Source organism: Hymenobacter psoromatis (assembly GCF_020012125.1).
In the GTDB taxonomy this organism is placed as follows: domain Bacteria; phylum Bacteroidota; class Bacteroidia; order Cytophagales; family Hymenobacteraceae; genus Hymenobacter; species Hymenobacter psoromatis.
The window spans coordinates 3,151,868-3,267,210 of record NZ_JAIFAG010000001.1 but is presented as its reverse complement, the minus strand read 5'-3'; the positions used below and the strand labels follow the sequence as shown (position 1 = coordinate 3,267,210).

Genomic DNA, 115,343 nt, shown 5'->3' with positions numbered 1-115,343 from the left:
CGGTTGTTGTAGAGCGGGTCGCGCACGATGCCCTGCACGGTCTCGATTTCCGCTTCCCCGCGCAAGTGGAACACCTGCCGGAAGCCCTCCTCGCGCAGGCGGCGCAGGCTCTGGCGCAGCTGCTGGCGGTGGCGGGCCACCACGTGCGGCCCCAGCTGCCGGCGCTCGGGGCGCGCGGCGTTGCGGGCGTGGGCCACGGCATCGGGCACGTCGAGCACGATGGCCACCGGCAGCACGTGGTACTGCCGGGCCAGGGTCACCAACGGCTTGCGGCCCTCGGCCTGCACGTTAGTGGCATCCACCACGGTCAGCAGCCCGCGTTGCAGGCGCTTGGCCACCAGGTAGTGCAGCAGCGCGAAGGCATCGGCGCTGGCCGACTGGTCGTTCTCGTCGTCGGCCACCAGGCCCCGGCACGCATCCGACGACACGATTTCGGTGGGCTTGAACCAGCGCCGGGCAAACGTGGACTTGCCCGCCCCCGTGCTGCCAATGAGCAGAATCAGGGAGAGTTCAGGGACTTTGAGGGTATCTTGGGGCATAAATACTAGAAATTAAATCCTTGCTAGATAAAAAATCTATTTTATCACTGGTGTATTCTGATACTTTACAAGTATCTTGCGAGCAGTATTCACCGCTTTACTAATTCAGGCTGAGCGAAGAAATAAATATTTTGTTTTAATACTATGGTAATTAAAAGCCTTTCAACGAAAAATTTCAGAAGTTTAGAGGATTTGACAGTTGATTTTAATCCTCATTATAATGCTTTATCTGGAAAAAATAATTCTGGTAAGTCGAACATCATAAGAGCTATGCTCTTTTTTCTGACTTTTGATTACAGAATCCTTAGAGATTATTCAATAGATGGTCTTAATTTTCAAAATGATTACCCACATTGGAAGAAAAAAGAGCGCGAAAAAGAAGATATAAAACTCGAAATTAAACTTGAAATTGATGAAAATCAAGATGCTGGAATTTATAAATTTATAAAAGAACTTATATTCAAAGATGAGGAAAAATTAAGCAATTCTAAAGAGACACTGACTATTTCTTTAGAATTAAAGTCAGGTAAATCAACTCCAGAAACAAAAATTGTCTTTGGAGAATATGAAGTGCAGGATTCTTATAAAAGGGAAGAATTATTGAATAGAATAAGGAGCTTTCAGAGTGTATTATTTCACAATTCAACAGAGAATGCTCCATATTATTTTAGTAGAAGGACAGACTATTTGCTATCCTACCTTGAGAAGGAGGGTAGCGTTGAAATAGCCAAGAAGAAAGAAGGTTTAGAGAATAGTGTCAGGAAATCGTTGAAAGGCCACCAAGCAGAGTTAGCAGCTTTAATGGGTCGCTTAGATGAAAAATATGATGTTTCACTTGGAATATCTAGCCTGAATATAGAAAGAGAAAATATAGAAATTTCTCTTAAAGAAAAAGGAATAGACGTATCCCTACAAGATTGGGGTAGCGGTACTAAAAATAGGACATTAATCCTGTTGAATTTGATGAATGCGAAAAGAATGCAGAATTCATTAACTGTTAATAGTAAAATAACCCCCATAGTTATTATTGAAGAACCAGAAAGCTTCCTGCATCCATCTGCTCAAGCTGAGTTCGGCAGAATATTACAAGATTTGTCATCTGAACTAAGTATCCAAATTATAGTCGCTACCCACAGTCCTTACTTACTTAGCCATAAAGTACCAAAGGCTAATATCCTTCTTGAGAGAAATTTAAGTTCAACTAATAAAGGCTCTGAAGTTATTGATACTTCAGGAGAGAAATGGTATGAGCCATTCTCACTATCATTAGGAATCGCTGGAAATGATTTTAGTCCTTTAAAAGATACTATATTCAGTAGTTCAAACGATATTATTCTGGTTGAAGGTCAACACGATAAAAACTACTTAGAATTATTAAAAAGTGAGATTCATGGTGATAAGCGTCTAAAGTTTAATGGAGAAATTTTCGCTTATGGTGGGGCTGGAAATATTAAAAATAATATTCTCTTGAGATTTATAAAGGAAAGATTTAAGAGATTTGTAGTAACAGTAGATTTAGATAAGTATAGCGATGTTAAATCAACTTTTGAAACTTTAGGATTAAAAGAAAATCAGGAATTCATTGTTATCGGCAAAAATGAAACGGGTAAGAAATGCATAGAGGGATTGGTTCCACCTTCTCTGCTTAACATGACTTATTCGAGGAATGTAGAACTTGTCCAAAAAGCAATGGAAAATTCTAATGATGGTAAAGATGCCAGGAATCAGCTAAAAAGTAAAATATTTGACGTTTTTAAAGAAGAAAGCGTTAAAAACTTAGACACCTACGAAGATTTCTATAAGCTATCAAAATCATTGAATAAATTATTCAAGTAACTTGTAAACTAATCTACGAGTAACCCAAACACCGCCAACTGCGACGGCGCGCCTACCCCCTCCGCCGCTTCGCCCATGCCGACCAGGCGCACCTGGTAGCCGTGGCGCGCGGCCACGCCGGTGGCCCAGGCCGCAAACTCGGCGCGGGTCCACTCGAAGCGGTGGTCGGCGTGGCGAAACTCGCCGGCCGGCAGCGCAAACAGCTGGTTGTACTCGGCGTTGGGGGTCGTGACGAAGACGTGCGCCGGCCGGGCGTGGCCAAACACCACGGCTTCGAGCGAGGCCAGGCGGTTTTCGTCCAGGTGCTCGATGACTTCCACCAGCGCCGCCGCGTCGAAGCCGGCCAGGCGCGCGTCGCGGTACAGCAGCGAGCCCTGCACCAGCTCGATGCGGGCGCGCTGGCGCGGGGCCATCTCGTCTAGGCGCAGGCGCTGCGCCGCCCGGCTCAGCGCCTGGTGCGACACATCCAGGCCCCGGATAAACTCAATTTTGGGCTGCCGCAGCAGCAGGCGCAGCAGCCGGCCCTCACCGCAGCCCAGGTCCAGCACCCGCTTGGGGGCGAGCTGGTAGATTTCGTGGGCTACTTGCTGGAGGCGCTGGTCGTGCAGGGTGAGTTTGGGCAGTAGCGTGGACTCTGCGAGTCCGCGCGTCGCACCGTCCGGTTCCGGCGCTTGCGAATTTGCAGTTTCTGCGCGGTCGTTTGCCGTTGCCCCCACTTGCGGACTCGCAGAGTCCACGCTACTTGACGATTCCTCCACCCCTTCCAGCAGCCGCTCCAGCGTCTGGTTCACGATGCTGCCCAGGTAGCGCAGGTAGCGGCGGGTGATGAAGTCGCGCTCGGGGTGGCGGGGCAGCCAGTCGCCGCCGCGGTGCAGCAGCTTGTCGGCCTCCTGCTGGTCCACGTAGTAGTGCTTGTCGTTGTCGAGCACCGGCAGCAGCACGTAGAGGTGGGCCAGCAGGTCTTGCAGACGCAGGCCGTCGTGGCGCAGGTGCAGGGTGTAGTAGGGGCTCGCGCCCCAGGCCGGCACGGTGGCGTCGAGGGGGTAGGCGGTGGTTTCGACCTGGTAGCCCAGCGGCTCAAACAGCCGGCGCGGCCAGTCGGGGCCGGGGGCTGACACCACGGCCACCGTCACGGCCAGGGGTAGGGCCTGCGCGGGCAGCGCAGGCCGGTCCTTGCAGGTGCCGTTCATGGCCGTGCCGAAGGCTTTGCTCAGGGCCACGCTCAAAAACGACGAGGCCACGTAGGGCCGGTCGTTCACGTACTCGGCTAGGGCGAAATCGCCGTGGCGGTCGCGTACCAGGCCCACCGGGTCGAGGTCGAGCAGCAGGGCGGCGGTGCAGCGCTGGGCCGTGGCTTCGGGGTAGAAAACGTGGGCCAGGCCGCCGGTAATCTCCACGCTTTGCAGGCGGGCGGGGTTTTTATGCAGCAGGTAGCCCAGGTCGGTGGCCGGCTGGTAGGTGGTGGTAATGGTTAGCAGCATGGGGTAGGCGGGGGCTGGCAGTCGCTTTCAAGGTATTCTGCTACAAGAACGGTCATGCTGAGCTTGTCGAAGCATCTCTACCGCTTCATTGAACGGCACGGTTGAAGCGGTAGAGATGCTTCGACAAGCTTAGCATGACCGTTCTAAACTATCCCGATACCCCATTATCTAGTACTCATCATTTCCCCACTGAATATGTTTTGCGACCCGGCCCTACCCCCGTAATATGCAGCGACTGCCAGCCGGTGGGCAGCACGCTTTTTACTTGCCCAATGCCAGCCGGCGTGATATTTAGCCCGCCGAAACCCATGAGCACGGCTTGCAGCACGCCGCCCGCGCCGGTGGCGAAGTAGGGGTTGGTGCCGCCCTTGGTTTCGGCAATGACGCGGAAGGGGGGTAGGAGATTGGGCTGGTAGGCATCCCGGAAAAAATGCCGGGCCTGACCCGCGTCGCCGAGCCGGGCGTAGAGCAGCGCGAAAATGGCCTGCGTCATGGCCGGCGTGCCTTCGTCGGGTACCCGGCTCTGGTAGTACACCAGGTCTTTTTTAATCTGGGCGGGGGCCGTAATCACGCCCAGGGGGTAGGCCAGCAGGTTCACGTCGCCCTGCTTGATGCCCTCGCCGTGGTAGCTGGCGTGCTCCTGCGTGGTGCCGTCCGCCATTTTTAGGATGGGAATATTCTGCGCCACCAGCGTCCAGTCGGGGTCGGGGGGTAGGCCCAGCAGCTTGGCGGCGGCCACGGCGGCGCGCAGGTTTTGCTGGGCGGCGGCGTTAGTGAAGGCATCATTGTCCACGTTTTCGGCCCACTCATCCGAGGCCACCACGTTCTTGATGTCGTAGTGGCCGGGGCCGTTGCGCTCCACCCGGCTAGCCCAGAAGTCGGCGGTGGCCGAGATAATCGGCCAGCCGGTTGAGCGCAGCCAAGCTTTATCCTGCGTTACGGAATAATACTGCCAGGCGGCCAGCGCCACATCGGCCGAAATGTGGTGTTCAAACGGCCCGCTCAGCGCCCAGACCGGCGTTTCCTCTACCCCCGAATCGGCGCTTTCCCAGGGGTACATCGCGCCTTTGTAGCCGTGGGCGAAGGCATTGCGCCGGGCCGGCTCCAAGCGCCGGAAGCGGTACTCTACCATAGATTTCGCAATGTCCGGGTGCAGCACCAGCAGCGCCGGGAACATCCACAAATCCGTGTCCCAGAACACGTGCCCGTTGTAGCCCAGGCCCGAGAGGCCCATCGGCGAGGGTGAATAATCGGTGCCCGCCCGCGAGAAGCTATACAGGTGGTAGAGCATCGAATGCACGTCCTGCTGCGCCTGCGCGTCGCCGGTTATTTCAATATCGCTTTTCCACAGGTCCTGCCAGGCTTTCTGGTGAAAATCGAGCAGCCGCTGCCGGCCTTCGAGGCGGGCAAAAATGGTGAGCCGCTCGGCCTCGTTCAGCGGGTCGGCGTGGTGGGCCGAGCTGATGGCCGTGCCCGCCACCGCGTAGCCGTAGGTCTGCCCGGCCTTCAGCGTCTTGCTGAACTTCATCAGGTGCATGTTGCTGTCCCACATTTCGTGGATAATGCGCGGCTCCTGCCCGTGCGGCTCCTCAAACAAAAAGCTGTTGCTGGCGCACAGCGTCAGCTTGCCGGTCGGGCTCTTGGCCGTCGAGGTCAGCAGGCTCAATGTCACGTGCGGCCGGTCGATTTCGTTGTAGTAATTCTGCACGTCGCGCAGCGCGTCGGGCGCTTCCATCACGCTGGCGGCGGTCAGGCTCAGGTCCTTTTTGGCGGTAATGCGCACGTCGAGCAGCGCCGTAAACGGCAGCTGGCGCAGGGCGTAGTAGGTGTACTGAATAGTGGCCCGGTCGCCGTAGTCGAAGGTGGTTGTCAGCGAGGCGCCGCGCATGTCCAGCTCCTGCCGGAAGTTGGTGGCATCGGCCGCGCCCAGGCGGCGGCCGTCCACTTCCAGGTACATATTGAGCAGGTTAAACGTGTGGAGAAAATTGCTGACCCTACCCCGCCCGTACTGGTCATAGGTGCCGGCCAGCACTACGTCCTTCACCTGAAACGGCACCGCCGACGACACGATGCCCAGCACCCCGTTGGCCACCGTCTCGCCGTAGTAGTGCGCCGGGTCAATTTTATCGGCCGTTATGCGCCAGGGGTCGGGCGTTTGCGTCTGGGCCTGCGCTTGTTGCGCCGCGGGCGGGCCGGCTAGCGCCAGCGCCAGCGCGGGCAGCAGGAACTTTAATTTTAGGGTTGGAAAGGGCGGCATGGGGCGGGAATGGATAGGGGCGTGGTTGGTCGTAAGAATAGAACGTCATGCAGACCGCAGGGAAGCATCTCGCAGGCAGCAGTAATTAAATTCGTTGCAACGATTGAGTTACTACCCCACGCGAGATGCTTCCCTGCGGTCTGCATGACATTCTGAATTAATGTATTATCTACCTGATGATTACTTCAGCGGCACCACTACGGCCTGCCAGGGCAGCAGGGCCAGCGTGGCGGCGGGAGTAAAGGTGGGGTAGTTGTTGAGCCAAGGCTTGCCGCCCAGCGTGAGGCCGGTGGGCAGCGCCCAGTCACGTTTTTCGGACGAAAAGTTGAGCACTACCAGGACTTTTTCCGCGCCCTGGGTGCGGGTGTAAGCGTAAATATGGGGGTTGGCCGCGTCGAGCAGCTGGTACTGCCCGTACACCAGCACCTTGTGCTGCCGGCGCATGGCCGTGGCCTGGCGGAAATACTGGAGGATGGAATTCGGGTCTTTCTCCTCGGCCGCGGCATTCACCTGCGCGTAGTTGGGGTTGAGTTGAAGCCAGGGCGTGCCGGTGGTGAAGCCCGCATTGGCCGAGGCATCCCACTGAAAGGGAGTGCGGCCGTTGTCGCGGCCCGAGATTTTCTGGGCCTCCACGAACTGCGCCAGGTCGCCGCCCTCCGCCTTCAGCTGCGCGTACATGTTGCGCACTTCGATGTCTTTATAATCGGTAATCTTGTTGAATTTGATGTTGGTCATGCCCAGCTCGTCGCCGCCGTAGTAGTAGGGCGTGCCGCGCATGGTGAGCAAAAACGTGGTGAGCAGCTTCGAGGAGGCTGGCCGAAATTCGGGCCGGTCGTCGCCCCAGCGCGTCACCATCCGGGGCTGGTCGTGGTTGCCGAGGTAGATGGTGCCCCAGCCTTTCTCGGCGAATATCTTGTCCCACTTCGAGTACACCTGCTTGAATTCCAGCAGACTATAGCCTTCGGGCTTGCGCATCCGGTACTTGAGGCCGGGCACGTTGCCCACGCCCATGCCCTCGAAGTGGTAGAGCATATTCAGCTCCTTCCGGGCGGGGTCCACAAATTCCAGGGCCTGGTCGCTGGTCACGCCCGCGCCTTCGGCCACGCTCAGCACATCGTACTTGCCCAGCACCTCGCGGTGCATTTCCTGCAGGTAGTCGTGCAGGTGGGGGCCGTTGGCGTAGTAGCGGCCAAAATCGCCGTGGTACTTGGCCGGGATAACCGGAAACGTAGTGTCCTTGGCGATGAACGGAATCACGTCCATCCGAAAGCCGTCGATGCCCTTATCAAACCAAAAGCGCATCATGCTGTAAATTTCCTGGCGCACCTTAGGGTTTTCCCAGTTCAGGTCGGGTTGCTTGCGCGAGAAGTAGTGCAGGTAGTACGCCTTGGTGGCCGCGTCGTAGGCCCAGGCGTCGCCCTTCACGTCGAAAAAGCTCTGGCGCTTGTTGGGCACGCCCCGCTCGGCGGGCCACCAGTGGTAGTAGTCGCGGTAGGGATTATCGCGCCCGCTTTTCGACTGCTTGAACCACTCATGCTCGTCGCTGCTGTGGTTCACCACCAGGTCTAGCACCACCTTCAGCCCGCGCTGGTGCATTCCCTTCAGCAGCTCGTCAAAGTCGGCCATCGTACCAAAGTCCTTCATAATGGCGCGGTAGTCGGAGATATCGTAGCCATTATCGTCGTTGGGCGAGCCATAAATCGGGTTCAGCCAAATCACGTTCACCCCCAGGCTCTTGATGTAGTCGAGCTTGGAGATGATGCCGCGCAGGTCACCTACCCCGTCGCCGTTGCTGTCCTTGTAGCTGCGCGGGTATATCTGGTACACCACGGCTTCCTTCCACCAAATAGGCTTTTGGGCCAGCGCGGCGGTAACGGGGGCCGCGGCCGCGTTGGGGGCGGCCATAGTGGCGGTTTCCGTAGTAGCGGGTTGGCTACAGGCGGCCAGCAGGCCGGCTAAGGAAGCAGCGGCTAATACGGTAGATAAGTAATTCATCAAAAGATACTTAAAGCCAAGAAAATAAACTCTTTGGGCGAAAGGGCCGGACACAAATCGGCCGCCGAAACTGCGAAGACGCAGCCGCCGGCGGCCGAAGAGAAGGATTTAGTAGCCGGGGTTCTGCGTTAGATTCGCATTCACCGCCAACTGCTGGTTCGGAATGGGGAAGATGAGGTATTTCGGGTCGCTGCTCGTCGGGCCCTGCTCAATGGGACCTAGGAACGTGCCGAAGCGCACCATATCCTGCCGCCGCCATAGCTCCAGGAACAGGTCGCGGCCGCGCTCGTCGTAGATGTCGGTTAGGCTGACACTGGCGAGGGCGGTAGCCGCCCGCGAAGGGTCCGTGCGAATGGCGTTGACCAGGGTCAGTGGGGTGCTGCCGTAGGTGCCGGCCGAGGTGCCGGTACCGCCGCGCATAATGGCTTCGGCCTTCATCAGCAGCACGTCGGGCAGCCGGAAATGCACCATGTCGTTGTCAATCGTACCGGCCGAATTGTTGGTAAAGTCGGGCGGGTATTTCATGGGCCGGATACCGGTTACCTCCAGGTTGGAGCCGGTTTCGATGAGGTCCACGGCGGCCGTGAAGGCCAGCGGATTGCCCAGGCGGTCAGTCAGCGCAACATCTGTGGTAGAAACCAAGCTATACTGCTGGCCTATCAAATACCCTACATTCTGATGTTTGAATGGGTTGGGAGGGCCGTTTTTATACGAGTACACCTGGCTCCGGCGTAGGTCCGTAGCCTCATACTTGTTATAAAAGCTCGGTAACGCGCACGGGCCGTTATAGCCGGTAGGGGTCATGTTATAGTGCGAAATAAAGCGCCACAAATCGTACTGCGCCCCACTGCTTACGCCCCCAATGTTTAGCTCCGTAAAGATGTTCTCGGTGCCGATGGCCGTGTTGTCGGGCGCAAAGTTGTCAAAGTAGTTATTGGCGAACTTGTAGTGCCCACTGTTGATAACCTGGTCGGCCAGGGTAATAACCATGTTCATGTCGGCCGGGTCGAACGTGGGGGCCGCCCGGTTGGCATACACCCCTTTGTTGAGGTAACACTTCATCAGCAGGCAGCGGGCGGCATCTTTAGTGGCCCGGCTCACGGGCGCGCCAGCGCTAGCGTCGGGCAGGTCGGGCATCACCGTGGTCAGCTCCGAAATAATGTCGGTGAGTTCGGCCGTACCCTTGCGCACCTGCGCGCTGGTCGATACCAGGTCGCCCGGTGTGCGGTAGGGCACTTGGTCGTAGAGGTCGAGGGTCCAGTACCTGGCAAAGGCCCGGACGAAGCGGGCCTCGGCCTGTTGCTCCTTGCTGGCACCGTACTGAGTTTGCAGCATGTCGGTGGCCGCGAACACCACACCGCCCAGGTTGGAGTAGGCATCGCGCACCTGCGCATGGTTGGCATCCCAGGTATGCAGGTGCAATTGACGCCACTGGCCGTTGTCGTCCCAGTCGCCGGCGCGGGTAGGCATCAGGCGCTCATCGGTAGTTACCTCCGAGAGGGCAAACACCAGCGTAGCTCCCTGAAATGGCGTGCGCATGGCGTTGTACACGCCATCGAGCAGCGAGGACGCGTTACCACTTCCCACTTGCGCGGGGGTCAGCACTCCCTGAAATTCCTCGTTAATCTTACAGCTGTTTGCCAGCTGAAGCAGGGCTAGCATGGCTGCCGCGCTGAGTATCTTTTTCATAAAAATGAAGAGCTATGGATGGGTTAAAGAGAGAAGTTGACCCCGAACGTAAAGGTCCGGGCCGAGGGGTAGCCGGTGTAGTCAATGCCCGCCGAAGGCACCACGCCGTTAGCCTTGTTCGTATTCACTTCGGCGTCGAAGCCCTTGTACTTCGTGATGAGAGCCAGGTTCTGACCGATGGCGTACACGCTTGCGCCTTTAAACACGCCGGCAATGTCGCCCAGCGCGTAGGAAAGCGTCACGTTGCGCAGCTTGGCGTAGTTGCCGCTCTCCAGGTAGCGCGTCGAGGGCGTCACGGCGTTGGAAAGCGACTCTTTCACGCCTGATTGAAAGTCGGCTAGGGAGATGTTCTTACCCGCCCGTATCTGGCTCACGTTGAGGACGCTATTGAAGGTATTGTTGTAAATCTTGTTGCCGAATACGCCGTTTATATTGGCCGACAGCGAGAGCTTCTTATATCGGATGCTCGTGGTCAGGCCCACGAGCGTGGTGGGGTTGGGGTTGCCCGCGTACTGGGCCGGCCCAAACTCGTTGTAGAGGCCGGTAGCGGGATTAATGCCGTTATAAACCGGCAGCCTAAACCCATTGATGGGCTGGCCGTTCTGAATAGTTTCGGACAGCACTCCCGACAGACCCTGGCCGTTGAGCGTACCAGTCTGAATAATTAGATTTTGATTCAGGCCCGATACATTATTATGAACGAACGTAGCGTTAGCATTAAAATTCAAGCCGAAATCGCTGTTGTCCACCGCTGTTACGCCGACCAGTAGTTCCAGTCCCTTATTGGTGATAACCCCACCAGGCAGATTCTGCCAGATAACGCTGCTGCCGCCCGGCGCGGCCGGATAGCCCGGAATGTTAGGATAGAGCAGGTCGGTGGTGCGCTTATAGAAATAGTCGGCGGTCAGAGTCAGACGGTTGTTGAAAAATGCTACGTCCATACCAGCATCGTACTGCGTATCCGACTGCCACTTTAGGTTCGGGTTGTAGTTGGTAATCTGGGTAATGCCGCCGTTATTGGCTTGCAAAGCAAACTGGCTGCGGGACGAGCCGGCCGGAAATTCCTGGTTGCCGGTGCGCCCGTAACTAATGCGGGCTTTCAGCAGGTTCACGGTCTCAGACTTAAAAAAGCTCTCCTGGCTGATGTCCCAGGCCGCCGCGGCCGAGGGGAAGTAGCCGTACTTGTTATTGTCGCCGAACTTAGTGCTGCCGTCGGCCCGTAGGGTAGCCGTGAACAGGTAGCGCTGCTTGTAATTCAGGATGGCTCGGCCAAAAAACGATTGCAGCTCGGTTACCGGGTCCACGAACGAGGAGATGATGCGGCCCGAAGGGTTAGAATACTGAAGGTAGTTGGTGTAGTCCAGCCCATAAGTGCCGAAGCCAATAGGCGCGCCCGTAGTGGTGTTCACCGGCCCCAGGCCGCTCAGGTTCGACCCTGAGTTTGTAAATCGCTGGTACTCGTAGCCCAGTACTGCGTTCAGGTTTAGGTCGTTGGTGAGCTTCTTGTCCGCGCTCAACGTGTGGGTCAACTGCTCGGTCAGCAGTTCATTCGTACCGATGGCGGCGTAGCCCAGTTGCTGGTAGCCCGGCAGATTGAGACGCTGGTCAATGGAGGTGCGCCGGAGGCCCGTGTTATAAGTCGCGGCCACCAGCGACCGGAAAGTCAACCAGTCGGTAATCTTGTAGTAGGGCGAAAACGAGGCCAGAATGGTGGTTACCCGCGCGTTATCGTTGAAATACTGCTGTTCCGCCACCGGGTTAATGTTCGTGCTACCAAAGCGTGAAACAGGCTGGCCGTTAGCTGCATAGAGCGAATCGGTGGGATTCCACTGCAAGGCTTGCCCAATGAGGCTACCCTGAAAGCCAGCGTTGTTGCTGATGGGGGCGAGCTGCGAGTTGGTCTGCGTGGCGATAACGTTGACATCGACGCCTAGGCGCTTGCTGTCCAGAAACTTCATGTTAGCCGAGAAATTAGCATTGTATTTTTCAAAGCCGGTTTTTTTCACAATGCCCTGTTGGTTGAGGTAGCCCGCCGAGAATCGATAGCGGGCGTTTTCGGTGCCCCCGCTCAGCGCGGCGTTGTAGTTCTGAATCGGCGCGGTGCGCAGAATAGCCCCCAGGGGGTCATTGTTCATTCCCTTATCGTTGGTAGCGGGCGCGCCGTAATACGTCAGCGCATCCCGGTACTGGCTGGCATTGAGCACATCAATGCGGCGTAGAATGTGCGAGAAGCCACCCGACGCGCCGATGCTTAGTTGGGCCTCCCCGGCCTTGCCCTTCTTAGTGGTGATGATAACGACCCCATAGGCCGCCCGCGAGCCGTAAATGGCTGTTGCCGAAGCATCCTTGAGTACGTCAATACTCTCAATATCAGCCGGATTCAGAAAGTTGAGCGGATTGCTGGCCGGCGCGTCGCCGAGGGCCGACGTGGTCAGGCCCGGCTGGGCCGAGCGCCCATCGAGCGGCACGCCATCCACCACGTATAGGGGCTGGCCGGTGCCACTCACGGCCGAGTTGCCCCGAATGTTAATAGTGGCTGCCCCGCCGGGCTGCCCGCTGTTCTGGGTTATCTGCACCCCCGAAGCTCGGCCTTGAAGCAGCTGGTCGGGCGAGGTGAAGGTGCCCTTGTTGAAGTCTTTGGGTCCGAGCGCGCTCACGGCCCCGGTAAGGTCCTGTTTGCGTACCGTGCCGTAGCCTACTACTACTACGTCGCCCAGAGCCTGGGCATCGTCCTTGAGCGCGACGTTCACCGTCGATTTGCCCGTGATGTTCACCGTCTGCTTGGTGTAGCCAATGAACGAAACCGTGAGCGAGGTAGCCGTAGCAGGCACTTGCAGCGAGAAGCCGCCGTCGGCCCCAGTGCTGGCCCCAATGGAGGTGCCCGTCACGAGCACCGTTACGCCCGGTAGGCCAGTTCCGATGCCATCCGTCACTTTGCCCGATACTTCGCGCGCGGTTTGGGCGTAGCCCGCGAGTGGTAAAAAGAGGGTCAGTAACAGCAGCTTGCCACTGAGAGCCGACCGGGCTGCCGGCTGCTCGTAGACGTGAGGCGTTGAGTAACAGGTGTTACGCATGAGTGAAAAGGGTTAAAGTGGGAATTCTATTTGAGTTTTAAAGGCCGGCACCCGGCAAACCGTTTCCGGCAACGATTGCGGAAAAGCTTACGTGAAGACCTTCAATGAATTACTCAGGCTGGAAGTAATTCGGTAAAGGTAGTAAAAGGCGGGTTTTCAACCTATTTTTTTACCGGTTTATGATGAAAAGTCATTATTTTTTTTGCTTGAATTATGCTAAGACTATTTCAAGCTGGCCGCGGGCTGGTTTTCGCCGGGCTCTGGCGCAGGCCAATGACCACGGCCTGCCAAGGCTGGAGCGCCAAAACCGGCCCAATGGCCAGCGCCGGATAGTTGTTGAGCAAGGGCGGGCCGGTAAGCTCCAGGCCGGGGGGTAGGGGCCAGGCGCGCTTTTCGGACGAGAAGTTGAGTACCACTAGCACCCGCTCGCCGCCCAGCGTGCGGGTGTAGGCCCACACGTGCGGGTTGGCCGCGTCCAGCAGCTGGTACTGCCCGAATATCAGCACCTTATGTCGCTGGCGCACCCGCATGGCTCGCCGGAAGTAGTTCAGTACCGAGGCCGAATCCTGATTTTCGGCCGCTTCATTCACCGTCACGTAGTTCGGGTTCACGCCAATCCAGGGCGTGCCCGTCGTGAAGCCCGCGTGCTGCGTCGTATTCCACTGAAAAGGCGTGCGGCTATTGTCGCGCGAGAAGCGGGCCAGGCTGTGAAAAAAGGCGGTCTGGTTGCCGCCCCGCTGCTTCAGCAGCTGGTAGGCGTTGCGGGCGGCCACGTCGCGGTAGTCGGCAATGCCGTTGAATTGGCTGTTGGTCATGCCCAGCTCGTCCCCGTTGTAGCAGTAGGGCGTGCCGCGCATCGTTAACAGAAAGGTATTGAGCAGCTTGGCCGAGGCGGCGCGGAAGGCCGGCCGGTCGTCGCCAAACTTGCTCACCATGCGCGGCTGGTCGTGGTTGCCCAGGTCGAGGCCCTGCCAGCCCTTCTGCGCAAACGCGCTGTCCCACTTCGTAAACACGCGCTTGAGGTCGGTGAGCTTATAGGTATCGGAACCACTGCCCACGCCCGTGCCCTCAAAGTGGTAGGTCATGTCCAGCTCGTGGCGGGCGGGGTCCACGAAGAGCATGGCTTCGCCGAGATTGCGGCCCGCGCCCTCGGCCACGGTCATCACGTTATAATGACTTAGTACGTCGCGGTTTAGCTCCTTGATGTAGTCGTGCAGGTGCGGGCCGTGATTATAGGCATTGCCGAAATTATGCTCGTTCAAACCCGGCATGGGCGGGAAAGTAGGGTCCTTGGCCACAAACTGGAAGGCATCCATCCGAAAGCCGTCGATGCCCTTATCCAGCCAGAAGCGCATGATATTCTCCACTTCCCGGCGCAGCTTGGGGTTGTTCCAGTTCAGGTCGGGCTGCTTTTTGGAGAAAATGTGCAGGTAGTAGCTCTTAGTGGGCGCGTCGTACTGCCAGGCATCGTGCTTCACGTCGAAGGTGCTGAAGCGCGCGGGCGGCGTGCCCTTTTCGGCGGGCCACCAGTAGTAATAGTCGCGGTAGGGGCTGGTGCGCGAGGCGCGGGCCGACTTAAACCAGGCGTGCTCGTCCGAGCTGTGGTTCACCACCAAATCCATCACTAGCTTGATGCCGCGCTGGTGCATTCCCTTCAATAGCGCGTCGAAGTCGGCCATCGTGCCAAACTCGGGCATTATCTGGCGGTAGTCGCTGATATCGTAGCCGTTATCATCGTTGGGCGAGGCGTAGATGGGGTTCAGCCACACCGTTCCTACCCCCAGGCTTTGGAGGTAGTCGAGCCGCGAGCTGATGCCGCGCAGGTCGCCCACCCCGTCGCCGTTGCTATCTTGGAAGCTGCGCGGATACAGCTGGTACACCACCGTTTCCTTCCACCAGTCGGCCTTGCGAGGGGGGGTAGGGGCCGTAGTCGCGGCTGGCGCAGCAGCGGTCGTCGTTGCCGTATCGGTTTTGGTGGTCTGGCCGCAGGCGCTGGCCAGGCCCAGCAGCAGCCCACCGCCCAGCCGCCGCCCCAGCTTGCGCAGGCGAGGGGCCAGGTGCAGAAGGGGGGGTAGGGTACGCATGGCGAGTAAAATTTCTAGTAACAGAAATATATTAAACTGAAAATCAGAAGTCTACGGTACCAGCGGCTGGCTGAGGTCCGTAATTCGTAGGCTTGTTACCTGCGTTTTACCATCGGCGCTCAGGCTAATTCGGCCTTCGTGGCGGCGCGGAAAAACCAGGTCCGTCAGCGTCTTTTCGCCATCCTGGGCAAATACTTCCACCACCGACTTATCCACCAGTAGGTGCAGCTTCAGCGCCCCGTTGAGCAGCGGCACCTTGGCCGTTTCGACGGTGCTGGCGAAGAGCGGGTGAAAATCCACTTGGCCCGACTGCCGCCGGTCGAGCGTCAACTCCTGCCGGGCCACGTCGTAGCGCAGCGTGGTTTGCTCGTCGCCGCTCTGCAATACGTTCAGGGTAAGCGTTTTGGCTTGCTCCGGCTTTAAGGTCAATTCTAAATCGTAGCTCTCGCCGCGGAAGGGCAGCTCGTAGCCAGCCCCGCTGGCCGGCAGCGCTTTGCTTTTTACATTCAGCGCCTCCTTACCCAGCCGGCGCAGCTCGGCGATGGGCGCTTGGGCCAGGGCCAGGCCGGCGGCCGTGCGGCGCAGGCTCAGCTCGCGGGGCACGGCGAAGCTGCCGCGCCACTCGGTGCCGGTGGGCACCTGCGGGGCGTAGGCCCAGTCGTTGGCCCAGCCTACGAGCAGGCGGCGGCCGTTGGGCTCATTACTAAAGGTGACGCCGGCAAAGAAATCCTTGCCAAAGTCGAGGTAGGCCGGCTCGTCGTAAGCTTGGTCGGGGGTGAAGCTTTTGCCATCAAACTGCCCCAAAAAGTACTGCTGCCCCCGAAACTCCTCGGCCGGGTTGCCGGCCGAAATCAGCAGCACCCACTTGCTACCCCCGCCCGGCACGGGCAGCTCAAACAGGTCGGGGCATTCCCACTCCTTCACCGTGTCGCCGGCCCGGCCCCAGCGGCTCATAAAGTGCCAGTCCTTCAGATTTTTAGATTCGTATAAATACACCTGCTGGCGGTCGGCCTTCACGGTGGCCATCACCCACTTTTGCTGCGGCGCGTACCAGAACACCTTGGGGTCGCGGAATTCCTTGCTGCCAATGTCCAGCACCGGGTTGCCGGGGTAGCGCTGCCAGGTGCGGCCGCCGTCCGGGCTGCTGGCCAGGTTCTGGTGCTGGGCCTGCACCGCGCCGCCCAGGGTCTGGTGGCCAGTGTAAAAAGCCACCAGCCCGTCGGTTTTGCCGGCCGCAAACAGGCCCGACGTGTTGTCTTTATCGACCACCGCGCTGCCCGAAAAAATCATGATGTTGCTGCCGTTCGGCCCGGCGTACTCGGTCAGGGCCACCGGTAGGTGGGTCCAGTGCAGCAGGTCGGGGCTGGTGGCGTGGCCCCAGCTCAGGTGGCCCGGCTGCGCGCTCTGGGGGTTGTACTGGTAAAATAGATTGTACTGCCCACCGCTGTACACCAGGCCATTGGCGTCGTTAATCCAGTTTTTCGGGGCCGTGAAGTGGTACACCGGCCGGTACGGGTCGGGGGCCTGGGCGCGGCCGCTCAGGCTGGCCAGCAGGGGTAGGGCGCACAAGAGCCAGGTTTTCATGTTGAGTTGAACTGGTAGAGACGCGACCCTTCGCGCCTCCCGGCGTCAGGGGTCGTTCAGGCAGAGAGAGATGCGAAAGGTCGCGTCTCTACTAAAAATCAATTACTTATAAACTCTGACACCATGCTTTCCGAAATGGCCGGCGTAGCGCCCTGGTAAGTAGCCACCAGCGAACCCGCCGCGCCGGCAAAGGCCAGGTACTCGGCCGGAGGCTGGCCGGCCAGCCAGCCGCGCAGCAGCGCCGCCAGAAAAGCATCGCCGCTGCCGATGGTGTCCTGCACATCTACCGCCCGGCCGGGGGTTTGGTAGAGTTGCCCGCCAGTCCAGAGGGCGGCCCCGTCGGCCCCTTTGGTTACGCACACGGCTTGCAGTCCAAAGCGGGCGGCCAGCCACGCCAGGGCCGTTTCTTCGGCCGGGCTGACCCCGAACCAGCCCATTATTTCGGCCAGCTCGTGGTGGTTGAGCTTCACCACGTCGGCCTGGCGCAGCAGGTACTGCACCACGTCGCGGGAGTAGTGGGGCGGCCGTAGGTTCACGTCGAACACCCGGCAGCGGGCGTGGGGTAGCAGGCGATAGAGCGTTTCGCGGCTGACCGCGCTACGCGCCACTAGGCTGCCGAATACCAGCGCATCGGCGGCTGCCACTAGCGCGCCCAGGGCTGGCTCGTACTGAATATAATCCCAGGCCACGGGCTGCACTATCTGGTAGGTTACCTCGTTGCGGTCGCTCACGTTGGCCTGCACTACCCCCGTTGGGTGGGTTTCGCCGCGCTGCACATGGCTGGTGCTCAAGTTTTTGCTTTCTACGAAGGCCAGCAGCTCGACCCCTAGCTCGTCGTGGCCCACCCGGCTGATAAGCTGCGCATCAAGGCCAAAATTGTCCAGGTGCACCGCTACGTTCAGGGGCGCGCCGCCGGGCTGCTTACCGCTCGGCAGCACATCCCACAGCATTTCTCCAAAGCAAACGACGGACATGTTGGGGTGGGGGGGTAGGAGGTGGAGAGGGTAGGGGGCAGGAATTAAATCGTCTGTCATTGCGAGCGTAGCGAAGCAATGACAGACGGGCCTAGTGCATGACTAAGGTCTTCTCTACCCCCTCCAAACTGGTGCCTTTAGTCTCAGGCATGAAGCGGAGCACGAAAACCAGCTGCAGGACCATCATGGCGCAGAAGAAGGCGAACGTGCTGCCGCCGCCCAGGTGCTCGGCAAACCAAGGAAAGGTGAAGGCGATGACCGTGGCCATAACCCAGTGCGTGGAGCTGCCCAGCGCCTGGCCTTTGGCCCGCACGGCGTTGGGAAAAATCTCGGAGATGAAAACCCAGATAACCGCCCCCTGCGAGAAAGCGAAAAAGGCGATGTAGGCGAATAGTAGCCCCGGCACCGTGCCGAACTGCTGGGTGTAAAAAGCCCGCGCCACCAGCCCCAGCGTGGCAATAAGTCCCACCGAGCCTACCCACATGAGCGTGCGCCGCCCAAAGCGGTCAATCAGATTGACTCCCAATAAGGTGAAGACAAAATTGACCAGCCCGATGCCCGCCGACGATAGCAGAGCGGCGCTCTCACCCCGCCCGGTCATCTCAAAAATGCGCGGTGCGTAGTAAATAATGGCGTTGATGCCCGACACCTGGTTGAAGAAGGCGAAGGCCATTGCCAGCAGCACCGGCGCGCGGTACTGGGGGCTCCAGAGCGACTCGCTTTGCCCGGCGGCTTGGGCTTGGCTGGCCTGAATGGCGGCCACCGTAGCGTCCACGTTAGTGGGGTTGATGATTTGTAGCACCTCCCTACCCTCAGCCAGGCGGCCGTGCAGCAGCAGCCAGCGTGGGCTTTCGGGTACCCGAAACAGGAACAGCAAAAAGGCCAGCGCCGGCACTGCCTGCACACCCAGCATCAGCCGCCACGAATGGTCGCCGACGTTGGCCAGTAGGTAGTTGGATAGGTAGGCGGCCAGGATGCCGAACACGATGTTGAACTGGAACAAGCCCACCAGCCGGCCCCGTGATTCGGCCGGCGAAATCTCGGAAATGTAGAGCGGGGCCGTGACCGACGAGGCCCCTACCCCCAGCCCGCCCAGGAAGCGAAACACCAGAAACGGTACCCAGGCTGGCGACAGCGCCGCCCCTACCGCCGACACCAAATAGAGCACCGCAATCCAGCGCAGCGTTTGGCGGCGGCCCAGCGCATCGCTCGGCACGGCCCCGAACATGGCCCCTATCACCGTGCCGATGAGGGCAATAGAAATGGTGAAGCCGTGCGCCACCGCGCTCAGCTGCCACAGCTGCTGAATGGCTTTCTCGGCCCCCGAAATCACGGCTGTGTCGAAGCCGAACAGGAAGCCGCCCAGCGCCGTGACGATGGACCAGAAGAGTACTTTACGCTGCATCAGAAAGAAAGCGGGTGGGAAGGGGTACCCCAAATGTCCGGCTCAGCCAGGGCGCGGCCTTGCTGCTTTCTTTCAAATAATTGCAGGATTCTTACAAAATCGTCTGTAAGCTGCAACTCGCTTATTATCAATAAATAAAGTTAAAATAACCAGGTTTTTCAGCCAGCCAGCTTTCACTTTCTCTACCCTGCTTTTAAAAATCCGTCAGCCGCGGGCTGGGGTGTGCAGGGCCTTGTAGTCGGAGGGCGACACCTGGTACTTGGCCTTGAAGGCCGTGGAGAAATACGAGGGCGAGGAGAAGCCCGCCTGGTAGGCCACCTCCGCGATGGTGGTGCCCTCTTGCAGCAGCAACAGCCGGGCCTTGGTGAGGCGCAGGCTCTGGATATAGTCCGTAACGCCGGTGCCGAGCAGCGCCTTCACCTTGCGGTAGAGCTGCATCTGCGACACGCCCAGGCTACGGGCCACGTCGTCCACGCTCAGGCTGGGCTGGTCAAGGTTGGCCTCGATGATGGCCGTGAGGTCGGCCAGGAATTTCTGGTCCACTCGCTGCGGCGGCACGGTGGCGGTGGTGGTGCTCAGCTCGCGCCGGAAGTGCTCGCGCTGCTGGTCGCGGTTGCGCAGCAGCGTGCGCAGGCTTTCGAGCAAAAAGGCGGGGTTGAAGGGTTTGGTGAGGTAGAGGTCGGCCCCGGCCTGCACGCCGGCCACCTGCTGCTCGGGCGCGCTCTGGGCCGTGAGCAGCACCAGCGGAATGTGCGAGGTGCGCCAGTCGCCCTTAAGCGCGGCGGCCACGGCCAGCCCGTCCATTTCGGGCAGGGTCACGTCGCACACAATCACGTCGGGGATGGCCTCGCCGGCTAGGCGCAGGCCAGTAGCCCCGTCGGCGGCCGTGCTCACCTGGAAGTGCGGCTGGAGCTTCTGCACCAGAAAGTCGCGCACCTCGGCATTGTCCTCGATGATGAGGGCCGTGGCATCGGTGCGGGCCGGGGGGGTAGGGGCCGGCTCGGTGGGCTCGTCGTCGGGCCGCGGCGGGGGGGTAGGGAGCGCGAACGACTCCGGCTCCACCGCCTGAAAAGTGGCGGGCCGGGTCAGCGGCAGCGCTACCTCAAACGTACTGCCCTGGCCCGGCTGGCTCCTGAACGTGAGTTGGCCCTCGTGTAGCCGGGTGAGGCCCTCGGCTAGCGCCAGGCCCAGCCCCGAGCTATTGGCCGAGGGCTGGCTGCCCTGGTAAAACCACTCCAGAATGTGCGCCTGGTCGGCCTCGGCGATGCCGCGGCCGGTGTCGGCCACGCTCACCCGCACCACGTCGCCCGGCCCGCGCTGCATACTCACCGTAATCTGGCCGCTGTCGGGGGTATATTTAAAGGCATTAGATAAGAGGTTGAAAAACACCTTATCCAGAATGTCGCCATCAAACCAGAGGCTGATAACCGGCTCGGCGGGCAAAAACCGCAGGGCAATGCCGTGCTGGCGGGCGGTTTTCTCAAACACGTCCATGATTTCGCGCACGAACTCTACCAGGTTGCCCTCGGTGGCGCGCACGGCCATCTTACCCACGTCAATTTTGCGGAAATCGAGCAACTGGTTCACTAAGCGCAGCAGGCGCTGGGCGTTGCGACGCACCAGCTTCAGGTCGTGCTGCTGGCCGGGCGTGAGGTAGGCCGCGTTGGTTAGCATATCCTCCACCGGCCCCAGAATGAGGGTGAGCGGCGTGCGCAGCTCGTGCGAGAAATTGGTGAAAAACCGCAGCTTGGCCTCCGAGGCGCGGGCGGCCTCGGCGGCCGTGCGGCGGGCTTCCTCGGCCAGCTGGGCAATCTGGTTGCGCTGGGCGCTGATTTCGGCGTTCCGCTTCTCCAGCTCCCGCCGGATGCGACGGTTGAGCCGCGACGAGCGCGCCGCCCAGGCCCCCAGCCCCAGGGCCAGCGCCAGGCTGGCCAGCAGCAAATACACAGTGGTGCGCTGGCTGGCATAGCGCCGCAGCTCGGCCTGCAGCCGCTGCTGCTGCTGCCACAGGTCCTGGCGCTGCTCGGCCAGCTGCTCGGTTTGGGTGCGCATGGTGCCCACGTTGGTCGAGTCCACGACCATCGTGCCCAGAATATTCTCCTTCGCATACGGCTCGTGGCGCAGAATGCGTAGCGCCGTGCGAATGGCCTCCTCGCCCCCTGGCGAGTAGAGCAGCGTCGCATTTAGCGCTCCATCTTCTACCAGTTGCAAGCCGTTGCCCGGCCCCGGCAGCCCATCTACCCCAATAATGCGCACCTGCCCGCCGCGCCCCAGCTGCCGCACCACCTGGTAGGCGGCCCGCGCCATCGGGTCGTTGTGGGCAAAAATGAGGTCTACCGCGGGGTGGGCGCGCAGCACGGCCGGCAACTGGCGCAGCACCGAGGCGGGCTGCCAGTCGCCGGCCAGCCGCGCCGCCAGCCGCAGCCGGGGGTAGGCGGCCAGCGCTTGCTCAAAGCCCAGGGCGCGGTCGGTGGCCGGTGAGGAGCCCGGCTGGCCCGTGATTTCGAGCACTTGCCCGCGCTGCCGCAGTAGCCGGGCGGCGTAGTGCGCGGCCGCGCGGCCCACGGCGAGGTTGTCGCCGCCCACGTAGGCCGTGTAGAGCTTAGACGTAGTGCGCCGGTCCAGGATAATAACCGGAATACCTTGGCTATAAGCCGCTTCCGTAAGCGCCGTGAGCGGCCCCGACTGGTTGGGCGAGATAATGAGCAGGTCCACGTGCTGCGCCAGCAGCTCGCGCACCTGCCGCTGCTGCAAGTCGGTGTTGTTGTGCGCGTCGAGCATCTCAAACCGCACCTCGGGGTGGAAGCTCAGCTCCTTCTGCATCCCGGCCAGCATGGCCCGCCGCCAGGCATCGGCCGTGGTGCACTGCGAAAAGCCGATGCGGTAGGTGGGCGCGGGGGGGGTAGGGGCGCAGCCGCCCAGCACCGCCAGCAGCAGCAAGCCATACCAGCGCAAAATGGGTGGGAAAGGAAGCACGTATGCACCCAAAGATACACGCGGGCTAGTCAGGTCAGAAAAAAGGCGTAGCGGCCGGTGCTGGCCGGCCACTACGTTGGTGCGGTTAGGCAAAAACTGAGGGCTTCTGCGTCAGCCCTCCCCAACCTAAAGCGCCAGCTGCGCCACATGGTGGGCGGCAAAGCCGCAGGCGCTCGTCATGCCCTTGCCCCCTATGCCGGTGACGATGTGAATGCGCGGGTCGGGCGAGTGCTGAAATACCTCGCCCGATTTGCTCTGCGCGTAATAGCCATTCCAGGCGCGCTGCATGCGCCAATCGGGCAGGTCCAGCATGCGGCGGGCTTCGCTCAGCATCAGTTGGTTGAGGTGGTCGTAGTTATTGAAATCCAGGTTGTCAGCCTCGGCCAGGTCGGCGTACTCGTGCGTGTCGCCCACGATGATGGAGCCATCCAGCGCCTGCTTAAACAGGAGGTGAATGCCCCACTGCCGCAGGTCGGCGTCCATCGGCTCGGCCAGGAGCTGCGCAAACGAGGGGCAGTCGTGGAAGGCATGGTAGCGCCGGATGCTCAGGCCGGTGAGCACCGAGCCCGGCAACCGCACCTGGGGTAGGGGGTAGGTAGCCAGCATCTGAAGCTTAACCAGCTGCAAGTCGCTCTGGGCGAACACGTCCGGGAACAGCAGCTGGCAGTCGCGGCCGTTGCAGACCAGTACCTGCGCGGCGCAGTAGCGCTGGCCGTGCACGTCGGCCACCTCACAGCCGCTGGCGTTGGCCGTCACGGCCAGTACCGGCGTGGCGGGGCGGTAGTCGAGCTGCCACCGCGCCACTAGGTAGGCCAGTAGCTTGTGAATCAGTAGGTCGGGCTCGGCCGTCACTTCCTGTTCAAACAGCAGGCCACCCACGCAGTAGCTGGCGCGCACGGGGGGCAGGCGCTGCCGGCACTCGGCCGCCGTGAGCAGCCGCGAGGCGTAGCCGAGGGCCGCGTACTGGGCGTGTTTTTCGGCCAGTACCTGCAGCTCCAGCGCGGTCGAGGCCAGGTAGAGCGAGCCATTTTGCCGGATGGAAATATCGCATTCGGCCTGGATTTTCTGGTAGGTTTCGAGGCTCACGCGGGCGTAGTCGAACCACTCGCCCGCGGCCATGCCGGAGGTAATAACCTGACCGAAGTTGCGCACGGTGGCTTCCATCGGGCGGGCGTCCTTTTCCAGCAGCAGCACCTTCAGGCCGCGCTGCAAGGCGAAGTAGGCGTGGAAAGCGCCCAGCGCCCCGGCCCCCACCACAATCAAATCAAACGAGTTTTCCATGAGCAGGCCGCCTGCTTGTGGCGGCGGCGCAAACCTACGGTTTGTTGCCTCATAGGAAACTATGCCCGCCGTTACGAATGCGTTATTTCTGCGGCCCGGCGGCCCTAGCCTGGCTTGCCCTACCCCCCCGCCGGCCGCTAGTCGGTGTGGCGCAGCAAATACACCTTGAAGAGCCGGGCGCGCTGCGGCGTATCGTTGCGCACCGAGTGCGCCAGAATGCCGTCGAAGTACAGCGTATCACCAGGTTCCAGGCTCACTTCTTCATCTTTGAAGCCGTAGCGCACCGTGCCTTCCAGCACGTGCACCAGCTCCAAGGCATTGGTGGAAAGGGGTTTGCGATAGGTATCGGGGCTGATGATGACCTCGTTCACGCGCAGGCTGTAGCCGGCCAGGTCCTGCGAGAGCAGGTAGTGGTAGAGCAGGCCCTTGGAGTCGTCGCGCTTTTCGGGGCGGCCCGCATGGGCGCGCACCAGCAGGTAGGGCGCGGCTACGTCGCCGTTGATATTCTTCACCAGCGTCGAAACATCCACCTCTAGCGAGTTAGCAATTTCAATCAGTACGGAAAGGGAAGGCACGGTGCGAAAATTCTCGATTTTGGAGAGCAGGCCCGCCGAAAGGCCACTGCGCTTGGCCAGCTCGCGCAGGCTCATCTTCTTGGCTTTGCGCATTTCCAGGATGCGCAGGCCGATTAAACTCAGCTTGTCGTGCTTCATGCGGGTAAGTTGGTGACGAAAAGCATAACGCAAAGGTGAATTGGGACCGCGCCCAGGGGCCGGGGATGAGCGTATATTTGTTGCATATTTGTCAACAATTAAGCCTCCTTATGCCCCTTCCCCAACTTCTCGTACTCGATATGGCGGGTACCACCGTGCGCGACCAGCACGAAGTAGAAGCCTGCTTTGCCGAAGCCGCCGCCGCTACCGGCCTGCCTGCTACGTCCGCCCGCATCCTGGCCGTGCAGGGCCTGGCCAAGCGCTTCGTGTTTGAAACGCTTTGGCGCGAGCAGCTCGGGGCCGATGCTCCCGCCGCCGAGCTGGCGGCCCGCGTGGACCACTCGTACCAGGTGTTTCGGGAGGTGCTGGAAACCCACTACCGCACCGCCGAAGTCGTGCCCACGGCGGGCTGCCTGGAGCTGTTCGCCTTTCTCAAAAGCCAAGGTATTCGCCTGGCCCTCACCACCGGCTTCTACCGCGAGGTGACGGACCTGATTCTGCGCCGCCTGGGTTGGCACGTGGGCCTCAACGCCCAGCACCGGGGTAGCGCGCAGTCCGTCATTGACTTATCTATCGCCAGCGATGAAGTAGCCGAGGGCCGCCCCGCCCCGCTCATGATTCAGCAGGCAATGCAGACCTTCGGCATCACCGACCCGCGCCAGGTCTGGAACGTGGGCGACACGCCCTCTGACCTAGAGTCGGGCCGCCGCGCCGGCTGCGCCCGCAGCCTGGGCGTGGTCAACGGCACCCATTCCCACGCGCAGCTGGCCGCCTGCCCTAACGATGGCCTGCTGGCTTCGCTGGCCGAGTTGCAACAGCAGCTGCAAGCCGAGCTGGTGCCGGCCTAGTCGGTGCCGCCGGGTGTGGGTGGCCCGGCGGGCATCAGCCAGGCATTCACGGTGTTGTGCTGGCCCTCGACCACGATTTTATAAAAGGCGGCGGGGTAGGCCAACCGGCTGATGGCCAGGCGCTGCCGGGCCGTCGGCACGGTGCCCAGCAGCACGTAGTCGTCGGAGCCCCCGGTTTTGAAGTTGTTGGTCGGTGTGGCCCACACCCGCACTTGTTCGGGCTTCGCGGCCAAGGCCTCCCAGCTGATGCGCAGGCTATCGGGGCCAGCCGCCACCCGCGGCGCGGCCACCGACACGGGGCCGAGCAGCGGCACGCCGTCCAGCTCGCGCTGCATAGTGGGGGGTAGGGACACTTGCATAAACCGGGCGATGGTAGGCAAAATATCTACGATGGCGACCGGCTCGCGACGGGCGTAGGCGTTCACGTTCTTATCGCTGAGCACTAGCCAGGTAGCGCGCTCGCGGGCCGACTGCCCGCCGTGGTTGCGGCCGGTGGCCGCGTCGCGGCCGTGGTCGGTGGTGAGCACCAGCAGCCAGTCTTCGCCGAAGTGCTGGCGGCGGTAGGCCAGGGCCGCTTGCAGCTCGCCGATTTGGGTGTCGAGGTAGCCTACGGCGGCGCGCAGTTCGGGGCTGTCGCCGTGGCGGTGGCCCATGTCGTCGGTGTGCTCCAGGTATACCCACGACAGGTCGGGGCCGTTTTGGCGCAGGCACCGGGCGGCTTCGGCCACCACTTTATCGTCAATGACGTGGGTATAGCGGCTGCCTTTATCGTGGGGGTAGGCTACGGTATCTAGTTCGTAGCCATCGGCTTTGTAATCGAAATGCAGGTTGCCGACCGCCGGCAGGCCCTCGCCCACCAGCTTGGTGCGGTTATCGGTCCAGGTCGAGAAGATGGCGATTTTGCGCGCCGGCTGCTGCTCTTTCAGCACCCGAAAAATGGTAGGGTAGTGATAGTTGGGCGCTTTAATGGCGTTGCCCCACACGTTGTGCTTGTAGCCCCAGGTGCCGGTGAGCAGGTCGTTGTAGCCGGGGGCCGAGATAGTGGGCGTCTCGGTATACGTGCCCACCTCGCCGCCCACGTGGGCTTTCAGATAAGCCCCGCCCGTGATGAGCTGCCGGATGTGCGGCACCGGGGCCGCTTCCAGCACATCGGCCGGAATGCCGTCGGCGATGAGGAACACGACCTTGCGCACGGGCGGCCGGGCCGCCGCCGGGTAAGCGCTCAGCAAACTCAGCAGCAGGAGGTAGCAGGTTTTCATAGGTAATTTGATGAACGAAACAGCACGCCAGGTTTTAGCGCGTAATAGGCGCTACTGCGCGCCCAGCACCGCCCCGATGGGCTGGCCGGTGGCCGGCGTGGGGGCGTAGCGCTCGCCCAGCAGCGCGGCCAGGGTGGCGGCCACCTGGTTTTGGTACAGCTGGCCGCTGGTGGCCAGGCCGGTAGCGGGCGTATCGGGCCCCAGGGCCGCCAGCCAGATTTGGTCGGAGTCGAGAGTTTGCTGGCCGTGGCTTTTCCACTGGCCGTCGGCGGCGGCACCGCGGCCGTGGTCGGTGGTGATGAGCAGGGTCGTCTTGCCCCGGTACTGCGGGTCGCTTTGCAGATAGGCCCAGAGCTGGCGCAAAAATTCGTCGGTGTAGTGCGCCGCGTGCAGGTAGGCCCCGTACTCGCCGGCGTGCGCCCAGTCGTCGGTGTCGCCGAAGCTGACGAAAAGTACGCGCGGGTGCTTTCTCTTCAAATACTCCAGCGCGTAGCCATACGTAAATGCATCGAGGCGCTCCTCGCCGAAGGGGCTGGGCGTGCCTACTTCCAGCTGATTGAGCAGCTGCTCGCCGGGCGTAAGGCCGGGGCCGGCGGCTAGGCGCTGGCCCGCGTTCACGGGCAGGCCGCTGCGCTTCTCATTGAGAATGTACGGAAAAGCCTCCCACGACCCGAACGCTGCCACCTTGCCTTTGAAAGCGGGCTGCTGGTTCAGGGTTTCCAGCACGGTCACGTTGGGGTTGTCGAGCGGGTCGTTGCTGTGGATGCGGGCGTTGTCGGCGGCCCCGGTCAGGATTTCGTTGTAGCCGGGGTAGGAAAACCACTGGGTATTGGTCACGTTCACCAGGCTGCCGGCCGGCCGGTCGCCGTAAAGCTGCCCTTGCTTCACCACGGTATTCCACAAAAAAGGCATCAGCGCCTGTCGGCGCTCCGCGGCCGTGCCCTGCCCAAACGTGCGCCGCAGCGCCGCCTGGTTGGGGTAGTAGTACTTGCTTTGGCGAAACAGCGTGGTGTCGGCCCCGCCAAATACCTCTTGCCAGCGCATCCCGTCAAGGGTCACGAGCACCACGTTTTCGGTGCGGTGCGCAGTAGTTTGGGCGGCGGCGCGGCCGGCCAGAGCCAGGGTAAGCAGGAGAAAAAGCGGACGCATGAGTTGGGGAAAGGGGGGTAGGGGCCGGGCGGACGGTGGCGTCGCGCATTGTCAGTACTAGCTTATTTTTCCAAACTAAAAAAATAAGCTAGTAGCGGTGGTAGGATATTTTTTTGATTTGGAAAAATATCCTACCAATCTTGAAATTGTATAGGAGTTCGTTAGGCCGTCATTCTGAGCGCTTGACTACTTCCTAAATCACGCTTATTTCAGCAAATACATCACGCCGTTAATGTCATCATTGCCGCCATACTGGCTGGTCAGCGCCGCCTGATAGTTATCCGTATTAGCGGTGCGCTCCGAGGCGGGATATTTGAAGCGCAACGCGATGCGGCCGCCGTTGCCGGTGCCGGGGCCGGTAGTGAAGGTGGGCACGCCGGTACGGCGGTAGTTGTAGTACGCCTCCAGGCCCGAGTGGCGGAACAAAGCCAGGTATTTCTGCTGCAAAATCTGGGTCAGGCCGGTGCTACCGCCGGCGTACTGCACGGCCGTTTGGGCGTAGTAGCTTTCGTAACTGACCGGGATATTGTAGGTATCGTAGTTCGCGGTCACCGTGACGTCCGTCGAGCCTGGCCGATAGAAATACGCCACGTAGGTACCATTGGCGGGTAGACCGTAAAAGGCCATTGATGCCTGAATGCCCGCCGCATAATAGGTTTCGGCATTGCCCCCGGCCAGCCAGCCGCGGTTAATGCCCTCGGCGATGTTGAGGGCCAGCTCGGGGTAGCCAATCTGGATGTCGGGCTCGCCGGTGAGGGTCGAGAAGTAGCGCTTGCGGTTCAGAAACGAGTACTGCTGCAAGCCGGCATCCACGTACATCACGCCCAGGTCGAGGCCGGGGTCGGCCCCCACGAACGACGAGAAGGCAGTCGGGCTTTGCTTTTGATTGTCTACCAAATCGCGGGCGGGCTCACAGGTAGCAAACACGCGCGGGTCGTTCAGCTGCGTGAGCAGGCCCACGTAGGTAGCGGCCATGTTTTTGCGCGAGCCGTCCTGGCCGAAGTTGCGGTTGTTGTTGGGGTAGAAGTTGTTGGTCGCCGCCACGTAGGTATACTGCATATTATCGGCAGCGCTGGTCATGAGCGGGTACTTGGTGGGGTTGCCCACGATGCTGGCAAACTGCCCGGCCACATTCAGGTCGGCGTCGCCGTTCTTCTTGCTCAGCTCCAGCAGCAGGCGGATGCGCAGCGTGTTCACCACCTTTTGCCACTTGCTCAGGTCGCCGCCAAAGTAGATGTCGCCATTAATAGTGGTCGTGCCGCTGGCCAGCAGGGTAGTCAGGTCGGCGTTGGCGGTTTCCAGCCACTTAAACGACTGCACGAATACGGCCTTCTGCAGGTCGTACATCGGTGTGAGGCCGTCGAGGCCCAGCAGGGCCTGGCTCTCGGGAATATCGCCCATCTCCAGGCTCATGCGGGTGAAGAGGTAGGCCCGGAAGAAATTGCCCAGCGCCTCGTAGGGGTTCACGGTGGGCGAGCCGGCGGCCAGCGCCTGCTGCTCCATCAGGCCCACGTTCTTGAGGGTGGTGTAGTACGTAGTGCCACTGCCGAAGTCGTAGCGGTTGTTGCCGTAGTAGTCGTAGTTATTGAGGTAGTACTGGTCAATGGCTTCGTACTGGCCGTTGGGGGCCTCGTAGGCATCATTAAGAATGCCGGTAAAAAGCAGCGAGGCCGGCACGGCGTTGGGTTTGTTCTCGTTGACGGTCAGCTCATCCAGGGTCTTGTTGCAGCTGGTCGTGGCCAGGGCGAGGGTAAGGAGCAGCCCGCCGGTTTGGAAGATATTTTTCATGCGAAGAAGCGGCAAGGCGGTTAAAAAGTAGCTTTCAGGTTGAGCCCGTAGCTGCGCACGGTGGGCGATTGCAGGCCCGTGACCGCAACGGCCCCGTTGTACTGGTCCAGGTCCACGTCTTTGAAGCGCTTGTCGCCGTAGAAATACAGCAGGTTGCGCCCAATCAGCGACACCGAGACCTTCTGGATGAAGGTGCCGGCCAGCAGCGAGCCGGGCAGGTCGTAGCTGACAATCACCTGCCGCAGCTTGCCGAAGGTCTTGCTCATCAGGTTGGATTCCTGCACGTTGTAGTACTTGCTCACGTAGTCTTGCACGAACGCCCTGGTCGTGTTGGGACTAAACTGCAAGGCTTCGGGATTTAGAATGGCCCCCGTCTTGGAATCGTAGTTGATGCTGGCCCCGTTGCTGATGACTACCCCCTCGCCCACGTAGGAGCCGGTGTAGTTCTTTACGCCGTAGTTCTGCCAGTCCAGGTAGCGGGCATCACCCAGCGCGCCTTCAGCGGTGAGGGCATTGCGGCCGCCGCGCATGGTCTTATTAAACATATAGTCGGTGGTCACGCCGCCCACTGCGCCGTCAAACTGGAAGTTCAGGCCCACCGACTTATAGTGAAAGTCGTTGAAAAAGCTCCAGGTAAATTTGTTGTTCAAGTTGCCCAGGTTTTGCAGCACCGGGTTGGTGAGGGGCTTGCCGGCCGCGTCGTTCACAATCTGCCCGTCGGGGGCGCGCACGAAGGCCGTGCCGTAGAACTTATCGGTGCGGTCGCCCTTGGCGAAGAAAGTCTGGTAGCTATCCTGGCCGGCCGGCAGCTCGTCGTACACTTCCTTGTAGGTAGCGTAGTTCACGAGCACGTCCCAGCTAAAGCCGCTGGGCGAGCGCACCGGCGTGCCGGTCAGGCTCACTTCGTAGCCCGTCTTCTTAGTTTTCAGGGCGTTGATGTACTCCGTGGTGTAGCCGGTGGCCGTCGAGATGGTATTGGGCAGGATGCGCGGGCCATCCAGGTACTGGAAGGCGGTAGCGCTCAGGCCCAGGCGGTTTTGCAGGAATTTGACGTCGAGGCCCTGCTCGTAGTTCACGCGGGTCGTTGTCTTCAGGTTCTGCGCAAAGAGGTTGTCCGAGCCGTAACCGGCTGCCTGGTTGTTGTAAGGCTTGCTGACGGAATAGGAAGAAGTGAGCGAGTAGTCCGGCCCGTTGTAGGGCGAATTATAGGTATTGCCGTAGCCGAGCGGGTTGGTAAAGAGCGAGTTGCCGGTGGTGCCCCCAAAGGCCGTGATGGAATTAAATGGGGCTGGCCCGATGGTGGCCGAAGTGGCATCGGCGCGCACGTTGGCGTAGGAGCCGCGCAGCTTCAGGAAGGAAATGGCCGTGGGCAGCTTAACATAGTCCGAAATCACGGCCGCCACCGACACGCTCGGGTAGAAGTAGGTGGTAGGCACCTGGAAGGCCGACGACCGGTCCACGCGGCCCGTGGCCGAGATGGTGGCATACTTGCCCAGCGAGGCATCCAGCGAGTAGTAGGCGCTCAGCACCCGCATCTGCGAATTGAAGCTCGAAGACTGCACCGGGTTGAGCGAGTTGCTGAACGAGTACACTTCCGGCACGTTCAGGTAGTCGGTCGAAGTCCAGTTCGAGTTATAGGTCATGTTGCGCGCATTAGCCCCTACTAAGCCGCTCAGGCTCAAGAAGCTGCCTACCTGGTAGTTGTAGCTCAGGAAGGTTTCGGCGTTGTTGTCGAACAGGTTGCGGCGGTCCTCACGGTAGTCGCCCAGGTTGCCCTCGCGGCCGTAGGGGTGGGCCGAAAATGGCATCTTCTCGGTGCGCAGCAGGTTGTAGGTGCTGATTTGGGTGCGCAGTGTCAGGTTCAGGTGCTCGTCAATCTTGTAGTTGCCGGTAAGGTAGCCGTAGGTATCGTTCTTATAGTGGCCGCGGGTCCACTTCTCCACCATCAGCCAGGGGTTATGGTAGCGCTGGTACTCGGCAAATACCGACTGCGTTCCCACCTTGCCCGGCTGCCAGATGCCCTTGATGTCGGGTGCGTTCACGTCCCAGTCGGCCCCAGTCCACACGGCCACGTTGTAGAGCAGGCTGTTGGGGCCATAATCCACGTCGGGAATATTGTCCGTGAACTGCCGGTTGAAGTCCAGATTTGCCTCAATCTTAAACCGCGGGCTGGGGTTGAACGAGCCGTAGAGGTTGAAATTGACGATGTTGAGGTAGTTGTTCGGGATGTAGCTGTTCTGCTTTTGCTGCGACACCGAGAAGCGCGTGGTGTAGTTGTCCCCGCTGGCACTCAGCGCGATGTTGTTATTGGTCTGAAAACCCGTGCGCAGGAAGTGCTTGAGGTTATCGGCCCCGCGCGCCAGCCAGGGCGTACCCTGGCGCACCCCGTTCACCACCGGCGAGTCGTACTGCGGAATCAGCTGCCCATTGAAATACGGCCCCCACACGTCGTAGTCGCCATCCACACCGCCCGGCGCGCCGCCCTTGCCATCCACAAAGGTGTAGAACGTGTTTTCGCCCGGTCCATACGAGTTTTGCAGGCGCGGAAACGTCAGAAAGCTGTTGTTAATTACGTTGCTGCTGTTCACTTCCACCGTGAAGCCCTTCTTGTTCTGGTTGCCCTTCTTGGTGGTAATCAGGATGGCCCCATTTTGGGCGCGGTTGCCGTAGAGGGCGGCGGCGGCCGGGCCCTTCAGCACGGTGTAGGTTTCGATGTCGTCGGGGCTGATGTTCCAGGTATCGGTATCAATCGGGAAGCCATCCACCACATAAAGGGAGAGCGAGTTGCCGCGCAGCAGCACGTTGGGCGCGCGCAGCAGCTCGGCCGATGGCCCCACGCTCAGGCCCGCCACCTTGCCGGTAAGGCCCGAAATAGGGTTGGGGTCGCGGGCCTGCGTAATGGCCGCGCCGCTCACTTCCTGCACCGCGTAGCCAATTTTGCGCACTTCTTTCTTCACGCCCAGCGCCGTCACTACCACCTCATCCAGCGCCTTGAGGTCGGTTTGTAGCGTCACGGTCAGCTCCTTCTGGCCAGCCACCGGCACCAGCCGCGTAGCGGAGCCAATGAGGCGAAACTCCAGCACGTCGCTGGGCTTGGCCTGGATGATAAAGCGGCCATCCGAGCTGGTGGTGGTGCCGTTGGTGGTGCCCTGCACCAGCACCGTCACGCCGGGTAGGGGCTGCTTGGTGTCGTCGGTGACAAGGCCGCCGATAGTGGCCGCCTGGGCCAGCGCGAGCTTCGGCACCAGGCTCAGCAGCAGCAGTAGCCAGGCCAGGTTAAGTTGGTGGTAAAATTTGGTCATTGGAAAAAGGAATGAGGTTGAGGCTAGGGTAGCGCCCCGGCCGGCGGCGCGTTTAGTTATTTTTTGGCTCTTGCAAATGCTTTAAAGTCAGTTTTTTCAAAAAGTCCAGACTACCCACCGGCTGGTCGGCCACCTTGGCCTGCTCATCCCACTGCCGCAGTTGCAGCATGATGTCGGCGTCGGGGTCCTGCTCAAAGGCGGCGGCCTCGGCCGCGCTCATCACCCCGCCCTGAAAAGCCAGCGTGGCCCGGCTGGCCCCCGACAATTGGGCCAGGTAGCTGGGGTACTTATGCGTGAGGTAGCGCTTGGCCTGCACGTGGCTCTCCACCAGCCGCGCCAGCCGTGCCGAGAAGCCCCGCGCCCGCAGGTAGTCGGCTCCCAGCCGCTCGTGGTCCACCGCCCCGAAGCCAGCCATCGAGGGCGCTCCGGCCGCGGCGCAGAGGTGGCCCAGGTCGTGGAAAAAGGCAGCCAGCACCACCTCGTCGTCGGCCCCCGCCGCCTGGGCCAGTGCCGCCGCCTGCCACATGTGGCCCAGCTGCGACACCGGCTCGCCGATGTAGTCGGCGTCGCCATGAACCTGGTAAAGCTTAAAAATTTCGGCTACGATAGCCCGTTGCTTAGCAGTTGTTATTTCCATCTCAAAAGGCGTCGGAAAAGACAAGGCGCGGCCCGTGGCCCGGCAAAACCGGGTCAGGCATAAGAAATAAGTGCTACTCGTGGGTCGAAACCGGGGCTAACGCGAGGTGTCGGAATGGCGGCCGCCAGGGGCGGTAGGGAGGCCGAGGCAAGGCCGGCCGAAGCCGGAAAGGCGGCAAAAATGAGGCGCGTATAAGTTGTTTATGCCTCAGAAATAGTCCTACTTTATGTTGACAAAGTTCTGGCGGCTGTTTCGGGAAACAAGCCCCACTAGTTCATCAAATCGTTACCTAATCACTACCAAATTTTTCATAGGAGGAAACAGGCAGACTACTTTAGGCTAAGGGTATGCTGGCCGTGACTACCGGCCGGCGCTCTTGGGTGAGGTAGAAAACCAGGGCCGCGCCGGCCGTGACTACCGCTAGCCCGGCCAGCGCCAGAAAGGCGTGGCCCCAGCCCTGGCGCTGGGCTAGCGCGCCCGTGAGCCAGAGCGCGCCCGTACCGCCGGCATAGCCCACGGCATCCACCAGGCCCGAGGCCGTGGCCGCGCCCTGCTGCCCGCCCGCATCAAGCGACATGGCCCCGGCCAGAAACGAATACGGCCCCAGCAGCAACAGCCCCACCAGCGAGGTGAGCACCAGCGGCCCCAGGCTGCCGGTGGCGGGGCGGCTCATGGCCAGCAGCACCGGCACCAGCCCCAGGCAGGCGGCCAGTAGTAGCGGCCCGCGCTGCCCCCGCAGCCAGGCATCGGAGAGGTAGCCCGCGCCTAGTATCGATACCATCCCAAAAACTGAGTAGAGCGCGCTGTACTGCGAAGCCGCGCTTTCCGATAAGTGCGCTGCCTCCACCAAATAGGTCGGCACCCAGAAGCTAAACGCCTCGCGCAACGCCGTGAAACCAAACGAGAGCGCCAGTAGCAGCAGAAAAGCCGGGCTGCGGAAATAAGGCCCCAGCAGCTGGCCCAGCGAAGCGGGCCGCCCAGTGGCCGCGTCGGGGCCGGCAAACAAGCTGACCGGGCTGGCCGGCGGTACTGCCAGCCCCACCTCGGCCGGGCTTTCGTGCAGGCTGCGCCAGTTACTGAGCGCCACGGCCGCCAGCGTGCCCGCCGCCGCCAGAAAGAGCCCGCGCCAGCCCACGCCCAGGGCCAGCAGCTGCCCCAGCGCCAGCTTGGCCACGATGTCGCCCACCAGGTAGCTCAAGCTCAAAATGCCCATGATGCGGCCGTAGGCGCGGTACGAAAACCAGTTGGCTGTCGTTTTCACCAGCCCGGCCCAGCCCATTGACTGCACCAGCCGGTTAGCGGCCCACGCCGCGAAAAATACCCCTACCCCCTGCCCCAGCCCGAACACCACCGTGGCGGCCACCGAGCCCACTATGCCCAGCAGAAAAATCTTCCTACCCCCCAGCAAGTCGCCCAGCACGCCATTCACTACCTTGCCCGCCGCGTAAAATAGCACGCCTACCGAGGCAATCTGGCCCAGCACCTCCTTGTTCAGCCCCCGGCTGCCAAATTCGCGGATGAGCAGCGGCGCGGCCACTGCCAGGTTGGAGCGGCACAGGTAATACGCGCTGTAGCCGGCAAATAAGCTGGCCGCCGTGCGCCACTGCCAGCGCTGCAAGGTGGTTTGGGGCGGGGTAGCGAGCATAGGGCGGGCACTAAAGTCACTCCCAGCAACTCATTCTCGGGAGCTAATTACCCGCAAATTTGCCCGGCGTATAACACCCCATTGTTGTCGTTAGGTTACGTATTTGTTGATAAAAGTAGGTCATTAATTTACCTATATGCAACACAATGCGGAAGCTTACGCGGTAGTGAAGCGCGTGGTATATCGCGTGGTTCAGTTAAATAGTAGCTGGCTAAAAGGCTGCTAATTAGGATTAAGAGTCAGCATCTTATCCCCGCTCTATCACCACCGAAGGGTAAAGAATTGTTATTCCGAAGCCAACAGAAAAGCCCCCAAAGAGCCGTCATCAGATTGATTTACGGCTCTTTGGGGGCTTAACTAAGACCTCTCTTCGGGAAGGGTCGATAAATATTTCCTAGTACCCGGAGCCGGAGTCGAACCGGCACACCTTGCGGTAATGGTGTTTGAGACCATCGCGTCTACCGGTTCCGCCATCCGGGCGAGAACGATTCCGCTGGTGCCGGTAGGTCACGAGCGGGCCGCAAAGGTAGCCAATTGCTGGCGAAGCCGCAAGAGGTAGCGCTTTTTCAGATAATAAGTCCGCACCTGGGCCAGTGCTGCCGGGCGGTGGTCGGGGGGTAGGGCGGGGTAGCCAGCCAATACTGGCTGAATGCCCGCATCCAGGGTGTCGGCGAGGGCAGTTACTTCGGTGCTAAGGGTAGCCGTGGCGTCGGCGTTGGTCTCCATTTCCAACTCCATCAACTGCTCGTTAAGGTCCATGACTTCCATCAGAAAATCAGGTGGCAACTGGTTCTGGGCGCTGCCTTCTTCCAGCATTCCGTGTTGGTTCAGCAGGTAGGCCATGCGGGCATCGGGGTCAGCCAGGGTGCGGTAGGCGTCGGTGTTGAGGGTGCTCAGGCGCAGAGCCTCGGCCTGCGCGGCGGGGGTGTCTTGGGCGTGAAAATCGGGGTGTAGCTCGCGGCTAAGCTGATAATATTTGGTTTTGAGGGCAGCCCCGTCGAATAAAAAGCCCTCAGGTAGGTCGTAGAAAGCGAAGTAGTTCATGAAATATGGGGTAAGCTTCAGCTTGCTTTAACGTAAAAAAAGTCCGTCCCGGCAATTTCTGACGCAAAACGACGGGCTAAAGTCTGCCCTACCCTTTTTCGGTAAGCTGAAGCTTGCCGCACCTTTTTACCCCGCGCGCTGGCTCGAAAAAGCTTGGGCCGGCGCGGCCAGCAGCCGTTTGGTAGCCGGCCATACTTCCCCGAAGAGCGCCGAGCGGCGGTAAGCGTCGAGCGCCGTGTCATCGTCCCAGTAGCTGTAGGTGCAGTAGATGTGGGGCTGGTCGGCATCCCGCCACAGCTCCAGATGGCGGCAGCCAGGCTGTTGCCGGATGTGGCTTTCGGAAGCCCGAAACAACGCCAGAAAATCACTAACCCGCTCGGGGTGAAGAGTAAGACGAACCAGGCGGATGAGCACGACAATAGTAGGGGGTAGGGCGGGCCAACGAAAGGGCCAAAAATAAACCCGGGATTAATCTTGCCCGGAGGCAGGCGCAAAAAATTGCTTATAACCCCCTTTTATTTCCCTAATTATGCGCTCCGATTCTCCTACCCTCTGGCTGACCGCCCCGGCCCTAACTGCCCTCTCGCTGCTCGCCGCGCGCAGCAACGACCCCAGAGAGACTGCCACTGACAACACGGCCGGCGTAGTGCCCAGCCAGGCTGCCGCCGCCGACAGTAGTGCCGTCACCGTGGATTCAACCCGTCAGTAAGCTCTTGGTCTGCGATTTAGGATATCTATGTCTTACAATAGCCAAGGCATAAACCAGGAACCAGGAATTTGGAAGAACCAGAAATCCCAGAGAACTTAAAAACTACCCCACAAACCGCACATCCACTTGCGAGTCAAAATACAGACCTAATAATTCGCTGGCGTGACCCTGGTTGATGGCCACGCACAAGCTGCCCTGGGGGTTAAAAGTGCACACGATTTCGCCGGGTGGGGCGGCCGCGAAGTGGGGCCGCAGCTCGCGCACTACCTCGCGGCCAAAGTGCACGGTGGCCGCCCGGCCCCGGCCCACCGCCTCCACCGCCTCGCGCGTGATATTGGTAATGAGGTTGCCGTAGTGGTCTACGTGCGCCACGTGGCCCGTAATGCGGTTGTCTTGCAGGCGCAATTGCCGATTGGTGAGCAGGTACAGTTCCGTAGTGGCGGGGCCCAGGCTGGCCAGGGGCTGACCCAGGGCCAATCCCACCGCCGCCGGGGCCAGAATATCGCGCGTGGGGTTGAGGGCGGCGGGTAGCGACGGGCCGGAAACCGGGGGGGGTAGGGCTGGGGCCGCGAGCCGCACCAGCTGGGCGGGCACGCCGTCGCAGAGCAGGGGTAGCAGGCCGTTGTCGGCGGCCACGAAGTAGTGGCCCTCAAACTCGGCCGCGTGCCAGGCGGGCGCGGCTACTGCCCCGGCGGCGCTCGCCCCATAGTCGCTCACCCCAATGAGGTGAGTAGTGCCCACCGGAAAATCCCGAAACACGGCCCGGAGAACGTGCACGGCGTGGGCGATGTTATAGGGCTCTACGTCGTGGCTGAGGTCCAGCACCGGTAGGGTAGGGGCCAGGTGCAGCAAACGGGCCCGCAGCGCGGCCACGTAGTGGTCGCGGTAGCCAAAATCCGTAAGCAGCGTCAGTACCCCCATGCCCGCGAGTTGTCAGGTTTTTCGTAGTATTGTTGAGCGGCTGGCCAGCCGGCCGGTGCGGCCGCAAAAGTAGTCCGCTTTTGAAAGCCCGGCCGGGCTTCTCCCTAAAAATGATGCCAGCAGCCCGGCCGGGAAGCTGGCCGGAATCTTCTCTTTTTTCTCTCTCCTTTCCCCAGCCTTCCTCGCTTGGTCGAAAAAGTCATCACCCTCGAAAATGTGTCCCTGGTCGATTTCCTGGGGGCCGATAACCAGAATATCCGCCGCATCGCGGCCGCTTTTCCCGGCTCCAAATTGGTGTCCAGGGGCAATGAAATCAAAATTCAGGGGCCGGCCGAGGTTATTGCGCGGGTCAATGACATCCTCAGCTCGTTGCTGGAGCACTACCACCAGTACGGCCTCATCACGGACCGCGACGTGAACCAGTACCTTTCCGCCACCTCCGAGGAGGCCGAGGGCCGGGTGCTGGCCGCCTCGCCCGATGTGATTTTATTCGGGGCCAAGGGCGGCATTATTAAGGCCAAAACGCCCAACCAGCAGAAGCTGGTGGACACGGTGATGAAGCACGACCTGACCTTTACGCTGGGCCCCGCCGGCACGGGCAAAACCTACATTTCGGTGGCGCTGGCCGTGCGCGCCCTTAAAAATAAGGAAGTTAAGAAAATTATTATCTCGCGCCCCGTGGTGGAGGCCGGCGAAAGCCTGGGCTTCCTGCCCGGCGATATGAAGGAGAAGGTAGACCCCTACCTGCGCCCGATTTACGATGCCCTGGAGGACATGATTCCGGCCGAAAAGCTGAAATTTTACCAGGAAAATAAGATTATCGAAATCGCCCCGCTGGCCTACATGCGCGGCCGAACGCTGAACAATGCCTTCGTGCTCTTGGACGAGGCCCAGAACACCACGCCCTCGCAGATTAAGATGTTTCTGACCCGCATGGGCCCCTCGGCGAAGGTGATGGTGAACGGCGACCGCAGCCAGATTGACCTGCCTACCCGCCAGAAGTCGGGCCTGATGCAGGCGCTGGATATTCTGCGCGATATCCCCGGCATTGGCTACGTGGAGATGACCGCCGAAGACATCGTGCGCCACCGCCTGGTCAAAGACATCGTGCAAGCCTACGACAAGTTCGACGTGGCCGAGCAGCGCCGCGAGGCCGAGTTCCAGCGCCGCCGCCGCGAGGGTAATGACCGCCCTAACGGCCACGACCGCCCCCGCGCCCCTGAAGCGGAGGAAATGGACGAGCTACCCGTCAACCACGAGCAAGCGCTGTGAGATTCAGTTGAGAGTTAAGAGTTAAAAAAGAACGTCATGCTGACGCAAGGAAGCATCTCTACTGCGTAAGTAACCTCAACCTTTAGGATTACTTATGTGGTAGAGATGCTTCCCGTCGTCAGCATGACGTTCTTTGCGAATCACTAACCGACTTCTTGATGGAAAACAGCTCCGCTGTCGTTAATCCGTGGCTCGCATTGCCCACGCAGCCCCCTATGTGTTGCCTGAAGACGAGGCCAGCCTGGATGTGTATAGCAAAGCAGCTAACCCCAGCGACACGGCCTATCACTTGGACCTGCCACCGCTGCCATTTCAGGGACGAGCCGATGCGCCCATTGTGCTGCTGGGGTTGAATCCGGGCTATTCGGAAGCGAACGACGAAATCTGGCACAAGACACCGGAGTTTCTAGAAATCAACCAGCGTAACTACCGCCACGACTCCACGGCGGAGTACCCACTGTTTTTTCTGGACCCGAACATCGAGGGTGGCAGCCTCAACGGTGGGCAAAACTGGTGGCACCGGCGGTTGAAGCCGCTACGGAAGGCGGGCTACGATGACAAACTGCTGGCGCGGGCCTTTCTGAGCGTGCAATACGTGCCCTACCGCTCCAAATCTTACAAACACAACCGAAAAGCGCTGGAATCGCAGAAGTATGGGTTCGACTTGGTGCGGCAAGCGGTGAAGCGGGGAGCGTTAATTATAGGATTACGGTCCGCGAAATTGTGGAAAGAAGCCGTTAAGGAATTAGAGGGCTATGAGCGATTCTGCCAGCTTACTAACCCTCGCTACCCGGTGCTCAGCGAGAAACAGCTTGGAGCCGAGAAATACAAGGAGTTGCTGGATGAATTAAATAAGCTTCGCTAGGCAAGTGCGCTATAATTGCCGCCAGGTTCCCAGGCAGCGATTATAGCGCACTTCCCTCTACATCCCAGCCCCATCGCCGGGCTGAAACAGCCGCCGCTCGGCGTAAAACGCCCCGAACGGCAGCACCGACAGCACTAGGCCCAGCCCGAGCTTGCCCGCCGACCAGCGCCGCTCGATGGTGTTTTGGATGAGCAGTAGCACGTAGGCCACAAAAAGCACCCCGTGGATAAGCCCAACCACGCGCACCGCCGCCGGCTCGTGCGCCAGATACTTGAGCGGCATGGCCACGCCCAGTAACAGCAGTAGCGACGCGCCTTCCAGAATACTAATGGCCCGCAGCCGGGCCAGGGGCGTTACCAAGAACTTAAGCATAGCGAATTAAGGAGAGTTATAAAACGAAATGAGGGGCAAAGGTCGCCCCGAACCTCGGATGCGCCCTACCCCGTGGTGATTGGCCGAACGCGTCCCGCGCCGGATATTTGCGCGCTACTGCCCAGCCTACTCCCGCCCACCATGCTTACCGTTCATCAAATCACCGACCTGCGCGACCTCGACGTGGCCTTTACCATCCGCGAAAAAGTATTCGTGGGAGAGCAAAACGTGCCCGCCGAGGCTGAGTACGATGCTCACGACCGCGCTGCTACCACCCGTCACTATCTGGCCCAGGTAGATGGCCAGCCCGCCGGCGCTGCCCGCTGGCGGCCCACCTCAACCGGCGTGAAGCTGGAGCGCTTCGCCGTGCTGCCCGCCTTTCGCAACCAGGGCGTGGGCGAGGCCTTGGTGCAGCAGGTGCTTGCTGATGTGCAAGCCCAGGCCCCCGACGCGGCCCAGGTGTACCTGCACGCCCAACTGCGCGCCATTCCGCTTTACGAGCGCATGGGGTTTCGGAAGGTGGGGGAGATGTTTGAAGAGTGCGACATCCAGCACTATGAGATGGTGCGGGGGTAGGGATGGGATTTAGGTTGGGAGTCGTATATATGTAGAAAAATTTGACTGTTCAACCTATGCTCGCCTGGTCCTCCGCCCCCTTGCTGCGCGTGGCGCTGGCCTTCATCGCGGGCGTGGCGGGCTACCTGTACCTAGGCCAGGAATGGGCGGAGAGCGCCGCGCCCTGGGCGGCCGGGCTGGTGCTGGCTTACGTAATAGGTTGGTTTATCGGCCAGCGCGGCAGCAGCCCGGCGGCTACCGATGCGGTAGGCATCCTGGGTCTGCTGGCGGTGGCGGCAGTCGGTTTCGCCCGCGGTCAGGCCGCCACCAAAAGCCGCCGGCCCGACCACATCGGGCCTTTAGCTTCGCGCATTGAGTTTTACCGCGCCACCGTGGACGAGGCCCCCGTGGTGCGGGCCAAAACCTTCGCCACGACCCTGCGGGTGCAGGCCGTGCGGGTGGCCGGGCGCTGGCGTGCCGCCAGCGGCGGCATCCGCGTGAGCCTACCCCGCCACGAAACTACCGACTCGGTACCGGCCCCCCGTTATGGCGAAGTCTGGCTGGTGCAGGGCCGCCCCGAACTCAGCAAAGGCCCCGCCAACCTGGGCGAATTCGACTACCGGCGCTACTTGCAGACGCACCAGGTTTACCACTCGCAGTTCGTACACCAGGACCAATATAAAGTGCTGGGCTACTCACCTTTGAGCTTGCCAATGGCTATCAGCCAGCGGGCAGCGGCGGTGCTCGACGGCGTGCTACGGCGCTACGTGCCCAGCCTGCGCGAGTACGCGCTGGGCACGGCGCTGGTGCTGGGCTTCCGGGATGATATTGACCAGGAAACCAAGCAGGCTTATGCCAACACCGGCACCACGCACATCATGGCCGTGAGCGGCTTGCAGGTGGGGCTGCTGTTTGCGGCGCTGCGGTGGCTACTGGCGCGGCTGCCGCTGGGCGGGGGGGTAGGGCGGCGGCGCTTGCTCACGGCCGGGCTGGGGCTGGCCCTCATCTGGAGCTACGCTTTTTTGACGGGCCTCTCGGCCTCGGTGCTGCGGGCCACGGTCATGTTCACGTTCGTGATAATCGGCCAGGCCTGGGAGCGGCAAAGCAGCCTCATCAACACGCTGAGCGCGGCGGCTTTCTGCCTACTAATTTGGAATCCCTACCTGCTCTGCGACGTGGGCTTTCAGCTTTCCTTCCTGGCCGTGCTGAGTATCGTGTACCTGCAGCCGCGCATCAGCCGCTGGCTCGACCCGCGCAATGCCGTGCTCGACCGCCTGCGCGGCTGGCAGCCGCCGCTGGTGCAGCGCGGCTACCGCGCCCTGGCCGCGTTCGCCGATACGGCCTGGCAGCTCACGGCCCTCTCGCTGGCCGCGCAGGTGGCCACGTTTCCGCTGGGGCTTTATTATTTTCATCAATTTCCGCTCAACTTCCTGCTGTCCAACCTCATCGCGGTGCCCATTTCGAGCCTGGCCGTGTACGTGGGGGTAGGGCTGTTGCTGGCGAAAGGGCTGGTGGCGCTGCCGGCGTTGGCCCTACCCCCCGCCGCTGGCGCGGTGCTCGACTGGCTACCCCGCGGCATCGGCTGGGTGTTTGAAAAGCTGATTTGGCTCTTCAATGAATATATTTTTCTGATTGGCCGCGTGCTGCCGGGCGCGGTGGTGGGCGGCGTGCATCTCAGCCAGGTCCAGACGCTGCTCGTCTTCCTGATTATTGGCGCGGGGTGCGTGTTTCTGGCGTCGCGGCGGCTGGCCTGGGCAGGCTGGTGCGTGGCGCTGCTGGCCCTCTACGGCGGCAGCCGGGTGGCCGAAGCGCGGGCCGGGGACCCGCGCCGCGAGTTTGTGGTGTACAGCATTCCGCGCCGCTCGGTGGTGGGTTTCTGGCAAGGGGCCGCGCCCGAATTCGTCACCGCCGATTCCCTACCCCTCTCCGAGACCGAGCGCACCTATCGCCTCAAGCCCAGCCTGATACTGCGGCGCGCCCGCCAGCCGCGCTACCGCGTGGGCTGGCGCGAAGCCACCGTGCCTGCCCGCCTCGTGGCCGCCCCCGATAGCGCCGAGCGCACCCGTCGCTACCCACCCGCGCCGGTGGTGCTGGCCCAGTGGCGCGGCCTACGCGTGGCCTTCGTGAGCGGTAGCCTGCGCCGGCTGGCCGCCGGCCCTACCCCCCCGCTAGCGGCCGATGTGGTAATACTGCGCCGCAACCCGCACCTCTATCCCGACGCGCTGGCCGCGCACTTCGGCTGCCGGGCGCGGGTCGTATTTGATTCTTCTTGTAAGCGCTGGTACGTGGCCCGCCAGGATTCGGCCCTGCGCGCTGCCGGCTTCCGCACCTGGGACGTGAACGAGCAGGGCGCGTTCACGTACGCGCTGCCGGCCGGGAGGTGAGTGGGGTAAGTGATGAGGGAGGAGCATGACCGTTCTTTTTAACCCTCAACTCTCAACTCATCACCCCCAACTCACGCCCGTCCCGCTAACTTGCGTCCTTCAACCCGCGCCAAGGCTTTTATCGTACTTGTCTTTATCATGACTGATTTATCTCCCGAACTCGATACGCTGCGCTTTCTGCAATACGAAGTGCAAGACCGCTTGGCCTATATCACCCTGAACCGCCCCTCTAAGCGCAATGCGCTTAGCGCCAATGTAGTGACCGAGCTGAAGCGGGCTTTTGAGCAGGCTGAGGCCGACGATAAAGTGAAGGTTATCATCCTGCGCGCCACCGGCGAAGTGTTCTGCGCCGGTGCCGACCTCAAATACCTGCAAGAGCTGCAAGACAATACGTACCAGGAAAACCTGGCCGACAGTACGCACCTCATGCAGTTGTTTCACCAGATTTATACCCTCAAGAAGCTGGTTATCGGGCAGGTGCAGGGCCACGCGCTGGCTGGCGGCTGCGGCCTGGCGGCGCTCTGCGACATCACTTTTGCCGTACCCGAGGCTAAGTTTGGCTACACCGAAGTCAAAATAGGCTTCCTGCCCGCCGTGGTGAGTGTGTTTCTGCTGCGCCGCATTGGGGAGGCCCGCACCAAGCAGCTGCTGCTGAGCGGCGATACCATTACGGCCCAGCAAGCCCTTGATTATGGGTTGATTACGTTCATCGCCGAGGCGGACCAGCTCGCCGATACCGTGCGCACTTACGCCCTGCGCCTGGCTCGCGAAAACTCGGGCCACAGCATCGAAATCACCAAGGAAATTCTGGCCCGCCTGCCCGAGCTGGCTCTCGAAGACGGCCTGCGCTACGCCGCCGAGCGCAACGCCGCCGCCCGCGCCTCCGCCGACTGCCGCCGCGGCATCGCGGCATTTTTGAACAAAGAAAAGCTGGATTGGTAATCATTCTACTTGCTTTCAAGTAGAACGTCATGCCCATCTTACGGCCACGCAGTGAAGCAGCTCGCTCGCGCCGATTAGCTTAGTGACCTAACGATTCGAGCAAGCTGCTTCACTGCGTGGCCGTAAGATGGGCATGACAAACGTTTTTTAGATGCATCCTGTCCTCGCCCTTGCCGTTACGCTCGCTACTTTCGCCTTCATGGAGTTCTGGGCGTGGTTTATGCATAAATACGTGCAGCACGGGGCGCTGTGGATACTGCACCGTTCGCACCACGTGCGGCCCAGCCCGCGCCCGTTTGAGCACAACGACTGGTTTTTTGTGATTTATGGAGCCATCTCGGCCGTGTTGTTCAGTACCGGCAACGGCGGGCAGCGTTGGTGGTTTTGGGTAGGGGTAGGGATTGCAGCCTACGGCACGGTCTATTTTTTTGTGCACGATGGCCTCATTCACGGCCGCCTACCCTTCTGGAAAAAGACGGACAACGTGTATCTGCGCGCCCTCAACATGGCCCACAAGATGCACCATAAAACTCAGGGCCGCGACCATTCCGAAGAGTTTGGCTTGCTATGGGTGTCGCCCAAATACCTGCGCCTGGCCCGCCAGCAGGCCGCTAAAAAGGGCAATTTAACCTGAACCTTAAATTGCTGGCAAACTATTTGAAGGGTTTTGGAATTGATATAACCAGGAAACGCAACCATAAGCTGCCGCTAAGCTATCTGCTATCTAACTACACGTTTCCCGCCACTGGCTTCGGCCGGGGCGGGAATTTTATCTATATCTTCCAAAAAACAAACTTGTGGCCCAGTACTCTATCAGCGATTTGGAGCAGCTTTCGAGGGTGAAAGCGCATACCATTCGCATTTGGGAGCAGCGCTACAACCTGCTGAGCCCCAGCCGCACCGCTACCAACATCCGCACTTACGGCGAGGCTGACCTGCGCCGCCTGCTCAACGTGGCGACGCTCTGCGCGCGTGGCCAGCGCATCTCGCAGGTAGTACGCATGAGCGAGGACGAGCGCCAGACCGCCGCCCTGGCCCTTTGCCACGAGGTAGAGCCTGCCGATGGCCCGCGCCTCAACGCGTTGCTCACCGCCGCCCTCGACCTCGACGAGCCGGCTCTGCACCGGCACTTCGACGAGGCCATTGGTGAGCTGGGCACCGAAGATACCCTGCTACGCCTGGGCTACCCCCTGCTTCAACGCCTGGGCGTCGGCTGGAAGGCGGGCTCGCTGAGCGTGGCCCAGGAACGCCTCGTGACTCAGCTGCTACGCCAGGAGTTGCTGGCCTCGGCCGATGCCCTACCCCTTATTCCCCTCAGCCAGGCCAACGCGACGCGCTGGCTACTGTTTTTGCCCGAGGGTGAGTGGCACGAGCTGGCACTGCTCTTTATGAATTATGCCCTGCGCGCCCGTGGCCGGCAGGTGCTCTACCTGGGCCCCAACCTACCGCTGGCCGATGTGGTAGCCGCCGCCGCCGCTTTCCGGCCTACGGTGCTGGCCACGGTATTTACTACCGCACCGGCCCGCGGGCAGGTGCAGCACCTCGCCGCCGAGTTGCGCGCCCGGTGCCCCGAGGCTTCCGTTATCCTGTTTGGGCCGCTGGCCGTGCAGGCGGCTGGCCTGCCCGAGGGCTGCCAGCCGCTGGCCTGCCTGCACGAGTTCCGGGATTTAATTCCGTTTGTAAATCAGCGGGTTGAAGCTCACGTAACAGAAAAATAACGGGAGGTTTAGTCCGACCGTCCTGGCCCTGCGTACTCAATGCTGCCCTCACCGGCAAGCTACCAAAGCAAACTGCCCAACCAAGAAAAAACCACGTGCCAGTGAGCCGGTTTTCCAGCCTGGGAGTTACCTTTGTTTAAGATTCTGCTACGAACCCTTCTACAATATGACTTCTCTGGAATTCACCTCCCAAGTGCAGAAAATATCTTCCTCGCTCCGCCCGGTGGCCATGAACCTCACCCGCGATGCGGATGACGCGAAGGACCTGGTGCAGGAAACGCTGCTGAAGGCGCTGCTCAACAAGGACAAGTTTAAAGCGGGTACTAACTTGAAGGCATGGTTGTACACCATCATGCGCAACACCTTCATTAACAACTACAACAAGATTACCAAGCGTAGCTCTAATATCGATTCAACGGAGTATTTTCAGTACTTTAATACCGATGAGAACTACATTACGCACAACGGCGCTACTACCGATTTTGTAGTGCGCGACATCAACGAGGCCATTGCTAGCCTGGGCACCGACTACCGCACGCCCTTCATGATGTACTATATCGGCTATAAGTATCTGGAAATCGCCGAGAAACTGCAAATTCCGATTGGCACCGTAAAAAACCGCATTCACATTGCTCGTAAGGACCTCAAGGCGGCCCTGAAAGTTTACGCGCCCGCTGGGGCCGACCGCCCTGGTACCGAGATAGAAGTGCTTGAAGATTAGTGCGCTAGTCTGATTTTAAACGCCCGGCGTTCCCAGTTTTGGAAACGCCGGGCGTTCTTGTTTCATCCAAGATTTACGATTCTACAGTAACGGGCGTACTCGTTGTTTCACAGGTCAGAAAGGAGGGGTAGGGCGCGCCGCGTAGCATACCCAAGCCAAAGGTGCGGCCTTACCGCGTTCGTAGACAATTCTATTTGTAAGGGCGCGGGACTTTAGGATTGGGTAATTATCATAATCAAAGCTTTATTAATCAAGAGTTTGGACGCAAATAAAAGGATGTTGCAGCGCCGGCTTTGCCGGGTGGGTAACGGGTACTGAGTGTTCCGCTACGAGCGGCGGGCCGAAACAAAAACCGGCGTGGCCTTGTAGCTAGCGGCAACTTACCTTTCTTCCTTGGCTGCTTCCCACCCTACCCCCTCCGCCGTTGTAATTGGTGCCGGCTTCGCGGGCCTTTCGGCCGCTACTACGCTGGCCCAGGCTGGCTGGCACGTAACGCTGCTGGAAAAGAATAGCGGACCCGGCGGCCGGGCGCGGGTGTTTGAGGCTCAGGGTTTTACCTTCGACATGGGCCCGAGCTGGTACTGGATGCCGGGCGTGTTTGAGCAGTACTTCGGGAAGTTTGGGAAAAAGGTGGCCGACTACTACGAGTTGTTGCGCCTCGACCCTTCGTACCAGGTTATTTTTGAAGGCGACGACGCGGTAGATATCCCGGCCAGCATGGCCGAGTTGCGGCAACTGTTTGAGAGCTTGGAGCCCGGCAGCGCAGTTCGACTTGATGAATTTCTGGCCCAGGCCAAGTATAAGTACGAGGTCGGCATCAACAAATTTGTGCACCTGCCCAGCCGCTCGGTGCTGGAGTTCGTGGATTGGGAAATTATCAGCGGGGCCGTGCGCCTCGACCTGCTGCAAAGCATGGCCAAGCACGCCCGTAAATTTTTTAAAAATCCCAAGCTGCTGAAGCTCATCGAGTTTCCGGTGCTTTTTCTGGGGGCTACCCCCGAGAATACGCCCGCCCTCTACTCGCTCATGAATTACGCCGACCTGGTCCTCGGCACCTGGTACCCCAAGGGCGGCATGCACCAGATAGTGCGCGGCATGGTGGCGCTGGCCCAAGAGCAGGGGGTAGGGCTGCACTACGACCAGGAAGTGCGCGAAATTGTGGTCGAGAACGGCCGTGCCACCGGCGTGCGCACCGCTACCGGCTTCTGGCCCGCCGATGCCGTGGTGGCCGGGGCCGACTACCACCACATGGAGCAGCAAGTGCTGGCGCCCGAGTACCGGCACTACTCGCCCGCTTACTGGGACTCGCGTACGATGGCCCCGTCGTCGCTGCTCTTCTACCTAGGCGTAGACCGCAAGCTGGACCGGCTGCGGCACCACAACCTGTTTTTTGACGAGGATTTCAGCCAGCACGCCCACGAGATTTACGAAGCGCCGCAGTGGCCCAGCCGGCCGCTGTTCTACGCCTCGGTGCCCAGCAAAACTGACCCCACGGTAGCTCCCGAAGGCCAGGAAAACTTGTTTCTGCTCGTGCCTGTGGCCCCCGACCTCGATGACCCCGAGGCTACCCGCGAAAAGTATTACAACCTGCTGATGGACCGGCTCGAAAAGCACTGCGGCCACGCTATTCGTGAGCACGTTATTTATAAACGTAGCTACGCTCACCGCGATTTTATAGCCGACTACCATTCCTTCAAAGGCAACGCCTATGGGCTGGCTAATACGCTGAAGCAAACGGCCATTCTTAAGCCCACGCTGAAAAGCAAAAAGGTTGGTAACTTGTATTTTACGGGCCAGCTTACCGTGCCGGGGCCGGGCGTGCCGCCCTCGCTCATCTCGGGTCAGGTGGTGGCCGGGGAAGTGCTCAAGGAAGTTAAAAAGTAAGTGCCAGTTGTCATTGCCGCGCTCCGCGTTGCTTTGCTCGTAATGACAGACGATTTTCGCCAAACAATGGACCACGAACAGCTTTTTACTGATACCAGCCTGGCGTGCGCGCAGCTCATCACGCGGCGCTATAGCACGTCGTTTTCGCTGGGCATTCGCACCCTGGATAAGGCGTTGCACCGGGCTATTTATGCCGTGTATGGCTTCGTGCGCTGGGCTGATGAAATAGTGGACACCTTTCATACGCAGGACAAGGCGGCGCTGCTGGCCGAGTTTGAGCGCGATACCTACGCCGCCATTGCGGCGGGCTTCAGCCTGAATCCGGTGTTGCACGCCTTTCAGTGGGCGGTGAATACGTATCAAATTGACCACGAATTCATTGATGCATTTTTGCGGAGCATGGAAATGGATTTAGAAGACCGCAACTACCGCCAGGAATTGTATGAGCAGTATATCTACGGCTCGGCCGAAGTAGTGGGGCTGATGTGCCTGCGCGTGTTTTGCCAGGGCCAGCCAGCCGAGTTTGAGCGCCTGAAAGCGCCAGCCCGGCGACTGGGCGCGGCCTTCCAGAAGGTGAATTTTCTGCGTGATATTCGCTCTGACTATGAGGAGCGGGGTAGGGTGTACTTTCCCGGCCTGCGCTACGAGCAGTTTGACGATGCGGCCAAGCAAGCGGTGGAGGCCGACATCCGGGCCGATTTTGAGGCTGCTTACGAGGGCATCCGGCAGCTGCCGCGGGCAGCGCGGCTGGGCGTGTACCTGGCGTATATCTACTACCTCAAGCTGTTTCACAAGCTGCGGCAAGCGCCGGCCCGGCAGGTGCTGGCCGAGCGTGTGCGCCTACCCGACAATACCAAGCTGCTGCTGCTGGCCGGCTCGTGGCTGCGCTACCGGCTGCGGGCGGTGTAGGGGGGTAGGGTGCTTCACCACAACATAGGCAGTCGTGCGGAAGTAATTGTCATGCAGACCGCAGGGAAGCACCTCGCCGCTTCATTGCACGATGGAGTTACTGCCCCAAGCGTCATGCTTCCCTTCGTTCGGCATTACGTTCTATTTATTCCTCGTTTATTGCTGCGCAACTACTTACCAGGTATCTTTACCGCTATGCGAAACGTGCTGTTTGCCTGGCTGTTACTACCGGGGCTGCTGGGCCGGCCGGCGGCATCCGCGCCATTGGCTAGCTCTATCCTTTCCTTTGCTTCTCATCCTATGCCCGATTTTTCGCCTGCTACCCTTCGCCGCCACTACGAGCACGCTGCCACCGGCAAGCCGGCCGGCGAGGAATTTTACAACCTGCTGCGCGACTATGCCGGGCAGGATGCGCTGGTGCTGGGTTACAAAGCTGCTTCTGAGGCCATTAAGGCCCGCGACGTATCTATGCTGAGTAAACTCACCTACGTGCAGCAGGCGGCCCACACCTTCGACCAGGCCGTGGGGCTCGACCCGCGCAATGCCGAAATCCGTTTTCTGCGCTTTTCTATCGAAAGTAACTTACCGGCCTTTCTGGGCCTGAGTCAGCACGTGGGCGAGGACAAAGCTTTTCTGCTGAATGCGGCGCTGCAACACCCCGGCTCAGGCCTGGATACCGAGGCATTTGAGACGGTGCGGGGCTTTCTGGTAGACCGCGGACACGTGAGCGCCGACGAGGCTCAGCGCTTGGCGCAGGTGAAAGAGTAGGCGCGGGCCGCCGGGCGTTCAAAATCTGGATTTTTACTACAACCTTGCGTCCCTATTTTCGGTTAGCTTCACGCTATGCAGTCTGGTTTGCACCTCAGCGTTCGTATTGACCCTAACTCGGGCTTCTGCTTCGGCGTTATCTACGCCATTCAGATGGCCGAAGACCTACTCGAAGAGCAGGGCTATCTATACTGCCTGGGCGATATCGTGCACAACGACGAAGAAGTGCAGCGCTTGGAGAAGAAAGGCTTACGCATCATCGACCACGAGCAATTTCAGCAGCTGCGCGACGAAGCGGTACTGATTCGGGCGCATGGCGAGCCGCCCAGTACCTACCAGCGGGCGATGGAAAATAACCTGACCCTGATTGATGCCAGCTGCCCGGTAGTGCTCAAGCTCCAGAACCGCATCAAGAGCAGCTTCGACCGGCGCGAAAAAATCTACATCTACGGTAAGCACGGCCATGCCGAGGTGCTAGGTTTGCTAGGCCAGACCAGCGGCGAGGCCGTGGTGTTTGAGAGCCTGGAAGAACTGCTGCACCACGAGCTGCCAACCAACATCACGCTGTATAGCCAGACGACCAAGAGTACCGATTCTTTCTACCGCATCAAGAATGAGCTGCTTGAGCGGGGCTACGCGGTGAATGCCAACGATACTATCTGCCGGCAGGTGAGTAACCGCGACGAGGCCCTGCGGCGCTTCGCGGCGCAGTTCGACCAGGTAGTATTCGTGTCAGGTACCAAAAGCTCCAATGGCAAAGTGCTCTACCAAGTATGTAAAGATACTAATGAGCATACGCATTTTGTGTCCAATACGGAGCAAATGTGCCCCAGCTGGTTCGCGCCCGGCCAGTCGGTAGGCATTTGTGGGGCCACCAGCACGCCCATGTGGCTGATGGAGCAAGTGCGCGACGCGCTGGAGCGTTTCTGATTATCGGCTGGCTACTTACTTTTCTCCGTACTTGGCGGCTTGCTGGCGGTAGTATTCCTGCAAGACGAAAAACGCCTTTTTCTTCTGACCAGTGTTGGAAATCAAGCCTTTGCGGTTGAAACCGTTCTGGTACACCGGGTGCTGGCGGCGGGCCGAGCGGAAGTCGGTGAGTATCCAGGGCGTGAGGCCGCGCAGACCCTTAATGTTGCCCAGCATCTTGAACTGGTTCACGTAGAGGGCAGCCTGATACTCCTCAGTCCAGCGGGTGTGCACATCGCCGTGGTAGCCGCCCAGCGCACTACCCCCCATCTCGCTGATAACGACTGGTTTGTTGTACTTAATATCGAAGCTGTACTTCGGGATGTCATCGAGCGAACCCATGTACCAGCCCGCGTATTCGTTGAAGCTGGTCAGGTCGAGGTACTCGCCCAGGGGGTCGTCTACGTGCAGCACGTTGCCCTCGGGGTGCAGCTCCAGGGCGGCGGCGAGGAGCCGGGTATCATCCAGCGAACGAGCTTTTTTCACCAGGTTGGTCATGAATTTTAGGCGCGGCTCGCTTAGTGGCGTCTCGTTGCCCACCGACCACACGATGATGCTGGCCCGGTTTTTCCCCATCGAAATGAGGTCCGTGAGTTGAGCTTCGGCGTTTTGGTAGGTGGCGGGGTTTTCCCAGGCAATGGTCCAGTACACCGGCACTTCGGCCCACACGAGCAAGCCCAGCTCGTCGGCCAGGCGCAGCATCAGCTCGTTGTGGGGGTAGTGGGCCAGGCGCACGTAGTTGCAGCCCAGCTCTTTAGCCCAGGTGAGCAACATGCGCAGGTCGCCCTCGCCGCGCGCCCGGCCGGGTATTAGCGGGTTTTCATCATGAATGCAAATGCCGCGCAAAAACGTGGATTTGCCGTTCAGCAAAATATCCTGGCCCCGCGTCTGGATAGTGCGAAAGCCGATTTTATCGTCTATTACATCGCCGCCGCTACTTAGGCTCACGGCGTAGCGCTTCGGGCTTTGCGGCGACCATAGCTGGAGCTTCTTGGCTGAAAAGCGGAAAGTAGCGCGCCCGGCGGTGTCAGTTTTCAGGGTTTGCCGGATGCCGGCTTCGGCAATGCTCAGCGTTATGGTTTGGCCGGCCCTACCCCCGCCGCTTAGCTGCACGTAGCCGGCCAGCGTAGTCGGCGAGTCTTTGGCCAGCTGCACTTCGTAGTCTTTGATGAACGTGCCGGGCGTTTCGGCCACGTACACGTCGCGGGTGAGGCCGCCGTAGTTCCACCAGTCGGTGTTAATGGTGGGCACGGCGTCGGCGTGGCGGGTATTATCGGCCTTTACCACCACAAAATTGTCGCCGCCGGGGCTTAGCTGGTCGGTTATCTCATACTGAAGGGGCGTGAAGCCGCCGCGGTGCATCCCCAGCTTTTTGCCGTTGAGGTACACGTGCGCCTCGTAGTTTACGGCCCCGAAATACAGAAAATACCGCTTGCCCGGCTGGGGCTTCAGCGTAAAATTCTTCTGGTACCAGATGGTGCCTTCATAATACAAGAGCTTAGCATCCTGCGAGTTCCAGTCGGCCGGCACCTGCAAGGTGGACGACTTCTCGAAGCTGTACTCCAGTAGTTTCGTTTCCTGAGGCGCGTCGGGCTGCCGGTTGTCGTAGTAGCCGCCCTGGCCCGAGGGCGACTGGTCGAACGCCTGCCGCCGGTAGTCGTAAAAGCCGTTTTCGTAGGGGTCGATGATATAGTGCCAATCACCGTTGAGGCTGAGCACGCGGCGAGCGGCGGCGTGCTGCATCAGGCCCGACTGGGCGTGCAAAGCGGTGCCACTCAGCCACAAACAAACGAAAAACAGTACGGACCACGGGCGGGCCGGGCCGGCCGGGAGGGGTAGGGGCATGAGCGGGTGGAAAAGGGTGCGCGGGGCAAACGTAGCCACTGGCCGCCGCGCCGCAAAATTTCAACTAAACTGAATCTTTCAATCGACAAATCAGCTTGTGGAGTGTTGTTTGCCCAGCTACCCAACAAGCGCTCCTCGTTCGTTATGCCCAACCAGTCCGCTCCGGTTCTCATCGCTCCTGCTGCCCGCGTGGCTCCCGCGCCGCTGGCCGGCCGGGGGGTAGCGGCGGCGGTGCTTATCCTGGCGAGCTGGGGCGGGCTGCTGGCTTTCCTGCTGGCCGGCTACCGGCCCGACTGGCACTCGCCCGCGCCCTACCTGCTGGTGCTGCTTCAAACGCACTTATACACGGGCCTGTTCATCACGGCGCACGATGCCATGCACGGCGTGGTGAGTCCCCATAAGCGCCTGAATAACGCCCTTGGCACCATCTGCGCGCTGCTGTTTGCCTACAACTGGTTTCCGAACCAAATAGCCAAGCACCACGCCCACCACCGCTACGTGGGCACCCAGGACGACCCCGATTTTCACCCCACCGACCACCCCGGCTTCCTGCCCTGGCTGCTGCGCTTCGCCTGGAACTACGTAACCTGGTGGCAGGTGCTGGCGATGGCCGCCACGTATAACGTGCTCAAAATCTGGTTTCCGCAGACCAATGTTATCGCTTTCTGGATGGTGCCGGCCATTTTGGCGACGCTGCAATTATTCTTCTTCGGCACCTACCTGCCCCACCGCGGCGAGCACGAAGAAGACAACCAGCATAAGTCGCGCAGCCAGCTGCGGCACCACGTCTGGGCCTTCGTGAGCTGCTATTTTTTTGGCTATCACTACGAGCACCACGACCAGCCCTACCTGCCCTGGTGGCGCTTGTGGCGGGCTAAGTAATCAGTTAAGAGTTAAGAGTTAAAATCGGTTGTCCTTGCTTGATGCGCAACATGCTCGCAAGGACAACCGATTTTAACTCTTAACTCTTAACTCAACAAGTCCCTCCCAGCGCGTGGCGCGCCAGGTTTCCTGCTCCTCTTCGCTGAGGAAAGTCCAGGCTACGAAGCGGCTTTTCTTCTGGCCCTGCGCCATTTCAATGGTGCGGACCTGCACCGCCTCGGCTTGTTGCAGGAAGTAGTAGATGCTGGGCAGCGTCGTTTTTTTGGAAATGAGCGTGGTAAACCAGTAGCAACTACGGGCGAATTGCCGGCTCTCGGCCACGAGTTGGCGCACGAAGCCTTCTTCGCCGCCGGGGTACCATAGCTCGTTGTTTTGGCCGCCGAAGTTGCGCAGGGGGGTAGGGCGGCGGGCGTGGCCCAGGTTGGCCACTTTGCGCTGGGTGCTGGCCGCCGCCTCGGCCGCCGAGGCGTGAAAGGGCGGGTTGCAGATAGTGGCGTCGAATACCTCGCCGGGATTAATGATGTTCGTGAGCACGTGCGCCGGGTCGGGTTGCAGGCGGCAGTCGATGGTGCCGGCCAGGCCGGGGTTGGTGGCCACAATATTCTTGGCGGCGCGCAGGGCCACGGCATCGGTATCGGCCCCCACGAAGCGCCAGCCGTACTCGCGATGCCCGATGATGGGATAGATGCAGTTGGCCCCCACGCCGATATCGAGCACCCGCACGGCCCTACCCCCCGGAATAATTCCAAGGTTACTATCGGCCAGTAAATCAGCCAGGTAATGCACGTAGTCGGCCCGGCCCGGAATGGGCGGGCACAGGTAGCCGGCCGGGATATCCCAGTGCGCCACGCCGTAGAAGTGCCGCAGCAGCGCCTGGTTCAGCGCCTTCACGGCGGCCGGGTCGGCAAAATCGAGGGTCGCCTCCGCCTGGTTGCCTGGCACGAATGCGGCCAGCGCGGGGCTGCTGCGCACGAGCTGGGCAAAATCGTAGCGGTCGCGGTGGCGGCTACGCGGGTGCAGCTGGTCTTTGCCGGCCGGCGGGGGGGTAGGGGGGCGCTTCATCATTCAAAATAACAAGAAAGCAGGCCACCCAACCGGGTAGCCTGCTTCAAGAGGCCATAAAGCCGGAAATAGCTAGCCGCGAAATCGACGGCGTTAAGTTAGTCTTGGTGCGTGCTGGCCGTTTTCTTGCAGCACTCGGGCAGGCGGTCGTAGGCGCGGGCATCGGCGGTAGTTTGGTCGGCATCGTAGCCGGTTTTTTGCACGGCGGCGCGCAGGGCCTCGGGCGTAGTTTTAGCGGGGTTGTAGGTGACGGTCAGCACCTTGCTGGGTACGTCGAGGGTAGCAGCCTGCACGCCTTTTTCGTAGGCCATACTTTTTTCAAGGCGGTTTTTGCACATGTCGCACACGGCCGAGGTCTTGAACTGCACCGTCTTGGTGCCTTTCTGAGCGGTGGCAGTGGCAGTAGTGGCAGCCACGGGGGCAGTTTGGGCCAGGGCGGCAGCACTGGTGCCCAGCAGCGTGAGCAAAGAAAATGCGAGAGCTTTCATGAGATTAAAAAGAAATTGGGTGAAAAATAAGTGCCGGTTCTAAGAAAGAACCTGTAGAGGCGCGACCCTTCGCGTCTCTCGGCGTTGAATAATTGTTCGGGTGGGGAGAAACGCGAAGGGTCGCGTCTCTACAAATAAGCTACTATCAATCAATATGGTAGCGCACGCCCACGTAGGTGAGGCGGCCATACACCGGCCCCCACACCATGGCCGCGTCGAAGCCCGGCGAGAAGGGGGTAGCGGCATCCTGAATAGGATTGGGCTGGCGAAAGTTGGTCAGGTTCTCAACGCCCGCGTAGATTTCCGTGCGCTTGAAGGCGCGGGTCAGCTGGGCGGTGAGGGTGGCGAAGCGGGGCGCGTAGGCGAGGCCGGCCGTGCCGGTACCGTGCACGTGGCCGCCGCCTACCCCATCTTCGGGCAGGTGGGCCAGCGGGCGGCTGCCATACCACTGCCCCGTGAGGTCGGCGCGCCACTTATCGAAGGGCGTGGCGTAGCCCAGGTTCACGAACGCGCGGTTTTGGGGCACCAGGGGCTTGGGCAGCAGCTGGCCGTCGTAGGTGCTGCGCACGTCGAGGTACTTATAGGCCACCTTCACTTGCAGGCCCTTAGCGGGCTCGGCTTGTACCTCCAACTGGGCGCTGTGGGCGAAGGAGCGCGCGCCCGGCTGGAGGTTATCGAGAATAATATATTCGGGAGCCGTATACATGTCGGCCACTAGCTGGTTTTTGAAAATGGTGCTGTAATAATCTGCCACCAGCGTAGCCGGCCGGCCCAGCAGCTGGAAGTACTGCGTGAGCGAGCCGCCCAGGTTCCAGGCCACCTCGGGCCGGATATTCGGGCCGATGTAGTACTGCCGGGCGCTGGCCAGCATGGCCGCGTTGTCGGCAATGGGGTTGGGCACCCGGAAGCCCCGGCCGGCCGACAGGCGCAACGAAGTAGCCGGCCGCAGGTCGTACTTGAGGTTGAAGCGCGGGGTCACCTGCCAGCCGTAGAGGTTGTGGTAGTCGGTGCGCAGGCCCAGCACGGCCGTTAGGTTGCGGGTATTGTTGTAGGTGTATTCGGCAAAAGCGCCCGGCACGCGCTCGGTGCGCAGGCGCAGCTCGCGGGCATCAATAGTCGCCTGGGTATCCGTGGTATACACGCGGTGGTCGCTGAGGCGCTCGCGGTAGTCATCGTATAAAAAGCTCAGGCCGGCGCGGTACCCGTGCCGGGTATCGCCAATGATGCTCTGGAACAACAGCGTCGCCTGGCCGGTATTCTGGTGGCCGTCGTAGGTGCGCGGGCCGCTGTCCTGGCGGTACGAGTAGGCCGACGTAAAGTCGTGGCTGGTCGCATTCGCCAGCAAACCCAGGCTCTGGAAAGGCCGGCCCGGCCAGGTGTAGGAGGTGCGCGCCTGCGCCGAGTAGCGGTGAGTGGTTTGCGTGGTGCCGTAGGCCGCCACGTAGGCGTTGGGCGCGTCTTTATCGAAGCCCAGCTGCCCGCCCTGGCGGTTTTCCACGATGGCCCCCACCCCCAGCTCGGCCACCAGGCCGTGGCCGCTGAGGTATTTTACCTTGTCGTAAATATTAACCTGGGTGGCCAGCGGCAGGTCCAGGAAGCCGTCGTGGTTACGGTCGGCGCGGTGGCCCAGGTGGTCATAGTGCAGCAGCAGCTCATTGCTCCACTGCTTGGTGAAGCGTTGCGAGGCCACGGCGTTGAGGTCAAATTTGCCCAGGTCGTTCACGTAGGCGTTCAGCAGCAGCGCGTCGGTTTTGTCGGGCTCCTTCAGCTGCACGTTCACCTGGCCCGAAATACCCTCGTAGCCATTCACCACCGAGCCGGTACCCTTGATAATATCAATGCTGCCAATCCAGGGGCCAGCCAGGTAGCCCAGGCGGTAGGGGGCGGCCAGCCCGCGCAGGGCCGGCTGGTTGTCCACAGTCAGCAGCGAATACGCCCCGTCCAGACCCAGCAACTGAATCTGCTTGGCCCCACTCACGGCGTCCGAAGTGCTGACTTCCACGGCGGCGTTGGTTTCGAAGCTCTCGGCCAGGTTGCAGCAGGCCGATTTGGTGAGGTCGCGGGCGCTGATGGTCTGCATACTGCCCACCGATTTGGCCGAGTACGCCTGGCGGTGGGCCGTCACGGTCACTTCGCCCAGCGTGGTGCCGTCGCCGCGCAACGTCACGCGCAGGTAGGGGGCAGTGGTAGTAGTAGGCACGGCCACGGTATCGGCCCGGTAGCCCAGACCGCTCACGATGACGCGGTGGCTGACCTGCGCCGGAAACGGCAGCACGAAGCTGCCCGCCCCGTCGGTGGCCGTGGTGGGCCCCGCGCCGGCTGGCAGCAGCCAGCGCACCACCGCGCCCGGCAGCGGCCCGTGGGCATCGCGCACCTCGCCGCGCACGGCCGCTCCGCTCTGGGCCCGGCCCGGCAGCGGCAGCCCGCCGAGGGTCAATAACAAGAAAAGAAAGCGCGGATTTGGTCCGCTCACACGGTTCATATCGTCAGGTAGTTAGCTTTTTCTGAAATACAAAAACCCGGCCCGGCCCTTTAGCCAAGTCGGTATTCAGAAAAAACTAGACGACGAGCGTGCAGTACCGCGCCAGCAGCACGCGGCCCGCCCGCGGCGCGCCGGGCGGCGACGAATTAGCCGCCGTGCCCACGGCCACGCTGGCCGCTAGCGGCGCAGCCGAAGCCAACCCAACCCAAACGGGCGCGGGCACCAAAGCCGGGGGTAGGGCCGCCGGGGGCGTGGGCAGCCAGTGCGCCGCGCTGCCGGCGTTGGCCTGGGCATCGAGCTTGTGCAGCACGTGGCTGATGTCACAGCAGCCGCTGGGCCGGTGCTTGGCCCGCGCCGATTGCTGGCGGCCGCAGCCATCCGCCTCGGGTAGCGCCCGGCCCGGCAGGCTCAGCGCCACCGTGCTGCGCCCACTGATGCGGCAGCGGTGCCGCTCGGCCGTGAGGCCCACCGACGTAGCCAGCACCAACAGCGCCAATAAGACGCTGAGCAAGCGGTGGCTAACGGGATGAGGGCGGTGTAGCATGGCCGGGTAAAGGTACGCCCGGCCGGGTAGGGTAAGGGTGTAAGCTGCCGGCTTTAGAGGTATAGAATTCGGGCTGGCTGATATAGAGACGCGACCCTTCGCGTCTCTACATCGTCAGCCGCACGCTGAAGGCTGTGCGGCCATTTGCCCCCATTTCGAGCCGGAAGGCGAAGCCGTGCGCCCTTAAAATATCGCGCACCAGCAGCAGACCAATGCCTTGCCCGTCGCGCTTGGTGCTGAAAAAGGGCGTGAACAGCCGCTGGCTGACGGCCGGTGTGAGCGGCGTGCCATTGTTCTCCAGCGTGAGGGTAGGGGGCGCGGCGGTGGTGCGTACCCACACGTTGCCGCCGCCCGGCCCAATGGCTTCGAGCGCGTTCTTGGTCACGTTGAGCAGCGCCTGGGTTAGCTGCTGCGAATCGGCCACGATGGGCAGCGGGCCCTCGCTGGCCAGCTCCCAGTGCCAGGCCACGCCCTGGGTCGCACTCTGGGCGGCCAGCAGGTGGCCGAGGTCGCGCAGCAGCTGGTGCAGGTCGAGGGGGTGCGGGGCGGGGGGCGGCAGGCGCACCAGCCGGGCGTAGCCGGCCACGAAATCGGCCAGCTGCGTGTTGCGCGCCATGCTCACCTCCAGGGCCTGGGTAAAGTCGGGCTGGTCGGTGGCCGCCAGCTGCGGCGCGTAGTGCCGGAAGCTGCCCAGCAGTGAATTCACCGCCCCGATGGAGTTGTTGACCTCGTGCGCCATCAGCCGGATGAGCTGCTCGTAGGCCTGCTTTTCCTGAGCTAAAATCTCCTGCGTTAGCTCTTCCAGCACCACGAAGCGCCGCTGAAAGCCCCGGTCGAGGAAGTGCGCCGCCGCCGCCCGGTAGGTGTGGCCGGTGGGCAGGCGCAGCGTGGCGGGCTCGCCGGCCGCCAGCGTGGCCAGCGTTGGGCCCCAGGGAGGGGGTAGGGCCGCCACCGGCTGCCCGCGCAACGCGGCGGCCGGCTGGCCAAATGCGCGCGCCGCGGCCGCATTGGCACTGGTAATATTCCCGTCAAAATCGAGCAGCAGAATGCCCGCCGGCGACGCCCCAATGAGGCGTTCCAGCAGCACACTCTGCTCGTGCTGCCCAATGCGCTCCTGCCGCAGCGCGTCGAGCATCTGATTATATACCCCAATGAGCCGGTCCAGCTCGGGCTGGCCCACCGGTACGAATTTCAAATTAAAATCCTGGGCCGCCAGCGCCGCCGTACCCGCCTCAATGAGCCGCACCGGCTGCACCAACCCCCGGTAGAACCGCCACGTGAGCACGGCGCTGGCCAAAATAGTCGCTTCGCAGGCCACGAATAAGGCCGGATTGCTCAGGCGCACCTGCGCCGCCAGCGCCACCAGCACGGTGTAGAGGGGTAGGAGGAAGAGCAGGAGCCGAAGGCGCATGAATAGTAGCGCGGACTTTGTAGTCCGCGCCTGAACGATGGACGAACGATGCGGCAGCGGACTACAAAGTCCGCGCTACAACTCACTATACGGAATCCCAAACTTATCCAACCGCCGATACAACGCTCCCCGACTCAGCCCCAATGCCCGCGCCACGCGGCTCAAATTGCCCTGGTAGTGGGCCACGCTCTGGCGTATCATCTGCTCTTCCAGCGCCTCCAGGGTCATGGTGCCGGGGGCGGGCAGCTCGGCCGGCGCGAGGGGGGTAGGGCGGGCAGTGGGCACCTGAAAGTCGCTGGGCGTCAGCTCGTCGTGGGGGGCGGTGAGGGCGGCGCGCTCCACCAGGTTTTTCAGCTCGCGGATGTTGCCGGGCAGCGGCTGCTCTCGCAGCCAGTGGGCGGCGGCCGGGCTCAGGCGCAGGCCGGGGCGCTGGTAGGTAGCCTGCAACTTGGCCACGAAGTGCCGGGCTAGCGGCCCAATATCCGAGGCCCGCTCGCGCAGGGGGGGTAGGCGCAGGGTGATGAGGTTGAGGCGGTAAAACAGGTCTTCGCGGAAGCGGCCCTGGGCCACTAGCTCGGCCAGGTTCTTATTAGTAGCGGCCACCACGCGCAGGTCGAGGCGACGGGGGCGCGAGTCGCCGAGCACCTCGTAGGTGCGGTCTTGCAGCACGCGCAGTAGCTTCACCTGGCTGGCTAGCTCCAATTCGCCGATTTCATCCAGAAAAATGGTGCCGCCGTTGGCCAGCTCGAAGCGGCCCACCCGGTCGGCGCGGGCATCGGTGAAGGCCCCGCGCCGGTGCCCGAACAGCTCACTTTCAAACAACGAAGAAGAAATGCCGCCCAGGTTCACCTTCACGAAGGGGCCGCCGCGCCGGCGGCTGTTCTGGTGCAGCGCCTCGGCAATAAGCTCCTTGCCGGTGCCGCTCTCGCCCTCAATCAGCACCGAGGCGTCGGTGGCGGCCACCTGGCCCACCTGCCGCAGCACGGCCAGCAGCTGCGGGTCATCGCCAATAATATGCTGAAAATCAAACTGCTTATCGAGCGCTTGGCGGTCCGCCGGGGGGGTAGGGCCGGCCGGCGCAGCCAGCTGCAACGTAGTGGCGATGGTCTGGAGCAGCGCCTCGTTCTGCCAGGGCTTGGTCACGAATTCGGCAGCGCCAGCCTTCATGCCCGCCACCGCCAGCGCAATGCTACCCCAGCCCGTGAGCAGCACCACGGGCACCAGCGGTGCTAATGCCTTCAGTTCGGCCAGCAGTGCCAGGCCATCGGCCCCGCTGGTAGCGGCCGAAAAATTCATGTCGAGCAGCACCAAATCGGGTGCCGCCGCACGCACGGCGGCCACTGCCTCGGCGGGGTCGGCTACGGCCGTGGTGGCGTAGCTGGCCTGCTTAAGCAGCAGCCGCAAGGAAGTGCGAATGGCGAGGTCGTCGTCAATTATTAAAATCATAGGCAGTTATCGCCGTGAAAAGACAATGAGCCGTTTGTCATTGCCTCCCTACCCCTATCTCTACTGGCCGCTCACGCCGCCGCCGCTGCTGGTGTGTTTAGTAAGCTGGGGGTTGCCGCGGTAGCTGATGCTGCCGCCGCTACTGGCCTGGGCCACGAGGTCGTCCTTCACGGCCACCGTAATGGAGCTGCCGCTGCTGGCTTCGGCGCGGCAATGTTCGGTTTGCAGGTCTTTGGCATCGAACGAAGCGCCGCTGCTGCTCTGGATATCGAGGCTGGTGGCGTGGCCGCGTACGTCGGCGGTGCTGCCGCTGCTCTGGCGCACGGTGAGCGTAGTGGTGGCCAGGTCGGTTTTCACAGTGGCTCCCGACGAGATATCGAGCTTGAACTCGGCCGCGTCGAAATCGCCCGTCGTGCGCACCTCCGAGCCGCTGTGGGCCGAGAGGGCGGTGAGCTCGTCGGCTGTCACGGCCACGCGCAGGTGCTTGTTGGTGCGGTCGCGGTTGAAGCGGTCGTCGGGGTTTTTATAGCGCAGCGTGAGCACGCCGTCGTTTACCACGGTTTCAATGCGGTCGCGGTACTCGGTAGTGGCGGCACTCACCTCCACGCGCTGGCTGCGGCCGGCCGTGAGGTCCAGCTCGATGCCGGTGCCCACGTTAATGGCGTGGAAAGTGGGCACCGCGCGCGTTTGGGCGCTTTGGGCAAAAGCGGGCGCCAGGGCGGCCAGCGACAGCAGGGTAGGAAGCAGCAGGTTTTTCATCAGAAATAGCTCAGAAAGAGGGTGAAAAAAAGATGTAGTTAAATAAGCAAGGGCAGTTAGCAGAAGACGTCTGTCATTGCCGCGCTGCGCTCGCAATGACAGACGTCTTCTGCTAACTGCCCTTGATGGTGCTGCCACCATTGGCTTGCTTCGTCACCTGCGGCGAGCCGTGATACTTGATGCTGGACCCGCCGTCGGCGGTGGCCGTGAGGCTGTCTTTCGTGTTGAGCCGCACGATGCTACCGCCGTTGGCCTGCGCCTGGCAGGTGGTAGTTGCCAGGTCGTTGCCGCTAAAGACGGAGCCGCCGTTTACGTCCAGCAGCAGCTTGGCCACCTGGCCGTTGAGGGTCACCACGCTGCCGCCGTGCTGGCGCACCGTTAGGTCGCTGATGGCCAGGTCGGCGCGCACGGCGGCCCCCGACGAGGCGTCGAGCACGAACGTGGACGCGGCGAATGCGCCGCGGGCTGTCACGGCTGCGCCGCTGCTTGCAGTGAGGGCCGTAAGCTGGTCGGCCGTGACGGCCACGCGCAAGTGCTGGCTCCGCACGTTGCCATTGGGGTGCTCGAAGCGCAGCACCAGCGTGCCGTCCTCCACAGTAGTGGTCAGGTACTGGGCTAGCTCGGCCGGCTCGGTGCTCACCTCCACCCGCTGGGCAGCGCCCGCCGTGAGGGTCAGCTCGATGCCGCCGCTCACCTTAATGGTGTGAAACGCCGGCACGGTCCGCGTTTGGGCTAGCGCCGACCCCAGGGCCAGCAGCGAAAGAAGGGCGGAAAGCAGCAGGTTTTTCATGAGATTAGTAAGGTGATGAGTTAGAAAATTAGTGAATTAGCGAGCGTTTGGGGTGGATACCGGGGCGGGTGGGCGTTCGTTACGAGGGTAGGGAAAAATAAAACCGAGTCGGTAAGGGGCTGACTGGTTGGCGGGTGAGATGCGGCAAAGGTGCCGCCCGTTGCCCGGCCGGTGCAAGAAGATTATCCCAACCCGCCCAAACCTTACCCCAACGCTCGCCCTACCCCCTCACTCCTCGCGCAAGGCCACGGCCGGCTGAATGCCTGCCGCCAGCCGGCTGGGGTAGAGCGCGCAGGCCGCCGCCAGCAGGTAGAGGCCGCCCGCCGCCAGCGCCATCGCGGTGCCATACACGCCGGCCTGCACATTAAACACGCCCAGCAGCGGAAACTGCACCGCCACCAGCAGCCCTAGCGCCAGCCCAAAGGTGGTGAGCACCAGAATCTCACCCACAATCTGCCGGCTGATGGCCGCGCCCGAGGCGCCCATTGCGCGGCGCACGCCCAGCTCGCCGCGCCGCTGGTTGATGTTGAGCCACAGCACGCCAAACAGGCCCAGGGCCACATTCACAATAAGGAAAATGCACACTACGCCCAGAATGGCTGGCGGCGTTAATTTTATTTTTAACTTCGCTATTCGCATTTCGGTTAGGTAATCAATACTGCTATGCCAAAGCGGATTGATGGCACGGATATCGTCGCCGATTTTCTTCTCCAGTAATGCGCCGGACCCTGGTTGGACCCGCATCACCAACTTAAACCAAGCCCGTGTAGTATCCTGCGGGCCTACATAACGGAACAGGCCCGCTTTAGGCTCGTCTAGCTCGCCGTCGGCCCGGTAGGGGCCGCTTACGCCCACGATGCGCCAGCGCTCGTCGCCGCTGCGCACTACCTGCCCTAGGGCCGCCTGACCTGGCTCAAAAAGCTGCTCGCGCAATTGCTCGTTGATGACGATGGGAACAGGATTGGCTACTTCATCGCGGCGGTCAAACCAGCGGCCTTCGCGCAGCTGCACATCCATTATAGCACGTAGCTCGGGGCCAGCACTGTAAATATTTGCGTCACCTGCCGACCGCTTGGCGGGGCCTTCACCGTATTCCAGTCCAGTAGTGTTATTGCTGAAGGCGAACGGCACGTTGTCGTTGCTGCGCGATACGCCCACTACGCCCGGTGTGCTGCGCAGTTGCGCCAGCACTTGCTGCAAGGTGCCAAATTGTTCGGCGCGGGGCTGAGTGCCGGGACTAAGGTCAATTTGCCACACGTTTTTATAGGTGAAGCCCATCGGTGACCGGTAATTATTCCAATAGTACACGCCCACGCTGCCTACTGCAAAGAGCACTATGAAAGCCAGAAAAATTTCCAGGGTCAGCAAGGCATTAGCCCGCTTGCGGTTCCATATTAGGGTAAACAGGTGGCGTATCATGCGGCAAGGTCTCCTTTTAAAGCCTTTACGGCGTGCAACTTCGACATTTTATAAGCCGGGTAAGCGCCCGACAGGATTCCGAAAAACAGGGCTACGCCCAGCGCCGCCCCAAACACTCGTCCATTTAATCCAAATGAGGCGTAGGGCACCAGGTGGCTGCTATTGAGCAGCGCCAATACCCCGGCCGCCAGCCCCAAACCCAGTCCCGCCCCCAGCAGCGTCAGGGAGATGTTTTCGACCAGAAACTGCCCCACCAGTTGCCTACCCGTGGCTCCGAAGGCCTTGCGCACGCCAATCTCGGAGGAGCGCTCCAGCGTGCGGCTCACGTTGATGTTAATCAGGTTGAGGGCCGGCAACAGCAAAAACAGCAGTCCTAGTCCCACCACTACCCGCAGAAACGGCCCGGCCGCGCCCTCCACTTCGGTAGCATTTTCATTGCTGCCCAGCGACGACGCCAGCAGCGTTTGGGCCCGCGAGTTTACTTTGCTGTAGCGCTTGGGGTCGGGCAGCGGTACGCGGTTGATAACCTGTAAGTACTCCTCCTTAATGAGCGGCACGTCGGCCGGGCGGCGGGCCAGTACGATGGCCTGGTACTTCCCCAAATACTCGGAGTCGCGTAAGTTGTCGGCGGTGGCCGAGATGGGCTGCCACAGTTCGGCGTAGCTATGCAGGCGCACCAACGATACGTCGCGCACCACGCCTACTACCCGATAGGGCACCGCATCGAGCACCATCTCGCGCCCCGCCACGCCCGCCGCAGTGCCGAAGTAGCGCCGGGCCGTAGTTTCACTTACTACCGCTACGTGGGCTCCATCCTGTACTTCGCGCTGGTTATAGGGGCGACCCTCCAAGAAGTCGAAATCCAACACTTGCCAAAATGCGCCATCTGTGCGCTTACGGTCAAGTTTCAGCACTTGCTGCCCTACGTAGGCCACAGCCGTACCCCAGTTGCTTTGGCTGATAGACACTTTTTCGGGCGTATGCAGCGGGCGGGCGTACCGGTCTAGAAAAGCATAGCCCATGCTGCTGTTACTAGTGCCGCCGTCGCGATACAGCAGCTGTATTCGGTTGATAAACAATAGCCGGTCGCTGCGTAGCTCAGGCCGGTGCGGCCCAGCGGCAAAATCTATCAACGCATACACCACCAGCAGAATCATCAGCGTGAAGCTGATGCCAAACAGGCTGATGGCGGTGAAGAACTTGCGCCGCAAGAGGACTTTCCAGGCAATTTTGAGGTAGGATAGGAGCATAGCAGAGAGATTGAAAATTTTCGTCCGTCATGCTGAGCTTGTCGAAGCATCTCACGCCGTTAGAATTACTAACCCTGACGGCGTGGTAGAGATGCTTCTACAAGCTCAGCATGACGTTCTTATTTGTTGGTTCAGTAGCTGCTCACGCCACTTGTCTTCCGTCGAAAAACCGGATGAGGCGCTGGGTTTTCAGGGCCTGCTGCTCGTCGTGGGTGACCATGACGAGGGTGGTGCCCTGGTCGCGGTTGAGGCCCAGCAGCAGGGCCATTATTTCCTCGCCCATCACCGAGTCGAGGTTGCCGGTGGGCTCGTCGGCCAGGATGATTTCGGGCGCGCCGGCCAGGGCGCGGGCAATGGCCACGCGCTGCCGCTGCCCCCCGCTGAGTTGCGCCGGGAAGTGGCCGGTGCGCGCATTGAGGCCCACCTGGTCGAGGGCGGCTAGGGCGCGGCGGCGGCGCTCGGCGCCGCCTACCCCCGGCCGGTAGAGCAACGGCAACTCCACGTTGTCGCGCACCGAGAGGTCGTTTATCAGGTGGTAGCTCTGAAAAACGAAGCCGATTTTGTGGTTGCGCAGGCCCGCCAGTTCCTTATCGGAATACGAGGTTACGGCCCGCCCATCAATCTCAATGGTGCCGCTGCTAGGCTCATCGAGCAGGCCCATCAGGCTGAGTAACGTCGATTTGCCGCAGCCGCTGGGCCCCATCACCGACACAAACTCGCCGCGCTGAATAGAGATATTAACCTGGCTCAGGGCCACGGTTTCGATGGTTTTGGTCTGGTAGACTTTTTCGATGCCAGTAAGCTGGATGACGGGCGGCGCGGAGGGGGTAGGGAGGGACATGGGGCAAGAAGCTAAAAAGGAGTGGCAAAGGCAGTAGCGCGAAGTTTCTACTTCGTGCGCGAGCGCAGCGAGCAGGGGGGCCGGGCGGCGCAAACGATGATGCTCGCTGCGCTCGCGCACGAAGTGGAAACTTCGCGCTACTGCGCGGCCAGCGGCTGCTGGGTTTCAAAGTCAAATAACGTGAGACCGCGCAGGCGATAATACCCCACCCAGCCCGCGCGCAGGGCCAGAATGTAGCCGCGCCGCGCCAGGTCCTTGGCGGCCGAGGCCAGCGTTAAATCGGTGAGACTGAGGCGGCCGGCCTCATAGGTGGCGCGGGTGATGGCGTAGCGGCGCTGGGCCAGCGTATCGGCGCGGGCGGCCAGGCGGGTTTGGCTGGCCAGGGCCGGCACCTGGGCGGCCTGCGTGAGCACGGTTTGCTCGAAGCTGCGCTGGTCCTGGCTCACGGCGGCCTGGGTTTGGTCGCGCGCCAACTCGGCGGTGCGGATGGTGGCGCGGCGCCTCCCCCAGTCCACGAGGGGTAGGGAGAAAGCCAGCGCCACCTGCTGCTGGTTTTGCAGGGCGCGGTAGCTGTCAGTTAGTTGCGGGGCCTGGTTTACGTAGCCGAGGTTGGCGGTGAGGGTAGCCAGCAGGCCGGTGGTGCCGCGCGCCTGGGCCACGTCGCGGGCCGCTTGCAGCTGGCGGCGGGCCAGGGCCAGCACCGCCACCCGGTGCTGCTGGGCCTGGGCCAGCGCCTCGGCGGGCACTACGGCCAGGGTAGGCGCGGGGGTCGGCACGGCCAGTGGCGCGGCTCCGGCGGTGGGGTCGGGGGTAGGGAGGGCGCAGTAGGTACGCAGGCTCACGGTGGCGGTTTCGGCGTCGAGCAGCGCCTGAGCCTGGGCCTGCTGGGCGTTCAGCAGGTTGAGTTCTAATTGCAATAAGTCGCTTTCCGAGAGGCGGCCCAGTTGGTATTTCTCCCTACCCACCCGCAGCAGCTCGGCGGTGGCCTGGGCGTTTTGGCCGGCCACGGCGGCGTTTACCTGCTGCAACAGCACGTCGAAATACAGTTCCGTCACGCGCTGCGCGATGGCCTCGCGGTCCTCCAGATACTGGCGCTGGCTTTCCTGGTAGAGCAGCGGTGCGATGCGGCTGTCCCACTTCAGGGCGTTGAAGTAGCCCAGCGGCTGGGTCAGGCCCAGGGTAAAGGGCTGGTTGTTATAGCGTTTCTCGGTTCGGATAAAATCATCGAACCGCTGCACTTGCGAGCCCACCACCACCTGCGCGCCGGTGAGGCCGATGTTCTGCGTCAGGTTCACGGCCAGCAGCGAGTTGTTGTAGCGCACCGACTGAAACGCGGTCGTGCCATCGGGCTGCACCACCGGAATAATGGCCCGGTTGAAGCTCGGCACCACGCCTTGCAGCGCCAGCTGCGGCCGGTAGCTGGCCTGGTAGGCGCGGTAGGCCCAGTAGCCGCCCTCGCGGGCGGCGCGGGCTTGCAGGCCGGGCGCGGCGGTGGTGAGGGTTTGTTGAATGAGGTCGGGGAGGGTGAGGGTTTGGGCAGGGGCGATGAGGGGTAGGAGGAGCAGGAGTAAGGCCGCCCGCCGTGCGCAGCTCCACCCCCGACCCCTCCCCTGCGGGGGAGGGGAGCCGGACGATTGCTGATGGCACGGTAATTTTTTACGGACGAGAAACACGGCGGTAATTTTTAATAAGTTTTAGATGAAGGCTCGTCAGGCTCTCCCTCCCCCGCAGGGAAGGGGGCCGGAAGTGTATGGGGCTACTCCACCTGCAATTCCGGCGTGTCCACAAACCCCTTGGTATCCGACACAATCACCTCCTCACCCTTCGTCAAGCCTCTCAGCACCTGCACGTAATCGGTGTTGCTATCGCCAAAATGCACCACCCTGCGCCCGGCCCTACCCCCCGCCAGCACGAACACCGGCTGCTCCTGGCCGCCCTGGTAGAAGGGGCCGTTGTGGAGGCGCAGCACGCCGCGGTGGGCGCGGGTTATCACGAACACGTCGGCGCGCAGATTGGCGCGCAGGGCCGGGTGGTGGTCGTTGGCGAGGGTAGCGTAAAAGGTCACTACCCCCTTGTCCACGGCCGGGCTGATGCTGGCCACGGTGCCGCGCAGGTCGGTGCCGGGGCCGAGGCGCACCAGCACGGCATCGCCGGGGTGCAGCTGGTCGGCGTAGCTATCGGCGAGCGTGGCGCGCACGCGGTAGCGGCTGAGGTCGGCTACCCGCGCCAGGGCGTCGCCGGCCTGCACGGTGGCCCCGAGGTTGTCATTTACCCAAGTGAGCACGCCAGGCAGCTGGCTGCTGATGTCGGCCTGGCGTAGCTTGCCGGCCTGCTCCTGGATGCTGCGCTGCTGCATCGACACGGTATAGCCCAGCTCGCGGCGGTCAGCCTGGCTGGCCAGGCGCTGGTTGGCCAGCTGTTGGCGCAGGCGCTGGGCTTCGAGGCGGGCGGTGCGCAGGTTCAATTCGGCCTGGCGCACGGCCTCGGCGGTGCCGCCCCCAATGGCTAGCAGGTGCTGCTCATCGCGCAACGCCGATTCCAGGCTGCTCACCTTCAAATCCTGGCTCTGCTGCTGGGCCGCCAGGTCGGTGAGGCTGCGGTCCAGCGTGAGCTGTAGTTGCGAGTTCTTATTCTGGTTGCGCAGCTGCTCATCGTCGAGCTTGGCCAGCGCCGAGGCGGCCAGGTCTTTGTCCAATTCCAGGATGAGCTGGCCCGGCCGCACCCGTGCGCCCACCGCCAGCACCACCCGCCGCACTGTGCTCGGGATGGGACTGGTAATGACCACCTCCCGCGCCGGAATAATGGTGCCGGCGGCGGTGAGCGTGGCGTCCACGTCACCGGTTTCGACACGGGCCGTGAGGATATCACCCCGCCGCAGGCTGGGCTGCAACGCGGCCCGCAGCCCCCACCCGGCCGCCAGCAGCGCGGCCAGCGCCGCCACGCCGAGCAGCCAGGTGCGCAGCCGGCGGCGGCGCTGGGTAGCGGTGTCAATAATTCTGTCCATGAGCGGGCAAGTAGCAAGGTAGTTCTCCCTACTAAAGCCAAGCTCCGTGCCAGCAAAATAACTACTTATTAATCAATAAATTAATTCACTATACAAGCCGAAACATCCAGCGAAATGCGTCCATTACCGGGCAGTGTGTCCATTGCCGGACAGTCGCGGCCGGCCCTACCCCTTGCGCCCGGCCCGCACCTGCTCGTAGGCTATTTTTTGCAGCCGCACGGCCACCTCGGGCGCGATGCCCAGGGCGGCGGCGGCCTGCTCCTGCGCGCCCAACTTGCGGGGGTCGTAGCCCGTTACTTCAGCCAGCACCACGCAGGCGTTGAGGTAGGCACCGTAGGCGCTGGGGTGGTAGTGGTCGCGGCCCCAGAGGTCCACTTTACCGGGCTCGGCGTCGTCGTAGGGGTTGGGGTCGGCCAGGCCCTGGCGCACGGCGCGCAGCCAGGCATCGCCGGCCGGTGCCACGCCCGCAAAGCCGTGGTCCTGCGCCGCTTCCTGGTAGTAGGCCCGGTGCAGGTCGGTCGTCATCGAGTCGAGGGGTAGGCCGGTGTAATTTTTGTCGGCGGGATAGGTGAGGTCGGCCCGCGCCCAGGTTTCGTAGAGGTATATTTTGGCCTTTGGATTCACCTCGTGCACGGCCTGCTCCAGCTTGGTGGCGTAGGTGAAAAATCGCGCGGGCTGGCCGCCGTGGCGCATGGGCACCGGTCCGGTACTGTAGTCGTGCATAATCACCCGGTCCCACTTGGGCTGCTTAATCACGGCCAGCGCGCTGTCGTAATGAAACTGCAAGGTCTGCCCGCTGATGGCCTCCAGGTGTACTTCGTAGTTCAGCCCTACCTCGTCAGTCAGCTTCTTGAAAATGCCCGGAATACCGCCCCAGGGCCCATCGGCGTGCTCGCGCCCGCTGCGCGGCCCGGTGGGCTTAAAGTTTTCGTCGGTCACGGCCGCTGTGTTGTAGCTCAGCACCGGCTCAAAAGCCCCGTGAAAAAAGCTGTTGCCCACGAAGAGAATAACTGTGGGCTTCGGGGCTGCCTGGGCCGCGGCCGGGGGGGTAGGGGCGGCCAGTAAAAGGGCCGAAGCGAAGTAAACAAGCAGGTTAGCTTTCATAAGCAGGGGTAGAAAGAGGAAACTCTTAACGGGATTCTTGCAGAATAGTCGCGTTTATGCCAATGCTGAACAGGTTGGTTTTGCGCCAGGGGGTAGTAGGGCTCTACTGCCAGGGCACCGCCCCCCGGCTGGTGCCCCGCGGCGGAATGTTACAGTTGGTACTGTCGCCGGGCAGGTCAATTTCGTAGCTCGGCCCCGGTACCATCGCCGCCGAAAAGGCCAGCGTATCCGGCCCCTGCGCCCGCAGTATTTCGAGTGCCACCACCGCGTCGCCCTTGAGCCAGACGTGGGATGGCCGCAGGTCGAGCACCACCCGGTTGGCCAGGTCGGCCCGCGCCAGCCGTACGGCCACCGGCCGCAGCAGCAGCGCCGCCCCCGGAAATCCTTGGTCCACGCCATACACCTGCACCCGTAAAAACAGGCTGTCGTAGCTGCACGCCGCTGCGTGAAACGAAACTGCCTCTAACCAGCCCGGCCGCTGCAACGAAAGGAGCTGGCCGAATTGATTGCCGGGCGTATTGTAGTCGGGCCAAAAAAACGTCTGCCGCGAATCACTCGAATTGCCCACTACCCGCCGTCGTAGGTGCGCCGCCGTCACGCGCACCGCATCCAGCGGCACCGGGCGCTCAATAGCGTGCGTGGCTGCCGGGGCCACCTGGGCACCCGCCAGCCGCACCGCGCAAAAGCCCCCCGCGAGCAATAACAACGGGCACCAGCGCATGGGGTAAGGACTAAATGTAGCTGAGGAAGGACGACGAAAATTACTTCAATTCCGCCTTCAGCGCGGCAATCACCTCCGGGTTCAGTACGCAATTCTGGAATTTGATATTTTCCAAAATAACCGGCAAATCGGCGGCCGACTTCACATCGACCGGGTAGGGCAGCCTGATGCGCAGCAGCGCCGCAATTGGCTTGTCGCTAAAGCGCTTGTAGGTCCAGTTGCACCAGCCGATGCCCACGCTGTTGAGGTTACGGGCAGCCTCGCCCATCCACTGCGCGCTGTTTTCGCCGGTTTCGCCCACCCACACCGGTACGTTTTGCGCCGCCCGAAAGCGCAGCAAATTGCCAATGGCCCCGAGCTGGTTAGCGTCAGGGTTGCTGGCGTCCACGGCATTACTGAGCGGATATTTGGGCAAAATGCTGTACCGGTGCGCGTTATACACCAGGTTCTCCTGGTGCGTGAAGGTCTTTTTCTCGATAGAATTATAGTTGTTGCCGTAGCCATTGCCCTCCAGCAGCAGCAGGTGCTGGTCGCCCTGGGCGCGCACCGTGTTGATGAGCTTCTCAAACATGGCCTGGATGGGCGGGTTGCCGCCGGGCACGTTATTAGGCTCATTGATAAGGTCGTACATGGCAATGCGGCCGTCGTTTTTATAGCGCCGGGCCAACGTGGCCCACAGCCCATTGGTCATTTCCTGGTACACCGGCTCGTTCCAGAAGTCGTTGGGCTGCAAGGCATCGGCGATGTTCGAGTCGGTACCCTGCGCGCCCGGTGCGGCGTGCAAATCCAGCACCACGTATAGCTTATTGGCCGCGCACCAGACCAGCGTCTGGTCAATAATCCGAATGGCTTCGAGCCGGGCCGGCTCCTTAAACAGCTCGCCTTTCTGCTGCCATTCCTTTAGCTTCGCCACGTAATCAGCATACGGCACCGTTCCCCGAATCACGCCGTTGCGCACCGCCCGCTGCGCCGGGGTCAGAAACAGGTCGTAGTGCAGGGGTAGGCGAATACAGTTAAAGCCCTGTTGCGCAATAAAATCAATATCGGCCTTCGTGATAAAATTGTCCCGGTACTGCTGGTAGAATTTTTCCACCGCCGCGTCGCTCAGCCCCGCCGCGTACAGCACTTTTTTCACCGAACCCTGGGTGCCGCCGTAGCCGGGCTTCATCATGTATCCTTCCTGCAACAGCCAGCCGCCCAGGTTCATGCCGCGCAGCAGCACCTCGCGGTGCTGGGCATCCACGATTTTGGGGCCTTCGGCACGCAGTAGGGGCGCCTGCTGCGCGTGGGCTAGGCTAGCTAGGCTGAGCAACGCGACAAGGGTGATTTTCATGTAAAAGCTCTTTTATAAGTAATCATTTTTTTTGTTCTTTGATAAAAATAATCATTCCCCCAGGGTCATCAGGTAAGAGCTTTATAAGGACTGTGTCTCCGATAATGCTTCGGTATTTTATTCCGCTCGTGTAATTTTTATAAATTACGTTTTTGTATTTATATGTTATATCAGTAATGTATCCTCTTGCGAAAGTCACCGATGTCACTTGAGCTGGAACTAGCACACCGTACAACGATAAAGACCTTTTTATTCGGAATTCATAGACGTTGTACAGAATAGAGCTAAAGACTACTAGCAGTATCGTGAGTTTAGCGTTTCGAGGTAAGTTTTTTATAAAATTCACACTGTGAAACTGTTTAGAAAATCGCCAAAAATCAATTAGGCCGTCATGCTGAGCTTGTCGAAGCATCTCTACCACGCCGTTGGATTAGTAGTCTAACGGCGTGGTAGAGATGCTTCGACAAGCTCAGCATGACGGCCCTTGGGTTACGTGTTTATTATTGCCTCTACTGCAGCGTAATCCGCTTAGTCAAGTCCCCCACGCGCAGCTCAAACTCGCCGGGCTCCAGCACCGGCTGGCCGGTGGGGCCGGAGTAGCCCAGCTCGCGCATGGGTAGGGTAAAGGTCACGGTCCGGGTCTCGCCGGGCTTTAGGGAAAGCTTATCGAAGCGGCGCAGGCGGCGCATATCGGGCGCTATCTGGCTGGCGGCCAGGTCTGAGGAGTAGAGGTGCACGGCTTCCTTACCCTCGCGCTGGCCGGTGTTCGTTACCTGCACCGTCACGGTCACCTGGTCGGCGGCTGCAAAAGTGGTTTTGTCCACCGTTAAATTACTGTATTTGAAGGTAGTGTAGCTCAGGCCTTCGCCAAAGCGGTACTGCGGGTTGAAGTCGGCCGCGTAGTCATACGAGCCCGCGGCGGCTTTTTGCTCCTCCGAATACTTGTGGATGTAGCCCACCAGCGAGTTGGGGTAGCGGGGGTAGGTATAAGGCAATTTGCCCGACGGGTTTACATCGCCCCACAGAATATCGGCCAGCGCGTCGCCGCCAAAATTGCTGGGCAAATACGTCTGCACCACCGCCTTCATGCCCGGCTCGAAGCGGCTGATGAGGCGCGGCCGGCCCTCGTTTAGCACCAGCACCACGGGTTTGCCGGTGGCGGCCAGGCGCTGGGCCAGCTGGGTTTGCAGGTCGCTCAGGTACAAGTCGTTGAGGTCGCCGGGTTTTTCGGCGTAGCTGTTTTCACCCAGGCACAGCAGCACCACGTCGGCCTGCGCGGCGGCGGCCACGGCCTCCTCCAGGTGGTCGGCCTGCTCGTCGTAGTACTTGGCGTTGGGGCCGGTGCCGTAGCTCACGCCGGGCACGTATTGCACGTTGGCGGCCCCGATTTTATGCTGCACTGCCTCCAGAATCGTGTTGTACTGGCTCGTAAATTCCTCCGCCTTGGCACCCTGCCACGAGTAGCTCCAGCCGCCGTTGAGCGTGCGCATCGAGTTGGCGTTGGGGCCGGTCACGAGCACCTTCGTCGTTTTGGCGAGGGGTAAGAGATTGTCCTGGTTTTTGAGCAGCGTAATGGCCTCGGCCGCCGTCTGGTACGAAGCGCGGGTAAACTCGGCGCTGCCGAAAAGCGGGTAGTCCTTGGGATTCGTGACGGGGCGCTCAAACAAGCCCAGCTCCACTTTCACGCGCAAAATGCGGCGCACGGCGTCGTCCACGCGGCTCTGGGGCACCTGGCCCTCTTGCACCAGCTCGGTGAGGCCCTTGCAGAAGGCTTCGTACTGATACGGCACCATCGACATATCAATGCCCGCATTAATGGCCATTTTAATGGCTTCCTTGGGCGAGGCGGCGAGGTGGTCGCGGGAAAAGAGGTTTTCAATATCCTGCCAGTCGGTCACTAATAGGCCCTTAAAGCCCATTTTTTCCTTCACCAGCGTGGTCAGCAGGGCGTGGTTGGCGTGCATCGGTACCCCGTTTATCAGCCCCGAATTTATCATCATGGTATGAGCCCCAGCCTCGATGGCGGCCTTGAAAGCGGGCCAATGGTACTCCATCAGCGATTCGTCCGAGATGCTGGCATTCGTGCGGTCCTTGCCCGACATCGGCACTTGGTAGCCCATAAAGTGCTTGATGCTGGCTGCCACGTGCACCGGATTGCCGATGTCGTTGGCCTCGCCCTCGTAGCCCTTCACGATTTGGCGGCCCATCTCGGCCCCCAAATACGGGTCTTCGCCAAACGTTTCCCAGAGCCGCGGCGAGCGCGGGTCGGAGCCCAGGTCCAGTACCGGCGAAAAGGCCCACGGAATGCTGCTGGCCCGCGTTTCGTAGGCCGTAATCTCGGCCCCGCGCCGCACCAGCGCCCGGTTGCGGCTAGCCGCCTGTGCTATTTCCTGCGGAAAAAAAGTGGCCCCGGTGGTGTAGGTTTCGCCATGAATGGCGTCGATACCATACAGCATCGGAATCTTGAGGCGGTCCTGCGCGGCCACGGCCTGCATCTGCTGCTGCAAGGCGTACCACACGGCCGGCGTGCACGCCCGGTCATCGGTCGAGTTAATAATGGAGCCCACGTGGTAGGTCACCAGCGCATCGCGCAGCCGGCTGTCATCGAGGCCAAAGGGCGAGTCGCTGGCGTAGCGGCTCTTGCCCTTGGCCACCACGGCTAGCGTTATCTGGGTCATCTGGCCCACTTTTTCGGCCAGCGTCATCTGGCTCAGCAGGGCCTCCACGCGGCGGTCCACCTCGGCGGGGGGGGTAGGGACGTAGGCGCGGGTCTTGGCGGGCCGGGCGGCTTTGGGGGCTTTTTGGGCGTGCGTGGCGCAGGTGCCGGCCAGTAGCAGCGCGGCCAGGCCCAGGGTGCGGGAAGGAAACATGAAATAGGGCTAAAACAAGAAATATGTTTAGCTGGTAAAGAACGGCAGCGCGGCGGCGTGCGGAGTAATTGGTTTTTGGCAAAGGTTAGTTATGGGGCGGAGGAGCGGCGAAGCGGCCGCGCCGACTACTTCAGTATAGATACCGGCAGCCAAGTACCGCTTCAAAGCCTTCGCCCGCCACCCAAACACTACCACACGTAGGTGCCCACGGCCCCGGCCGGCAGCGTCGCCGCCACGGCCCGCCCTTGGTAGCGCAGGCCAAAGGTTTGGGGCGTTGGCCGGGCGTTGAGCACCAGCACCACGTGCCCGTCGGCGGGCGTGCGGTAGGCCACGTTGGGTAGTTCTGCCGGGCTGCTGGAGCCGATGCGCACCGCGCCCGGCCGCACCCATTTGCTGCTGTGGGCCACCAGGTAATAGGCTACATTGCGCGTCACCTGGTCGCCGGGGGCCAGCGTGAGCGCGCCCAGGCACTCGGTGCAGCCGCCGGGCGTGTAGGGTTTTTGCTGCGGGTCGGCGGCCAGGTTCCACTCCAGCACAGTGCGGGCCCAGTTGCGCGGCGCGCCGATAAATAGGGTTTTGGTGTGCCAGTCGAGGTTGCCTGCAAAGTCGGTTTTCGCGCCTACCCACTGCTCCGTGAAGTAGATATTCTTCTTCGGAAAAGCGTCGTGCACCTGGCTCAGCGCCTCAATGGCCCCGGCGTAGAGGTGAAAGGCCGAGCCATCCACGTAGGGGTAGGCCGCCGCGCTGCCGAGCACCGTGAGCGGGTAGTCGGGCCGGTCGGCGTTGTGGTCGTAGCAGATAATCTTGGTTTTCAGCCCCGCCGCCTTGATGGCCGGCCCCAGGTACCGGCCAATAAATTCGGCCTCCGCTTCGGCCGGCAGCAGCAGGCTGGGGTTGTTGCCGGGGTGCAGCGGCTCGTTCTGGGGCGTGATGGCCGCCACGGTAATGCCGCGGGCCTGCATGGCTTGCAGGTATTTCACAAAATACTGCGCATACGCGCCATAGTACTCCGGCCGGAGGCTACCCCCCTTGCTGGCCTCGTTGGTCTTCATCCAGGCGGGCGGGCTCCAGGGCGAGCCCAGCAGCTGGAGGGTAGGATTAATAGTCAGAATCTCCTTCAACACTGGAAGCAGGTACTTTTCATCCGGGGCCAGGCTGAAGCGCGCCAGCGTGGGGTCGGTCTGGCCCGCCGGCAGGTCGTCGTAGCTGAACACCGTCGCGTCGAGGTCCGAAGCCCCGATACTCAGGCGCAAATAGCTCACGCCGATGTCAGTGGGCCCGGTGCCGAACAGCTCGCGCAGCAGCTTCGCCCGCGCCGGGGCACTCATGGCGGCCAGCAGCTCGGCGCTGCCCCCGGTGAGACAGTAGCCGAAGCCAGCCATCGTCTGGTAGGTCTGGCTATCGTCTACCTCAATCACGGCCCCGGCCGGGGGGGTAGGGCCAAACTGGAGGGCACCCGGCTGCCGGCGCAGTAGCTGCTGCTGGTCGGGGGTAGTGACCCAGGCCTGCACGTGGCCCGCGCGCTGGGCCTGGGCCGGTAGCAAGCCAATCGCTGAGCAGGCAGCCAATAGCCAGTAGAACGAAGCGCTTTTCATGGGTGGGAGGGGGTAGGGTAGGAGATGGATGATTCCTAAACGGCTGCCTCCTCCCGAAGGAGACGTGCGGCTGTATCGGGCGAAAAGTACTTAAAAACGGGTAGCCACGGCCGCTTGCGCTGGCTGACTACCGTGGGGTAGCGGCCTGCCCGCCCACCACGCGCAATGAAGCGCGGAAATACGGGGCGTATCAGCTAAGCCTGGCATAGCCCCGCCCTGCAACCAGCAAGCTGTTAGGATGAATCGTTCAATTTTTGCAACATTGCTTCGTAAAAAATAAAAATTTCAGACATTGAATTCCTCGCCGCTAACCGGGACCAAAATGGCATCCTAGCCTGGATTTTAAGTGAGTAACATTGTTGCATAAAGATTAAAAATGCCCACTATAGCCAGAAAATGGCCTTTTAGCTGCGTGGTAGAAAGTGGTAGAAAGTGGTGAGTTTTTTAAAACAACTCGTACTTTTGCTAGCCTAGTAGCGGTGCTGCCCTGCCCTACCTGCCCTATCCATGCACCAGCTTCTCTCCGGCGAATACGACTGCAAGCTCGACCCCAAAGGTCGGCTGGTGCTACCTGCCAAGGTGAAAGCGGCGCTGCCCGATGCCTACGCCAACCAGCTGGTGCTGGTGCGCGGCTTCGAGCCCTGCCTGGTGCTCTACCCGCGCTCGGCCTGGGAGTTAATTCACGCTAAAGTGATGGCCCTGGACGAATTCAACGAGGAATACCGGCAGTTTCAGCGCAATTTTTTCCGGGGCATGACGGAGGTGGAACTGGACAGCATCGGGCGCTTTGGCCTGCCGGGCTCCATGCGCCGCTACGCCGGCCTCGAAAAGGACGCCGTGATTGTGGGCCTCGGCAACCGCTGCGAAGTGTGGGACCCCACCCGCTACGACGAATATCTGATAAAAGACCAGCAGGCGTTCTCCAAACTGGCCCAAAAGTTCTTGTCGGACACCCCCGAAACGCCGGCGCTACCCGGCCTGGCCGCATGAGCACCCGCCCCAACGATACCGCCTACCATCGCCCGGTGATGCTGGCCGAATGCCTGGCTGGCCTCGACCTAGTTCCCGGTGGCCGGTACGTGGACGTTACGTTTGGCGGCGGCGGCCACTCGGCGCGCATCCTGGAGCAATTTGCTGAGGGTCATTTGTATAGTTTCGACCAGGATGAGGCCGCCGAGCGCGAGGCTGCCGAGCTGGCCAGCCCGCAGTTTACGTTTATCCGGGCCAATTTTCGGCACCTCACGGCCGAGCTGGCCCGGCGCGAGGCCCTGCCCGTGGATGGCCTGCTGGCCGATTTGGGGGTGTCGTCGCACCAGTTCGACACGGCCGCGCGGGGCTTCAGCACCCGCTTCGACGGGCCGCTGGATATGCGCATGGACCCGCAGGATGGCACCGTGGCTACCGCCGCCGACGTGCTCAACGACTACGACGAGGCCGCGCTGCACCGCATTTTTGGCATGTACGGCGAGGTCACCAACGCCCGCACCCTGGCCGCGACCGTGGTGCAGGCCCGCCGCCAGCGCCCGCTGCGCACTATTCAGGAACTGAAGCACGCCATCCAGCCGGTGGTAGCGCGCGGTAAGGAGAATAAATACCTGGCGCAAGTGTTTCAGGCGCTGCGGATTGAGGTGAATGATGAGCTGACGGCTTTGCAAGAGATGCTGACTCAAACTGCCCAGGTGCTACGCCCCGGCGGCCGCTTGGTAGTGATGAGCTATCACTCGCTGGAAGACCGGCTGGTGAAAAATTTCCTGAGTCAGGGCAAGTTTTTCGGCCAGGCCGAAAAGGATTTGTACGGCCGCGTAAGCCTGCCTTTCGAGGCGCTCACGCGCAAGCCAGTAGAGGCTTCGGCCGACGAAATAACCCACAACAGCCGCGCCCGCAGCGCCAAGCTGCGCATTGGCGTCCGAACCTCTATTCCCGCGTAAGCTCATGGCCGGTAACACGATACGTCCCGTAGCGGCTGGTCCGCCCCGCGCCAATACCGTGCGTGCCCCCCGCGCGCCCGAGCCCGTGAACGAGACCCCGCCGGCCGTAGCTGCCGCGCCGCCCGTGGCCGCGCCTACCCCCCCGCCGGCCCCCGAACCCATACCGCCTACCCCCCCCAAAGCCCGCAAGCCCGCCGCGCCGGCACCCGCGTTTACGACCCCCGCCTGGGAGCCGGCCGAGGGCCGCACTGCTACTGGCTGGAGCCTGTTTTCGCTGCTCGACCGCTTCACGGGCCTCGATGGGTTGTTTCGTGAAGGCCTGCCGGTGCGCTTCCTGCCCAAGCTGCTCTTCGTGATGCTGCTCACGCTATTCTACATCGGCAACACGCACTACGGCAACCGTATGAATCGCAACATTCAGCGGCTCAAGCAGGAAACCGAGGATTTGCGCGCCGATTATACCACCCTGAAATCGGATTACATGGAGGCCAGCAAGCAGAGCGAGGTGGCCCGCAAGGTGGCCGCCATCGGGCTGGTCGAAAGCTCGTCGCCGCCCTTCCGCATTGCGGTGCCGGCTGGCCGCCTCGATGAGGCCGAGCTGGAAACCATGCCCGTGCTCACCGCCGATACCCTGACCGCCCGCGCCGCCCGCGACTCGGTAGCCTCGGCCCGCGCCGACTCTATACAGGGCCGGGCGCGCCGCCAGCAGCTGGGCCTACCCACCGACGACGAGGCTTTGGAGCTGGGCGCGCCGCCGCCCGGCCTGGCTCCCGAAGACGCGCCTACCCCTACTACGAACGACAAAGGCGTGCATAGCAATGCCCTAGGTAGCAGAGATGGGGTGCCAGGCAAGGTTATTAGTACAAAAAAGCACAAAGTAGCCCAAGGGAAATCTGGGCAGGTCGCCGCTAAAAAATCTACTCATGAAAAGCAGCGTTAAGAAATCCATTGTGACGCGGGTGCGGCTCGCGTTTCTGGGGGTAGCGCTATTCTCGTGCGCGGTGGCCTGGAAAATCTCGCGCATTCAGTACCAGGAGGGGGCCAAGTGGCGCGCCCTGGAGCAGGAGCGCCGCATTAGCTACCAGCCGGTGCCGGCCACGCGGGGCAACATCTATTCGGATAACGAGAGCATTATGGCGACCTCGCTGCCCTTCTACCGGGTAGCCTGGGACCCCGGCGTGGTCGATGATGCCGCATTTACTGCTAATGTCGATTCGCTGGCCTGGCACCTGGCGCACTTTTTTCAGGACCGCAGCGTGCAGGAGTACCGGCGCAAGCTGCTGGAAGCGCACAACGACCACGATGTGCGCTACATTCGGCTGAACTCGCGGCAGATTAATTTCCAGGAAAAGAAGGAGCTGGCGAGTTGGCCCATCTTCCGGGCCAAGCGCCGGGGCGGGGCCATTTTTGAGAAAGTGGACAAGCGCTTCCGGCCCTTCGGGGGGCTGGCCCAACGCACGGTAGGCTTCGTGAACGAGGACAAGAACGGCGCGGGCCTGGAATTCACCTTCCAGCAAAAGCTGGCGGGCAAGGCTGGCGAGGCGCTGTTTGAGCGCGTGCCGGGGGGCTTTAAGCCAGTGTACGACGGCACCGAAATCAAGCCCCAGCCGGGCTACGACGTGAAAACGACGCTCGATATCAACCTGCAAGACGGGGCCGAGGATGCGCTCTATAAATCGCTGGTGGCTAACGATGCCAAGTATGGCTGCGTGATTCTGATGGAGGTGAAAACCGGCGAAATCAAGGCCGTGGCCAACCTCGGCCGCGCCGCCGATGGCACGTACAAGGAGGACTACAACTACGCCTTTGCCGACCAGGGCCGCACCGAGCCGGGCTCGACCTTTAAGCTGGCCTCGATGATGGCCGTGCTGGAAGCCGACCCCAATTTGCAGCTCGACGATATGGTGGACACCGGCCCCGGTCGCATGCTCATTGGCGGGGCCGTGAAGACGGACTCGCATGCCAACGGCCGCATTACGGTGCAGCAAGTGTTTGAAAAATCGAGCAACATTGGGGTGGCGCGGCTGGTGCAGGAGCACTTTGCCGGCAACCCGTCGCGCTACACCGACTACCTCAAGAAATTTGGCCTCGACAAGCCGCTGGGCTTTCAGATGAGCGGCGAGGCCCTCCCCTACGTGAAAGACCCCAAGGACCGTAGCTGGAGCCGCACTTCGCTCTCCACGATGAGTATCGGCTACGAGCTGAAGCTGGCCCCACTGCAAACGCTGGCCTTCTACAACGCTGTGGCCAACGGCGGCGTGAAGGTGGCACCCATGATTGTGAAGGAAATCAAGCAGGCCGACCAAGTGGTAGAGCACTTCGACACGCAGGTGCTGAACCCCAAAATCTGCTCCGATGCCACGCTGCGCAAGCTGCACGCCATGATGGAGGGGGTAGTACTGCAAGGCACCGCCAAGGCTATTCGGCCCAAGGATTATAGCATCGCGGGCAAGACGGGCACGGCCTGGAAGTTCAAGAATGGCCAGTATACCAAGACGTATTCGACCAGCTTCTGCGGCTTCTTTCCGGCTGATAAGCCTAAGTATAGCTGCATTGTGGTGATTGACTCGCCGAGCAAAGGCCGCATCTACGGCGGCGACGTGGCCGCGCCGGTATTCCGCGACCTGGCCGACCGCTGCATGGCCCGCGACCAGGCCAGCCAGCGGCCCATGCTGGCGCGGGTGCCCGCCCGGCGCTCGCCGGTACCGCTGGTGCGGGCCGGCTTGCAGCAGGAAATCGCGCTGGTGTGCGACCGCATCGGCCTACCCGGCCAGACCCACGCCACCGGCGGCGAAGAATGGGTGCGGGCCACCCGCGCGGTTGACACGGCCTTTGTGGCCCGCACCGTGGCCCTGCGCCCCGATGCCAGCGTGGCTCACCCCGGTCGCATGCCCGACGCACGCGGCCTCACCCTGCGTGACGCGCTATTTCTGCTCGAAAACCGGGGCATCAAGGTGGAGGCCAGCGGCACTGGCCGCGTGCGCGAGCAGTCGGTAGCGCCCGGCGACCCGGCCCGCCGCGGCTTGGTTGTGAGCCTAGTGCTAACGCCCACCGCCGCCCCCACCGCCGCCCCGCTGGCCCTACCCGCGCCCCTGCACACCGAGATTGAGGAGAATACGCTGCTCATTCCGGCCGAAGTTAGCCGCCCTGGTAAAGCGGCTAAGTCAACGACGAAGCCCAGTGCAGCCAAACTAGCTCCTAAGCCGGCCGCCAAAGAGAAAGCAACGGCCCCTACCCCCCCTTCCAAGCCCGAAGCCAAGCCTAAAAAAACGAGCACCAACAAGCCCGAAATCCGCACGACTCAGCGAACTTCTGCGCCTTCCTCCGCGCCCGCTGCGGGAACCGACGCCAGAACGAAAGCCAAGACGAAAATGGCCGCTTCACCTGCCAAAATCAAGAAAGCCGCATGAGCGTCCTCCCCCTCTTTGCGCTGCTCGCCGAAACCAACGTGCTGACCCAGCACGGCAACCCCGACGTGCCCGTGGCCGGCCTCACCCTCGACTCGCGCCAGGCCGGGCCGGGAATGCTGTTCTGCGCCCTGCGCGGCACCGCCACCGATGGACATAAGTTCATCGGGCAGGCCGTGCAGCAGGGGGTAGGGGTCATAATTTGCGAAGAGTTGCCTGCCGAGCTGAATCCCGCTACCACCTACGTGCAGGTGGCCGACTCGGCCGCCGCGCTCGGGCCCATTGCCAGCGCATTCTACGGTCACCCCTCGCGCCAGCTCGTGCTGGTAGGCATCACCGGCACCAACGGCAAAACCACCTGCGCTACCCTGCTGCACAAGCTGCTACGCGAGCTGGGCTACCACGCCGGCTTGCTGAGCACGGTGCAGAACCAGATTGACGAAACCGTCATGGCCAGCACCCACACCACGCCCGATGCCATCCGCCTCAACGAGCTGCTGGCCAAGATGGTGGCTGCCGGCTGCACCCACGCCTGCATGGAGGTGAGCAGCCACGCCGTGGCCCAGCACCGGGTAGGCGGGCTGCGCTTTGCGGGCGGCCTCTTCACCAACCTCACCCACGACCATCTCGACTATCACGGCACGTTTGATAACTACCTGAAGGCCAAAAAAGGCTTTTTCGACGCGCTGCCCCGCACCGCCTTCGCCCTCACCAACGCCGACGACAAGCGCGGGCCGGTGATGCTGCAAAACACGGCTGCCCGCCGCGCCACCTACTCGCTGCGCTCGGCCGCCGACTTCCGCGCCCGGCTGATAGCCAACGAGATGCACGGCCTGCTGCTCGAAATAGACGACCGCGAGGTGCATTTCCGGCTCATCGGCGTCTTCAATGCCTACAACCTGCTGGCCGTGTACGGCGCAGCCGTGCTGCTGGGCGAGGACCCGACCGAGGCGCTGACTATTCTCTCGGGCCTGACTACCGCGCCCGGCCGCTTTGAGCCGGTGACCGTGCCGGGCCAGTCCATCGCGGGCCTCGTGGACTATGCCCACACGCCCGACGCGCTCGAAAACGTGCTCCAAACCCTGCACCAGACGCGCCGGCCCGAGCAGCGCATCATCACGGTGGTGGGCTGCGGCGGCAACCGCGACGCCACCAAGCGCCCCATCATGGCCCGGCTCGCCGCCCAGCTTTCGGACGAGGTAATCCTGACCTCCGACAACCCGCGCGACGAGGACCCGCTCGACATTCTGCGTCAGATGGAGGCTGGCCTCCTACCCCCCACCGACGCCCACACCCAAACTATTGCCGACCGCCGCGCCGCCATTCGGGCCGCCGTGGCCCTGGCACGCCCCACCGACTTGGTGTTAGTAGCCGGCAAAGGCCATGAGACTTACCAGGAAGTCAAAGGCGTGAAAACGCATTTTGATGACCGGGAAGAATTACGCGCAGCTTTGCTTGAAATTAAAAATTAAAAAATTATGAGCCGTTCGTCATTGCGAGCCTGCGAAGTAATGACGAACGGCTCATAATTCAACAAGATGCTCTACTACCTCTTTCGCTACCTGCACGAACACTACCACCTGCCCGGCGCGGGCGTGTTTCAGTACACGACCTTTCGGGCGGCGCTTTCGGTTATTGTGTCGCTGCTTATCGCTCAGTTTTTTGGGGGCCGGCTCATCCGCGTGCTGCAAAAAAAGCAAGTGGGCGAAACCATCCGCGACCTCGGCTTGCAGGGGCAGAACGAGAAAAAAGGCACGCCCACGATGGGCGGCCTCATCATTCTGCTGGCCATTTTGGTGCCGGTGCTACTCTTTGCTCGGCTGCGCAATATCTACATTATCCTGATGCTGCTCAGCACGGTCTGGCTGGGTTTAATTGGGTTTCTGGACGACTACATCAAGGTTTTTCGCAAGAATAAAGAGGGCTTGAGCGGGCGATTTAAGGTGCTGGGGCAGATTGGTTTAGGCCTCACGGTGGGCTGGGTACTCTACTACAGCAATGAGGTGACGGTGCGCGAATACCTGCTGCCCAACGGCCAGTACTCGGCTATCGACGCCAGCAAGGTCTGGAAGGACGTGCACCTAACCATTACCACGGTGCCGTTTATGAAAAACAATGAGCTGAATTACAGCGACTTGTTTTCCAACGCACAGTTCGTATTCAAGCAGTTTTACGGGTTGCTTTACGTTCCGCTGGTCATTCTCATTATCACGGCCGTGAGCAACGGTGCCAATATTACCGACGGCCTCGACGGGCTAGCAGCTGGTACCTCGGCTATCATTGGCGTCACGCTAGCCATTCTAGCGTTCGTGAGTGGTAATGCTTTGCTAGCTGATTACCTGGATGTTATGTTTATTCCCGATTCGGGCGAATTGGTGGTTTTTTGTACGGCTTTCGTAGGGGCGTGCATCGGGTTTTTGTGGTATAATTCCTACCCCGCGCAGGTCTTTATGGGTGATACGGGCTCGCTAGCGCTGGGCGGCATTATCGCGGTACTGGCGCTGGCTGTGCGTAAGGAACTATTAATTCCAGTTTTATGCGGCGTATTTCTAATTGAAAATCTGTCGGTTATCGTGCAGGTGAGCTGGTTTAAGTACACCCGGCGCAAATATGGCGAGGGCCGCCGCCTGCTGCGCATGTCGCCGCTGCACCACCACTACCAAAAAATGGGCTACCACGAATCCAAGATTGTATCGCGATTTTGGATTGTAGGTATTATGCTGGCCGTCATTACGTTGGTTACCTTGAAATTGCGTTAAGCCATTATGACCAATACTAAAAATATTGTTGTCCTAGGAGCCGCCGAAAGTGGAGTAGGGGCCGCGCTGCTGGCGCAGGCCAAAGGATATGCCGTATTCGTGTCCGACCGCGGCGAAATCAAGCCCGACTACAAGCAAAAGCTAACTGATGCCAGCATCGAATTTGAGGAAAATCAACATTCGCTCGGCCGCATTCTGCAAGCCGAGCAAGTAATCAAAAGCCCCGGCATCCCCGAAAAAGCGGCTGTTATTAAGGCCCTACGCAAACAGAAAGTCCCAATTGTCTCCGAAATTGAGTTTGCCAGCCGATACACCAAGGCGCGCTTTATTGCTATTACCGGTACCAACGGTAAGACCACGACTACGCTCCTTACCTACCACCTGCTAAAAGAAGCGGGCCTGAACGTGGGCTTGGCCGGTAATATCGGCTACTCGCTAGCCGAACTGGTTATCGAGGATAAATTTGAATACTACGTCCTGGAAGTCAGTAGCTTTCAGCTCGATAATGTGCAGTATTTCAAGCCCTGGATTGCGGTGCTGCTCAACATTACGCCTGACCACCTCGACCGCTACAACTATTCGCTGGCTGAGTACGCGCAGGCCAAGCTGCGTCTTATGCTACGGCAGGATAGCGACGACACGTTTATTTACAACGCCGACGACGAGAATATTCAGCGCTATTTTAAGGCAGCACTGCGCCCGGTGCACCAAATGCCGTTCAGCCTGCACCATCGCTCCGATTTTCAGCTGGCGGGCTACTACGAAGCCCAAAAGCTGCTGTGCGTGGACCTGATGCCCGGCTACTATAGCCCCACCGAGCAAATTAGTACTGCGCGCTCGCCGCTCATTGGCGAGCACAATCGCCAGAATGTGCTCGCCGCCGTGCTCGCCGCCCGCGTGGCTGGCGTCGGTTGCCCGCAGATTGAAGATGCGCTGGCGACTTTTCACAATGCCGACCACCGCTTGCAAATGGTAGCGCAAGTAGCTGGGGTGGAGTATATAAACGACAGCAAAGCCACCAACGTTGAGGCTGCCTGGTACGCCCTCGACGGCGTTAAGCGACCCATTGTCTGGATTGCCGGTGGCACCGACAAGGGCAACGACTACGCGTCGCTGTTGCCCCTGGCTCAGCAAAAAGTAAAAGCCCTCGTGTGCCTGGGCGTAGACAATGCCAAGCTGCGCGCCGCCTTTGGGGGGGTAGTACCTCATCTCGAAGAAACGCAAAGTATAGCCGACGCCGTGCGCCGCGCCGCCGCTCTGGCTGCCCCCGGCGATGTGGTGTTGCTCTCGCCCTGCTGCGCCAGCTTCGACCTGTTTAAGAATTACGAAGACCGCGGCCACCAATTTATGGCTGCCGTGCAAACGTTAGCATCAACCGAATCCGCGAAATCAGTTTAATCTGCTCAACTCTGCGCTTTATGGAAACCCCTACCCCCCACACTTGGCTGCAACGCAACCTCAAGGGCGACCCCATTTTGTGGGCCATTGTCATTTTATTTTCGCTCATCAGTATCGCCGTGGTGTATTCGGCTACCGGCACGCTGGCGTATCGCAACGAGTTGCACGGCCGCACGGGCTCAGTCGAGATGATTGTGCTCAAGCATACTAGCCTGATTTTCATGGGTTTGGGCCTAATGTGGCTAGCGCATCGCATCGATTATCGCCACTACTCACGGCTGTCGCTCTACGCGTTGCTGCTCTCGGTGCCGCTGCTGCTATTCACTTACCTGATGGGCGGCGAAACCAACGGGGCCTCGCGCTGGCTCACCATTCCGGTAATTAATCAAACCTTTCAGCCCTCCGACCTGGCCAAGCTGGCGCTCATCTCGCACCTGGCCAGTATGTTGAGCCGCCGCCAGCAGCACCTGCACGATTTTAAAAATACGCTGCTGCCCGTAATGCTCTGGGTAGGAGTTATTTGCGGGCTGATTGTTTTGTCGAATGCTTCTACCGCGCTGTTGCTGTTTCTGACCTGCTTGCTCCTCATGTTTATTGGCCGGGTACCTATGAAGCAGATGCTGGTGATGGTGCTCATTGGAGCTACGCTGGGGGGGGTAGGGCTGGTGGCCGGCCAGCGCTGGAAAACGGTTCAGTCGCGCGTCGAGAATTTTTCCGACCCGAATAAAAAGCCCGCTTTCCAGCTGGAGCACTCGTTTATTGCCATCGCCACCGGCGGCCTCACCGGCAAAGGCCCCGGTAAAAGCACCGAGCGCAATATTATGCCCCACCCGTATTCCGACTTTATCTACGCCATTATTATTGAAGAATACGGCATGCTTGGCGGACTGGTGGTGCTGTTTCTCTACCTCGCTTTTCTTTATCGGGGACTGAAAACGGTGATGAATAGCCAGGGCGCGTTCGGCGGGCTGCTGTCGGCGGGCTTGTGCTTTAGTTTGGTCTTGCAGGCGATGGTAAATATGGGCGTGGCCGTGGGCCTGGGCCCCGTCACGGGCCTACCCCTGCCCATGCTTAGCATGGGTGGTACTTCGCTTATTTTCACAGGCTTAAGCGTGGGTATTATCTTGGCCGTGAGTCGTGGCGAGCGCGAAACCCGCCCCATGACCGGCGAACCTGCCGACACGCTCCGCATCCCGAGCAAGCGCGCGCAGTATGCGTAGGTATTACTTGTCATTGTGAGCCTGCTCAATAATTGCACGTAGAAGAAATTCAAACAAGCTGAGCAAACGCGATTACTTCGCAAGCGCGCAATGACAAACGATTTTGACTAAAATCACTAAGTGATTACCTCATGAAATTCATCATCTCCGGCGGCGGGACGGGCGGGCATATTTTCCCGGCGGTAGCCATTGCGAATGAAATCCGGCGTCGGCAGCCCGACGCGGATATTCTATTCGTTGGGGCCAACGGCCGCATGGAAATGACGCGCGTGCCCGAAGCTGGCTATGATATTGTCGGGCTGGATATTACCGGTTTGCAGCGCCGCCTCACGCCGCAAAATATTTTGTTCCCGGTGCGCGTGTTTCGGTCGGTGCGCAAGGCGGGAAAATTAATTCAGGAATTTCGGCCCGATGCCGTGGTGGGGGTAGGGGGCTATGCCTCCGCGCCAGTGCTGCTGGCCGCTACCTCGCGCCATATTCCGAGCCTGATTCAAGAGCAGAACTCCTATGCTGGCTTAGTTAATAAATTACTGGGCCGCCGGGTTAATAAAATCTGCGTGGCTTACGAGGGCATGGCAAATTTTTTCCCGGCCGATAAAATTGTGCTTACCGGTAACCCCGTACGCGCTGAAATTGCGCACGGCAGCCGCGCCGAAGCGCAGCAGTTTTTCAACCTCGACCCCACCAAAAAAACCTTACTCGTGGTGGGCGGCAGCCTCGGCGCACGCACTCTCAACCTGGCTACCGCCGCTGCCTTACCCCGGCTACGCGAGGCTGGCGTGCAAGTACTCTGGCAAACCGGCAAATTGTACTACCCCGAAGCACAGGTGCAGGCCGCGCCATACGCCGCCGACCACTTCCAGGCGCTGGAATTCATCCGACGAATGGACTTGGCCTACGCCGCCGCCGACGTGGTTATCAGCCGGGCTGGGGCGCTCTCAGTATCAGAGCTTTGCCTCACGGGTAAGGCCAGTGTGCTGGTGCCTTCGCCCAACGTGGCTGAGGACCACCAGACTAAAAATGCCCTGGCCCTCGTGAGTAAGGGTGCAGCCGCGCTCATCACCGATGCCCACGCCCCCGAGCGCCTCTACGACGAAACCCTGCGCTTGCTCGCCGACCCGGCACGTCAGCAGCAGCTAAGCGGGCGCGTGCATGAGCTAGCCCGCCCCGACGCCACAAAAGATATTGTAAACGAGCTGTTCAGTTTATTAAAATAATGAAAGAACGTCATGCTGAACGCAGTGAAGCATCTCTACCGCGTAAGTAATCAACATCGTTGCAACAATGCGGGCGAGATGCTTCACTGCGTTCAGCATGACGGGCTAGATTACAGAGGTAAAAAATAAAAATGCAACAATTTCCTTACGTCTTCTTCCTCGGTATCGGCGGCATCGGCATGTCGGCGCTGGCGCGCTGGTTCCGAGCTAACGGCCACCACGTTAGCGGCTATGATAAAACCGAGACGCCGCTGACGCAGGCTTTACAGGCCGAAGGAATTACCGTGCATTACGCCGACACGGTAGAAAATATTCCACGGGAAATTCGGGAAAATAAAGTTCAGACACTGGTCGTGCTGACTCCCGCTATTCCGGCTGCTAGCGCCGAGTGGGCGTGGCTGCGCGCTCAGGGCTACGATATTCGCAAGCGCAGCCAGGTGCTGGGCGTGCTCACCGCGGGTAGGCCAACCATCGCAGTGGCTGGCACGCATGGCAAAACCACGACCAGCAGCATGGTAGCGCATTTGCTAAAGTATGCGGGTCTCGACGCGGGCGCCTTTCTGGGCGGTATCGCGGTGAACCTGGGGTCGAATTTATTACTGCCAAAATCGGCCGCCGCGCCCGTGGTGGTGGAAGCCGATGAATATGACCGCAGCTTTCTGACGCTGCACCCCGACCTGGCCATCGTGACGAGTACCGACGCCGACCACCTCGATATTTACGGCGAGCAGAGCGCGCTAGTAGATTCTTTCTGTCAGTTTGTTAGCCAGCTGAAGCCCGGTGGCACGCTACTGCTTAACCACACCGCCGACCCGCGCGTGGCCACCGCCGTGCCGCCCGGCACGCGGGTGCTGCGCTACGGCCTCACGGCGGCGCAGGGGCCAGATTTATTTGCCGCGAATATTACTGCTGAGGGCCATCAATTTCAGTTTGACCTGCACGGGCCGCGGGGGGTAGTAAATGGTTTGGAATTGGCCGTGCCGGGCTTTCATAACGTGGAAAATATGCTGGCCGCCGCCGCCGCCGCGCAGTTATTCGGCGTAAGCAACGCGCAGTTGCCGGCCGCCGTAGCGGCCTACCAAGGCGTGAAACGCCGGTTTGAATTTATCGTGACCGGCTCCGATAAGGTATACGTAGACGATTATGCCCACCATCCGCGGGAAATTGAAGCGTTTTTGCGCTCGCTGCGGGCGCTCTACCCAAATAAAAAATTGCGCATCATTTTTCAGCCCCATTTATTTACCCGCACCCGCGATTTTGCCGAAGGTTTTTCGCGTAGCCTAAGCTTGGCCGACGAGGTAGTATTATTGGATATTTATCCGGCTCGCGAGCAGCCCATCCCCGGTATTACGGCCGCGATGCTGCTGGCCGATATTACCGCGCCACTTAAATCGCTGCAAACCAAAGCACAAGTGTTGGAAAATGCGAAAAAAAATCCTACTTTTGATGTGCTGGCAACCGTGGGCGCGGGTGACATTGATACGCTGGTACCGGAATTAAAAAAAATACTGAGTTAATAACGTTTGTCAGTGCGATTGGAGCGCGGCAATCGCACCCGCACGATACGTTCTGCTGTAATTACTGCGCTTCACTTGCAAGGATAAACGTTATTAGAAAGTAATAAAAGTTATTAATTAAAACTGCCTTTTCGTGACTAAAACCGTTCGTAACCTGCTCGTCGCGTTGGCTTGCCTACTGGGGTTGGGTGGCATGGCCGTCTTCGCGGCCGTGCGGCAGTCTCATCGCCCGGTGCAGAATATCGTGGTGAACGTGGCCAACGACTTTAATAATTATTTTATCAGTGAGCGGGGTGTAACGGCACTGCTCACCAAGGGGGGTAGGGAGCCGGTAATCGGCACCGTGCCGGAGGGCCCGCGCCTGCGCGAGCTGGAAGGCCGGCTGAAGGCGCACCCTTTTGTGCGCGACGCGCAGGTATACCGTGACCTGGCCGGCGACCTGCATGCCGACGTGCGCCAAAATCGCCCCATTGCCCGGCTCGTGCACCCCGACGACCGCCTCGACACCTACGTAGATGCCAGCGGCAAGCTTCTGCCCCTCTCGCCACTATATACGGCGCGGGTGGCCACCGTGAGCCGGGCCGGCGGCGGGGCGCTGCCCACCACTTTTTTCCAGGATAGCACCAGCCGCGGCTACCTCGATTTTTTGCGTTACGTAGACGAGCACCCGTTTTGGCGGGCGCAGGTGGCGGAGGTGTTTGTGGAGCCGGGCGGTAAGCTCAGCTTCACGCAGCAGGTCGGCGACCAGCGCGTGGAGTTTGGCGCGCCGGAGGATATTTCAGGAAAATTCGCCAAATTGATGGTATTTTACCGTCAAATTCCTTCGGTGCTAGGCTGGGATACGTACCACCGCGTCAACGTGGAATACCAAAATCAAATAATTTGCGAGTAGTAATCGCTTGTTAATCAAAAGTCTGTTTTTTAGCTACTTTGCTAAGTAAATTAGTTTCCGTTCTTTCACTGCTCGCCCCTTCCCCATGCAACAGGATAAAATAGTCGTCGGCCTCGACATCGGCACCACTAAAATCTGCGCCTTGGTGGGCCGCAAAAACGAGTACGGCAAGCTCGAAATTCTAGGCATGGGGAAGGCCGTTTCCGAAGGCGTGCAGCGCGGCCTCGTGCTCAATATCGACAAGACGGTAGACGCCATTAAGCGCGCTATTCGGCAGGCCGAGGAGCAATCGGGTATCGACATTGGGGTAGTGAACGTGGGCATTGCGGGGCAGCACATCAAGAGCTTGCAGCACAACGGCTCCATCACGCGGCCCAGCGGCGATAACGAGATAACTCAGGACGATGTGAATCGCCTCACAGCCGACATGTATCGCCTGGTGACGCCGCCCGGCTCGCAGATTATCCACGTGATGCCGCAGGATTATAAGGTGGATTTTGAGGGCGGCGTGCTCGACCCCATTGGCATGGCCGGTGTGCGGCTGGAAGGCAACTTCCACATTATCACGGCGCAGAGCGCGGCTATCAATAACATTAATAAGTGCGTGACCAAGGCGGGCCTGGCCATTGCCGACCTTATTCTGGAGCCGCTGGCCTCGAGCGTATCGGTGCTGAGCGACGAGGAAAAGGAAGCCGGCGTGGCGCTGATTGATATTGGCGGCGGCACCACCGACCTGGCCGTGTTTAAGGATGGTATTATCCGGCACGCGGCGGTGCTGCCGTTCGGGGGCAATATTATTACCCAGGACATTAAGCAGGGCTGCAACGTGACGCCTAACCAAGCCGAGCAGCTGAAGGTGAAGTTTGGCAAGGCCATCGCGGAGGAGGCCAGCGACTACGAAATCGTGAGCATTCCGGGCCTGCCCAACCGCCCGCCCAAGGAGGTGTCGCTCAAGAATTTGGCTTACATCATCGAGGCCCGGATGTCGGAGATTATCGAGCTGGTGCATGCGGAAATCTACCGCATGGGCCTGCACGAGCAGCTGTCGGCGGGCATTGTGCTCACCGGCGGCGGCTCGCAACTCCAGAACCTGGAGCAGCTGACTGAGTACCTCACCGGCCTCGACACGCGCATCGGCTACCCCAACCAGCACTTGGGCAAGGGTAAGATTGAGGCCGTGAAGTCGCCGATGCACGCCACCGGCGTGGGCCTCGTGCTAGCCGGCTACCAGGCCGGCGACGAGCGCCAGGCCCGCCCCGGCTACGGGGAGGAAGAAGCATCGACCTACAGCTACCAGCCTACGGCTCCGGCCGCCGCGCCGGTGGTGCCCAGCTTCGTGCCGGCCGCCGCGCAGGCCGCCGCCCCTACCCCCTCCGAGCCGCCCAAGCCGCCGAAAGAGCAGAAGGGCCTCAAGTTTTTGGGTGACATCACCCGCAAGCTGAAGAGTATTCTGATTGATGATTTTGACGATAAACAATACTAATAGTACTGAACAATTATCAATGAATAATGAGTAATGCTTGCTATTAGCAGCCGTACTTGCTCATTATTCATTGCTCATTGATAATTGACCTCTTTATGAATTTTACCTTCGACATTCCGACCCAGAGCCGCTCCATCATTAAGGTGATTGGGGTAGGGGGCGGGGGCTCCAACGCCGTGAAGCACATGCACAAGCAGGGCATCAAGGACGTGGAGTTTATTATCTGCAACACCGACCGGCAAGCGCTGGAAAGCTCCACGGTGCCCAATAAGCTCCAGATTGGGGTGGACCTGACCGAAGGCCTGGGTGCCGGGGCCAAGCCCGAGCGCGGCCGGCAGGCGGCGCTGGAATCGCGGGAGCAAATTCGAGAGCTGCTCAGCAACGGCACCAAGATGCTGTTTATCACGGCTGGCATGGGCGGCGGCACGGGCACGGGCGCAGCTCCGGTTATCGCACAAGTAGCGCAGGAGCTGAATATTCTGACGGTGGGTATCGTCACGGCTCCGTTTTTATTCGAGGGGAAGAAGAAGCGCGACCAGGCCGAGCAAGGCATTAAGGAGTTGAGCGAGCATTGCGATACGGTGCTGGTAATTCTCAACGACAAGCTGCGCCAGCTCTACGGCAACCTCACGATGGGCCAGGCGTTTGCCAAGGCCGATACGGTGCTGACCACGGCTGCCAAGTCCATTGCCGAGATTATCACGGTGACGGCCGATGTGAACGTGGACTTCGAGGACGTGAAAACGGTGATGAAGGACTCGGGAGCCGCCGTGATGGGTAGCTCCGTGACGGAGGGTGAGAACCGCGCCCGCCGCGCCGCCGAGGAGGCGTTGAACTCGCCACTGCTCAATAACACCGATATTCAGGGCGCGCAGAAGATTTTGCTCAGTATTATGTCGGGCGACCAGGCGGAGCTGGAAATGGATGAGCTATCCGAAATCACGGAATATATTCAAGGCAAAGCCGGCGAGGACGCCGAGATGATTTTTGGCCACGGCACCGACGACACCCTGGGCCAGAGCATTCGGGTGACGGTTATTGCCACTGGCTTTGCCCGCGAGGCGCACACTATCTCGACCAACAACCGGCCCGAGACTGAGCTAACCGCCGCGCCTACCCCCGCCGAGCCGGCGGCTACTGCAGCGGACAAGCCGGCTCCGGCCGCGCCGGTAGTGCCGAGCTTTACCACGCCCGAGCCAGCCCGCGTCACCTACGAGCTGAATGGCCCGGCTACCCCCCACGCGCAGACTGGCCTGGCCGGTGCGCCCATTGGCACGCCCGGCGACCCGGTGCTGCTGCCCAGCCAGCCGGCAGCCGGTGCGCCTACCCCCGCCCCACGCCCGCGCCCGGCCATGCTGGAAGCGCAGGCCGAGGAGCGCCGTCGTCGTTTGCAGCAGCTTAGCCAGAGCCAGGGTCTCTCGCCCGAAGCCACTACCCACCTCGACACGCCCGCCTACCTGCGCCGCGGCCAGAAGCTGGAGCCCGTGACGCCCAGCAGCGCCCAGAATATCTCGCGCTTCAACCTAAGCGACGACAACGAGCTGCTGGGCGACAACCGGTTTTTGCACGACAACGTAGACTAAACCGCAGATTCAGGCGGATTTAACGAATTACGCCGCTTCAATGGCGTAGCGGCGTAATTCGTTAAATCCGCCTGAATCTGCGGTCGTTAGTGGGGGTCTGAGAAGCGCTTATCGGCAATGAACGTTGAATCGGTCAGCGTTTTCAGAAAGGCGATAACCTGTTTTTTCTCGGTGGCCGTGAGGTCCATGTGGGTGCCGAAAGGCGGGTCGTTGATGCCGGCGGGCGCGGCCAGGTTATTGTCGAGGTTGGGGCTGTTCATCTGCACGTGGTCGGAGTAGTGGTCGAGCACTTCCTCCAGCGTTTTGAAGCGGCCATCGTGCATATAAGGCGCGGTGAGGGTAATGTTGCGCAGGGTAGGAGCGATGAATTTGCCTTGGTCCACGGCCAGCTTGGTGAGGCCGCCCCGGCCGGGGTCAGGAAAAGTGAGGTCGAGGCCATTATTGAAAAACTTGCCCTCATAGCCCGATGACATCAGCGGCTGCGTGTGGCAGTGAAAGCACTCGGCCCCACGCACCGAGCCGGGCGCGATGTGCGTGGTGTAAAGCTTGAGGCCCGCTACCTCGTCGGCAGTAAAGCCCAGGCGAGTCGCCATAAATTTATCATAGCGCGAGTTGCCCGAAATCAGCGTGCGCTCAAATTGCGCCAGCGCTTTAAGGGTCAGCTCATTGGTGATAGTGCGGGTACCAAAAGCCGCTTGAAACAGCGGCGGATACTGGCTCAGCGCCTGCAATTTAGCTACTCCCACTGTGAGCGGTTGGTGCAGCTCCACAGTATTTTCCAGGGGTTTTACAGCCTGAGTTTCGAGGGTCGTGAAGGCCCCGTCCCAGGTAAGCTGGGTGCTCCAGAGCACGTTGGTCAGCGACATGGTGCCGCGCGGGTTGGCCACGCCATCTACGCCCACCGCCAGGGGTAGGCCATCAGTAAAGGCCTTGCTTTGCTGGTGGCATGAGCTACAGCTCATAGTGCCGGTGCTCGACAAGGCTTTTTCGTAAAACAGCTGCCGGCCCAGCGCGATGCCCTCCACGGTGAGCGGGTTATCGGCTGGGATGACGGGGGTAGGGAAGCCCGCCGGCAGCGCGAGCACGTAGGGCGTGGGCGCAGCCGGAGTAGGGGCCGGGGGGGTAGGGTCCACGCCCCCGCCGCCATCCTTGCCGCAGCTGGCCGCGCTCAGCAGCGCGATAGCAGCCAGTACCAAAGCTGAGCCACGGAAAGAATTGGTAAACAAGGGCATGGCAGGGAGATTGTTCAGTAAAAATAGGCGGTCCGCGCCGCTACTCAACGCTAACCGCCACAACGCGCGGTGGGGCCAGCTTGGTTTCCGGCCGGGGCGCGGCCAGGCGCTTATCGGTCAGAAACTGCTCGTCAGTCAGCGTGTTCAAAAAAGCCAGCAATGCCGTTTGCTCCGCATGGGAAAGCGGAATGCCCAACTGGCCATTAGCCCGGCGCAATTGCGGGTCGAGGGTAGGGGAGGGCCGCACGCCGTGGGCGTAGTGGGCCAGCACCTGGGGCAAGGTAGCGAAGCGGCCGTCGTGCATGTAGGGCGCGGTGCGGGCCACATTGCGGAGGCTGGGCACCTTAAAGCGGCCCCGGTCAGTGGCCAGCAGCGTAATATTTGCCCGGCCCGAATCGCGGGGAAACGCGCGGTCAAGGCCGTTGTTGCGAAAGCTCTCGTCGGTAAATAGCTCGCCGACGTGGCAGCCGCCGCACTTCGCCCGAAAAATAGTTAAGCCCTTCACTTCCGGCTGGTTGAAGGTGCCGCCTGGTGCGTGTTGCAGGTACTTGTCGTAGTGCGAGTCGGCCGAAGTAAGCGCGGCCGTGAACTGCGCCAGCGCCCGCAGAAACTGGGGCGTGTCAATGGTGCCCGGCCCGTAGATGGCGGCGAAGCGGCGGCGATATTCGGGGTTGGCGTTGAGGCGGCCCAGCGCGGCGGGCAGGGATAAATTCATCTCGGCGTGGCTGGTAAGTGGGGCCAGGGCTTGCAGTTCCAGGCCGCGCGCGCCGCCGTCGGCCATGAAGCCGCGCCGCCAGCGCAGGTTTTGCAAGGCCGGGGCGTTGCGTGGGCTCAGGCGGCCGCCTACCCCCACGGCCAGGGCCCGCCCATCGGTGAAGGCCCGGCTTTGCTGGTGGCACGAGCCGCACGAGACGGTGCCGTTGCTCGACAGCCGCGGGTCGTAAAACAGCGTCCGGCCCAGCTTAAACGTGGCCTCATCGGGTGAGTTCTGGGCCAGCGTGTATACTGGGGCCGGAAAGTGGGCGGGTAGTACCGCGCCCGGCGCGGCCGCCGGCCGCCGCGCCGCGCCGAAGCCAGCCGCCGCGAGCAGCGCTGCAAAGCCTAGCCCTACCCCCAGCCGGAGCGCCGGCCCCTTCGCCGATGGCCGCCAAGCGCGCACGCCGCTAGTTAGCCTGGGTTTTAGTGACGGTAAACATCCCGGCCTGGTAGTTTTGGGCTACCTGCAGGGCCTCCGCACCTGGCCGCATGGCGTTAGAGTACTGGCTGAGCGTGATGTGGTTAATACCATCAAACAGCTTCAGCATATCGGCCTGCACGAAGAGGGTAGGGGCGTGAGCACCGTTCACGGTCAGGGTGCTGCCGTTCAGCGGCGGCGTTACCGTGACGATGGCATCGTAGGGCGCGGTGTAGCCGCCGATGTGGCAGGTGAGGGGGTAGGCCGGAGTTACTGACGTTACTTGGCCCTCCATTTTCATAAAAATGTGGCCGGTGTTCCAGGACCAGTACATGTTGTTGGCTGGGTTAAGTGCGCCAGTTAGCTGTAAGGGGTCGGCCTGGGTGGTGGCCGCGTCCACGCCCAGCACGAAGCTCACGCCGGTGTAGGTGCCGGCCGGCACGTTGGTCAGGGCCAGGCGCTGGGTAGCGGGCTTGCTTTGGTCCACCAGAAAGTATGAGTTGGGCGCGGCGTACACGGTGCCATCGCTCTTCGTGAGCTTGATATTGGTGACGTAATATTCAAGGGTAGTGACGGTAAACGTCTCACCGGCTGGGGTGGCGTATGCGGTGCCATCGAGGGCCAGAGGCTTGGTGCCCACCACGTTGCTGAATTGCAAGTCTACCTCGCCCGGCGTGGTGACGGGCGGAGTTACTGGCGAGTCGGTTTCTTTCTTGCAACCGACAAAAACGGCCGCCGAGCCGGCGAGTAGCAAGCTGCAAAGGGCGGTAAGCTGACGGGTTTTCATCGGAGTAGGAAAAGTAGTATTTACCGAAAAAAGCAGGAAGTTGAAAAGAACAAGGCCAGCACAAGCAGTAGCAGCGGAAAGTTTCCGGTCCGGGACCAGGGTTTTAAAAAAAGCCAGCCAAACGCTTTTTAGACAGTCTTTAAAGGTAGCGGCTTGTCAGGTACTAAGCTACTATTGTCGGTTAAAAATAGCGTGAAGAAAAGAATATTTGCGCTCAAAAAGTAGCCGAGCCAGCCCCGGCGGCCGTACTTTTGCCGGAGCTACCCCCCGCGCCTCGCTGCCCGTGAAATCCATTTTTGCCTACTTGCTCGCTGGCCTCGTGCTGCTGCAAACCTTCAGCCGCGAGCTGTTGGTGGCGGATTTCGTGCTTAACCGGGCGGCTATTACGCAGCAGTTTTGCGTGAATAAAAGCCGGCCCCAGCTGCATTGCGATGGCAAGTGCTATTTCGCCAAGCAGCTCAAAAAGCAGGAGGAGCGCCAGAGCAAGTCGGCTGGCCCGCTCAAGGAGCGGCTCGATATGCTGCCGACTGCCTTCGGCGGCTGGCAGCCGCGGCTGGCTGTGGCCTGGGCCGTGCCGACGTGCTACCCGGCGACCATTGCGGCGGCCGTGCCCCACGGGTCGGGCGGAGCCATTGACCAGCCTCCGCGCGGCTAGCCAGCGCCCAAAACCGGGAAAGCCACGGGCCTGCGGCCGCGCCAGCGCGCGGGCCGGTTGGGTAACGGTGTACCAGTAAGGTCTCATCAGGGCCGGCCCAGGGCCGGGCTTGCTAGCTACTATTTTTTCGTGGGTAATTTTTTCTCCCTGACCGGGCGGCTCGTGGCTGTCTGCGTCTTGCTGCTGCTCAGCAGCTTTGTTGCCGGTGCCCAAACCAGCGTGGGTGCTCTGCGCGGCACCATCACGACCGCCGCCCACCAGCCCGTGCCCTTCGCCACGGTGGCCGTGCTCAACTCCGCACTCGGCGCGACGGCCGACCAGGGCGGTCATTTTTCCATTGCCAACGTACCAGCCGGCCGCCAGACGGTGGTAATCAGCAGCGTGGGCTACGCTACGCACACTCAAACCGTGGAGGTAACGGCCGGCCAGACCGCGCCGCTTACCCTAACACTCACGCCGAGCACGGCGGGACTGGATGAAGTGGTAGTAACGGCTCAGAAAGACGAAACGACTTTGCAGCAGACGCCGATGGCCGTGTCGGCGCTGGGCACCAAGCAATTGCGCGAGTACCGGGTCTGGGATTTCAAAGACCTGACGGCCCTGGCCCCCAACCTCTTCGTGATTGAGCACGCCAACAGCACGGGCGGCAACTTCCTCAACATCAGGGGTGTGATGGGCTTCACCAACGAGCAAGCCGTGGCCACTTATGTGGACGGAGTATATCAGTTCGACTATTTTTCGGCTCCCACGCAACTGCTTAACGTGGAGCGCATTGAGGTGCTACGCGGGCCGCAGGGCACGCTCTACGGCCGCAACGCGCTGGGTGGGGTAGTGAATATCGTGACCAGGCAGCCTACCAACACGCCCGGCGGCTACGCCGAGGTGAGCGTGGGCGACTACGGCCAGCGGCGCTATTCGCTGGCCGCGCAGGCCCCGCTGGTGAAGGACAAGCTGTTTCTGAGCCTCGGCGGGCAGTACGGGCACCGGCAGGGAATATTTAAGAACCTGGTGACCAACAGCGACTTCGACGAACAAACCTCGTGGCTTTTCAACGGCACACTGCGCTATCTGGCCACCGACCGGCTGAGCTTCGCGTTGAGCGCCTATAACGAGCACAACAACGACCGCGGTGCCTACCCCTGGGTGCCCACCCGGCAGCAAATCGAGCAGCAGCCCTGGCAGATATACAGCAACTACCCCAATACCGAACGGCGGCGCAACTTTAATGCCTCGCTCAAAGCCAGCTATCACTTGCCGGGCGCTACGCTGACCTCGGTGACGGGTTTTCAACGGTTTACTATTGATTACCCCGACCGCTACGACTTCGACTTCACGGCCCAAAACCTGATTAGCGGCGAGGGCAGCACACCCCAGCGCAACTGGACCCAGGAGCTGCGGGTAACCTCGGACCCCAGCAGCGAGCACCGCCTGAGCTGGACGGTGGGGGCGTTCGGCTTCCGGCAGGCCACGCTGCCCGGCGTGCGCAGCATTTTTTACCTCCGGCCCGATTCGCTCCAAGCGCCCCCCGCCTCCAGTGAACAGGGCTTTTTGACCACTGGTAGCAGCCTGAACCGGGGCATCGCCGGCTTCGGGCAGCTCACCTACCAGCTCACCGACCGGCTGAGCCTGACCGGCGGGCTGCGCTACGACTACGAGCGGCGCGAGCTGGTCAACGGCAGCGCTTTTGAGCAAGGCGGCGGGCCGGTCACCGTCACGCAGGCCGATACCACTTTCACGGGTACCTACCGTGCCTGGTCGCCGAAGGCCATTGTCAGCTATCAGGCCAGCGCCAATGTGCTAGCCTACGCCAGCTACGCCCGCGGCTTCCGGGCCGGGGGCCTGAACACGACGGCCCCCACGCGGGCCCAGATTCCCTACCAGCCCGAAGCGAGCGACAACTACGAGCTGGGCCTGAAAACAACGCTGCCCAACCAGCGTGCCCGCCTCAACCTGGCCCTGTTCTACTTGCAGCAGCGCAACCAGCAGATAGCCGTAAGCAGCAACGGCCTGAACTCCGCTATCCTGAACGTGGGCAAGATGAACAACTTCGGCGCGGAGCTGGAAGCGGCCGCCGTGCCCGTTAAGGGGTTGGAGCTGAGCTGGAACGCGGCCTACAACCACGCCCGCTACGCCGCCCTACCCCTCTACAATTACGCGGAGAATCGCACCCAGAGCTACGCCGGCAACCAGCCGATTAACACGCCCGTGGTGACTTCGATGCTGGCCGCGCAATACACCTATAAGCTAGGCCAGGGCCCGCAGCCGCCGGCCCTGTTCGTGCGGGGCGAGTGGCGCTACCTCGGGCCCTACTACTTCGACTACTACAATCAGGACGGGCAGGGTGCCTACGGCCTCTTCAACACCCGCGCCGGGGTGAGCGTGCGGTACCTGGAGCTGGCTTTTTGGGTGCGCAACGTGTTCGAGCGCAAGTACATCACCTACGGCTCGCTCAGCCCCCAGTCGCCGACCTATATGCAGAGTCTGCCGCGCCTGCTGGGCACCACGCTCACGGCCAGGTTTTAGGCAGCCGTTTTGAATTTTTGAAGATGCGCAAGACGATTGCCAATAAGGCTGATTATCAACCAAATAATAGTATGAAAAATAACGTATTGCGCAGCTTGCTAGGGCTGCTGGCCGTAGGAATGAGCGTGCTGGCTAGGCCCTTCCCCGCCCGCAGCCAGGCCATGAAAATGGCGATGACCAAGCCGGTAAAAGTTGCCATCCTGGTGTACCCCGGCATGGAGCTACTCGATTTTTCGGGGCCGGCGGAGGTGTTCAGCAACGCGCGGGATGTGCAGGTGTACCTGGTTTCGACGGGCGCTAAAAGCCTGGCTACCAGGGGTAATATCGTGCACCTGACGGCCGACTACACCCTGGCCACTGCCCCGCAGCCCGATATCCTGGTGGTGCCGGGCGGGCCGATGGAGGTGGTAACCGCCGTGTACCGCACCCCGGCCGTGCTGGCCTGGATTAAGCAGGCCGACCAGCACACGCAGCTCACCATGTCGGTGTGCACGGGCGCGTTCATCCTGAGCCGGGCGGGCCTCACGCACCACAAAAGCATCACCAGCCACTGGTCCGTCGTGGATTCGCTCCAGCGTTTCGACCCGCAGGCTAAAGTTTTGAAAGACAAGCGCTTCGTGGAAGATGGCCGGCTGTTGACCACGGCCGGCGTATCGGCCGGCATCGACGGGGCGCTGCGCGTGGTGGAGGAGCTACGGGGCCACGACGAGGCCGTGGCGGTCACGCGCATCATGCAGTACGATAAGTGGCAGCCGGGCCAGGGCCTGGTACTGGGCAAGTCAGGCATCCGGCCGCCGGCCCCCCTGGCCGCCAATGTGGCCCGCGACCCCGTGTGCCAGATGACCGTGCCAAGTAAGGACGGCCCGCAGCTGGCTTACCAGGGCATCACTTACCACTTCTGCTCGGCCAGCTGCCGCGAGAATTTCCGCCGCCACCCCACGCAGTACGTGAAGAAATAAGTGCACTGCTATTTTTATTAACTGCTTGGCTACTAAGCTAAAGCCTGATTTAAGCCGTATGAAATTCATTTTTATGACTACCGGGCTGGCCCTTGCCAGTCTGAACCTGGCCTGCGCGCAGCAGGCCCCGCTGCGCGGCACCGTGCTCGATGCGCAGTCGCAGCAGCCGCTGCCGGGCGTGACCGTGGTGCTGCCCAGCACCCACGTGGGTGCTACCACCGACGCCAATGGCCGTTTTAGCCTGCCCGCGGCGCTGGGAGTGCACGAGATAATCGTCTCATTCATTGGGTATAACACCCAGAACGTGCGGGTGCCGGCCAGCGGCCAGCCGCTCACGGTGCGCCTCGAAGCGGCTCCGGTGAGTTTGCAAGGCGTGGTAGTATCGGCCAGCCGCGAGCAGGAGCGGCGCACCCAGGAGCCGGTGGCCATCAGCCAGGTGTCGCCGCAACTCATTGCCGACACCAAGGCCACCGCGCCCTACCAGCTGCTGAACAAGGTAGCCGGCGTGTACATGGTCAACCTGGGCAATGAGCAGCACATGATGGCTATTCGCCAGCCCATTAGCACCAACGCGGTGTATCTGTATCTGGAAGACGGCTTGCCGATTAGGCCCATTGGCATCTTCAACCACAACGCGCTGTATGAAATAAACCAGGCCGGCGTGCGCAGCATTGAAGTGGTGAAAGGGCCGGCCTCGTCGCTCTACGGCTCCAATGCCATTGGCGGGGCTATTAACTTTCTGACCCAGCGCCCTACCCCCCTGCCCACGGCCGGCGTGTCGGTGCAGGGCGACAACTACGGCTACCGGCGCGTCGATGCCAGCGCCAGCGGCACAATAGGTCGGCTTGGGCTGTATGCGGGCGGCTACGCGGCCCGGCAGCGCCACGGCTGGCAGGACTATACCGACTTCGATAAGGAGTCGTGGACGCTGCGGGGTGATTATTCGTTTAGTGCTAAAACGCGGCTCGTCGGCATGGGCACCTATAACTACCTCAATACCCAGACGCCGGGCACCCTCGACAGCGCCCGTTTTTACAGCCGCAGCTACGCCAGCAACAACCGCTTCACCAACCGCGTGGTGACGGCCGTGCGCGCCAGCCTGCGCCTGGAACACGATTGGAGCCCCGCGCAGCAAACGGCTTTCACGGCCTACACCCGCTACAACTCAACCGGGCAGCTGCCGAGTTACTACATCGCCGACGTGCGGGCCAATGGCGTGTATCAAAGCTCTAATGGCCAAGTAAATAATCAGTCGTTTCATAGCTACGGGGCTTTGGTGCAGCACCGCGCCGACCTGGGCTTTCTGAATTCGCGGCTCATCGTGGGTGGGTATTTTGATTACAGCCCCAGCACCTATTACGCCCGTTACCTGACCATTCAGAAAGACGTGGTAAATAACTTCTATACCGGTTATACCGATACCGGCCGCTACATCGATGACTACAAAACGGACCTCTACAACGCGGCCGCCTACGCCCAGTATGAGGTGCAGGCTACCGAGGCGCTGCGCATTGTGGGCGGCCTGCGCTACGACAGGGTTCAGTACAATTTTGTGAATAACCTAAGCGGCGCGCAAACCACGAAGAAGGCCGCCCAAAATAATGTGTACAACATCGCGGCACCCAAGCTGGGGCTGACCTACGCGCTGGGGCCGGCCCAGGGCGTGTACACCAACTTCAGCACCGGTTTTCAGCCGCCCGAAACCAGCAGCCTGTACAGCTCGCGCCAGACAATCGAGCTGAAGGAAGCCAACTTCAAGAACTACGAGGCCGGCGGCTGGGTAGCGCTGTTTGAGCGTAAAGTGTACGTGGATTTGAGCGTGTACCAGATGGAAGGCCGCAACGAAATCGTGAGCCTTTTGCAGCCCGACAACACCACTCAGAGCCAGAACGTGGGCGCGACCCGCCACCAGGGCATCGAATACACGCTGACTTATGCGCCCGTTTCGGAAGTGAATTTCCGCCTCAGCGGCACCAACGCCCGGCATACGTATCTGGAATACAGCGAAGTAGTGCAGGGTAAAAACCGCGACTACGCCGGCAATCGCATGGTGAACGCGCCCAACTGGATTGCCAACGCGGAGGTGTACTACAAGCCGCGCTTTGCGCCCGGCGCGCGCATTGGCCTAGAGTATCAGCGCATTGGCTCCTACTTCACCAACACGGCCAACACTAAAACCTACGCCGGCTACAACCTGCTGAACCTGCGCCTGGGCTACCGCCTACCCCAGCCAGCCATGCGCGGCCTGGAGGTGTGGGCCAACGTCATCAACCTGGGTAACGCGCTGTACTCCACGCTGGTAACGGCCAACCAGTACGGCACTACCTACACGGCCGCCGCGCCCCGCACCGTCACGCTGGGGCTAGGCTACACGTTTGCCGCCAAGGCGCGCGAGTAAGTAGCGCGGACTTTCAGTCCGCGACCCAACCAGTTATTCTGACCCGCGGACTGAAAGTCCGCGCTACATCTCATTTCATGCAAACCACTTCCACCCCGCCGCCCCGTGAGGCGGCCTCGCCCATGCGGCGCTTCGTGGGCCGCCATATGTACCGCTGGCACCGCACGCTGGGCCTGATTACGCTGCTGCCGGTTATTATGTGGACGCTCAGCGGGTTGTCGCACCCGCTGATGTCCAACTGGTTGCGGCCGGCCATTGCGCACGAAACCGTGCCTACCCCCCCGTTGCGGCCCAATGCGCTGGCCGTGCCCGTAGCGCAGGTGCTGAGCCAGAACCACTTGGTTGCCATCCAGAACCTGCGGGTGGTGCAGTTTCAGCAGCAGCCTTATTATCAGATAACTGACTACCGCAGCCGGCTGCGCTACTTTTCCGCCGCTACTGGGCAGGAACTGCCCGGCGGCGACCGCACCTACGCCGAGGACGTGGCCCGCTACCTGCTGGCCGACTCCACTTCGGCCGTGGCCAGCGCCGAGCGCCTAACGCACTATACGGCTGACTATAAGTTTATTAACCGCCTGCTGCCAGTCTGGAAAATCACCTTCGACCGGCCCGATGGCATGGCCATTTTCGTGGAAACCGGGCAGAGCCGCATGGGCACGTTCAACAACCACGCCCGCGCCCGCTTCCTGTGGGTGTTTGGAATGCTGCACAATTGGGATTTTCTCGACGCCCTACCCCGGCCGCTACACCTGGGCATCATGCTGGTATTCACAACGGTTATCTGGCTGTCGGCCCTGAGCGGATTGGTGATGTACGGCTTCGTGCGGAAAAAACTGCGGCAGCCGCGCTCGGCCCAAGACCGGGTGGGCTGGCTGCGGCGGCGCCACCGCACGCTGGGGCTGTGGGTGGCGTTCGTCACGTTCACGTTTGCCCTGAGTGCCTCGTACCATTTAATTCAGAAATTCAACCCCGACCGCCGCGAGGAAGTGGCGCGGGTGAGCGCCTTCGCCGCCAGCGAGCTGACCTGGCCGCTGACCGACGCCCTACCCGGCCCCGCGCCCGTCACGCGGGTATCGCTGGCGCGGGTGGGCGGCCAGCCGTACTACCGCCTTGTGAGCAAAGGTGCTGAGGGTAAGCCTACTGTGCAGTACCGCAGCACCCGCGACGGCCAGCCGCTGCCCGCCGGCGAGTCGGTATACGCTGCCGAGCTGGGCCAGGAATTCATGCTGGCGCTGAATGGCCACCCGGCCACCGCCAGCGCCACCGGCGCGGCCGAAGACGGCGCCTTACCCGAATGCTGCGCCCCGCCCACCGCGGAGGCCGAAGCTCCCGCGGCCATCGGTGCGCCCGCCGCGGCGGGGGGGGTAGGCAGCCCCACGCCGGCCCTGGCCAGCCTGGGTAGTCCCGAGCTGGTGACCAAGTTTGTCGGCGAATACGGCTTCGTAAATAAGCGTCTGCCGGTGATGAAGCTCAGCTACGCCGGCCCCGGCCATCCGGTCCTGTACGTGGAGCCCGGCACCGGCCGCCTGGCCGCCCTCGTCACCGACGGCGACCGGCGCGAGGGGTTGTCCTTCGCGGTGCTCCACAAGTTTTTCCTGATGGATTGGGCGGGCAAAAATATCCGCGACGCGGTGGCGATGCTCTCGGCGCTGGGCGTGCTGGCCATCACGCTCTACGGCTTCGCGCTGCTGCTCAAGACGTGGCGCTAAGAGGGGGTAGGCAATTGGCATGGCGAGCAACGCGCAGCAATCGCACCAGAATGAGCGGTTTGAGTATCGTTCTGGTGCGATTGCTGCGCGTTGCTCGCCATGCCAAACGTCTTTTGGGTAAGTCTTTGAGCCTTAGACTATATTCGCCAGCTCACCCCTGGAGATACTGACCCTGCTTGATATCAGCCAGCAGGCCCGGCTGCGTGGGGTGCCAGCCGAGCTGCTGCTGGGTGAGCGCGCTCGACGACGGGGCATCCATCGCCACGAAGCCAGCTATCGGGCCCAGAAACTGCGGGGCTTCTTCGGGCGATTTAGATGCCACGGGTAGGTTTAACTCCTGGCCGACGGCCGTCATAATCTCGCGCACGGGAATGCCTTCTTCGGCTACGCCGTGGTAGCTGGCCCCGGCTACCCCCTGCTCCAGTACCAGGTGGAAGAGGCGGGCGGCATCAAGCCGGTGTAGGGCGGACCAGCGGTTATTCCCGTCGCCCACGTACACGACGGTGCCCGTGCGGCGGGCGGCTTGGGCAAACAGGTCCACGAAGCCGCAGTAGCTGGCATCGTGCACTAGAGGGGCGAGGCGCACCACCGAGGCTCGCACGCCCTTCGCCACCTGCGCCTGGGTAGTTGTGTCGGTTACGCGGGGTGAAACTGGCAGGTGCTTATCCTGCTCCGTGGCGAGGCGGTCGGGCGCATTCAGGCCCATCACGCCCGAAGTAGTCACGAGGGGGCGGTTGGTGCCGGCCAGGGCGTCGCCCAGCGCCTCAATGGCCCGCCGGTCGGTTTCAGAGGCAGCGGCAAAGATGGTGAAATCATGGATGAAACCCAGGTGAATTACTGCATCGGCCGCTTTGGCCCCGCTCGTCAGGCTGTCGAGGTCGTCGAGCGCGCCACGGTGGACTTCGGCCCCGGCCTCCGTTAACTTCTTGGCCGACTCCTCCGAGCGGGCCAGGCCGAGCACTTGGTGGCCCGCTTTTAGTAATTCGGGGATAAGGGCCGAGCCAATAAAGCCGCTGGCCCCGGTTACGAAAACCTTCATAGTGAACTATTTAGAGGGTAATTAACAAGCGCGGGCGTTGGCGGCGCGCCTTCGATACTACCCCGCAAAGGTCCGGCTAGCGGCCTGCCGCACCACTGCGCCAGCTAAACCAGTTACTGCGCCAGCTAAACAATCGGGCCTACCGTCGGAAATTGCTCGGCGTGAGGCCGCTTTGGCGCTTGAAAAACGTGCAGAAATGCGCCACGTCGGTAAACCCCAGCTGGTCGGCCACTTCCGAAACGCTCTGATTAGTTTGCTTGAGCAGCAGCTTGGCTTCCTGCGTTATACGGCTCGCAATCAGGGCGGTAGTGGTCTGACCGGTAACTTCCTTTAGCACCCGGTTGAGGTGCACGACGTGCACGGCCAGCTGGTCGGCGTAGTCTTTGGCCGTGCGCAGGCGCGGGCCTTGCGGCGGAAACTGCCGCTCCAGCAGTTTGGCAAACTGGTCGGCTACCCTGGTCGCGGCGGGGGGTAGGGCCGCGGCCGGAGCCGGCTGGAGCTTCTGCGCGAAGTGAATCAACCCCAGCAAGTAGATACGCAACAGGTCGTATTTATAGGCGTAGCCAGTGGCCATTTCGCGTATCATCTTCTCAAAAATAGCCTCCGCGGCGGCGCATTCGGCCTCTGATATCCGAATGGCCGGCTGTGCTCCGGCCCGGAAAACGGGTAGCTCCTCCACGCGCATCCCGCCCTTGGCGGGTAGCAAAAATTCCTCGGTGAAGATGCAGAAATAGCCCGTGAGTGCCTCGCCGTGCACCGTCCAACGGTAGGCCGTGCGGGGCGTGGCCAGAAACAGTGTATCCGGCCCGACCTCCACGGCGTGGTCGGCAAACTCGAAGCGGCCTTCGCCGTGCGAAAGGCTAATTTTATAAAACGCCTGCCGGTTGAAGGGCGTCGGTGGGCGGTGGTGCCGGCCGGGCCGCAGGTTGCCTAGGCTGAAGACATCAAACTGGCCCAGCTCGCGCTGCATATCGGCCGGAGTCTCGCCGGCCACGGGTGTAAACTTGGCGTACAGGTCTTCGAGCGAGGTAGGTTTCATAGATGGGTTTCAGTTAAAATTTCGTCCATTGATTGACCCCTAATCACTCAACTATTCAACCGCATAAATCACCAGGCCAGCAGCGCTTCGGCCTGCTCGCGCAGCAGTTGCTCAAAAAGCGGACTGCTCAGCTTGCCCTCGGCCGAGAGGTGCTGGCTGATGCCGGGCAGGCGCACGCGCTGCGGCAACACGCTGGTGCCCAGGTAAAACAGAATATCGGTGAGGTGGCTCAGGGCCAGCGCGCCGCCCATGCTGCCGCTGCTCAGGCTGATGAGGGCCGCTTTTTTGCCCCTGATGCCGCCGGGGTAGGGTAGGGCGTCGATAAACGACTTGAGCGCGCCGGGAATGGAACAATTGTACTCGGGCGCGATAACGACGAGCTTATCCGACTGGTTGAGCGGGGCGATGAAAGCGTTAAAATTGTCGTGCCGCCCGGCGTTGTGATAGAGCGCCACGTTGAGAAAATCTTCCGGCAGCTCCGTCAAATCCATAATTTGATACGCCGCGCCCAGTTCCGTGAGCAGGGTAGCGTAAAAATTGGCCACGATACGGGCGCGGGACTGCGGGCGGTTGGTGCCAACGAGGAGGGTAATCAATTGATTGATAGGTAAGAGTATGCTACATTTAAGAGAGCCTGTCCTTGCGAGCATGTTGCGCATCAAGCAAGGACAGGCTTGGTTAGCTAGTAACCAGCAACTCCTAAAAAAGTCCGCGCAGCCAGCCGCCATCCACGGCCGTGGAGGTGCCGGTGATGTAGCTGGCCCGCTCAGAGCACAGAAACGCCGCCAGCGCGGCAAATTCGCGCGGCTCGCCCAGCCGGCGCATGGGTATCTCGCTGGTCCAGCGCTCGGTAGCCTGCTCGGCCGAGATGCCCTCGCGGGTGGCGGCGGCATCGGCCAGGTGCTCCACGCGCTCGGTGCGGGTGTAGCCGGGCAAGATGCAGTTGACCGTGATGCCACTGGCCGCTACCTCGTTGGCCAGGGTGCGGGCCATGCCCGTCACAGCCGCTCGCATGCTGTTGGAGAGCAATAGGCCCGCTATGGGCTGTTTCACGGCAATGGAGGTGATATTGAGAATCCTACCCCAACCGCGGGCCTGCATGCCGGGCAGTACGGCGCGGGTCAATTCTACTACGCTGGTGAGCAGCAGGCGGGTAGCGGCGTCCCAGGCGGCGGCATCGTGCTGGGCAAAGGTGCCCGCCGGCGGCCCGCCCGCGTTCGTTACTAGTATATCAATTTGCCCAAACTCAGCCAGGGCGGCCTGTACCAGCCGGGCCACATCGGTGGGGTTGGCTACATCGGCGACTACGCCCAGCACCCGCGCGCCGGTAGCCGCGCGAATAGCCGCGCAGGTCTGCTGCAAGGTATCGTCGTGGCGGGCGCACAGCACCAGGTGTGCGCCTTCGGCGGCCAGCTCTTCGGCTACGGCGCGCCCCAGCCCCTTGCTGGCGGCGGCCACAAGGGCTACTTTTCCGGTTAGTCCGAGGTCCATTGGTGAATTAGTGAGGGGGTAGGGAAGTAATGATTGGTGGGTAAAAGAACGTCATGCTCATCTGGCGTCCGCTTGTCGAAGCATCGCGCGCGGGACAGTAGAATCAATCGTTGAACGATACGAGCGAGATGCTTCGACAAGCGGACGCCAGATGAGCATGAGGCTCTTTTACCCACAACCTCACCAATTTCACTTCTGCCGTAGGTAGCTGTCGCTGCCGTCGAGCCAATCCTGGCGGGGCGGGCTAAACACGTCTACGTCGAGGGTATCTTCCAGGGCCTCGGCGGTGTGGGGCAGCCAGGATGGGATGGTCAGCACCTCGCCGGCGCGCACGATGACCTCCTGGCCACCATCGTCGCCCAGATGAAAGCGTAGCGCGCCTTCCAAGATGTAGGTAATCTGCTCGTTATGATGCGAGTGCTTGGGCACAATGGCACCCTTCTTGAGGTACACGTGGGCCAGCATCATCTGGTCGCCGGTGATGAGGCGGCGCGCGATGGTGTCGGACAACTCATCCTTGGGCATGTCGTCCCAACGGTAATGGGTAGCGGGCGGAATCGGGGGCATGGTGGGGGGTAGGGATAAGGATTACCAGCAAAGAACGTCATGCTGACGAGGGAAGCATTGCACTAGCGTCGTTGGGCAGCGGCGCGAGTGAGATGCTTCCTTCGTCAGCATGACGTTCTTTCATTGCTCATTATTTATTACCCACTACTCCACTACCAGCCCGTACTTGTCGAGCAAACCCGGCAGGCCGGCCAGCGCGAAGCGCGCGCCGGTCAGGTCGTTGGCTTCGGGGTCGAGGCTGAAGCCGGTGGCGGTGGTAAAGTTGGTGCCCACCAGCCGGGTATCGTGGAAAATGGTGCCCGTGAGGTCGCAGTCCATAAACGCGGCCCCGCTGAGGTCGGCGTTGGTGAAGTCGGTTTCGGCCAATGAACAGTACGCGAAGCGCGTGCCCGCTAGCTTCTTCCCACCAAACGAGGCGTAGCGCAGCTGGCAATGGTCGAAATGCACCCCAAACAGCATATCTTGGCACGCCCCAAAAGCCACGCCCAGCAGCTTGCAATCGGCAAAAGCTACGTTTTGCAGGGCCGCCCCGCCGAGCCGGGCCGTGGTCAGGTTGCAACGCTCAAAGAGGCAGTCTTCGAAGCGCAGGCCGGCCAGGTTGGCTTCGCTCAGCTCGCAGCCTACGAAGTGGAGCTGCTCCAGGTCAGTGCCCAGCGCCAGCAGGCGGGGCGCGTTGAGGCCAGTGAGTACGTTTTCGACCGGAAAGTTGGTGGGCTTGCGCAGGGCAGTAGGCTTGCGATGGGGCTTCATGAAACGCAGAAAAAAGAGCCGCAAGCTAACCCCGCGCCCGGCTACGCAGTTTAAGGCGGGCTAACCACGGCTACTGCCTGCCCCGGCCGGGGGTAGGGACTGCCCGCTACTCGCCATGCCTACCGCTACCCGCACTATTTACTTCAAAAACAGCGCTGGCTGCGTTTGGGAGGAGCCCGAACACTACCTGCGCCTCGACTACTGCGCTGGTCCGCGCCAGGAGGGCGAGTTTAAGGCCCTGCTCACCCACGCCCGGCAGGCCATGCAGCGCCACGGCTGGAGCCGGCTGCTTATCAATCAGCAGCAGATGAAGGCTTTCACGCCGACCGAGGAAAGCTGGATGATAAACGAGTGGCTGCCCCAGGCCGTGCGCGAAAACGGCTACCGCCACGGGGCCGTGGTAGTAGCGCACGACGTATTCGCCCGCCTCGCCATGACGGGCCTCGTCCTGACCAGCCGCCAGTTGGGCCACACGTACCGCAATTTTGAAAATGAAGCCGAAGCCGCCGACTGGCTGGCGAGGGTAGGCTAAGCTTCAGCTTGTCCTACCCCTCCTGCCCGGCCAGCAAATCCTCGAACGTTTGGCGGCGGCGGATGAGGCGCGGGGCAGCCTCGCCGTCGAGCAGCACCTCGGCGGGGCGCAGGCGCGAGTTGAACGAGCTGCTCATCTCGAAGCCGTAGGCCCCGGCGTTGTGGAAGGCCAGCACGTCGCCCTCGCGCACTTCGGGCAGCAGGCGGTCCCAGGCAAAGGTGTCGGTTTCGCAGATGTTGCCGACTACCGTGTACAGGCGCTCGGGGCCCTGGGGGCGCGTGAGGTTCGAGATGTAGTGGTACGCCTCGTACATCATGGGCCGGATGAGGTGGTTGAAGCCCGAGTTGACGCCCGCGAACACCGTGGCCGTGGTGTGCTTCACCGTCGCAACCTCCACCAGCAGGTAGCCCGCCTCGCTCACCAGGTACTTGCCGGGCTCAAACCAGGCTTCGAGCGGCCGGCCATATTCGGCCTCAAATTCCCGGAAGGCCGCCGCCACTTGCTCGCCCAGGGCGGCCACGTCGGTTTCGGGGTCGCCGGGCTTGTAGGGCACTTTAAAGCCCGAGCCCAGGTCCAGAAACTCCAGGTCGGGGAAGCGGCGGGCGGCATCAAATAAGATATCCAGCGCCCGCAGAAACACGCCCACGTCCTTGATTTCGGAGCCCGTGTGCATGTGCAGGCCGCGCACGTGCAGGCCGGTGCCCTTCACTACGCGCTCGAGGTGCCGCAGTTGGTGAATGCTGATGCCAAACTTGCTGTCGATGTGGCCGGTCGAAATCTTGTAGTTGCCGCCCGCCTCAATATGCGGGTTCAGGCGCACGCACACCGGGTAGGAGCCGCCAAACGTGGCCCCGAACTGCTCCAGAATGGCCAGGTTGTCAATGTTCAGGTTCACACCTAATTCTTTGGCTTCTACCAACTCGCTGAACGCCACGCTGTTGGGCGTGAACAAAATATTCTCGGGCCGAAAGCCGACGTGCAGTCCTAGCCGCACTTCGTTGATACTCACACAGTCGAGGCCCGCGCCCTCGGCCAGCAGAATTTTCAGGATGGCCACGTTGGTTAGCGCCTTGCAGGCGTAGAAAAACCGCGTGGGGTGGCCCTCAAAAGCCGCCGTCAGCTTGTGGTACTGCGCCCGAATAACGTCGGCCTGGTACACGTAGAGGGGGGTGCCAAACTGCGCAGCGGCGGCCAGCAGGGCAGGGGTAGGGAGCGAAGCAGACATACGAAAACAGCAAAAAGCCGCGGCCGGGCCGCGCCCGCAAAGGTAAGGCCGCCACCCAGGCTCCCGGCCCGCTCGAAGCGGCCATATATTTGCCCTGTCAGCCAATTCTCAATCTAATTTTTTCCATGCATAATCGTTTACTATGGCTGCTAAGCCTACTATTGGCCGGGCCACTGCTGGCCCACGCCCAGGAGGTGCCCAGCACCTACCAGGTCGAGTACGACTCCTTGTGGCAGCGGGCGGCGCGGGTGCGGGCGTTTGTAGGGGCCAGTATCGCGCAGTCGCGAACCTCTTTTGTGGCGCTGGGCGGCACCAGCCGCCGCACCATAAGCCTCGCCCGGAGCCGGTCTTTGGCAGATGGGTTGGAAGCAAATGCCTTCAGGCTGGTTAAGGAGGAAATAACCAAGCACAAAACCCACGGGGCCGACGTAACCAAGATAAACTACTACGCCACCAGTGGTCAGTTGCTGCTGGCCGAGCTGTACCAGCAGCACCAGCTAGTACGCTTGCAGCTAACCCAATACGCCCAACAAAATGGCCGCGTCCGCCATAAGCCCTACCGAATGGCAGAGTGGGTACGCGGTGACTATTTGCGCTTGACTCTCTACAGTGTGGGTATCACCAACCCGCCGCGCAATTATTATTTTAACTTCCTGCGTCTGCCCGAGTAGTCGCGCCGCCCGCTTGCCATGCCTAAAACCCTACCCGAAGTCTGGCTGCGCGGCCCGCTGCCCGCCGTGCCGCCGCTGTTGCAGCCGGTGGCCCACGCCCTACTGCAAGCCCGCGCCGAAGTAGCGGATATTATGGCCGGCTTTCCGGCCGACAAGTTGGCTGCGCGCCCGCTGGGCCTGGCGTCGGTGGGCTTCCACCTGCGCCACCTGGCGGGCGTGCTCGACCGCACTTTTACCTACGCCCGCGGTCAAGCGCTCAGCGAAACCCAACTGGCCTACCTGGCCGCCGAGGGCCAGCCGCCTACCCACCCCGGCGCGGCGCAGGAGTTGCTGCGGGCCTTTGACCAGCAGGTGGATAAGGCATTAATGCAGCTGCAAAACACACCCGAAGCCAGCCTGCCCGACTGGCGGGGGGTAGGGCGAGCGCAGCTGCCGAGCACGGTTATTGGCCTGCTGGTGCACGCCGCCGAGCACACCACTCGCCACGTGGGCCAGCTACTGGTAACGGCCCGGCTGGTGCGGAGCACGGCCGCCAGCAACTACTAGACGGCGAATGACCGGCCGCCCCGGAGCGATGCCGCCAAAATACCTTGCCGCGAAAAGAAACCTGCTGCAAAAAAATGCCCTACCTGCTTCACGCGCAAGCTCCTATCTTCGGTTAATGCTAACTGCTAACACTGACCAACTAACCGGCCGCGCCACCGGAGCTTTGTTCCTGGCTGCCTTTGGCAGCGCCTGGTTCGCCTTATGGCTCGTAGCTACCCATCGTCTTCGTCCTGCCACTGGGGCGCTTGTGAGCCTGGGCCTGCTGGCGCTCGTGCTCACGGGAAGTTGGGTGTTACGCCATGTGAAGCGCTTGCCGCCACCTGCGCCCGGCCTGGCCAACGACCTCCGCAGGCGGCGCGAGCGGCGCGTTTTTGGCGTGGTCAATGCCGTGCAGTGGAGCGCTATTTTTTTTGCCGGTTGGCTCTTGCCTCGGCTGGGGCTCACCGCCTATTTCACGCCCTTTATCGCGGGGATTGTGGGGCTGCATTTTTTTCCTCTCGCCCGTCTTTTTCACTATCCGGCCCACTACATAACAGGCGGAGCCTTGCTGGCGTGGACGCTTGGCTGTTTATTTATCCTGTCACAGTTGGAGTGGCAAGCGAGCGTCGCCCTCGGGGCAGGCATTATTTTGTGGCTCAGCGCAAGCTACTCGCTTGGGCAGGCCGTGCAAGTGCTGCGCAACACACAGCCGACCAGCGCGCCTAAGTGAAGCCCACATTACGGGCTAAAAATGACCGCTAAACAGAAGTAGGTGGGGTCTATACAGTTAATAATCGGTTAATTTTAACACTTAAAGTGCTAAAATTAAAATTCGCACCCATATCATTATAACTTTAAAATTTTTCCTAATTTAAGCAATCGCAAAAAATGAGTTTTATGCTCATCCATGTTAATGCAGGAATGAGTCTGTGCTGTAATTTTTCGTTTGTTGAGAAAAGTCAGGCTAGGTAATAGGTTAAACAGGCCACCTCAGCTCCTGAGCATTAGGCAAAGGAAAATGCGCCTGCAACGGCCTGCTTTGCGTAGGCAGCAAGTAGTGAGCCGCCGTGCGGCCCCGTTGTCGCTATGAAAATTAAGTGTGTATCCTCTTCAGCCTATTGCGTGGGCCTGGCGCTGCTGCTCGCCGGCCCGGCCGCCCACGCCCAAACCCAACCTCGCAAACCCATGTCTGCCATCGAATATCAGTCGCCCAACCATCCCATTGCTTCCGGCAAGGCCCCTGGCCTGCAGCACAAGCTACTCAGTGAGCAGGGCGGTGTTAAGAACTACGTGCTCATCTTCGCCAAGGGCGATGAGGTGCTGAGCGGCCTCACCGATTTTGCCACCGCCGAGCACGTGCAGGCGGCGCATTTTTCGGCCATTGGGGCCTTTCAGCAAGTAACCACGGCCTGGTTCGACCCTCAGAAAAAGCAGTACCGCCTGAACCACGTGCAGGGGCCAGTCGAGCTGGTGTCGCTGCTCGGCGACGTGGCCCTGGTCGATGGCAAGCCCGTGGTACACAGCCACCTGGCCATTAGCCACCCCGACGGCCGCGTGGAGGGTGGCCACCTCATCGAGGCCTATGTGTTCCCTACTGTCGAGCTATTTCTGACCGTGTACCCCACGCCGCTCTATAAAAAAGCCGACCCCGAAACCGACCTGCACCTCATCGACCCCGCCGCCACGAAGTAGCCAGTAGCAAAACGGCCGGCCGCGCGAGCTTAACCATACTTCAGCCCCAAAAGCTCTGCTTAGCCATCGGCCGTTTAGCGCCGTAGTAGTCGCCCTACCCCCGTCATGCGCGGCAAGGCTCTATTATTCCGACTTGGTATGAGGGAGTAGCAGCCAATCAAATGCGATGCAAAATGATTTAGGATTAGAAGTTTTACGTAATTTCTAAGGCTCTAATTTGTTAATCCCTAACGCTTGGCTCGCTTGTACTGCACCGGCCAGGTTACGTCGGCCCCTAGTTCGTGGGCCGCGCGCAGCGGAAAGTAGGGGTCGCGCAACTCTTCGCGAGCCAATAATACCAAGTCGGCCTGGCCGCTGGCTACGATTTCTTCAGCTTGGGCGGGCGTAGTAATGAGGCCCACGGCCCCGGTAGCAATGCCTGCTTCGCGCCGGATGCGCCCGGCAAACTCGACCTGGTAGCCGGGGCCGACCGGGATTTGGGCGGTGGCCACGTTGCCGCCCGTCGAGCAGTCCACAAGGTCCACGCCGCGCTCGCGCAGCTCAGCGGCGAGCCGCACCGACTCGTCGGCCGTCCAG

The 115,343-nt window shown here is 61.2% G+C and carries 92 protein-coding genes and 1 tRNA gene (2 of these 93 running past the window's edge); 39 read left to right on the top strand and 54 right to left on the bottom strand.

What is annotated here, in order from left to right:
- A protein-coding gene (locus tag LC531_RS14190; protein WP_223651286.1) for a polynucleotide kinase-phosphatase crosses the window boundary here: on the bottom strand, nt 1-539 show its 5' end (the start). Its footprint begins 2,077 nt before the window's first position; 539 of the gene's 2,616 nt are visible here — the first part of the coding sequence; the start codon lies at nt 537-539; its stop codon lies off the left edge, out of view.
- Between the two features lie 144 nt (nt 540-683).
- Between LC531_RS14190 and LC531_RS14185 the strand changes: the two genes are divergently transcribed.
- Nucleotides 684-2,375, top strand: coding sequence for an ATP-dependent nuclease (locus LC531_RS14185; protein WP_223651285.1), 1,692 nt, complete (start codon nt 684-686; stop codon nt 2,373-2,375).
- 8 nt (nt 2,376-2,383) lie between these two features.
- On the opposite strand, the gene LC531_RS14180 is transcribed toward LC531_RS14185, so the two are convergent.
- The 12 genes from LC531_RS14180 to LC531_RS14125 all read right to left on the bottom strand — a co-directional run bounded on the left by LC531_RS14180 (nt 2,384) and on the right by LC531_RS14125 (nt 23,888).
- Nucleotides 2,384-3,856: a 3' terminal RNA ribose 2'-O-methyltransferase Hen1 gene (locus LC531_RS14180; protein ID WP_223651284.1), complete on the bottom strand. Its 1,473-nt coding sequence runs from the start codon at nt 3,854-3,856 to the stop codon at nt 2,384-2,386.
- A gap of 178 nt (nt 3,857-4,034) precedes the next feature.
- Nucleotides 4,035-6,113, bottom strand: a complete 2,079-nt coding sequence (locus tag LC531_RS14175) for a glycoside hydrolase family 65 protein (RefSeq protein ID WP_223651283.1) — start codon at nt 6,111-6,113, stop codon at nt 4,035-4,037.
- A 180-nt stretch (nt 6,114-6,293) separates the two neighbouring features.
- On the bottom strand, nt 6,294-8,108 hold the full coding sequence (locus LC531_RS14170; protein ID WP_223651282.1) for a glycoside hydrolase family 13 protein: 1,815 nt from the start codon (nt 8,106-8,108) through the stop codon (nt 6,294-6,296).
- Between the two features lie 108 nt (nt 8,109-8,216).
- Nucleotides 8,217-9,797, bottom strand: coding sequence for a RagB/SusD family nutrient uptake outer membrane protein (locus tag LC531_RS14165; RefSeq protein ID WP_223651281.1), 1,581 nt, complete (start codon nt 9,795-9,797; stop codon nt 8,217-8,219).
- Between the two features lie 23 nt (nt 9,798-9,820).
- Nucleotides 9,821-12,871, bottom strand: a complete 3,051-nt coding sequence (locus tag LC531_RS14160; RefSeq protein ID WP_223651278.1) for a SusC/RagA family TonB-linked outer membrane protein — start codon at nt 12,869-12,871, stop codon at nt 9,821-9,823.
- Between the two features lie 227 nt (nt 12,872-13,098).
- Nucleotides 13,099-14,955, bottom strand: a complete 1,857-nt coding sequence (locus LC531_RS14155) for a glycoside hydrolase family 13 protein (RefSeq protein ID WP_223651276.1) — start codon at nt 14,953-14,955, stop codon at nt 13,099-13,101.
- 51 nt (nt 14,956-15,006) lie between these two features.
- Nucleotides 15,007-16,539, bottom strand: a complete 1,533-nt coding sequence (locus tag LC531_RS14150; RefSeq protein ID WP_223651274.1) for a glycoside hydrolase family 32 protein — start codon at nt 16,537-16,539, stop codon at nt 15,007-15,009.
- 98 nt (nt 16,540-16,637) lie between these two features.
- Nucleotides 16,638-17,513 (bottom strand): carbohydrate kinase family protein, encoded by an 876-nt coding sequence (locus LC531_RS14145; protein ID WP_223651272.1) that lies wholly within the window; start codon nt 17,511-17,513, stop codon nt 16,638-16,640.
- Between the two features lie 91 nt (nt 17,514-17,604).
- A complete protein-coding gene (locus LC531_RS14140) occupies nt 17,605-18,918 on the bottom strand; it encodes a sugar porter family MFS transporter (protein WP_223651263.1) in 1,314 nt (437 codons plus the stop codon).
- 204 nt (nt 18,919-19,122) lie between these two features.
- A complete protein-coding gene (locus tag LC531_RS14135; protein ID WP_223651261.1) occupies nt 19,123-21,894 on the bottom strand; it encodes a substrate-binding domain-containing protein in 2,772 nt (923 codons plus the stop codon).
- 126 nt (nt 21,895-22,020) lie between these two features.
- Nucleotides 22,021-23,175 carry a TIGR03364 family FAD-dependent oxidoreductase gene (locus LC531_RS14130; protein ID WP_223651259.1) on the bottom strand — a complete coding sequence of 385 codons (1,155 nt, stop codon included), beginning with the start codon at nt 23,173-23,175 and terminating at the stop codon, nt 22,021-22,023.
- Between the two features lie 137 nt (nt 23,176-23,312).
- The gene (locus LC531_RS14125) at nt 23,313-23,888 is read right to left on the bottom strand and encodes a helix-turn-helix domain-containing protein (RefSeq protein ID WP_223651257.1); all 576 of its coding nucleotides are present in this window, start codon (nt 23,886-23,888) and stop codon (nt 23,313-23,315) included.
- 110 nt (nt 23,889-23,998) lie between these two features.
- Between LC531_RS14125 and LC531_RS14120 the strand changes: the two genes are divergently transcribed.
- Nucleotides 23,999-24,736, top strand: coding sequence for an HAD family hydrolase (locus tag LC531_RS14120; RefSeq protein ID WP_223651254.1), 738 nt, complete (start codon nt 23,999-24,001; stop codon nt 24,734-24,736).
- Here the strand turns inward: LC531_RS14120 and LC531_RS14115 are convergent.
- From LC531_RS14115 to LC531_RS14075, 9 genes are all read right to left on the bottom strand, one after another.
- A complete protein-coding gene (locus tag LC531_RS14115) occupies nt 24,733-25,995 on the bottom strand; it encodes an alkaline phosphatase family protein (RefSeq protein WP_223651252.1) in 1,263 nt (420 codons plus the stop codon). The genes LC531_RS14120 and LC531_RS14115 overlap by 4 nt on opposite strands.
- Nucleotides 25,996-26,046: 51 nt before the next feature.
- On the bottom strand, nt 26,047-27,144 hold the full coding sequence (locus LC531_RS14110) for a sulfatase-like hydrolase/transferase (RefSeq protein ID WP_223651250.1): 1,098 nt from the start codon (nt 27,142-27,144) through the stop codon (nt 26,047-26,049).
- Nucleotides 27,145-27,348: 204 nt separating this feature from the next.
- Nucleotides 27,349-28,932, bottom strand: a complete 1,584-nt coding sequence (locus LC531_RS14105) for a SusD/RagB family nutrient-binding outer membrane lipoprotein (protein ID WP_223651248.1) — start codon at nt 28,930-28,932, stop codon at nt 27,349-27,351.
- Between the two features lie 20 nt (nt 28,933-28,952).
- The gene (locus LC531_RS14100) at nt 28,953-32,234 is read right to left on the bottom strand and encodes a SusC/RagA family TonB-linked outer membrane protein (RefSeq protein WP_223651246.1); all 3,282 of its coding nucleotides are present in this window, start codon (nt 32,232-32,234) and stop codon (nt 28,953-28,955) included.
- Between the two features lie 52 nt (nt 32,235-32,286).
- Entirely contained in the window at nt 32,287-32,871 is a 585-nt protein-coding gene (locus LC531_RS14095) for an HD domain-containing protein (RefSeq protein WP_223651244.1), read from the bottom strand.
- A 334-nt stretch (nt 32,872-33,205) separates the two neighbouring features.
- Entirely contained in the window at nt 33,206-34,516 is a 1,311-nt protein-coding gene (locus LC531_RS14090; protein WP_223651242.1) for an MFS transporter, read from the bottom strand.
- Nucleotides 34,517-34,914: 398 nt separating this feature from the next.
- A tRNA-Leu gene (locus tag LC531_RS14085) sits at nt 34,915-34,996 on the bottom strand.
- A 27-nt stretch (nt 34,997-35,023) separates the two neighbouring features.
- The gene (locus tag LC531_RS14080) at nt 35,024-35,560 is read right to left on the bottom strand and encodes an iron-sulfur cluster co-chaperone HscB C-terminal domain-containing protein (protein ID WP_223651240.1); all 537 of its coding nucleotides are present in this window, start codon (nt 35,558-35,560) and stop codon (nt 35,024-35,026) included.
- A 126-nt stretch (nt 35,561-35,686) separates the two neighbouring features.
- Nucleotides 35,687-35,974 carry a putative quinol monooxygenase gene (locus LC531_RS14075; protein WP_223651239.1) on the bottom strand — a complete coding sequence of 96 codons (288 nt, stop codon included), beginning with the start codon at nt 35,972-35,974 and terminating at the stop codon, nt 35,687-35,689.
- 115 nt (nt 35,975-36,089) lie between these two features.
- On the opposite strand from LC531_RS14075, the gene LC531_RS14070 reads away from it, so the two are divergent.
- Nucleotides 36,090-36,269, top strand: a complete 180-nt coding sequence (locus LC531_RS14070; protein WP_223651237.1) for a hypothetical protein — start codon at nt 36,090-36,092, stop codon at nt 36,267-36,269.
- 102 nt (nt 36,270-36,371) lie between these two features.
- On the opposite strand, the gene LC531_RS14065 is transcribed toward LC531_RS14070, so the two are convergent.
- Nucleotides 36,372-37,190 carry an SAM hydrolase/SAM-dependent halogenase family protein gene (locus LC531_RS14065; protein ID WP_223651235.1) on the bottom strand — a complete coding sequence of 273 codons (819 nt, stop codon included), beginning with the start codon at nt 37,188-37,190 and terminating at the stop codon, nt 36,372-36,374.
- A 186-nt stretch (nt 37,191-37,376) separates the two neighbouring features.
- On the opposite strand from LC531_RS14065, the gene LC531_RS14060 reads away from it, so the two are divergent.
- Entirely contained in the window at nt 37,377-38,462 is a 1,086-nt protein-coding gene (locus LC531_RS14060; RefSeq protein ID WP_223651233.1) for a PhoH family protein, read from the top strand.
- Between the two features lie 187 nt (nt 38,463-38,649).
- Nucleotides 38,650-39,327 (top strand): hypothetical protein, encoded by a 678-nt coding sequence (locus LC531_RS14055; RefSeq protein ID WP_223651231.1) that lies wholly within the window; start codon nt 38,650-38,652, stop codon nt 39,325-39,327.
- Between the two features lie 57 nt (nt 39,328-39,384).
- Here LC531_RS14055 and LC531_RS14050 read toward each other — a convergent pair whose 3' ends face one another.
- Nucleotides 39,385-39,699, bottom strand: coding sequence for a DUF3817 domain-containing protein (locus tag LC531_RS14050; protein WP_223651229.1), 315 nt, complete (start codon nt 39,697-39,699; stop codon nt 39,385-39,387).
- Nucleotides 39,700-39,840: 141 nt separating this feature from the next.
- Between LC531_RS14050 and LC531_RS14045 the strand changes: the two genes are divergently transcribed.
- The 10 genes from LC531_RS14045 (at nt 39,841) to LC531_RS14000 (ending at nt 50,510) form a co-directional block, all read left to right on the top strand.
- Nucleotides 39,841-40,275 carry a GNAT family N-acetyltransferase gene (locus LC531_RS14045; protein WP_223651227.1) on the top strand — a complete coding sequence of 145 codons (435 nt, stop codon included), beginning with the start codon at nt 39,841-39,843 and terminating at the stop codon, nt 40,273-40,275.
- 56 nt (nt 40,276-40,331) lie between these two features.
- Nucleotides 40,332-42,638, top strand: a complete 2,307-nt coding sequence (locus LC531_RS14040; RefSeq protein ID WP_223651225.1) for a ComEC/Rec2 family competence protein — start codon at nt 40,332-40,334, stop codon at nt 42,636-42,638.
- A 138-nt stretch (nt 42,639-42,776) separates the two neighbouring features.
- Nucleotides 42,777-43,580, top strand: coding sequence for an enoyl-CoA hydratase/isomerase family protein (locus LC531_RS14035; RefSeq protein WP_223651223.1), 804 nt, complete (start codon nt 42,777-42,779; stop codon nt 43,578-43,580).
- A gap of 151 nt (nt 43,581-43,731) precedes the next feature.
- A complete protein-coding gene (locus tag LC531_RS14030) occupies nt 43,732-44,214 on the top strand; it encodes a sterol desaturase family protein (protein ID WP_223651221.1) in 483 nt (160 codons plus the stop codon).
- A gap of 163 nt (nt 44,215-44,377) precedes the next feature.
- The gene (locus LC531_RS14025; protein ID WP_223651219.1) at nt 44,378-45,298 is read left to right on the top strand and encodes a MerR family transcriptional regulator; all 921 of its coding nucleotides are present in this window, start codon (nt 44,378-44,380) and stop codon (nt 45,296-45,298) included.
- Between the two features lie 166 nt (nt 45,299-45,464).
- Nucleotides 45,465-46,019 (top strand): RNA polymerase sigma factor, encoded by a 555-nt coding sequence (locus LC531_RS14020; protein ID WP_223651217.1) that lies wholly within the window; start codon nt 45,465-45,467, stop codon nt 46,017-46,019.
- A 393-nt stretch (nt 46,020-46,412) separates the two neighbouring features.
- Nucleotides 46,413-47,903 carry a phytoene desaturase family protein gene (locus LC531_RS14015; protein WP_223651215.1) on the top strand — a complete coding sequence of 497 codons (1,491 nt, stop codon included), beginning with the start codon at nt 46,413-46,415 and terminating at the stop codon, nt 47,901-47,903.
- Nucleotides 47,904-47,945: 42 nt separating this feature from the next.
- The gene (locus tag LC531_RS14010) at nt 47,946-48,812 is read left to right on the top strand and encodes a phytoene/squalene synthase family protein (RefSeq protein WP_223651213.1); all 867 of its coding nucleotides are present in this window, start codon (nt 47,946-47,948) and stop codon (nt 48,810-48,812) included.
- A gap of 300 nt (nt 48,813-49,112) precedes the next feature.
- Nucleotides 49,113-49,580: a hypothetical protein gene (locus tag LC531_RS14005; RefSeq protein ID WP_223651212.1), complete on the top strand. Its 468-nt coding sequence runs from the start codon at nt 49,113-49,115 to the stop codon at nt 49,578-49,580.
- Between the two features lie 75 nt (nt 49,581-49,655).
- Nucleotides 49,656-50,510 (top strand): 4-hydroxy-3-methylbut-2-enyl diphosphate reductase, encoded by an 855-nt coding sequence (locus tag LC531_RS14000; RefSeq protein WP_223651210.1) that lies wholly within the window; start codon nt 49,656-49,658, stop codon nt 50,508-50,510.
- A gap of 15 nt (nt 50,511-50,525) precedes the next feature.
- On the opposite strand, the gene LC531_RS13995 is transcribed toward LC531_RS14000, so the two are convergent.
- Nucleotides 50,526-52,394, bottom strand: a complete 1,869-nt coding sequence (locus tag LC531_RS13995) for a glycoside hydrolase family 2 protein (protein ID WP_223651208.1) — start codon at nt 52,392-52,394, stop codon at nt 50,526-50,528.
- 144 nt (nt 52,395-52,538) lie between these two features.
- On the opposite strand from LC531_RS13995, the gene LC531_RS13990 reads away from it, so the two are divergent.
- Nucleotides 52,539-53,276: a fatty acid desaturase gene (locus LC531_RS13990; protein ID WP_223651205.1), complete on the top strand. Its 738-nt coding sequence runs from the start codon at nt 52,539-52,541 to the stop codon at nt 53,274-53,276.
- 72 nt (nt 53,277-53,348) lie between these two features.
- On the opposite strand, the gene rlmF is transcribed toward LC531_RS13990, so the two are convergent.
- The 18 genes from rlmF to LC531_RS13900 form a co-directional block, all read right to left on the bottom strand.
- Nucleotides 53,349-54,341, bottom strand: a complete 993-nt coding sequence (gene rlmF / locus LC531_RS13985) for a 23S rRNA (adenine(1618)-N(6))-methyltransferase RlmF (protein ID WP_223651204.1) — start codon at nt 54,339-54,341, stop codon at nt 53,349-53,351.
- 95 nt (nt 54,342-54,436) lie between these two features.
- Nucleotides 54,437-54,826 carry a heavy-metal-associated domain-containing protein gene (locus tag LC531_RS13980; RefSeq protein WP_223651202.1) on the bottom strand — a complete coding sequence of 130 codons (390 nt, stop codon included), beginning with the start codon at nt 54,824-54,826 and terminating at the stop codon, nt 54,437-54,439.
- Between the two features lie 145 nt (nt 54,827-54,971).
- The gene (locus tag LC531_RS13975) at nt 54,972-57,269 is read right to left on the bottom strand and encodes a TonB-dependent receptor (RefSeq protein WP_223651200.1); all 2,298 of its coding nucleotides are present in this window, start codon (nt 57,267-57,269) and stop codon (nt 54,972-54,974) included.
- 115 nt (nt 57,270-57,384) lie between these two features.
- Nucleotides 57,385-57,852 (bottom strand): HYC_CC_PP family protein, encoded by a 468-nt coding sequence (locus tag LC531_RS13970; protein WP_223651198.1) that lies wholly within the window; start codon nt 57,850-57,852, stop codon nt 57,385-57,387.
- 106 nt (nt 57,853-57,958) lie between these two features.
- Complete coding sequence (locus LC531_RS13965) at nt 57,959-59,263, bottom strand: sensor histidine kinase (RefSeq protein ID WP_223651196.1); 1,305 nt, start codon at nt 59,261-59,263, stop codon at nt 57,959-57,961.
- A 75-nt stretch (nt 59,264-59,338) separates the two neighbouring features.
- On the bottom strand, nt 59,339-60,709 hold the full coding sequence (locus LC531_RS13960) for a sigma-54-dependent transcriptional regulator (protein WP_223651194.1): 1,371 nt from the start codon (nt 60,707-60,709) through the stop codon (nt 59,339-59,341).
- Nucleotides 60,710-60,769: 60 nt separating this feature from the next.
- Nucleotides 60,770-61,468, bottom strand: a complete 699-nt coding sequence (locus LC531_RS13955; RefSeq protein ID WP_223651192.1) for a head GIN domain-containing protein — start codon at nt 61,466-61,468, stop codon at nt 60,770-60,772.
- A gap of 112 nt (nt 61,469-61,580) precedes the next feature.
- Entirely contained in the window at nt 61,581-62,258 is a 678-nt protein-coding gene (locus LC531_RS13950; protein ID WP_223651190.1) for a head GIN domain-containing protein, read from the bottom strand.
- A gap of 228 nt (nt 62,259-62,486) precedes the next feature.
- Complete coding sequence (locus LC531_RS13945) at nt 62,487-63,677, bottom strand: ABC transporter permease (RefSeq protein WP_223651188.1); 1,191 nt, start codon at nt 63,675-63,677, stop codon at nt 62,487-62,489.
- Nucleotides 63,674-64,927 (bottom strand): ABC transporter permease, encoded by a 1,254-nt coding sequence (locus LC531_RS13940; protein ID WP_223651186.1) that lies wholly within the window; start codon nt 64,925-64,927, stop codon nt 63,674-63,676. The genes LC531_RS13945 and LC531_RS13940 overlap by 4 nt, the downstream gene beginning before the upstream one ends.
- Before the next feature lie 142 nt (nt 64,928-65,069).
- On the bottom strand, nt 65,070-65,768 hold the full coding sequence (locus tag LC531_RS13935) for an ABC transporter ATP-binding protein (protein WP_223651184.1): 699 nt from the start codon (nt 65,766-65,768) through the stop codon (nt 65,070-65,072).
- 137 nt (nt 65,769-65,905) lie between these two features.
- Nucleotides 65,906-67,441 (bottom strand): TolC family protein, encoded by a 1,536-nt coding sequence (locus tag LC531_RS13930; protein ID WP_223651182.1) that lies wholly within the window; start codon nt 67,439-67,441, stop codon nt 65,906-65,908.
- An 83-nt stretch (nt 67,442-67,524) separates the two neighbouring features.
- Entirely contained in the window at nt 67,525-68,772 is a 1,248-nt protein-coding gene (locus LC531_RS13925; RefSeq protein ID WP_223651180.1) for an efflux RND transporter periplasmic adaptor subunit, read from the bottom strand.
- 165 nt (nt 68,773-68,937) lie between these two features.
- Nucleotides 68,938-69,876: an SGNH/GDSL hydrolase family protein gene (locus LC531_RS13920; protein WP_223651178.1), complete on the bottom strand. Its 939-nt coding sequence runs from the start codon at nt 69,874-69,876 to the stop codon at nt 68,938-68,940.
- A 103-nt stretch (nt 69,877-69,979) separates the two neighbouring features.
- Nucleotides 69,980-70,597 carry a hypothetical protein gene (locus tag LC531_RS13915; protein WP_223651177.1) on the bottom strand — a complete coding sequence of 206 codons (618 nt, stop codon included), beginning with the start codon at nt 70,595-70,597 and terminating at the stop codon, nt 69,980-69,982.
- A gap of 40 nt (nt 70,598-70,637) precedes the next feature.
- The gene (locus LC531_RS13910; RefSeq protein WP_223651175.1) at nt 70,638-71,930 is read right to left on the bottom strand and encodes a glycoside hydrolase family 5 protein; all 1,293 of its coding nucleotides are present in this window, start codon (nt 71,928-71,930) and stop codon (nt 70,638-70,640) included.
- 509 nt (nt 71,931-72,439) lie between these two features.
- Nucleotides 72,440-74,800: a glycoside hydrolase family 3 N-terminal domain-containing protein gene (locus LC531_RS13905; RefSeq protein WP_223651173.1), complete on the bottom strand. Its 2,361-nt coding sequence runs from the start codon at nt 74,798-74,800 to the stop codon at nt 72,440-72,442.
- Nucleotides 74,801-74,988: 188 nt separating this feature from the next.
- On the bottom strand, nt 74,989-76,395 hold the full coding sequence (locus LC531_RS13900) for a glycoside hydrolase family 30 protein (RefSeq protein ID WP_223651171.1): 1,407 nt from the start codon (nt 76,393-76,395) through the stop codon (nt 74,989-74,991).
- A gap of 507 nt (nt 76,396-76,902) precedes the next feature.
- On the opposite strand from LC531_RS13900, the gene mraZ reads away from it, so the two are divergent.
- The 13 genes from mraZ to ftsZ all read left to right on the top strand — a co-directional run bounded on the left by mraZ (nt 76,903) and on the right by ftsZ (nt 93,799).
- Nucleotides 76,903-77,385 (top strand): division/cell wall cluster transcriptional repressor MraZ, encoded by a 483-nt coding sequence (gene mraZ / locus LC531_RS13895; RefSeq protein ID WP_223651169.1) that lies wholly within the window; start codon nt 76,903-76,905, stop codon nt 77,383-77,385.
- Nucleotides 77,382-78,323, top strand: a complete 942-nt coding sequence (gene rsmH, locus LC531_RS13890) for a 16S rRNA (cytosine(1402)-N(4))-methyltransferase RsmH (RefSeq protein ID WP_223651167.1) — start codon at nt 77,382-77,384, stop codon at nt 78,321-78,323. The genes mraZ and rsmH overlap by 4 nt, the downstream gene beginning before the upstream one ends.
- 4 nt (nt 78,324-78,327) lie before the next feature.
- Nucleotides 78,328-79,263, top strand: a complete 936-nt coding sequence (locus LC531_RS13885; protein ID WP_223651165.1) for an FtsL-like putative cell division protein — start codon at nt 78,328-78,330, stop codon at nt 79,261-79,263.
- Nucleotides 79,247-81,733, top strand: a complete 2,487-nt coding sequence (locus LC531_RS13880) for a penicillin-binding protein (RefSeq protein ID WP_223651163.1) — start codon at nt 79,247-79,249, stop codon at nt 81,731-81,733. The genes LC531_RS13885 and LC531_RS13880 overlap by 17 nt, the downstream gene beginning before the upstream one ends.
- A complete protein-coding gene (locus tag LC531_RS13875) occupies nt 81,730-83,202 on the top strand; it encodes a UDP-N-acetylmuramoyl-L-alanyl-D-glutamate--2,6-diaminopimelate ligase (RefSeq protein WP_223651161.1) in 1,473 nt (490 codons plus the stop codon). Before LC531_RS13880 ends, LC531_RS13875 begins: the two co-directional genes overlap by 4 nt.
- 66 nt (nt 83,203-83,268) lie before the next feature.
- On the top strand, nt 83,269-84,489 hold the full coding sequence (gene mraY / locus LC531_RS13870) for a phospho-N-acetylmuramoyl-pentapeptide-transferase (protein ID WP_223651160.1): 1,221 nt from the start codon (nt 83,269-83,271) through the stop codon (nt 84,487-84,489).
- Nucleotides 84,490-84,495: 6 nt separating this feature from the next.
- On the top strand, nt 84,496-85,887 hold the full coding sequence (murD, locus tag LC531_RS13865; protein ID WP_223651159.1) for a UDP-N-acetylmuramoyl-L-alanine--D-glutamate ligase: 1,392 nt from the start codon (nt 84,496-84,498) through the stop codon (nt 85,885-85,887).
- Nucleotides 85,888-85,907: 20 nt separating this feature from the next.
- Nucleotides 85,908-87,107: an FtsW/RodA/SpoVE family cell cycle protein gene (locus LC531_RS13860; protein ID WP_223651158.1), complete on the top strand. Its 1,200-nt coding sequence runs from the start codon at nt 85,908-85,910 to the stop codon at nt 87,105-87,107.
- 131 nt (nt 87,108-87,238) lie between these two features.
- Complete coding sequence (gene murG / locus LC531_RS13855; protein WP_223651157.1) at nt 87,239-88,324, top strand: undecaprenyldiphospho-muramoylpentapeptide beta-N-acetylglucosaminyltransferase; 1,086 nt, start codon at nt 87,239-87,241, stop codon at nt 88,322-88,324.
- 131 nt (nt 88,325-88,455) lie between these two features.
- Nucleotides 88,456-89,841: a UDP-N-acetylmuramate--L-alanine ligase gene (gene murC, locus LC531_RS13850; RefSeq protein ID WP_262903288.1), complete on the top strand. Its 1,386-nt coding sequence runs from the start codon at nt 88,456-88,458 to the stop codon at nt 89,839-89,841.
- Nucleotides 89,842-89,974: 133 nt separating this feature from the next.
- A complete protein-coding gene (locus tag LC531_RS13845; protein ID WP_223651156.1) occupies nt 89,975-90,733 on the top strand; it encodes a cell division protein FtsQ/DivIB in 759 nt (252 codons plus the stop codon).
- An 85-nt stretch (nt 90,734-90,818) separates the two neighbouring features.
- Nucleotides 90,819-92,216, top strand: a complete 1,398-nt coding sequence (ftsA, locus tag LC531_RS13840) for a cell division protein FtsA (RefSeq protein ID WP_223651154.1) — start codon at nt 90,819-90,821, stop codon at nt 92,214-92,216.
- 95 nt (nt 92,217-92,311) lie between these two features.
- Nucleotides 92,312-93,799 carry a cell division protein FtsZ gene (gene ftsZ, locus LC531_RS13835; RefSeq protein WP_223651152.1) on the top strand — a complete coding sequence of 496 codons (1,488 nt, stop codon included), beginning with the start codon at nt 92,312-92,314 and terminating at the stop codon, nt 93,797-93,799.
- A gap of 86 nt (nt 93,800-93,885) precedes the next feature.
- On the opposite strand, the gene LC531_RS13830 is transcribed toward ftsZ, so the two are convergent.
- The 3 genes from LC531_RS13830 to LC531_RS13820 are packed head-to-tail and all read right to left on the bottom strand — an operon-like array spanning nt 93,886 to nt 96,992.
- Nucleotides 93,886-95,031: a cytochrome-c peroxidase gene (locus LC531_RS13830; RefSeq protein ID WP_223651150.1), complete on the bottom strand. Its 1,146-nt coding sequence runs from the start codon at nt 95,029-95,031 to the stop codon at nt 93,886-93,888.
- A 40-nt stretch (nt 95,032-95,071) separates the two neighbouring features.
- Nucleotides 95,072-96,190 carry a cytochrome-c peroxidase gene (locus tag LC531_RS13825; RefSeq protein WP_223651148.1) on the bottom strand — a complete coding sequence of 373 codons (1,119 nt, stop codon included), beginning with the start codon at nt 96,188-96,190 and terminating at the stop codon, nt 95,072-95,074.
- Between the two features lie 4 nt (nt 96,191-96,194).
- Nucleotides 96,195-96,992, bottom strand: coding sequence for an MbnP family protein (locus LC531_RS13820; protein ID WP_223651145.1), 798 nt, complete (start codon nt 96,990-96,992; stop codon nt 96,195-96,197).
- Between the two features lie 283 nt (nt 96,993-97,275).
- Here LC531_RS13820 and LC531_RS13815 point away from each other — a divergent pair, with 283 nt between their 5' ends.
- The 5 genes from LC531_RS13815 to LC531_RS13795 all read left to right on the top strand — a co-directional run bounded on the left by LC531_RS13815 (nt 97,276) and on the right by LC531_RS13795 (nt 105,236).
- Nucleotides 97,276-97,647 carry a hypothetical protein gene (locus LC531_RS13815; protein WP_223651143.1) on the top strand — a complete coding sequence of 124 codons (372 nt, stop codon included), beginning with the start codon at nt 97,276-97,278 and terminating at the stop codon, nt 97,645-97,647.
- Between the two features lie 129 nt (nt 97,648-97,776).
- The gene (locus LC531_RS13810) at nt 97,777-100,170 is read left to right on the top strand and encodes a TonB-dependent receptor (RefSeq protein WP_223651142.1); all 2,394 of its coding nucleotides are present in this window, start codon (nt 97,777-97,779) and stop codon (nt 100,168-100,170) included.
- Between the two features lie 71 nt (nt 100,171-100,241).
- A complete protein-coding gene (locus LC531_RS13805) occupies nt 100,242-101,129 on the top strand; it encodes a DJ-1/PfpI family protein (RefSeq protein ID WP_223651141.1) in 888 nt (295 codons plus the stop codon).
- A 58-nt stretch (nt 101,130-101,187) separates the two neighbouring features.
- Nucleotides 101,188-103,527, top strand: coding sequence for a TonB-dependent receptor (locus LC531_RS13800; RefSeq protein ID WP_223651140.1), 2,340 nt, complete (start codon nt 101,188-101,190; stop codon nt 103,525-103,527).
- Nucleotides 103,528-103,604: 77 nt separating this feature from the next.
- Entirely contained in the window at nt 103,605-105,236 is a 1,632-nt protein-coding gene (locus tag LC531_RS13795) for a PepSY domain-containing protein (protein WP_223651139.1), read from the top strand.
- Between the two features lie 151 nt (nt 105,237-105,387).
- Here LC531_RS13795 and LC531_RS13790 read toward each other — a convergent pair whose 3' ends face one another.
- The 6 genes from LC531_RS13790 to LC531_RS13765 all read right to left on the bottom strand — a co-directional run bounded on the left by LC531_RS13790 (nt 105,388) and on the right by LC531_RS13765 (nt 110,122).
- Nucleotides 105,388-106,275, bottom strand: a complete 888-nt coding sequence (locus LC531_RS13790; RefSeq protein WP_223651138.1) for an SDR family oxidoreductase — start codon at nt 106,273-106,275, stop codon at nt 105,388-105,390.
- 139 nt (nt 106,276-106,414) lie between these two features.
- Nucleotides 106,415-107,314 carry a helix-turn-helix domain-containing protein gene (locus LC531_RS13785; protein ID WP_223651137.1) on the bottom strand — a complete coding sequence of 300 codons (900 nt, stop codon included), beginning with the start codon at nt 107,312-107,314 and terminating at the stop codon, nt 106,415-106,417.
- Nucleotides 107,315-107,382: 68 nt separating this feature from the next.
- Complete coding sequence (locus LC531_RS13780) at nt 107,383-107,910, bottom strand: NADPH-dependent FMN reductase (RefSeq protein ID WP_223651136.1); 528 nt, start codon at nt 107,908-107,910, stop codon at nt 107,383-107,385.
- A 103-nt stretch (nt 107,911-108,013) separates the two neighbouring features.
- The gene (locus LC531_RS13775; RefSeq protein ID WP_223651134.1) at nt 108,014-108,805 is read right to left on the bottom strand and encodes an SDR family oxidoreductase; all 792 of its coding nucleotides are present in this window, start codon (nt 108,803-108,805) and stop codon (nt 108,014-108,016) included.
- 189 nt (nt 108,806-108,994) lie between these two features.
- On the bottom strand, nt 108,995-109,372 hold the full coding sequence (locus tag LC531_RS13770) for a cupin domain-containing protein (RefSeq protein WP_223651132.1): 378 nt from the start codon (nt 109,370-109,372) through the stop codon (nt 108,995-108,997).
- A gap of 144 nt (nt 109,373-109,516) precedes the next feature.
- Nucleotides 109,517-110,122, bottom strand: coding sequence for a pentapeptide repeat-containing protein (locus tag LC531_RS13765; protein ID WP_223651130.1), 606 nt, complete (start codon nt 110,120-110,122; stop codon nt 109,517-109,519).
- Nucleotides 110,123-110,237: 115 nt separating this feature from the next.
- Here LC531_RS13765 and LC531_RS13760 point away from each other — a divergent pair, with 115 nt between their 5' ends.
- A complete protein-coding gene (locus LC531_RS13760) occupies nt 110,238-110,654 on the top strand; it encodes an STAS/SEC14 domain-containing protein (RefSeq protein ID WP_223651128.1) in 417 nt (138 codons plus the stop codon).
- A gap of 13 nt (nt 110,655-110,667) precedes the next feature.
- Here the strand turns inward: LC531_RS13760 and lysA are convergent, their stop codons facing one another.
- Complete coding sequence (lysA, locus tag LC531_RS13755) at nt 110,668-111,879, bottom strand: diaminopimelate decarboxylase (RefSeq protein ID WP_223651126.1); 1,212 nt, start codon at nt 111,877-111,879, stop codon at nt 110,668-110,670.
- Nucleotides 111,880-112,004: 125 nt separating this feature from the next.
- Here lysA and LC531_RS13750 point away from each other — a divergent pair, with 125 nt between their 5' ends.
- From LC531_RS13750 to LC531_RS13735, 4 genes are all read left to right on the top strand, one after another.
- Nucleotides 112,005-112,550: a hypothetical protein gene (locus LC531_RS13750; protein WP_223651124.1), complete on the top strand. Its 546-nt coding sequence runs from the start codon at nt 112,005-112,007 to the stop codon at nt 112,548-112,550.
- Between the two features lie 18 nt (nt 112,551-112,568).
- Entirely contained in the window at nt 112,569-113,096 is a 528-nt protein-coding gene (locus LC531_RS13745) for a DinB family protein (protein ID WP_223651122.1), read from the top strand.
- Between the two features lie 7 nt (nt 113,097-113,103).
- Complete coding sequence (locus LC531_RS13740; RefSeq protein ID WP_223651119.1) at nt 113,104-113,805, top strand: hypothetical protein; 702 nt, start codon at nt 113,104-113,106, stop codon at nt 113,803-113,805.
- Between the two features lie 356 nt (nt 113,806-114,161).
- Entirely contained in the window at nt 114,162-114,767 is a 606-nt protein-coding gene (locus LC531_RS13735; RefSeq protein WP_223651117.1) for a PPC domain-containing DNA-binding protein, read from the top strand.
- A 227-nt stretch (nt 114,768-114,994) separates the two neighbouring features.
- Here LC531_RS13735 and LC531_RS13730 read toward each other — a convergent pair whose 3' ends face one another.
- Nucleotides 114,995-115,343 carry the final stretch of an NADH:flavin oxidoreductase/NADH oxidase gene (locus tag LC531_RS13730; protein WP_223651115.1) on the bottom strand. 722 nt of this gene lie beyond the right edge of the window, so only the last 349 of its 1,071 coding nucleotides appear in the window; its start codon lies beyond the right edge, outside the window; it ends in the stop codon at nt 114,995-114,997.

Excerpts from the sequence above, each read along its gene's own strand:
- LC531_RS14185 (WP_223651285.1), top strand. The coding sequence starts at position 684 with ATGGTAATTAAAAGCCTTTCAACGAAAAATTTCAGAAGTTTAGAGGAT.
- LC531_RS14180 (WP_223651284.1), bottom strand. The coding sequence starts at position 3,856 with ATGCTGCTAACCATTACCACCACCTACCAGCCGGCCACCGACCTGGGC.
- LC531_RS14175 (WP_223651283.1), bottom strand. The coding sequence starts at position 6,113 with ATGCCGCCCTTTCCAACCCTAAAATTAAAGTTCCTGCTGCCCGCGCTG.
- LC531_RS14170 (WP_223651282.1), bottom strand. The coding sequence starts at position 8,108 with ATGAATTACTTATCTACCGTATTAGCCGCTGCTTCCTTAGCCGGCCTG.
- LC531_RS14165 (WP_223651281.1), bottom strand. The coding sequence starts at position 9,797 with ATGAAAAAGATACTCAGCGCGGCAGCCATGCTAGCCCTGCTTCAGCTG.
- LC531_RS14160 (WP_223651278.1), bottom strand. The coding sequence starts at position 12,871 with ATGCGTAACACCTGTTACTCAACGCCTCACGTCTACGAGCAGCCGGCA.
- LC531_RS14155 (WP_223651276.1), bottom strand. The coding sequence starts at position 14,955 with ATGCGTACCCTACCCCCCCTTCTGCACCTGGCCCCTCGCCTGCGCAAG.
- LC531_RS14150 (WP_223651274.1), bottom strand. The coding sequence starts at position 16,539 with ATGAAAACCTGGCTCTTGTGCGCCCTACCCCTGCTGGCCAGCCTGAGC.
- LC531_RS14145 (WP_223651272.1), bottom strand. The coding sequence starts at position 17,513 with ATGTCCGTCGTTTGCTTTGGAGAAATGCTGTGGGATGTGCTGCCGAGC.
- LC531_RS14140 (WP_223651263.1), bottom strand. The coding sequence starts at position 18,918 with ATGCAGCGTAAAGTACTCTTCTGGTCCATCGTCACGGCGCTGGGCGGC.
- LC531_RS14130 (WP_223651259.1), bottom strand. The coding sequence starts at position 23,175 with ATGGAAAACTCGTTTGATTTGATTGTGGTGGGGGCCGGGGCGCTGGGC.
- LC531_RS14125 (WP_223651257.1), bottom strand. The coding sequence starts at position 23,888 with ATGAAGCACGACAAGCTGAGTTTAATCGGCCTGCGCATCCTGGAAATG.
- LC531_RS14120 (WP_223651254.1), top strand. The coding sequence starts at position 23,999 with ATGCCCCTTCCCCAACTTCTCGTACTCGATATGGCGGGTACCACCGTG.
- LC531_RS14115 (WP_223651252.1), bottom strand. The coding sequence starts at position 25,995 with ATGAAAACCTGCTACCTCCTGCTGCTGAGTTTGCTGAGCGCTTACCCG.
- LC531_RS14110 (WP_223651250.1), bottom strand. The coding sequence starts at position 27,144 with ATGCGTCCGCTTTTTCTCCTGCTTACCCTGGCTCTGGCCGGCCGCGCC.
- LC531_RS14105 (WP_223651248.1), bottom strand. The coding sequence starts at position 28,932 with ATGAAAAATATCTTCCAAACCGGCGGGCTGCTCCTTACCCTCGCCCTG.
- LC531_RS14100 (WP_223651246.1), bottom strand. The coding sequence starts at position 32,234 with ATGACCAAATTTTACCACCAACTTAACCTGGCCTGGCTACTGCTGCTG.
- LC531_RS14095 (WP_223651244.1), bottom strand. The coding sequence starts at position 32,871 with ATGGAAATAACAACTGCTAAGCAACGGGCTATCGTAGCCGAAATTTTT.
- LC531_RS14090 (WP_223651242.1), bottom strand. The coding sequence starts at position 34,516 with ATGCTCGCTACCCCGCCCCAAACCACCTTGCAGCGCTGGCAGTGGCGC.
- LC531_RS14080 (WP_223651240.1), bottom strand. The coding sequence starts at position 35,560 with ATGAACTACTTCGCTTTCTACGACCTACCTGAGGGCTTTTTATTCGAC.
- LC531_RS14070 (WP_223651237.1), top strand. The coding sequence starts at position 36,090 with ATGCGCTCCGATTCTCCTACCCTCTGGCTGACCGCCCCGGCCCTAACT.
- LC531_RS14065 (WP_223651235.1), bottom strand. The coding sequence starts at position 37,190 with ATGGGGGTACTGACGCTGCTTACGGATTTTGGCTACCGCGACCACTAC.
- LC531_RS14050 (WP_223651229.1), bottom strand. The coding sequence starts at position 39,699 with ATGCTTAAGTTCTTGGTAACGCCCCTGGCCCGGCTGCGGGCCATTAGT.
- LC531_RS14045 (WP_223651227.1), top strand. The coding sequence starts at position 39,841 with ATGCTTACCGTTCATCAAATCACCGACCTGCGCGACCTCGACGTGGCC.
- LC531_RS14040 (WP_223651225.1), top strand. The coding sequence starts at position 40,332 with ATGCTCGCCTGGTCCTCCGCCCCCTTGCTGCGCGTGGCGCTGGCCTTC.
- LC531_RS14035 (WP_223651223.1), top strand. The coding sequence starts at position 42,777 with ATGACTGATTTATCTCCCGAACTCGATACGCTGCGCTTTCTGCAATAC.
- LC531_RS14030 (WP_223651221.1), top strand. The coding sequence starts at position 43,732 with ATGCATCCTGTCCTCGCCCTTGCCGTTACGCTCGCTACTTTCGCCTTC.
- LC531_RS14020 (WP_223651217.1), top strand. The coding sequence starts at position 45,465 with ATGACTTCTCTGGAATTCACCTCCCAAGTGCAGAAAATATCTTCCTCG.
- LC531_RS14010 (WP_223651213.1), top strand. The coding sequence starts at position 47,946 with ATGACAGACGATTTTCGCCAAACAATGGACCACGAACAGCTTTTTACT.
- LC531_RS14005 (WP_223651212.1), top strand. The coding sequence starts at position 49,113 with ATGCCCGATTTTTCGCCTGCTACCCTTCGCCGCCACTACGAGCACGCT.
- LC531_RS14000 (WP_223651210.1), top strand. The coding sequence starts at position 49,656 with ATGCAGTCTGGTTTGCACCTCAGCGTTCGTATTGACCCTAACTCGGGC.
- LC531_RS13995 (WP_223651208.1), bottom strand. The coding sequence starts at position 52,394 with ATGCCCCTACCCCTCCCGGCCGGCCCGGCCCGCCCGTGGTCCGTACTG.
- LC531_RS13990 (WP_223651205.1), top strand. The coding sequence starts at position 52,539 with ATGCCCAACCAGTCCGCTCCGGTTCTCATCGCTCCTGCTGCCCGCGTG.
- rlmF (WP_223651204.1), bottom strand. The coding sequence starts at position 54,341 with ATGATGAAGCGCCCCCCTACCCCCCCGCCGGCCGGCAAAGACCAGCTG.
- LC531_RS13980 (WP_223651202.1), bottom strand. The coding sequence starts at position 54,826 with ATGAAAGCTCTCGCATTTTCTTTGCTCACGCTGCTGGGCACCAGTGCT.
- LC531_RS13970 (WP_223651198.1), bottom strand. The coding sequence starts at position 57,852 with ATGCTACACCGCCCTCATCCCGTTAGCCACCGCTTGCTCAGCGTCTTA.
- LC531_RS13965 (WP_223651196.1), bottom strand. The coding sequence starts at position 59,263 with ATGCGCCTTCGGCTCCTGCTCTTCCTCCTACCCCTCTACACCGTGCTG.
- LC531_RS13960 (WP_223651194.1), bottom strand. The coding sequence starts at position 60,709 with ATGATTTTAATAATTGACGACGACCTCGCCATTCGCACTTCCTTGCGG.
- LC531_RS13955 (WP_223651192.1), bottom strand. The coding sequence starts at position 61,468 with ATGAAAAACCTGCTGCTTCCTACCCTGCTGTCGCTGGCCGCCCTGGCG.
- LC531_RS13950 (WP_223651190.1), bottom strand. The coding sequence starts at position 62,258 with ATGAAAAACCTGCTGCTTTCCGCCCTTCTTTCGCTGCTGGCCCTGGGG.
- LC531_RS13945 (WP_223651188.1), bottom strand. The coding sequence starts at position 63,677 with ATGATACGCCACCTGTTTACCCTAATATGGAACCGCAAGCGGGCTAAT.
- LC531_RS13940 (WP_223651186.1), bottom strand. The coding sequence starts at position 64,927 with ATGCTCCTATCCTACCTCAAAATTGCCTGGAAAGTCCTCTTGCGGCGC.
- LC531_RS13935 (WP_223651184.1), bottom strand. The coding sequence starts at position 65,768 with ATGTCCCTCCCTACCCCCTCCGCGCCGCCCGTCATCCAGCTTACTGGC.
- LC531_RS13925 (WP_223651180.1), bottom strand. The coding sequence starts at position 68,772 with ATGGACAGAATTATTGACACCGCTACCCAGCGCCGCCGCCGGCTGCGC.
- LC531_RS13920 (WP_223651178.1), bottom strand. The coding sequence starts at position 69,876 with ATGAAAGCTAACCTGCTTGTTTACTTCGCTTCGGCCCTTTTACTGGCC.
- LC531_RS13915 (WP_223651177.1), bottom strand. The coding sequence starts at position 70,597 with ATGCGCTGGTGCCCGTTGTTATTGCTCGCGGGGGGCTTTTGCGCGGTG.
- LC531_RS13910 (WP_223651175.1), bottom strand. The coding sequence starts at position 71,930 with ATGAAAATCACCCTTGTCGCGTTGCTCAGCCTAGCTAGCCTAGCCCAC.
- LC531_RS13905 (WP_223651173.1), bottom strand. The coding sequence starts at position 74,800 with ATGTTTCCTTCCCGCACCCTGGGCCTGGCCGCGCTGCTACTGGCCGGC.
- LC531_RS13900 (WP_223651171.1), bottom strand. The coding sequence starts at position 76,395 with ATGAAAAGCGCTTCGTTCTACTGGCTATTGGCTGCCTGCTCAGCGATT.
- mraZ (WP_223651169.1), top strand. The coding sequence starts at position 76,903 with ATGCACCAGCTTCTCTCCGGCGAATACGACTGCAAGCTCGACCCCAAA.
- rsmH (WP_223651167.1), top strand. The coding sequence starts at position 77,382 with ATGAGCACCCGCCCCAACGATACCGCCTACCATCGCCCGGTGATGCTG.
- LC531_RS13885 (WP_223651165.1), top strand. The coding sequence starts at position 78,328 with ATGGCCGGTAACACGATACGTCCCGTAGCGGCTGGTCCGCCCCGCGCC.
- LC531_RS13880 (WP_223651163.1), top strand. The coding sequence starts at position 79,247 with ATGAAAAGCAGCGTTAAGAAATCCATTGTGACGCGGGTGCGGCTCGCG.
- LC531_RS13875 (WP_223651161.1), top strand. The coding sequence starts at position 81,730 with ATGAGCGTCCTCCCCCTCTTTGCGCTGCTCGCCGAAACCAACGTGCTG.
- mraY (WP_223651160.1), top strand. The coding sequence starts at position 83,269 with ATGCTCTACTACCTCTTTCGCTACCTGCACGAACACTACCACCTGCCC.
- murD (WP_223651159.1), top strand. The coding sequence starts at position 84,496 with ATGACCAATACTAAAAATATTGTTGTCCTAGGAGCCGCCGAAAGTGGA.
- LC531_RS13860 (WP_223651158.1), top strand. The coding sequence starts at position 85,908 with ATGGAAACCCCTACCCCCCACACTTGGCTGCAACGCAACCTCAAGGGC.
- murG (WP_223651157.1), top strand. The coding sequence starts at position 87,239 with ATGAAATTCATCATCTCCGGCGGCGGGACGGGCGGGCATATTTTCCCG.
- murC (WP_262903288.1), top strand. The coding sequence starts at position 88,456 with ATGCAACAATTTCCTTACGTCTTCTTCCTCGGTATCGGCGGCATCGGC.
- ftsA (WP_223651154.1), top strand. The coding sequence starts at position 90,819 with ATGCAACAGGATAAAATAGTCGTCGGCCTCGACATCGGCACCACTAAA.
- ftsZ (WP_223651152.1), top strand. The coding sequence starts at position 92,312 with ATGAATTTTACCTTCGACATTCCGACCCAGAGCCGCTCCATCATTAAG.
- LC531_RS13830 (WP_223651150.1), bottom strand. The coding sequence starts at position 95,031 with ATGCCCTTGTTTACCAATTCTTTCCGTGGCTCAGCTTTGGTACTGGCT.
- LC531_RS13820 (WP_223651145.1), bottom strand. The coding sequence starts at position 96,992 with ATGAAAACCCGTCAGCTTACCGCCCTTTGCAGCTTGCTACTCGCCGGC.
- LC531_RS13805 (WP_223651141.1), top strand. The coding sequence starts at position 100,242 with ATGAAAAATAACGTATTGCGCAGCTTGCTAGGGCTGCTGGCCGTAGGA.
- LC531_RS13800 (WP_223651140.1), top strand. The coding sequence starts at position 101,188 with ATGAAATTCATTTTTATGACTACCGGGCTGGCCCTTGCCAGTCTGAAC.
- LC531_RS13795 (WP_223651139.1), top strand. The coding sequence starts at position 103,605 with ATGCAAACCACTTCCACCCCGCCGCCCCGTGAGGCGGCCTCGCCCATG.
- LC531_RS13790 (WP_223651138.1), bottom strand. The coding sequence starts at position 106,275 with ATGAAGGTTTTCGTAACCGGGGCCAGCGGCTTTATTGGCTCGGCCCTT.
- LC531_RS13785 (WP_223651137.1), bottom strand. The coding sequence starts at position 107,314 with ATGAAACCTACCTCGCTCGAAGACCTGTACGCCAAGTTTACACCCGTG.
- LC531_RS13775 (WP_223651134.1), bottom strand. The coding sequence starts at position 108,805 with ATGGACCTCGGACTAACCGGAAAAGTAGCCCTTGTGGCCGCCGCCAGC.
- LC531_RS13770 (WP_223651132.1), bottom strand. The coding sequence starts at position 109,372 with ATGCCCCCGATTCCGCCCGCTACCCATTACCGTTGGGACGACATGCCC.
- LC531_RS13765 (WP_223651130.1), bottom strand. The coding sequence starts at position 110,122 with ATGAAGCCCCATCGCAAGCCTACTGCCCTGCGCAAGCCCACCAACTTT.
- LC531_RS13760 (WP_223651128.1), top strand. The coding sequence starts at position 110,238 with ATGCCTACCGCTACCCGCACTATTTACTTCAAAAACAGCGCTGGCTGC.
- lysA (WP_223651126.1), bottom strand. The coding sequence starts at position 111,879 with ATGTCTGCTTCGCTCCCTACCCCTGCCCTGCTGGCCGCCGCTGCGCAG.
- LC531_RS13750 (WP_223651124.1), top strand. The coding sequence starts at position 112,005 with ATGCATAATCGTTTACTATGGCTGCTAAGCCTACTATTGGCCGGGCCA.
- LC531_RS13745 (WP_223651122.1), top strand. The coding sequence starts at position 112,569 with ATGCCTAAAACCCTACCCGAAGTCTGGCTGCGCGGCCCGCTGCCCGCC.
- LC531_RS13740 (WP_223651119.1), top strand. The coding sequence starts at position 113,104 with ATGACCGGCCGCCCCGGAGCGATGCCGCCAAAATACCTTGCCGCGAAA.
- LC531_RS13735 (WP_223651117.1), top strand. The coding sequence starts at position 114,162 with ATGAAAATTAAGTGTGTATCCTCTTCAGCCTATTGCGTGGGCCTGGCG.